We start from the raw sequence: 115,343 nt of genomic DNA on the forward strand, positions 1-115,343 counted from the left end.
CCTTTCTTTTTTATTACATAGGTTTTGGCCAGATTATCATGTAAACCCTGCCGGTGGCTATCCCACAAAACGCAAAAGAAACCCAGGCAGCAAATAAGTCCTGATAAGATTTTACCGGCATTTCTTCCCAAAGCTCTTCCGGCAGACAATCGTTCGCCAGAGGCGTCAACTACCACCAATTTGCATATCACTTTTCCTATGCTGCCCTGAGTGGGCAGTGAGTCGAATAATGTATGGTACGCTATAAACGCTAGTACGGCTAAAAATCTAAAAAATAATTCTATGTCCGGTATATAATAATCAGACGCAATATTCGGAACCAATTGAGTAGATACTCCTAATATTCGCCTATTATTGCCATAAAAATAATCAACAACACATAGTCAATCAGGTAGGCCAGTAAACGCCACCAAAAACTGGCCACGTTGGTTCGTGTGGGTATATAAATCCCTTGGGTTTCAAAATAAATATAAAACTCCGGCAGCTCGGCGGCACGCTGCCAGTTTTCATTTAAAGGCGACATGATAAATGTGTCCGTTGTAATATTCATGTCCATCAGTTGCGCATGCGTATATGGCCCACTTTTCTCGTTGATGTTTAATGTATAGTAGACGTTAATCATATAATGCTATATTACTTATTACGTATTAGGGTATATATCAGTTTTCCGGTAATCAATGCCGACGAATCGGGTGTAGGTTCAGTGTCAAATAACTTAAGCGTGTTTCCTGATATTTTAAAAGCATAGTCCTTTTGATCTTTAGCGTAAAGATTAAATATTAACAGATCCAGGTTGTTCATTGGGCCGGCAATAAAATCATTCATGGCGTAGTATGTGCGAAATCCCGTTATACCGGTAATTTGCCCGTTCTCTGTAAGTATAACTTGTCTAACTTTACCAATGGTATCAGTCATCGCATAACTGCCGGCAAACAAATTTTTGTTAATGAGGTAATCCATCCCGTTTCCCGTTTTTTTGCCGGGTTTATTTAGTGCTCTTATGTACCGGGTTGTTACTTTATCATGTGCATCGTTAACCTCTGTTAAAGTGAGTACTGTATCGCCGTTTTCGACCGAGTAACCTAATTCTGCGCTGTCCGCCTGTATAGTTTCCGGCGTTTCGCCCTTTATGAACTTTATGATTATTTCACCACCCTCATGGTTGTTGTAGCTTACACCGGCAACCAGCCTTTCGCCCTTTATATTGGCGGTGTCAATTTCAATGTACGTTATTCCGGTGGCCTTATCCGCAGCAGCGAAGGGCGATGAGGTTACAATTACTTTTTTAATGTAGTCGCTTTTTACCCATGCTCCTTGTATAATAGGTTTAAATTTTTGTATCAGCAACGAAGTAGAATCGACTTCGGAGATGACAAGGCTATCAACAACCGTTTCTTTTGTTTTGCTTTTGCAGGCAAAAAGGACTAATGTGATAAAAACGCCGTATAAGATGTGTTTCATGTTGCTGTTTATGATTTGATCACACCAAAATACCTAATAGCAAACAATAATCCCCAACTTAATCGTTAAATTTGCATAAATAAAATTACCTCCTGCATGGATGCTGATGCTGTTAAAATGCTGCAAGGCCGTTACTGTAATTCGTTAACTGAATATTCCCGTTTTGTAACCCGTGAGGTGCAAATTGGCGATGTGCCCCTTGGCGGAAGCAATCCCATTCGTATACAAAGCATGACCACTACCGATACCATGGACACCATAGGCACGGTGGAGCAATCTATACGCATGATAGAGGCCGGCTGCGAGTACGTGCGTATTACTGCACCCAGCATAAAAGAGGCACAAAACCTTGCCGAAATAAAAAAGCAACTCAGGCAACGTGGCTACAATACGCCCTTGGTGGCCGACATACACTTTACACCAAACGCTGCCGAGGTAGCGGCGCGCATAGTTGAAAAGGTTAGGGTTAATCCGGGCAATTATGCCGATAAAAAGAAATTTGACCAGCTCGATTATACCGATGCCCAGTACCAGGGCGAGCTGGAACGTATTTTTCAAAAATTCACACCCCTGGTAAATATCTGTAAAGAATATGGCACAGCCATGCGTATTGGTACTAATCATGGTTCACTGTCTGACCGTATCATGAGCCGTTACGGCGATACACCGCAGGGCATGGTGGAGTCGGCAATGGAATTTATACGCATGTGTGAAATGCTTAACTACCAAAATTTGGTGGTAAGCATGAAATCAAGTAACCCGCAGGTAATGGTACAGGCATATCGGTTACTAGTGGAAACCATGGTTGCTGAGGGCATGAATTACCCGCTGCACCTGGGTGTAACCGAGGCCGGCGATGGCGAGGATGGTCGTATTAAATCGGCAGTAGGCATTGGTACATTGCTGGAAGATGGGCTGGGTGATACGGTGCGTGTATCGTTAACTGAAGAGCCGGAACATGAGGCCCCGGTAGCTATTGAACTGGTGGAGCGGTACGCACGTAGAAAGTCCGGAAGTCAGGTGATCGGAAAGTCTGATAGTAAAAACGACCATGGACTATGGACCATGGACCATGCGCACTCTCCCTACGATTACAAGCGCCGCGAAACATATGAGGCCAATGCTTTTATAGGCGGGCACATGGTACCGCGGGTAGTTATTGACTTATCAAGGGCAAACCTTAAAGATCCGGCTATACTCAACGCCGCCGGTTACTTATATTCGCCGGTGCTTGATAAATATAACATGGCAGAGCAGTCGGTCGACTTTGTGTACTTTGCTGACGAACTGCCATCGTTTAACCTGCCCGGCAACCTGAAGCAGTTGTATAACTACAACACTTGGCTTACATTGGCGGATAAAACGCTTTGCCATCCCTTGTTTACTTTACAGGAATATATCAACGCTGCCGACCGGTCTTCGTCGCTCAACTTGGTGGTGCTTCAAACAGGTGACATAGATACAAACGAGTTCGGCTCGATACTATTTGACAAGTCGCTTGTATTTGTGTTAGAGACCACACATGAACATGGCATGGCCGACCAGCGTAGCTTTTTCTTTAAGTTAGTTGAACTGGGGCTTGACGTGCCGGTGATAGTGAAAAGGAGCTATTTGTTTGAGGAATTGAGAGTTGGGAATCAAGAACCACATGCTGATACAGAAGCTGGGTACGGCATACAACGTGCAACCCACAACTTGCAACTTACAACCAAACTACAGCTTTATGCTGCTACAGATTTAGGTGCATTGCTGGTAGATGGTTTTGGAGACGGCATTTGGATAGACGCGCCGGAGCTGCCTGCAGATGTTATAACCTCTACTTCATTTGGTGTTTTGCAGGCCACACGCTCACGCATATCAAAAACCGAATACATATCGTGCCCAAGCTGCGGCCGCACCTTGTTCGACCTCATGGAGACCACACAGATGATACGCAGCCGAACCAGTCACCTCAAAGGATTAAAAATAGGCATTATGGGCTGCATCGTTAATGGCCCGGGCGAAATGGCCGATGCCGACTACGGTTATGTAGGCTCAGGTACAGATAAGATCACCCTTTATCGTGGCAAGCAAGCCGTTAAGAAGAATATCACTTCGGCTAACGCGTTGGATGAACTAATCGGCATCATTAAAGAAGATGGTAACTGGATTGAGCCACAGAGTAATCAGGATGCAACTTCTGTTATTTAAAATTTATTGGTACGGTGTACCGTACTTCAATAGGCTCACCATCAACTGTAGCGGGTTTCCAATTTGGAGAAAGTTTTAAAACACGTAACACTTCATTATTAGCCGGTTCGTTGAATCCACGCAATATCTTTATGTTGTTTAAGGAGCCGTCTTTTGCCACCATAAACTCGGCAATTACCCTTCCTTTAAATCCTTTTATTGTAGAAAGGTGGTTTTTTAAAAACGATTGCCAGGCTTTTATTCCACCGGGAAATTCAGGCTGAATTTCACATACGCCAACCCATAGACCTTTGTCGGCGCAATTAGTGGTACCTGCATCGCTTAAAGTTATCGTATCTGCAAACGAAAGGGGCTGTGCACCCTTTTTGGTAGTAGATGGTTTACTGGGTTTGCCTGTATGTTGAGCGAAAGCTTTTTGTTCTCCCCATAAATTAATACCAATTAATACCATCGCCGCCGATAGCCATTTTTTCCAGAATGGCTTAACTTGCCGGGAATTCATTTGCGCTGGGGTAAAACGTCCGCATACATTGCCGTTATTTTCGGCTAATATCTGCCTGAACACACCGGCTTTCGCATCAGTAAAATCGTAAACCGTTTTTTGACAATGGTCGCAAAATTTGCCGCCGGTAGTATTGGCCATGGCATCATAGTTGACAGGGCATTTAAAGCTTAGCTTGACATTTGTTATCTCATTGCGCATGTTGATATGTTAGGTTGCGATGTTTTTTAAAACTCAAGTATCGATTTAGAGGTTACCCTTGTAATATTTAAATATAAACAAAAATTGCTATGGCAAAAAATGTAGCCGATCAACTGGTAGAGATGCTGGTAAGCGCAGGTATTAAAAGAATTTATGCCGTAACCGGCGACAGTTTAAACGAAGTAAATGATGCTGTACGACGCAGTGGTAAAATACAATGGATACACGTTCGGCACGAAGAAGCCGGTGCCTACGCCGCCGCCGCCGAAGCTGAACTTACCGGCCTGGCCTGCTGTGCAGGCAGCAGCGGCCCCGGCCATGTGCATTTAATAAACGGGTTGTATGATGCTCACAAGGCCGGAGCACCCGTTATTGCTATTGCATCAACCATAGCATCAACAGAATATGGCACCGGTTATTTCCAGGAAACCAATACCATTAAACTGTTTGATGACTGCAGCTATTATAACCAGGTGGCCAGTACCGCCAAGCAATTTCCGAGGATGCTGCAAGGCGCAATACAAGCCGCGCTGCACCGTAAAGGTGTGGCGGTACTGGGTGTACCCGGCGATTTGACAGGGATGGATGCGGAAGACATACTAACCGCTAAGCAAAACTTTAACCCGGTACCGGTAATCAGGCCCTCAATGGAGGATTTACAGCTACTGGCGTCAACATTGGCTGAACGTAAAAAAATAACGCTGTTTTGCGGTATTGGCGCCGCAGGTGCGCATGACGAGGTTGTCGCTTTGGCGAACAAGCTGCACGCTACAGTAGCATATTCATTCAGGGCTAAAATGGATATACAGTATGATAACCCTAACGAGGTTGGTATGACGGGCCTGCTGGGCTTGCCGTCGGCTTATCACAGTATGCACGAGTCAGACCTTATATTTTTGCTGGGCACTGACTTTCCTTATGCTAATTTTATACCCGGTGATTGCACTATAGTACAGCTGGATACAAAACCTGAGCGTATTGGCCGTCGCGCAAAAGTTGATATAGGCTTATGCGGAGCCGTTAAAGATACGCTGGAAGCACTGTTGCCCCTCGTTGACCAAAAAGATGATGACAGCTTTTTAAGAGAACAGTTGGAACTTTACGCCGAAGTTAAAGCTAAAATGAAAACCTATGTAGACGACACCGGTGAAACTGATAATATCCACCCCGAGTACGTATCAAGCATTATAAACGAACTGGCTGACGATGACGCTATATTCACCGTGGATACGGGTATGTCCTGCGTTTGGGGCGCGCGGTATATAAACGCTACCGGTAAACGTAAAATGCTCGGCTCATTTAATCACGGCTCAATGGCTAATGCTATGCCGCATGCTATCGGGGCGGCACTTAGCTGCCCCGGCAGGCAAGTGATTGCCTTATGCGGTGATGGAGGCATATCCATGCTGTTGGGTGATTTGGCCACTATTGCACAATATAAACTGCCCGTTAAACTGGTTGTATTTAACAATCGTTCGTTGGGTATGGTGAAGCTGGAAATGGAAGTAGCGGGGCTGCCCAACTGGCAAACGGATATGTTTAACCCCGATTTTGCCTTGGTGGCACAGGCTATGGGCATACAGGGTTACACTGTACGCGACGCAGGTGAAGTGCGGCCGACATTAAAAGCCGCTTTTGAACACGACGGCCCTGCGCTGATAAATATAATGACTGACCCTAACGCACTGGCAATGCCGCCAAAAGTGGAATTTGAACAGGTAAAAGGCATGGCTCTTTCCATGGCTAAGTTGATGCTTAGCGGCCGCATGGATGAAGTAAAAGATACCGTTAAAGCCAATTATAAGCACTTGAAGGACCTGTTGTAACGCTGTAGATAAATAGCTATCAATCACCCGCTCAAAAGGAGAGGTGATTGATAGCCATGTTTGTGTTTAAAGCAATATGTCGGGGGCTTTAATAGGTTACTTAGCGATAAAATGTAATGTTAAGGCATATGGTAGCTTGACCTTGCCTCTGAGTCGGCCACTTCATTTTTAACTTTCTTGAAATTAAATTGAGCATAGTCCGGGTGCCTTTGTATCACCAATTCTTTTGAATTGCCAAAAAAATTGCCGTCTTCGTTTTGTAACTGAAAATAAACGGCATCACCTTGATTTATAATATTCTTATCAAGTGAGGCACCCCGGCAATTACTTAATAAGTTAGCTTTGTAATTAAGATTAAATGCCTTTTTCCAATTGTTGAAAACGATATATACATTATGTTTGCTGGTTGTACTGTCTACTTCAAGCTGGTAAGTGTCCTCGTAAGTAAAAACCGGCTTGTCATCCTGCATAAATTTATAGCGGTATCTACCGTCATTTAATACTTCAACGTACTCTTTAACGCATTTGTTGCTGCTCTCGTAAGTGCCATAATAAAGCTTTTGGGATACGACGTCATTTTTGCATGATGATGTGAATGCCGCAAAAAGGCAAATTGAGGATATAAATGTAAATGTTTTCATATAGGTATATAGTATATGCGGGCGGCCCCGACTTTATATTCCACATTTCCACCGCGCAGTATCTAACTATGCACTAGTCGGTACACAGTGTTATCCGGAATGCAGAAATAACATATTGGTTAAATAAATGTTTTAACAAATACATGATTTTTAGTTTTAGTTAGTGCAAAATTTCGTTTAAGTTTTTATAACTTAAAGAATATTAGAGCTTTAACAAATGGTGCACACCGTGAAATTAATTGCTGATTTTAGGAGGTTATACGCAGGCAGATCTAATGCTTGTGGGCAGGCTCGTAAATCAGCCGCAAAAAAGTGCTGAATCGTTCACTTTCGCGTTTAATCGGGATACCTGTAACGATGCCGATCAGTAGATTATCTGCTACACTTACACGCATCTGGGGTCGTATAGTCATATCAAAATCTGATTTGCGTACTTCTTTGTTAAACTCGATCCCTATAAAGTTCCGGGTGCCGGTAATCATGTAGTGAAAGCTGCTGTTTATTTGCCAATTTGTAGTTACCGCGTGATTGTTATGATGTATAAATTGTGGCCCGGTATAAAGAAGTGTATGGAAGTTTTGGCCCAGTCTTTTTGCAGCTACGAAAAAGGGATTATAAACTTTGCCGGTAAATAGCTTTTCTTTTCCGTAGTTTCTAAAGTCGGATAACTCAAATTCCTGTATATAACCCAACGCCATACTCGTCTTTATTTTATCAGAAACAAAGAATGAATATTGAGTAGCTAACTTTAGGCTGTTAAGCTTACTACCGGGCGCTGCAATGCCGTTTGCAGTGGGGTAATAAAAAGAAAAGGGCAGTTCAACTTCAAATCCTAAGCGGTTTATAGGGGCAAACTCGTATTCAACAAGGGCGGTATACTCATCGTAGGTGTTATTGTCTTTTAGTCCGAGCCCAACATTCCATTCACGCTCGCCTTTGCGCGCACCCAGGTCGCGTATCAGGTCAATGTACAACGGTTCGGCATGCAGTACCTTGTCGGGTTCCTGTTTATCCTCAACTTCGTTAATGTAAATGCTATCTAGTGTTTCATTGGCATCGTACCCGGTTTGCGCGACGGCATCAGCACAGTAAAAAAGAGGGAGGATTAACAGTAGTAAAGGGTATATTTTATTATCAATCATGCAAAACAGCTTTTAGCTGCAAAACTATCCTTTACATATTAATATGCTGTTTAAACACCTATTTTTAACACATTTTAACATTAAAGTACCAGTTGCGTAAACAGTCGTTGCAGTTTTTCGCCGGCGTTACCTTTACATAGCCCCGGATGTACTTTTGAGGCTTGTACAACCGTACTACGGGCTGCGGTAAGCCAGCGGAAACGAGACGCGGCATCAAGTTTAGCGATAGGGCCGCCTTGTGCGCTCCCCGCAGCTATATGGTCGAAAGCTTCGATATTTTTACGTAGTTCGCCAATATCCAGTTCAGGCGAAAGAGCAAGCAGGCGTGGTTCGTCAAGCTTGTATATAAACTTTAAAAACTTCTGTTTTGAGCAAAAAAGGATAACTCCTACATTTAAAAATTCTTCACGTTCTACCCTTGGCACAACGCGGATAACAGCGTACTCAAATATATGCTGATCGGGCATGTTGTGCTTCATTTACAAATACATCTGAGGCGCCTAAACGCGTTAATAAAAATTGAACGTAAACTTCCCGATTATCGTCCGGCTTTTCGCCAAGCCAATCACCAGGTATAAGGTTGGCAATACCCCGTATGCAGTCTTCGGTAAGTATGGCCTTACATGCGTCATTCGCTTCCTGCAACTGGGTGGCATAAGGGAGTAATACGTGATCTTTGATCAAAGTAAAGGGGCGCAGCGCCTGTTCCTTCCAGTTGTCCCATGAGTGATGAAAGTAAAGTGCAGCACCGTGGTCTATCAGCCACAGCTCTTTATGCCACATCAGCATATTGGTATTGCGCGCGGTACGATCAACGTTGGTAAGCAGGCAATCCAGCCAAACTATTTTTGAAGCAAGGGCGGCATCAGGCACAGTAACTACCGGATCGTAAGTAATGGCGCCCTGCAGGTAATGCAATGCCAGGTTAAGCCCTACGCTGGCTTTTAGCAAGTCCTGTATCTCTTCTTCACCTTCCGACTGACCAAAAGCATTATCTAAATTGGCAAACACCAGTTCAGGTATTTTTACGCCGAGTGCCCGTGCAATTTCACCGCCGAGGAGTTCGGCAATTAATGCTTTTACACCCTGACCCGCGCCACGGAATTTAAGTACATACAAAAACTCGTCATCAGCCTCGGCAATTGCCGGCAGCGAACCGCCTTCGCGCAAAGGCGTAACATAACGGATAACGTTAACGGTACGTAGTTCGGGCTGCGCTGCTGCTGACATGCGGCAAATTTATGATTTTTTGTAGTGAATAAGAGCTCCGACCAAAATCCCACCAAGGAAAAGGCAATTAAAGAAAAAGTGAAATTTATTATCTCTTTCAGAAGTTGCGGGTTTGACACTATCGTTTGGGTTTGCAAACCACCTTTATGTCTGCAACATCGCTTGGTAAACCCTCACCGGGAATTACTGTAAATATCAACTGATCCTTTGTAAGCGAGATAATATTCATGCGTTTTTCGCCGCCTATGGTTAACGTGATAAGCTTTCTCTTTTGATCGTAATACCATGTGCCGTGGCCATTCTCAACAGCCTCATCATCGCTAACGATAAATGTTTTATTGCGTTTAAACTCGGCGGATACCATTTCTGTGCCGGGCTGTGGTGTGATTTTTTTTCCGCCTAATGTGGCATAGTGCGATTGCCATTTTTTGCATAAAAGGGTTTCTACCGTTTTTGCCGGCAGCATAATATTTTGCGCGTTAGCTGTAAAGCAGGTAAGCGTTATAAGCAATATAAGGGGTATACGTTTCATCAATGTTTATGTGGTAAATCCCACAGATCCGGATTGAGTTTCGAAGCGTGACAAGAGCCTTCAACATATTGGATTTTGTTGAAGATGTAATATTAGCAAAAGAAATTTAGCTAACGCAGGAATAAGAAAAAGACGATTAATTCTCTCTTATTAATATATCCTTAGCCATTACCATAGGTACGCTGATATATTTTTTCTCCATGTAGTTGATCACTTTTTCAAGTATCTCGCGTGATTGCTCGTCAAGACCTTGCACTTCGTCAACAAAAACGGTATTAAGGGCAGTGCTGCGTATCTCTTTTATCTTTTCGGGTACTTTGCGCATGGCAATTTCAACACGCCGCTGTTTTAGCTGTAGTAAAAACTCAGTAATATTTTGGTCAATGATGGCTTCGGCATGTACCAGTTCACAGTAACGTTCCTGCAGGTTTCTTTTAGCTACTTCATTCAGGGAGTGAACTTCAATAAAGTTTACGGGATACTGCTCAAGTACTTCCGGCGCGGTATCATTAGGTATAGCCAGATCGACAATAGTTTTGCGGCCTGTTTCGCCGGCAAGCAGCGATGTATATATCTCAGGGGTAATAATGGGCTCCGTTGCTGATGTGCAGGTTATAATAACGTCAAAACCACCCTTATACGCTTTTAGCTCCTTCAGGCCGTGTGCCTCACCATTAAGGTCAGCAGCAAGCAACTGCGCTTTGGCAATGGTGCGGTTAAATATCACAAAATTGCTAAACTTATGCTTTTGCAGGTACTTGCTGATGTTTCGGTTGGTTTCGCCGGCACCTATAATAAGGATGCGGGCGTTTGAGCAAAGTTTTAGGTCTTTTAACTTGCGGTAGGCGAGGGATACTACCGAGATGGGGTTTTTGGAGATGTTGGTGTGGGTGTAAACTTCTTTAGCAGTCTTGACGACGCAGTTCATCACCATCCTTAAATAATCTCCTGTAAGGCCAGCTTCCTTGCCTTTTTCATAAGCCTTGCGCAACTGTGCCAGGATTTCTTTTTCGCCAACTACAAGGCTCTCCAGCGAACACGATGTGCGCAAAAGGTGATTTAGCGCCTCACGGTCTTCATAAATGGATGCTGCATTCATAAATGTGCCCAGGTAATGCGAACACAGGCCCATGTTTAAAAACGAAATAAATTTTTCAGCAAATGCTTTATCTACCTGCTGTGTTGTGGCCATCACAAATTCCACCCTGTTACAGGTAGCAAGATAAAAAAGCTCAGATATGCCAAAATGTAATTTAACCTGTTGAAGCTTAGCGTTAAGGTCCTCCTGGCAGATAACCAATTTCCCCAATTCCTTCAGCTCAATCTGTTTATGCGTAAAAGCTAGTACCTTTAAATACTTCAAAGCAGTTTAAATTTTAACCCAACAAAAATAAGAGGATAAAGTAGCTGCATTGTCAACCCTTTGTCAAACAGGAGTATTTAGAATAATTATAAATAGGTTGAATTTATCGATTGCGCATGGATTAAAACTATCTTCCCAAACTCAAATAGCCTAATACAATGATTAAAAATACATGCATGATCATCATGTTTATGGTTTACATGCTGGCCGGCATCAATCACTTCATCCATCCTGACGGGTACCTGAAAATTATACCTGATTATTTGCCGGCACATCATACGCTAAACCTGCTGGCCGGCGGTTTTGAAATATTGCTAGCCATACTGCTGTTAATACCTTTAACCAGGCGATTAGCTGCATGGGGTATTATAATAATGCTTGTAGCTTTTTTGCCTGTACACATTGCCATGATAGAGGATGCGCCGTTGCAAGTGGGTAGGATAACGGTAACGCCGGTTTTAGCATGGGTTAGACTGGTGTTAATACAACCGGTACTTATTTTATGGGCATGGTGGTATACAAAACCGGTATAAAAGGGCACACCTTCTTTTAGGTAGATGATAGTAATAATGTGTGTCTGATAAAAATCCTTTTACTAACAGAAGTGCATAGGCCTCGTTCTACGTCACGCAATTGCAACGTTGGTGTAAATGCAAAACAATCATGTAATTTTAATGATATTAAATACTCCAATGCAAATGAGTATACAACAGGCTAAAAAGGCAGGTAAGAAATACCTGAACACTATACCCACCGATGCTGCAGGCTTTGACCGGCTTGGCCCGATATTGAAAGAATATCTGTTAAACAAGGCAGAAAATAGACCTAAGAAAACTATAGGACCGTTTAAGACGGATTTAGCCGTTTACCAAATGCCGCCGGTTAGCAACTTGCGCATCACCTGGGTGGGTCATTCCAGTTTGTTAATAGAAATTGACGGTAAACGCATACTTACTGATCCGGTTTGGAGCGATAGGGTATCCTTTTCCCAGTCAATAGGGCCTAAGCGTTTTTTTAAACCACCATTAGCGCTGCACCAGCTCCCGGCACTGGATGCTATTATACAGTCGCATGATCATTACGACCACCTGGACGAGGGGACAGTGAAATATTTTGCACACGCCGGCGTGCCTTTTTATTGCTCAGAAGGTGTAGGGAAACATCTGCGGAAATGGGGAATCAAAGCATCGCTGATAACTGAGTTAAACTGGGGCGACGCTGCCGTAATCGGCGGCGAGATAAAAATAACGGCTACGCCTGCAAGGCATTTTTCAGGCCGTAGCATGTTTAATCGTAACGAAACGTTATGGTCATCATGGGTGATAGAAGGGCCCCGGCATAGTGTGTTTTTTGGCGCTGATTCTGGTCCCTCGCCCGATTTTAAGGTCATTGGCGAACAATTCGGGCCGTTTGATCTTACAATGCTAGAAGTGGGCGCGTACGGGCGTTACTGGCCGGATATACACATGGGGCCGGCCAATGCTGCTGACGCGCATATAGCATTAAAAGGTAAAATGATGATGCCCATACACTGGGGTACATTTAACCTGGCGCCGCATGCCTGGTTTGAGCCTGCCGAAAAACTGCTGAATATTGCTGATGATAAAAGCATTGCGTTATTCATGCCCGAACCAGGTAAACCTACTGAAGCAGATAGTCCTTACAATTCATTATGGTGGAAAAAGTATTTAAGCGGCTGATGCTACTTTATAACATTAAATAAGTTGCCATTTTTATCAAAGCAAAATATATACTTTCTTATTACGCTGTCTCCGGTTGAACTGACGGTTTTAAATTGATGCTCAAGGTTATAGCCTGCAAAGTCGGGCTCTATAGTATTGGCTACGCTGTCGCGTTTGCCTTTAAAGTAAGCCAGGCGGCTATTGTAATAACCTGTTTTTTCACGTTGTTTATATAGCGCGAAGTTTTCACCCATCTCCCTGAAGCGGGTAGCTTCAACTTCGCTCACCGAGTCGTCATATTGTAAGTACACTACATCATTAAGGTATGAGTACATAATACTGTCTGGCGAACTAAAGCTCACCGGATGGTAAAAGGAGGAATCCGTCAATTGCGTTTTCAGATACTGCTGCGCTTTTGTCCGCAGCATTTTATTAAGGTCCTCGTTGCCGGGATGTACACAGGCTGCACAAAACATAATCAACATGAAAGCGATGTTGTTAACCTTCATGTCATCTAAAGTAGTGTTTATACGCGTAAAAAAAACGGGTACGCTTCGGCTGAAACCGCGGCTCTATCAAAGTCACCCAACTTTCATAACATTAATTAATCACTAAATGATGTTATTAAAAACCTAAATTTGCAGCAAATACATTAACTTATTTTGGACAGGACACTTATTATAGGAACACGCGGAAGCGAATTGGCACTGTGGCAGGCCAATTTTGTAAAAGACAGCCTGGCTGCTATTAATGTTAACGCCGAACTAAAAATTATAAAAACCCAGGGCGATCGTATACTCAATCTAAGTTTTGATAAACTGGAAGGCAAGGGTTTTTTTACCAAGGAACTGGAAGAAGAACTGCTTGCCGGAACTATTGATATAGCCGTACATTCACATAAAGATCTGCCCACCGAAAATCCCCCGGGGTTGGTAATAGCGGCAGTATCTGAGCGTGAGGACCCTGCCGAATTGCTTATTATATTAAAAGACTGCGTAGATGTTCGCCAAAAACTATCGGTAAAATATGGTGGGATGGTTGGCACGTCGTCTAACCGCAGGCGGGCGCAGTTGCTTGCGGTACGGCCTGACCTGGAAATTGACGATTTGCGCGGAAACGTACCCACACGCATAGGCAAGCTGCGGGACGAAGATTACGACGCTATTATGCTGGCCAAGGCAGGTGTGACGCGCCTGGGGATTGACCTGAGTGAGTTTCACGTAGAAGAACTAACACCTACTGAACTTATACCCGCACCGGCACAGGGTGTATTGGCTATACAGATACGCCAAAGTGATGCTGACCTATACCAAACCCTGCAAGCCCTGCACCACGCAGACGTGGCCGAAGCATTGGCTGTAGAGCGTAATGTACTTAAACTTTTCGGCGGCGGCTGCCATTTACCTCTGGGAGTTTATTGCCGTAAAGATGATGGTAAATTCCAGGTGTTTACGTCAAAAGCCGATACCGGGGAAGGTTTTCCTGACCGGCTATTTTTAGAGGCTGACACCACGGTGGGCCTTGCCGAAAAGGTAGTGGCCAGGTTTGATAAGTCGCGTAAGATGCCTGCGAAAGTATTCATCTCCCGTGAGGTATTTGAAAATAGTTATTTCCGCAAAGCACTTGAGAAAAATAATATAGAGGTTGAAGCACGCTCATTGATACGTACAGTAGCAGTGATCACCAGGCTGGACCCGTTTATACTACGTAACACCGACTGGATATTTTTCACCAGCAAAAATGCAGTGGAGTACTTTTTTAAGTTGAAGCCACAACTGCCAAAAAAGGTGAAATTTGGCGTAATGGGTTCAGGATCGGAGGATGCTCTGCGGCGGAACGGCTATTTTGCCGAATACACCGGCGAGGGTACAGATACGACCGATGTTGCTGCTGAGTTTGCTAAACTGGCTAACGGTACAACGGTAACATTCCCCGGCGCCGCAAGCCCGATGCGCAGTATACACCAGGGTCTGTCGGCTGATACAAAAATAATTGACCTGCCGGTATATGAAACTGTATTGGAAGAGCAGGTAGCCCCAAGCGGGGCGGATGTGCTGGTATTTACCAGCCCGTCAAACGTCGACGCATACTTTGCTGACAACCTGCTTGATCCGCATCAAAAAATAATTGCAATAGGTAAGTCGACCGGAAAGAAATTCGAAGATATGGGTGTACCCTATGTGCTGCCTTTCTCGCCAGACGAAATAGGGCTTGCGGAAGCGGTATTTGGGATAACCCTGAACTCATAATAACTAATCCGGGTTGAATTGATCATCTATAAATATTTTCAAAGGCTCCCCCTGAAGGGGATGGAGGGTTTTATGCTACAACGACCACGAAGAAACCGTAAAAGTGAAGCCATCCGCCAGATGGTGCAGGAAACGCATGTTAGTGCGGCCAACCTTATATTTCCGCTATTTATTATTGATGGCGATAACCAGAAAACCGAAGTGGCCTCGATGCCGGGCATTTACCGTTACAGCATTGATAACTTACTGCGGGAAATTGAAAGCTGCCTGAAGCTTGGCCTTAACGCATTTGACCTGTTTCCGAATATTGACGAAGCACTGAAAGATAAGTACGCTACGGAGAGCCACCGGGAAGAAGGATTGTATTTGCGAGCGATACGCGAAGTAAAAAAGCATTTTCCGGAAGCTTGTGTAATTACCGACGTGGCAATGGATCCTTACAGCAGCGATGGGCATGATGGGATAGTAGAAAATGGTGAAATTTTAAATGACGAAACCCTGGAGGTGTTAGGTAAAATGACGCTTGCACAGGCGCAGGCCGGAGCAGATATCATTGCCCCCTCTGATATGATGGACGGGCGAGTGGGTCACCTGCGTACTATGCTTGACGATCATGGCTTTAAACATGTATCCATCATGTCGTACTCGGCTAAATATGCAAGCGCTTTTTATGGTCCGTTTAGAGACGCGCTTAACTCAGCGCCTAAATTCGGCGATAAAAAGACATACCAAATGAATCCTGCCAACCAGCAGGAAGCATTAATAGAAGCCAGGTTTGATGAAGCAGAAGGCGCTGACTTTTTGATGGTGAAGCCTGCTTTATCTTATCTTGATGTAATAAAACTGGTGAAAGACAACACCCAATTACCTGTAGCTGCATATAATGTTAGTGGTGAGTACGCTATGCTGAAGGCAGCTGTACAACGCGGCTGGCTAAATGAGCAGCGGGCGGTAAGCGAAGTGCTTACAAGTATAAGGCGGGCAGGTGCTACCGCAATACTAACATATCATGCCAGGGAAGTACTGGAAAATAAGTGGCTTTAGGTAACTCGAATTCAAAAAGTGCTTTTATAGAAAAAAGCATGTTTTGTGAATTTTGAATTTCAATTTTTTGACTTTATAAAATGTTCGATTCAATAAAAAAGATATTTTCAGGAGAAGATGATTTGCCGGTTAATACGTCAAGTAAACCCGACATAAGCAGGGAAAAATCTGCTGAATTATATGAGAAAGCCAAAACTTATTTCCCCGGTGGAGTGAATTCACCCGTGCGGGCATTTAAGTCGGTGCATGGTACACCATTATTTATTCAACGGGGCGATGGGAGCCATATTTGGGATGCAGACGGCAACGAGTTTATTGATTTTTGCTGTTCATGGGGGCCGCTTATCCTTGGGCACAACAATGTCAAAGTGCGGGAAAAAGTGGTTGAAGTTATCCAGAACGGCATGTCTTTTGGTGCGCCAACCGCGCTAGAGAATGAATTGGCTGAACTCATCCTAAAGAATAATAAATACATTGAAAAGATACGTTTTGTAAGCTCAGGTACTGAGGCGGTTATGTCGGCAATCAGGTTGGCCCGTGGATATACAAAGCGTGATAAAATAATAAAATTTGAGGGTTGTTACCACGGTCACTCTGATTCATTGCTTGTAAAAGCCGGGTCAGGCTTGGTTACATTTGGCGAAACCTCGTCGGCAGGGGTGCCAAAGGCGTTCGCTGATGAAACTATAGTAGTGGGTTTAAATGATAAAACTGCCCTGCAAAAGGCATTTGATGATTTTAAAAACCAAGTTGCTGCTGTTATAATTGAACCGGTACCGGCTAACAATGGCTTGCTTTTGCAAAACAAGGAATATCTGGAATTTTTGCGTGACATATGTACCCAAAACGGTGCCTTGCTGATATTTGATGAAGTGATATCCGGCTTCCGCATAGGTTTTGAAGGCGCGGCAGGATATTATAAGATACAGCCTGATATAATTACTTACGGTAAAATTATAGGCGGCGGTATGCCGGTAGGTGCCTATGGCGCATCTGCTGCAATTATGGGCAACGTTTCACCCGAGGGGCAGGTTTACCAGGCAGGTACGTTATCAGGCAACCCGGTAGCAATGGGGGCGGGTATAGCACAGTTAACCGAGTTGCTACGCAATGGCTTTTACCGCGATCTGCATAACAAAGCCGAAGAATTTACTCAGGCTATTCAGCGTTTTGCGTCGGCCCGCAATTATAAATTTAAGGTGTTTACTATTGGTTCAATATTCTGGTTTGCCTTTACTGATAAGGATATTTGCAGTGCAGATGATATTGATCCGGCGAGTATGGAAAAATTTAAAAAAATGCACCGCGAGTTGCTTAACAGAGGCATTTACCTGGGGCCTTCCGGTTACGAGGTGGGTTTTATATCATCGGCACACACCAAAACTGACCTGGAAAAAGCCAAGCGCGCAATTTTTGAAAGTCTCGACCTGGTTTTCAGGCAATAACAGCGGGGTACACCCGCTGGGCGGCCGCAGAAAAATGATAAATAAAAGATAAATGATTAGCTAAATTTGCAGCTTGGTACTATTCGCCAGTTATGAAAAAAACCATTATCATTTTTTACACCCTTATTATCTACGCGGTAGCCGAATTGATATGGTGGGGTTATATGCTGGTTATATTACAGCCCAACCGCATGGGCATGATACTGGGCGAGGGGTCCATTTTTTTCGCGGTTTTTTTTCTCGGTGCCTTTTACCTGCATAGATCATTAAACAAGGAGCGTAAATTACAAGAGCAGAAAAAGAATTTCCTGCTGTCTGTTACGCACGAGTTAAAATCGCCCCTGGCATCAATTAAGTTATTGCTGCAAACTATTCAGAAGCGCGAATCGTTAACTAAGGCCCAGGTACTTGATTTTATTGAAAAATCGTTAACGGACATTGAACGGCTGGATGACATGGTGGAAAACATGTTACTGGCATCCAAAATAGATAACAGTTCATACACGTTCCCTAAGGCGAGTTTTAACTTAAGCAACCTGGTTGATAATATTGTTAACCGGTTGCAGATTAGTAAGTGCGACGGGAACCAGCAGATAATAAATGCCGAGATAGAGCCGAAAATTGAAATAACCGGTGATAAATTTGCTTTAACATCTGTGGTAACCAACCTTATTGAAAATGCGGTGAAATATTCGCGGCCGTGCGAAGCGCTTGAGGTAAAACTATTTAAAAAAGAAGGGAAGGTGCATTTCCAGGTGGCAGATCGCGGTATAGGTATAGCGGATGCCGAAAAAGCACGTATTTTTGATAAGTTTTACCGTGTAGGCAGTGAAGATACACGTAACACAAAAGGGACAGGACTGGGACTTTATATAGTTAAACAAGTACTTGATAAACACGAAGCAACCATAAGGGTAAAGGATAACAAGCCGGCTGGAAGCATATTTGAAGTTGTATTCGGATAAATAAAATTAAAAAAGATGCAAAACAAAAAAAGAATTTTACTGGCCGAGGACGAAGAACACCTGCTTGAAGCCATTAAGCTTAACCTTGAACTTGAAGGTTACAAAGTATCAACCGCTAAAAATGGTAAAAAAGCGCTGCAATTATTTAAGGAAGAGCGTTTTAACTTGGTGATATTGGACGTGATGATGCCCGAGATTGACGGTTTTGTGGTTGCCGAAACCATCAGACTAGAAAATAATGAGGTACCCATTATGTTTTTAACCGCCAAGAATACCAACGAGGATAAAATTACAGGTTTAAAAAAGGGTGCTGATGATTATCTGACCAAACCGTTTAACCTTGAAGAATTGATTTTACGGGTTAATAACCTGGTAAAGCGCGGCCTTAAAGGCGAGGACCTTAAGGAATTCAACAGCTATAAGATAGGTGAAAAAACTATCCACTTCAACTCATTTGAATTGATAAACGAGGACGGCTCGGTTACACCGCTTACCAAAAAAGAAACTATGTTGCTTAAGCTATTGATTGAACGGCGTAACGAGGCTGTATCGCGCGAGCAGATATTGGAAACGGTGTGGAATTATGATGTTTATCCATCTACCCGTACAATTGACAATTTTATACTAACATTCCGTAAATACTTTGAACCTGATCCTAAAAACCCGGTGTTCTTTCACTCGATACGCGGAGTAGGGTATAAGTTTACTGATAACCAGCATTAATGTTTACTAACCAGGCACGCATAATGGTTTCCGCGGCCTTTTTGTTGCTGGCTGCCTTTTTTGTATATAAACAAACTTTTGAACTTGTTGCTGTATGCCTTCTGTTAATAGGACTGCTGATATGGGGTTATTTTAAAGAAGGAACGATAATACTTGCTGCAAAGCATTTTCACCAAAAGGAATATGATAAGGCTGAAAACCTTTTGCTGCAGATAAAAAATCCCGGTTATTTAGGGAAAAAGCGCCGTGGTTTTTACGAGTTCATTATGGGGGGTATCAATTTGCAAAAAAGGGATTATGAAGCAGCCGAAAAGCATTTTGAAATAGCCGCTCAATACCCTTTACGCTCAGTTAATGATCATGTTGCAGCACTGGTACATGTTGCTACCATAAGTTTTAGAAACGGGAACATAGATAAGGCAAAAGCTTATTTGGAGTTAGCCGAAACAAAAAAAGACGGTATTACCGCCAAAATGAAGGATGTGTTAAATACTTTAAGGCAAGAATTAAAGAAAAAGTAAAAAAAGATAAGGTCATCGTTATTGCAGGCGATAGCATGGTAACTTCATTTAGCCTTGGCAAAGAAATTACTATTTGTTTTTACTTGAAATGACGCTTGTTCATGAAAACATACATGAGAGATTCACTATTTATAAAAGCCGCGTTTTCTGAAAAAACAGAGCGTCCGCCGGTTTGGATGATGCGCCAGGCAGGCCGTTTTATGAAAGAGTACTGGGAAATAAAAAACAAGTATTCTTTCCTGGAAATGTGCAAAACACCGGAGATTGCGGCTGACGTTACCATGCTACCCGTTGATTTGCTCGGGATTGACGCTGCCATCTTATTTTCAGATATATTAGTTACTGCCGAAGCCATGGGCGGCGACTTGAGCTTTACACAGGGCGTGGGCCCTAAATTTGCCAACCCGGTGCGGGATAAGGCAGGTATTGATGCCCTGGAGACCGAAGTTACCGACAGGCTGCAATATGTTGCAGACGCCATTAAAGTAATTCAGCAACGTTTAAACGGCAGCATACCCCTTATAGGTTTTGCGGGCGCGCCTTTTACTGTAATGAGCTACCTGGTTGAAGGCGGTTCATCCAGAGATTTCAAATTAACCAAACTATTGCTGCATAATCACCCCGAGCTGGCGCACCGGTTACTGTCAAAAATAGCCAAAGTGACGGTTGACTATCTTAATTTACAAATAGCGGCCGGTGTAAATGCCGTGCAGATATTCGATAGCTGGGCCTTAGCCTTATCATGGGATGATTATAAAGAGTTTTCGCACCGTTATATCACTGAAATAATAGCAGGGCTAAACCGTAAGGATGTTCCGGTTATATCGTTTTGTAAAGGTAGTTCGGTATTTGCGCCGCTTATGGCGGAAGCTAAACCGGATGTTGTATCTATTGATTGGAACGTAGACCTGCTGGATATCAAAAAGCGGCTTCCGGCCGGTGTAGCGGTGCAGGGGAACCTGGATCCGCACATTTTATATGCCGATAAAAAAGTTATAAAAGAACGCATTTACCGGTTGTTTGACAGGATGAAAGACGAGAACGGATTTATATTCAACCTGGGCCACGGCGTTATGCCCGATATACCGTTTGATAATGTAAAATACGCGGTGGAGGTGATTAAAGATTACTCGGTAACCCGTTGATATTTTACCGATTTATAAATAACGTTAAAGGTCCGCTGCGAATAAGTTGATTTATGTACGATTATATTAAGGCTATACATATCATCTTCGTGGTTTGCTGGATGGCCGGTCTGTTTTATATAGTGCGGCTGTTTATATACCATACCGAAGCACAGCAAAAACCCGAACCGGCACGCACTATCCTTTCAGATCAGTTTGAAATAATGGAGCGCAAGCTGTGGTATATCATAGCAATACCCTCTATGTTACTTACCATTGCGGCTGGCATTACCATGCTGGTTATGCAACCCGTTTGGCTTAAGTTCGGATGGATGCACATCAAACTTACCTTTGTTTTGCTGCTGGTAGTTTACCATCATATTTGCCAAAGCAAAATGAAGCAAATGCGTAAAGGCGCATTTAAGTGGACCTCAACTCAATTACGCATATGGAACGAGGTGGCCACCATTTTTTTATTTGCCATAGTATTTTTGGTGGTACTTAAAAGTTCGCTCAATTGGCTATTCGGCGTAATAGGTTTGATAGCTTTTACGCTCGTTATCATGTCGGCTGTAAAAATTTATAAGTACTACCGGCAAAAAAGCTAAGCTATCTTACCCAACTGCGTAACGCGTTCTCTAATACGGTATATCCCTCCATATTTAAGTGCACATTATCAATTGAATAATATTTAGGGTCGGGCGTGCCGTTGGTATCTACAGCAAGTAAATTGCAAACGTCAAGATAAAACGCTTTTGGTTTTTTATCTATCGAGGCTTTAATGAGTGCGTTAGTCTTTTTATATGTATCCATTTGATTTAAATGCTTCGGGCTAATTTTTAACGACAGATAATAAATATTGGATGTCGGTAATTTTCTATTTACAATTGAATAAACTGAATCAAAGGCGGCCGTAATCTGCTCAGGCGTTTTGCCCGTCAAAACATCGTTTCCACCGGCATACAAAAAGATAAACTTAGGCTTGTATCTTGTCAAAAATGGTGCATAGGAGGTAGCAAACTGCGACATTTCTGCCCCGCCTATACCCCGCTTAATTATGGGTTGGCCGGCTATAGTTTTCTTATCTAAATCAGGCCATAGCCTGATAGTGGAGCTACCCATAAATAATACGCCGTTAGGTTTCGGCATGGCTTTAGCGTCCTGGTTTTGGAAAGCCATAATTTCATCCCAAAAAGGTAATGGGTGAGATGAAGCACGTAAATGGCTCTTGTTAAAGTCAATTATTTCAGGTTGCCTTATATCTGTTATTTCTTTTTTACAACCGGTAGATAAAATGACGGCGAGCGATGCGAGGTAAATTTTCTTATGCATATATACTTATTAGGGGTGGAAAAGTAACAAATGCGTTACACCTACGCCATTTTCTTAGCTTAAATTAACCTTTGTTAATCTGTTGGTTTATTGCACAGATTTCCAAACCCTTATGTGCGTGTTTTAGGTTGTAATGAATGCCCGTATACATTTTATTGAAAAATCAGAGGTCTATTTTTTATAAAACACGCCATCTTTCATTACCACTTTTACTTTTTTTAAAGCTTGGAGGTCATCAACGGGGTTACCCTCAACGGCAACAATATCGGCTAGATAACCAGGTTTTAACATGCCCACTTTAGTTAGTTTTAAAACTAAAGCGTTAACAGATGTGGCCGATCTTAATATATCCAGGGGCTTCATACCGTAGTCGGCCATTAGCAGCATTTCGCGGGCGTTATCGCCATGACTAAATACCCCTGAGTCGCCTCCCATTAAAATAGTCACACCCGCTCTCAGGGCGTTGGCAAACATTTCTTGCTTACGCACAATAGCTTCGGTTGTCGGGTCAACACCTTTCTTCCAGCCGTCATAAACGGCGTAGGCTTCATTTGCCGCTAATGTGGCGCATAGGGCTATGCCTTTTTCTTTCATTAGCTTAAGTAGTTCGGGGGTGCCGCCGTCACCGTGCTCAATAGTGTTTACTCCGGCTTCAATCGCATTACGCATACCCTGGGCAGTAACTGAATGAGCAACCACTTGCCTGCCGCTATTGTGGGCAGCCTCTACAGCTGCCTTTAATTCAGTAAGCGTAAAGGTGGGGAAGCCTTCATCATTTACTCCCCAGCCAAAGTCATAATCTACATATATTTTTACCACATCAGCACCATGTCCTATTTGTGAGCGCACCGCATGCACTATGCCTTGTACACCGTCTGCTTCTTCGGCACCATGGGGAAGTACCGCTCCGTCAACTTTGCTTTTGGGCTGATAGCTGCCGGTAGCTACAATAGCACGGGTAGAAGTAAGCATGCGCGGGCCGGGGATAATACCTTTATCGATAGCTGTTTTTATACCTACATCGTCATACATACAGCCTTCAGTACCCAGGTCACGTGTACCGGTGAACCCGGCCATTAAAGCTTCGCGTGCATGATTAACCGCACGAGCCGTACGTTCGGCACGGCTTTCGGTAAGTAACTGGGCCTCCCAGGTAGTCTCGTTATACGGGTGCAAAAACAGGTGTGAGTGCGCTTCTATAAGCCCCGGCAGCAGCGTCGTGCCTTTCAAATCAACTATGTTCACCTGTGCGGGTATGTTTATGCTTGCCGGCTCGCCCGTAGCTTCAATGTGGTTGCCCTTTACCAGCACCCACCACCCTGTATGTATTTTATGCCCATCAAAAACCCTGTCGGGTTTAAACAGTGTATAATTTTTAGTTTTATTTTGAGCAGTTACTACGTGAGCCACTATAAATATTAAAGCAAAAAGGCAGGTTATCTTCTTCATAAGTTAAATATAAATAACCTGTAATAAATGCGAGTGCCTATGATGGAATGTTTAAGGAAGATTACTTAAATCGTTAAATAATACTTTTTATCAGGAAATATTTTTAAACCATGCAACCTTTTACCATAAAGTTTCATCTTAACTTTAAATGATGTTTTTGGAGCGAACCTTTACTATTGATGAATTGATTAAACGCTGTAAAACGGGTGACCGTAAAGCATGCGAATTATTGTATAAAGGGTTTGCCTCGAAAATGCTTGGCGTATGTATGCGCTATGCTACAGACAAAATGGAAGCCGAAGATATGCTGCAAAACGGTTTTATAAAAGTTTTCAGCCGGCTAAACGATTATAGAGGCGAAGGCTTATTTGAAGGATGGATGCGGCGTATTATGATACACAGCTCCATTGAGTATTACCGGAAGCACCACAAAATGCTGCAAGTAATTGATACGACAGAACTGGCATCGACGCCGCTGGTTGATGCCTCCGCGCCGGCTAATTTAAATGCGGCTGACCTAATGGATATGGTGCAGCAGCTATCACCGGGATACCGTATGGTTTTAAATCTGTATGCTATCGAAGGTTATTCGCATAAAGAGATAGCGGAAATTATGGGTATCAGCGAAGGCGCTTCTAAATCACAGCTGTCAAGAGCGCGGAATATTTTGAAACAACTTGTTAACCGGAGTAATGGAAGAAAATATGAATATGCCGGATAAAGAACTTGATGCGCTTTTTCGTGCTCAGTTAAACAATATAGAGACGGAGCCTTCTGAAAGAGTTTGGGCAGGCATTACCTCACAGATGGAGGCCAAAGCAATGCAGCGCCGCCGTCGTTTGCGTATGGCCGCAGCTGCCGCTATTGTGATGCTGCTCACTGCGTGCTTGCTTGCTACACGTAACAATGATACAAATGCTGTTGTAACGATGAAAAAGGAGCCTGTAGCACAGACATCTATTAATGCTATGCCATCCGCTGTGGCTTCGGTAAATGTTAAACCTATGGTAAAAACACAACTGGCGGTATCTGCGCCCGTGCATGATAAGCCTAAAGTTGTCGCAGCTATTCAGGAGCCCGCCGAAATGGAAAGTCCGCCGTTATTAACGGTACAGGAGCCTCAAGAGATAATGATAGCTCAAACAAAAGATATTGCAGCTCCACCAGCGCCGGACGATATTGCCCTAACCCATAAAATAATAAACCCAGAGGCCGAACCTTTCCAAACTAAACCTGTTGCAATAATTCAGGCTAACCTGCCGGCAGATAATGAGCAAGGTAAAGCCACTGAAAAGAAGAAGATTAATAGCTTTGGTGGTTTATTGAATGCGTTGGTGTCGAAAATTGACAAGCGAAAAGATAAGCTTATTGAATTTAATGATGCGGACGGTGAAAATAACATCACCGGTATAAATTTAGGTATTATCAGGATTAAAAAGGAAGAGGAAGATCAGCAATAATTTTTACACGATTATATGAAACGTATATTTTTTACACTTTTAACCGCTGGATTAACAGTTGGGGCTTATGCTCAAACAGATACGGTAGTGACCACCACTACTACAGTTACAACCACAAATAATACAACAACAACTACCAGTACCAAAACGGATACCCTTGTGAAGCCAAAACGGTCGGGCAAGTTCAGCTTTGGTTTTGATAACAAGCGTGATACAACCCGCAAGGCGTCAAAAGCACCCGGTTTTTCATGGGGACTTACATTGTCGCGGATAGATGTGGGCTTTGCTACGCTGCTTGATAATGGCAGCTTCAGGTTGTCGCCCGGAAACGAGTTTTTACGGTACAGGTCATGGAAAAGCAGCAACTTCGGTGTAGATCTTTTACAAATGGGCTACCGCTTTAACAGTTCGTTTAAAATCTACGTTTCTGGTGGCTTTGAGTGGACTAAGTTCAGGTTACGCGAGGATATTACCTTACAGCGTTTTCAACCATCATTAACTTATACCGTGGATGGTACAGAGTATCAGAAAAATAATTTTTCCTCTACTTACTTCCGCCTTCCGCTTACGTTTTATTGGCGCAGCAAAAACGACAATAGCGGTCATCGGGTACACATCGCTGCGGGCCCGATGGTAGGCTGGTTAATAAATGGACACACCAAGCAAAAAAGCGAGGCGGAAGGTACCCGTAAAATGAGTGGTGGTTATAACCTGGCTAAAGTGCAGTATGGCGGTTTTTTGCGCATAGGGTACGCCGGTATTGGGGTTTTTGCTAAATATTACGCTAATGACATGTTTGATAACAGCCCGGCACAAAAAGGCCTGCGTAATGTATCAGTAGGGGCCACAATCGGTTTTTAAATATAAATTACAACACAACATTAAGGCTGCCCGCAAGGGCGGCCTTTTGTATATTTGCAGCGATGATTAAAACGAGCTTGTTAAAGGCCAACGCGGTTAGTAAGTTGTACCCGGGCGAGCGTACCACGGGTGTAAAGAATGTTACGCTTGATATAAAGCCCGGTGAAATTACAGCCGTCATCGGTGCCAGTGGCAGTGGTAAGAGTACGCTGTTAAAGTTGTTCTTTGGATTGATATCTCCTGATAAAGGGGAAATTAGATTTAAAGGCGACCGGGTATGGGGACCGGAAGAAAAACTTATACCCGGGCATGACGAGATGAAAATGGTTACGCAGCACACCGACGATCTTAACCTGTTTGCAAAGGTTTGGGACAACGTAGCCACCTTATTGCCCAATACTGATTTAAAAGCAAAAAAGGAGAAAACAGATAACGTTTTAAAGCAGCTGAACATGACCCACCTGGCAACGCGGCAGGTGGTTGATCTTAGCGGCGGCGAAAAGCAGCGTGTAGCCATTGCCCGGGCTATGGTAACCCAGCCTACTGTATTATTGCTTGACGAGCCCTTTAACCAGGTGGATACATCCTTTCGTGAGGCGCTGCAACAAGATATACGGCAGGTGGTAAAAGATACGGGTCTTACGGTGGTTATGGTATCGCATGACCCGGCTGAAGTACTTTCAATGGCTGATGAACTGGTGGTGATAAAGGATGGTGAAATACTGGAAAAGGGGCAACCCCGCAATCTTTACAAACAGCCAGGGCACTTATATACCGCACAGTTATTAGCTAACTGTAATGTATTAACCAGCAAGCAGGCCAAATTATTGGGTGTTACATCAAAAAAGGAAACTATTGCCATTTACACAGACTATATAGACATCACTAAGAGCTGGGTAGGGAAGGCCTGGGAAGTAAAACAAGTAATGTTTAAAGGCTTTTTTGAAGAACTCCTGGTACAACAAGATAATATTACCGTGCGGGCGCTGAACAAAGAGCAGGGCAAGTACAAAGAAGGCGATAAAGTTAATTTGAAAGCCTGGGGCTATCTGGAGTATTAAAGAATATCCACGTCATTGCGAGGAACGAAGCAATCTCTGAACTGTACATGTCTGCCGGTCTGAAGAGGTTGCGCCGTTCCTCGCAATCATGGATTGAGAGAAGGAATAGTTTACACCAGATACTCAAACAAAGTAGCATCCTTGTTAATCTCTATCACTTCAAAACGGTGCGCGTCCATGCGTTGCAGCAGGGCAGGGTAGTCCTCGGCGTTTTTTAATTCAATACCTACCAATGCGGGGCCATTTTCTTTAGATGTCTTTTTAATGAACTCGAAACGGGTAATATCGTCACCAGGCCCTAAAACATTATTTACGAATAATTTTAACGCACCCGGCCGCTGCGGAAACCGTACAATAAAATAATGCTTAAGGCCCTCATACAGTAGCGATTTTTCCTTAATCTCCTGCATACGGTCGATATCGTTGTTTCCACCGCTTACTATGCAAACTACTTTTTTACCTTTTATTTGTTCTTTAACTAGGTCAAGCACTGCAACAGAGAGAGCGCCAGCAGGTTCTACCACTATCGCGTCTTCATTATACAACTTTAAAATGGTAGTACATACCTTGCCTTCGGGCACAAGCAGCATTTCGTCAAGCACTTCACGGGCAAGTATATAGGTCAGTTCGCCTACTCGCTTTACAGACGCACCGTCAACAAAACGGTCAATACTGTCTAAAGTTACAGGGCAGTTATTTTCAAAAGCCTTAACCATTGATGGAGCACCCTCCGGCTCAACGCCTATCAGCCTAATGTCGGGGTTATGCTGTTTTAAATATGTTCCGGCACCGGCCGCAAGTCCGCCGCCACCAACCGGTATTACAACTACTTCCGCATCAGGCAAATCCTTCAGTATCTCAACGCCAACAGTGCCCTGCCCTTCAATAACAGGGTGGGTATCAAAAGGCGGTATAAAGGTCATTTCATGTGCCTCGGTGTAAGCCAGAGCTTCGCGCAGGCAATCATCAAAGGTATCGCCGGTTAACACTATCTCCACGTTACCGTTGCCAAACATTTGGGTTTGCTTTACCTTTTGTTTAGGGGTTATCTCGGGCATAAATATTACACCCTTTGTGCCCAGCTTTTTACACGAGAAGGCTACACCTTGGGCATGGTTACCCGCACTGGCACAAACCACGCCGCGATTTAACTGATCGTCATCAAGCTGGCTTATCATGTTATACGCGCCACGCAACTTGTACGACCGTACAACCTGCAGGTCCTCGCGCTTCAGGTAAACTTCGCATTCGTATTTTTCTGACAGGCCGGCATTATATTGAAGCGGCGTGTGCTTTACCACACCTTTAAGGCGCTGGTGCGCAGCTTCAAAATCAAGCGCCTGTTTGCTGGTTTCAGTGGCCATGTTATCCTTTTACTAAACGATGAACCATTAAGCTTTGCAGATCATTATCATTAATGTCCAGCTTACTGTCTGCAAGCGTCAGGAAGTTCTTATACACTTCAGCCAATTCTTCTTTACCTAAATTATAGCCCAGGCGCTCCAAATGGAATTTCAATGCATGACGGCCGCTGCGTGCTGTAAGCACTATCGTGGCGCTTGGAAAACCTACGTCCTCCGGACGGATGATTTCATAGTTCTCACGGCTCTTTAAAAAACCGTCCTGGTGTATGCCCGAACTGTGCGCGAAAGCATTGGCACCTACAATAGCCTTGTTAGGCTGTACAGGCATCCTCATTTGAGAACTTACCATGCGGCTTAACTCATAAAAACGTGTAGCATCAATATTGGTATGTAAGCCCATGGTCTGATGCGTTTTCATAATCATTACTACTTCTTCAATAGAGGTATTGCCTGCACGTTCGCCAATGCCATTTATAGTGCCTTCTATCTGGCGTGCGCCGTTTTGTACACCTGCAATAGAATTAGCTGTGGCCAATCCTAAATCATTATGGCAGTGGGCTGATATAATGGCCTTATCAATATTTTGCACATTATCTTTCAGAAATTTTATTTTGCTGCCATACTGGTCGGGCAAGCAGTAACCGTTAGTATCCGGAATATTCACTACCGTTGCACCTGCGGCTATTACAGCTTCAACCATCTGCGCTAAAAAGTTAATGTCTGCACGTCCGGCATCTTCAGCATAAAATTCAACGTCTTCTACAAACTTCTTGGCATACTTAACCGCATCAACGCCACGCTGCAATATCTCTTCGCGGGTACTGTTAAACTTTAACTTGATGTGCGTATCTGATGAGCCGATACCTGTGTGTATACGCGGGCGTTTAGCGTACTTTAATGATTCAACAGCGGCGTCAATATCACCTTTATTGGCGCGCGTAAGCGCACAAACGGTAGGCTCTTTTACAGCTTTTGATATTTCGACAACGCTTTGGAAATCGCCTGGGCTCGATATAGGGAAGCCTGCTTCTATAATATCCACGCCCAGTGCCTCCAGTTCGCGTGCTATCTCGATTTTTTCGGGGGTGGTTAACTGGCAACCCGGTACCTGCTCGCCATCGCGCAGCGTGGTATCAAAAATGTAGACTCGGTTGGGATCGTGTAACATAATCTTTATTTTAATTGTGTGTTGTAAGTTGCATGTTGTATGTATTTGTGAGAGAGCTTTAGCTTATCACTCACAACTTTCAACCTACACCTCTTTAATAGCTATAAACCTTAGCCGCTTATAATCGGCATACCATTGGCCGTTTTCATTATAATGTGGCTCAAGCAGGGCGGTTACCTCTGCCAGCATTTGTTCTTTTTCTTTTTGCGGGATACCGGCTGTTAACAACGGACCAAACATCATTATCCACTTTGCCACCCCCTGGTCGCCATCCTGTAACGGGGTTTTACGGTCAAAATGAGCCGCGTAGGTGACCCTGAAGCCGGCAGCTTCCAACCGCGATGTATATTCGCCCAATGATGGGAAATACCATATCTGGGTTTGTGCCTGTTTAGTGTAGCCATGCTGCTGTAGTACCTGGCGCGTGGCATTTAACAAATGCTGCACATTGCCTTTACCACCCATTTCGGCCACAAAGCGGCCCCCGGGTTTTAAACTGTTGTAAACATTCTGCATTAAAGCATCCGTATTTTTTATCCAGTGCAGTACCGCGTTTGAAAATACTGCGTCATACTGTGCGGTTGCTTTAAATGTGGTAGCGTCTTCAACAGCGAAATCTATACCGGGATAATTTTCCTTGGCCTGCCTTATCATCTCGGGCGAACTATCGGTTCCTCTTACTTTAGCTTCTTGCTCATGAATCTGCTGAGTTAAATAACCTGTGCCGCAACCCAGATCGAGTATTTGCTCATCCTTTTGAGGGTTAAGCAATTCAACCAGGTTTTCCCCGTATTGAAATACAAAGGAGTGCTTTTGGTCATATAATTCAGCGTTCCATTTCATATCTTATTGTTTTGATTTTGTCGATTTCCTACGAGGATAACGATTAATCTGGTGCCATGCACCTTTAACTCTTGCCTTTCGGCGCAAACTTTTATATATACTCCAGCACTTTTTGGCCCATAGCCTTAGTGCCCAATATTTTGGCTTTGTTTGTATTCGCATCAGCGATGTCGCCGGTACGATAACCCTCTTTTAATGCTTTGTCTATAGCCGATGTTATTGCTTTCGCTTCTTCTTTAAGGCCAAAGCTGATTTCAAACATCAAGGCTACTGAAAGGATAGAGGCGAGCGGGTTAGCTTTGTCCTGCCCGGTGATGTCATGTGCCGAGCCATGTATCGGCTCAAAAAATCCTGTACCGTCGCCTACAGATGCTGAGGCGAGCATACCCATTGAGCCGGCAATTTGCGAAGCTTCATCCGTTAGGATGTCACCAAACAGGTTAGCAGTTAATACAACGTCGAACTTTTTCGGGTTTTTAACCAGCTGCATGGCTGCATTATCAATAAACATATGCTCGGTTTCTACGTCAGGATATTCTTTTGCAAGCTCCTGTACCACTTCCCGCCATAAACGCGAAGCTTCCAGCACGTTAGCTTTATCAACTGAGCAAAGTCTTTTGCCGCGTGCCTGTGCTGCTTCGTAAGCTTTACGGGCAATACGCTCAATTTCGTAGCGATGATAGATCATAAGATCTGATGCCGTGTTACGGTCTTCGCTGCGTTTCTTCTCGCCGAAGTAAACATCGCCTGTTAACTCGCGGAAAAACAGTATATCTGTTCCTCTTAAAATTTCGGGTTTCAGGCTAGATGCGTCCAGTAATTCGTCGAACAACATGATAGGCCGCAGATTTGCATAAAGGCCCAACTCCTTACGTATTTTTAACAATCCCTGCTCCGGGCGAACCTTTGCGCTTGGATCGTTATCGTATTTGATATGACCGATGGCACCGAATAAGATGGCGTCACTGGCTTTTGCTTTTGCAAGTGTCTCGTCAGGCAGGGGAATGCCGGTAGCCTCAATAGCCGCGTGGCCCATCAATGCCTCGTCATAAGTAAACTCGTGGCCAAATTTTTTGCCTACTGCATCTAAAACTGCTTTACCCCAAGTGGTAACTTCCGGGCCTATCCCGTCGCCGGGTATTACTAATATGTGTTTTTTTACTCCCATTGTATTATTAGTTACGTCATTGCGAGGAACGAAGCAATCTCTTTATGCAATTCTGATAAACATAGTTCAGAGATTGCTTCGTTCCTCGCAATGACGCTCGGTTAATTTCATTATCGTTGAGTTTCAAACTCCTCTATCTCGTGCTTTTTGCTCAGGATATAGTCAATATCATCATATCCGTTAATTAAGCAGGCTTTTTTATACGGGTTGATCTCGAAACTCTCCTGTTCGCCGGTAGCTACAATTTTGATAAATTGATCAACCAGGTTAATCTCTACCTGTGCATTTGCATCCGCAAAAACCGCGTCGAAAAGTTTCTTTAGAAAATCATCGCTCACCTGTACCGGCAGCAACCCGTTATTAAGCGCGTTCCCTTTAAAAATATCGGCAAAAAAACTACTTACCACGGCATCAAAGCCATAATCATCAATAGCCCAGGCCGCATGCTCGCGGCTGCTGCCGCAACCAAAATTTTTACCTGCAACCAGTATCCTGCCGCTATAATTAGGATTGTTAAGTACGAAGTCCGTTTTTGGGTTGTCATTCTCATCAAACCGCCAGTCGCGAAACAGGTTGTTACCAAAGCCCTCGCGGGTAGTGGCTTTTAAAAAACGGGCAGGTATGATCTGGTCGGTATCGATATTTTCTATCGGTAACGGAACTACGCTGGTTTGTATATGTTTAAAAATTTTAGTAGCCATTGTCTGAACTCGAATTGAAAGAATTTTAAGAATATCAGAATGCCTTTTTAGCTGCAATCTGTTCTGTTTTTTCCTTGAATTTATTATTTAATAGTCGTTTAAATTGTAACCGCTGACTGCCAAAGTTTATGAGCAATCCGGTTTTTACGTTATATGCTTCCAAATAATTTATCGCTTGGGCTAAGTGTATATCTTCGAGTTGAGTAATCGCTTTAAGTTCAACCATTATCTCACTTTCTACAAAAAAATCCACACGCCTTGTCCCAATCAATTGTTCCTTGTAAAAAATGGGCATCTCCATTTCTCTGCTAAAGGTTAGATTTTTAGCGGTCATTTCAATTTCGAGGGCACGTTGGTAAATCACCTCCTGAAATCCGCTACCCAATGTTGAATGAACAGTCATAGCGCATCCAATGATCATGCTTGTACAATCATTAAAATCATCAGCTGTACGGCGTTCATTCATTCTGCATTTCTTTACATTCTTCAAATTCCGGTTCAGACAACTGATTCAGACAACATTTCCCTGATATCCGTCACCCTTCCCGTAATTGCCGCTGCAGCCGCCGTTAACGGACTTGCCAGAAACGTACGTGAGTTCGGGCCCTGTCGGCCTTCAAAGTTGCGGTTTGAGGTGGATACGCAGTATTTGCCTGCAGGTATCTTGTCCTCATTCATGCCAAGGCACGCACTGCAACCGGGCTCGCGGAGCGGGAAACCTGCTGCTTCAAATATCTTATCTAAGCCTTCAGCTTTTGCTTGCTGCTCAACTTGTTTTGAACCGGGTACAACCCAAACCGTAACATTATCGGCCTTTTGTTTACCTTTTACAAATGCTGCCACCTGGCGCAGGTCTTCAATGCGCGAGTTGGTGCAGCTGCCGATGAATACATAGTCGATAGGTTTCCCCAGCAACTGCTCATCGTCGTGCAGGCCCATATAGTCAAGCGCTTTTTTGTAGGAGCCTTGCTCTTTTACCTCGAAATCTTCGGTAGCCGGAACATGCTGTGTAACGCCGATGCCCATACCCGGATTAGTTCCGTAGGTGATCATCGGCTCAATATCTTCGGCCTTGAAACTCAATACTTCGTCAAACTGCGCGTCTTCGTCGCTATACAGTGTACGCCAGTATGCTTCTGCCTTGTCCCAATCTTCGCCTTTAGGCGCAAATTCGCGACCTTTTACATAATTAATAGTTGTATCATCCGGCGCTATTAATCCGCAACGGGCACCCATTTCAATGCTCATATTACAGATGGTCATGCGGCCCTCCATACTCAATGAGCGGATGGTATCACCGGCATATTCAACAGCGTAACCGGTGCCGCCTGCAGCCGATATTTGGGCTATGATGTACAGGATTATATCTTTAGCGCCAACACCATTTTGCAAGGTGCCGTTCACTTCAATTTTCATACGTTTTGGCCTTGCCTGTAACAAACACTGCGTTGCCAAAACCTGCTCAACCTGTGATGTACCTATTCCGAACGCGATAGCGCCAAAGGCGCCGTGTGTAGAGGTATGGCTGTCGCCGCACACATAGGTGCCTCCCGGACGAGTGATACCCAACTCTGGTCCAATAACGTGTACTATACCCTGGTAAGGATGGCCCAAGCCGTAAAGCTCAATACCAAATTTTTTGGTGTTTTTGGTGAGCATATCTACCTGGTAACGCGAAAGCTCCTCCTTAATAGGCAGGTGCTGATCCCAGGTAGGCACATTATGGTCGGCAGTCGCAACGGTTTGTTGCGGCCTGAAAACAGGTAAACCACGCTTCCGCAATCCGTCAAACGCCTGCGGACTGGTTACCTCGTGTATAAAATGCGTATCAATGTATAAAACATCCGGAAAGCCTTCGTTGCTGCTCACAACGTGTGCATCCCAAATTTTATCAAAAAGTGTTTTTCCCATTTTTCTTAGTTCTTTTATTTAACGTCATTGCGAGGTACGAAGCAATCTCTTTGAGCATGTCCCTTCAGAATACCTAAAGAGATTGCTTCGCACCTCGCAATGACGGGTGGTTATGCTTTCGCTTATAACCTTTTGCCTTTCAGCTTGTGTCCCTATTCCCCTTTTAGGGGTTAGGGGGCTTAAGCTTCTACAGCCTGGTTTTCAGGGCGAAGGCTGCGTACAGTTTTACCTGCCTGCCACATTTCGCTTTCGCGTAGTTCAGCTAATTCCACGTTTAATTTTTCGCGGTAATCAGGCTGGCTGTTAAGGTCGATAGAACGTTGTGATTCTTTACCTGTTGCTACGCTTTCATATAAATCTTCAAATACCGGTTTAGTAGCATCGCGGAATTTTTTCCACCAGTCCAAAGCGCCGCGTTGTGCTGTAGTTGAGCAATTGGCGTACATCCAGTCCATACCGTTCTCAGCAACCAGTGGCATTAAAGATTGGGTTAATTCCTCAACAGTTTCATTGAAAGCTTCTGACGGATGGTGACCGCGGCTGCGTAATACTTCGTATTGTGCAGCAAAGATGCCCTGGATACAGCCCATTAAAGTACCACGCTCACCGGTAAGGTCGCTGAATACTTCTTTACGGAAATCAGTTTCGAACAGGTAACCGCTACCAACTGCAATACCTAAAGCGATAACGCGCTCTTGTGCTTTACCTGTAGCATCCTGGAATATAGCATAGCTTGAGTTTAAGCCACGGCCTTGCAGAAACATACGGCGCAGTGATGTACCTGAACCTTTGGGCGCAACCAAAAATACATCTACATCAGCGGGAGGAACAATGCCGGTTTGCTCTTTAAACGTAATGCCGAAACCGTGAGAGAAATATAATGCTTTACCAGGTGTTAAGTGTTTTTTAACTGTTGGCCACAATTCAATTTGTGCAGCGTCGCTAAGCAGGTAGCAAATGATAGTTCCTCTTTCAAGGGCTTCTTCAATCTCAAAAAGCGTTTCGCCGGGTACAAAGCCATCAGCAATAGCTTTATCCCAAGTTTTTGAATTTTTACGCTGACCAACTATTACGTTGATTCCATTGTCTTTTTGATTCAGCGCCTGGCCCGGGCCTTGTACGCCATAACCAATAACAGCTACAACTTCATTTTTTAATACTTCCTGAGCTTTTGCTAAAGGGAATTCTTCGCGGGTTACTACATTCTCTTCAGTGCCGCCGAAATTTAATTTTGCCATGATCTTGTTTTTGTTTGTTGTGATTTCACTGATTTTGTTGTGAATATCACTGATTTTATTGTTCTTGTTTTAGATTACTATTTGTTTGTAATTACCTATTGGTGATTAACAGATTTTGCGCTGATGAATTTCAATGCTGTAAATGCTGGTTCAGACAACTTACATCGTAAATACCTTCTGCCCCTTATTCAGATATTCATTCTCAATAACATCTTCGCCCGGTTCAAGCCTTTCAAACTCACGCAGCTTTGAATTAAAGCCCTCGCTGTTTTTAATAATTGCTACCCTGGCACTACGTACAAACTCTATCAGTCCGTATGGCTGTAATATTTTTATAAGCGCGTCAGTCTCTTCCCGGTGACCCGTGGTTTCAAACACCGTGTAGTCTTTACGTATTACAACAGCGCGGGCGCCGTTTTCACGTAATAAACGTTCTACGCTCACCTGCTCAGCAATAACATCCGTTGATACTTTGTATAATGCCATTTCCTGCCAGATGATATCGGCGTTGGTGTGGTAATATACTTTAAGCACCTCCACCTGTTTTTCAATCTGGCGGCACAGCTTACGTACGGTATCTTCCGTTTCGTTTATCAATATGTTAAACCGGTGTATACTGTCAATTTCTGATGGTGATACATTCAGGCTATCTATATTTATTTTGCGGCGTGTAAATATAATGGCTATACGGCTTAATAAACCAATCTGGTTTTCGGTATATACTGTTATGTTAAACTCCGGTTTTTCTATTGTTTCAGTACTCATGACTGTAAATTTTTATTATGTCATTGCGAGCGGTAGCGGGGCAATCTGGTTGGTGATTAGCACCTTCGGGATTGCTTCGTCGTGCCTCTTCGCAATACAGTATGTTTTTATTTCAACCTTATCTCAGCAACGCTACAACCTTGCGGCACCATCGGGAACACGTTGTTCTCTTTAGTTACAATTACTTCAAGCAGGTACGAGCCATTGTGGGCCAGCATCTCCTGTAAAGCACCCTGCAGATTGCTTCGGTTATCAACCGATTGGCCGGCAATGCCATATGAATCTGCGAGTTTTACAAAATCAGGGCTTTGTATATCTACAAATGAATAGCGGCGCTCGTTAAATAATTCCTGCCACTGGCGAACCATCCCCAGGAAACGATTATTTAATATAATTATCTTTACGTTGACACCTGTTTGCATTATAGTGCCCAGTTCCTGCAGGGTCATCTGGAACCCGCCGTCACCAATAATGGCGACAACTTCGCGTTCCTGTGCGCCAAATTTAGCACCGATAGCTGCCGGTAAAGCAAACCCCATAGTGCCCAAGCCACCGCTGGTAACATTGCTACGCGTTTTATTCAGGTTAGCATAACGGCAGGCCACCATCTGGTGCTGGCCTACGTCACTTACAATTACAGCATCGCCGTTGGTTAACTCATTCAGGAGCTTGATCACCTCGCCCATGGTCATTTCAGGGGTAGTTGGATTAAGTTCGTTATGTATAACAGCGTCCACCTCCTGTTTGGTGTAGTCGTTAAACCGGCTTACCCAATCCGTATGCTTTGCCTCATTTATTAATGCGGTAAGCATCGGTAACGTCTCTTTGCAATCGCCCCAAACCGGTACGGTTGTCTTTACGTTCTTATCAATCTCAGCCGGATCAATATCCAAATGGATCACTTTTGCCTGTTTGGCATATTTATCTAAACGGCCGGTTACCCTATCGTCAAAACGCATACCGATAGCGATGAGTACGTCGCACTCGTTGGTTAAAACATTCGGGCCGTAATTACCATGCATGCCAAGCATACCCACGTTAAGCGGATGGTTGGTAGGAATTGCACCTGCGCCTAAAATGGTCCAGGCTGCAGGTATGCCACTCTTTTCAATAAATGCTTTAAATTCCTGCTCGGCGCTGCCTAAAATTACGCCTTGTCCCCAAAGAACAAATGGCCTTTTTGCCTGGTTGATCAGCTCAGCAGCTTGCTCAATATACTGCTTACGCACAATAGGCTTTGGCCTGTAACTGCGTATGTGGTTGCAAGGTGTATATGCAGGGCAATCAAACTTTTGTATTTGCGCGTTTTTGGTAATGTCTATTAAAACCGGTCCCGGCCTGCCGCTGCGGGCAATATAAAATGCCTTGGCAATAACTTCCGGAATTTCGTTAGCATCTGTTACCTGGTAATTCCACTTGGTAACAGGTGTGGTAATGTTAATTACATCTGTTTCCTGGAAAGCATCAGTACCTAAAAGGTGTGCGAAAACCTGCCCGGTAATACATACCAACGGTGTGCTATCTATCTGGGCATCGGCCAAACCCGTTACCAGGTTAGTTGCACCCGGACCGCTGGTAGCAAACACCACGCCCACTTTACCTGATGTACGCGCGTAACCCTGACCCGCATGTATGCCACCTTGTTCATGCCGTACCAGTACGTGATTCAGTTTATCATTGTAATCATATAATGCATCATAGATAGGCATTATAGCCCCACCCGGATAGCCAAAAATGGTATCAGTACCTTCGGCAATAAGTGCATCTAATAAGGCTACCGACCCTGAAACTTCTTTGGTTTCAGTTTTAGCCGGTACTGTTAATGTTTCTTGTGCAACTTCCATATTAACCCCCAGCCCCCTAAGGGGAACTTTTTAAGTGTTATATTCTTGTTATCTTACTATCTTTCTCATTTGACTTTCAACTCCTGTTCCCCATTCAGGGGCCATGGAGTTACTCATCCGTTACGCAACCTTCAGCGGCTGTAGTAACTGTTTTGGCGTACCTGTATAGTAAGCCTTTGCTTACTTTAAGCGCCGGCTTTTGCCACGCTGCTTTACGGGCGGCAATCTCCTCGTCAGACACTTTCAGGGTCATGGTGCGTTTTATCGCATCAATCTCAATCCTGTCTTCATCTTTAACAAAAGCTATTAAGCCGCCATCATACGCCTCGGGGGTGATATGGCCTACCACAAATCCATGTGTGCCACCTGAAAATCGGCCATCGGTTATCAATGCTACCGAACTGCCCAGCCCCGCGCCAAAAATGGCCGATGTAGGTTTAAGCATCTCAGGCATACCCGGCGCGCCTTTTGGGCCCACGTTGCGGATAACTACCACATCACCGGCTTTGACTCGGCCGGTTGTAATGCCGTTTATCAGTTCAAACTCGCCATCAAACACACGTGCAGGGCCTTCAAAGCGCTCACCCTCTTTACCGCTTATTTTGGCAACGCTGCCGCCTTCGGCAAGGTTTCCATATATTATCTGCAAGTGCCCGGTTGCCTTAATCGGGTTTTCGGCAGGGAAGATTACTTTTTGCGTTTCAAAGTTAATTTCAGCTACGTCGGCCAGGTTTTCAGCAAGGGTTTTACCTGTAACGGTTAGGCAATCCCCATGCAACCATCCTTTATTAAGCAGGTATTTCATTACTGCCGGGATGCCGCCTACCTTATGCAAGTCTTCCATCATATACTTACCACTCGGTTTCATATCTGCCAGCACTGGTATACGGTTGCTAATTGTTTGGAAATCATCCTGCGTAAGTTTTACGCCTACGCTTTTTGCCATAGCAATAAGGTGCAGCACTGCATTGGTGGAGCCGCCTATTACCATGATGGTGATAATAGCGTTCTCAAACGCCTCACGCGTCATGATATCCGATGGCTTTATATCCCGTTCCAATAATATTTTTATAGCCTTACCAGCTGCAAGGCATTCGGCTTTTTTCTCATCACTTAACGCAGGGTTTGATGATGAGTAAGGCAGGCTCATACCCAAAGCCTCAATAGCCGCTGCCATGGTGTTGGCTGTGTAAACACCACCACATGCTCCGGCGCTGGGACAGGCATTTTTTATGATGCCTGTGAAATCTTCAGGGCTGATTGTGCCGGCCATTTTTCTGCCAAGCGCTTCAAAAGCCGATACAATGTTCAGGTCTTCGCCTTTCCAATGGCCGGGTTTAATCGTACCGCCGTATACCATAATTGACGGGCGATTCAATCTGCCCATCGCCATAATAGATCCGGGCATGTTTTTATCACAACCCGGCAATGCGATAACCGCATCATAGTACTGCGCGCCGCAAACAGCTTCAATTGAGTCGGCTATTATATCACGGCTAACTAATGAGTAGCGCATTCCTTCGGTACCGTTGCTCATACCGTCACTTACGCCAATGGTATGAAATATCAATCCAACTAAGTCCTCGTTCCATGTACCCTCTTTAACCAACTTAGCCAGATCATTCAGGTGCATGTTACATGTATTGCCGTCATAACCCATACTTGCAATACCTACCTGGGCTTTTTTCATATCCTCATCGGATAAGCCAATGCCGTAAAGCATGGCTTGCGCTGCCGGCTGGGTTGGATCCTGGGTAAGAGTTTTGCTGTATTTGTTCAGCTCAATAGCTTGCGTAGTATCGTTAGTAGAACTCATTAATATTTTACTTAAATTATATATGGCTATCGTGGTTATAATTCGATAATGTCAATATAGAGAGATTGATTTTTTCACACAAGAGTCTTTATTATTTTTTTAATAAAGTATTAAATTCTATTAAATTGAAATAAATCGATATATAGTTCTATAAAGTTGAGTAAATATAAAATTAAAACTTTACTGCTGTATACCAAAGTTCAAATCGGTATTCAGTTTCAATTCTATGCACGCATAGTACCAGGCTGGTTTTTCTGCGTAAAATGTTTGAGTAGGCAAAAAAAGTAGTCAAAAAAAAGCGTCCCGGTAATTTACCGGGACGCCATAAAATAGCTTCTTAACTGTATTAGTTTGAGATACCTTCGGCCAAAACAGTAACCTTGTTATTTGATGCCTCAACTACGCCGCCTTTAATAAAAAAGGTTTCTTCTTTAGCAGCACCGCCGCGTATGGTAAGTTTACCATCCTGCAGCGTTGAAATAATAGGCGCGTGGTTATTTAATATCTCAAAAAAGCCCAATGTGCCCGGCAGAGTAACCGAGGTTGCCTCGCCTTCATAAACTTTTTTATCAGGTGTAAGAATTTCTAAAGTCATTTGTTGTGTTGTAAGTTGTGTGTTGTAAGCTGCAGGTGGCGTCTTACAATTATAACTCGTATATTCAGTTGTGTTACGAGTTATAGGCTTACAACCCACAACTCATAACTTACAACTTATTTAAGCATTAGCTTCCGCTAACAGTTTTTTACCTTTTTCAATAGCGTCTTCAATAGTACCAACCAGGTTAAAGGCTGCTTCCGGATATTCGTCAACTTCGCCGTCCATAATCATGTTGAAGCCTTTGATGGTATCTTTGATATCAACAAGTACACCTTGTAAACCGGTGAATTGCTCAGCTACGAAGAATGGTTGTGAAAGGAAACGCTGTACACGACGGGCGCGTGATACAACTAATTTATCCTCTTCAGATAACTCATCCATACCTAATATGGCTATGATATCTTGTAGTTCTTTGTAACGCTGTAACGTTTCTTTAACACGTTGCGCTGTGTTGTAGTGCTCATCGCCTAAAACAGCTGCGCTTAATATACGTGATGTTGAATCCAGGGGATCCACAGCAGGATATATACCAAGCTCGGCAATTTTACGTGAAAGTACTGTAGTAGCATCAAGGTGGGCGAAAGTAGTGGCGGGCGCAGGGTCGGTCAAGTCATCCGCAGGTACATATACCGCTTGTACTGATGTAATAGAGCCATTTTTGGTTGAAGTGATACGTTCCTGCATCACACCCATCTCTGTTGCCAGTGTTGGCTGGTAACCTACCGCTGACGGCATACGCCCCAACAGTGCCGATACTTCAGAACCTGCCTGGGTGAAACGGAATATGTTGTCAATGAAGAATAATATATCACGGCCTTTGCCATCCTCGCCGCCATCGCGGAAATACTCAGCGATAGTTAAGCCCGAAAGGGCCACACGTGCACGCGCACCCGGAGGCTCGTTCATCTGCCCGAACACAAAGGTTGCTTTTGAGTCTTTAAGCGCTTCAGTATCCACTTTGCTCAAATCCCAGCCACCTTCTTCCATCGAGTGCATAAATGCATCACCGTATTTGATAATGCCTGATTCAAGCATCTCACGCAAAAGATCATTTCCTTCACGTGTACGCTCACCTACACCGGCAAATACTGATAAACCTGAATATGCTTTTGCGATATTGTTAATTAATTCCTGTATCAATACGGTTTTACCTACACCCGCACCGCCGAACAAACCAATTTTACCACCTTTAGCATAAGGCTCTAAAAGGTCGATAACTTTGATACCTGTAAAAAGTACTTCAGTTTCGGTAGAAAGATTTTCAAATTTCGGAGGGGTATTGTGGATAGGGCGACCGTTAGATTTATCAAGGTTAGCGATACCGTCGATAGCATCACCCACCACATTGAATACACGACCTTTGATGCCTTCACCTATCGGCATTTTGATAGGGGCGCCTAAGTCTGTAACCGGCATGCCGCGTAACAAACCGTCAGATGAGTCCATCGCTACGGTACGTACACGGTCTTCGCCTAAGTGCTGCTGAACTTCAAGAATGATCTTCTGACCGTTTTCTTTAGTAATTTCTAACGCACTGTAAATTTTAGGAAGATGACCCTCATTAAAGCTTACGTCAACTACCGGACCGATGATCCGTGATATTTTTCCAATGTTTGGCATACTATAACCTTGATAATTTAATTTTTTATTGCTACAAACGGTTTGCAATAAAGCTACACCATTTTGAGGCGCAAAGTTATGATTTATAACCAAATATTTATATAGTGTTAATAACATTTTTATCAGGTTTTTTTGTTTAGCTATGTTGCTGATAAAGAATGTTTCACAGTTAATGGTTCATGTTACATGGCATGCTAAGTTATTGACAGGGCATCGTCCAATAATATCAGGCGTTATGGCTATAAACAATGAACTATTAATTATGAAGTATACGCATATGCCGAACGCAAAAAATACACTACTAAACTGCTCAGCATTCACTATTTTATTATCTTAGCAGCTTTTAAATATATCATGAATAAATTTTTCGGAACAGGGGTTGCTATGGTCACTCCGTTTCATGTGGATGGACAGGTTGATTACGACGGTTTAAAGGTACTGGTGGAGCATCTGATAAATGGGGGAGTAGAATACCTTGTTGTATTAGGTACTACCGGCGAAAGCGCCACCTTAAGCAGGGAAGAGAAGAAAAAGATATTTAAGTTAGTTGCCGAAGTAACCGATGGCCGTGTGCCGCTGGTTGCCGGTATAGGCGGTAATAACACCTATGATATAGTTGACCAGGTAGAGAACTTTAACGCTGATGGCTACGACGCCATCTTATCTGCCAGCCCATATTACAATAAGCCTACCCAGGAGGGGATTTACCAGCACTACGCGGCAATTGCTAAGGTAGCCAGGTTGCCATTGATATTGTATAACGTACCGGGCCGTACGGCAAGTAACGTTAGCGCCGAAACTACATTAAGACTAGCGGATGATTTTAAAAACATTATCGGTGTTAAAGAAGCTTCCGGGAATTTTGATCAGATAAACCAGATATTGCGGGATAAGCCCGAAAATTTCCTGCTTATTTCCGGCGATGATCCTATTACCTTCCCCATGATTGCATTGGGCGCGGCAGGTGTTATATCTGTTATCGGGAACGCACTGCCCCGGCAATTCTCAGATATGATACGCCTTTGCTTACAGGGTGATTTTAAAGCAGCGCAAAAAGGACATTTTAACCTGATTAATTTTACGCGCCTGATGTTTGCAGAGGGTAATCCGGCAGGTGTTAAAACAGCGTTAAAACAGTTAGGCATCTGCGGTGATAGTGTACGTTTGCCGCTAGTGCAGGTAAGCAGTAGTACTGCCGCCCTTATCTCTGCTGAACTACAAAAGATACAAGCATAAAAAAACCGGATTAGTATAATCCGGTTTCTGATAACTTTTTTGAGGTCAGTTGTTAAATGTCTTTCAGTTAAGCACCTTTGTTCTTCGTATCCTGTACTTCCAGGCGAATGGTTTGTGCTAAATTTTTAAGATCTTGTAAACCTTTACGTAAACGTGTTCCAGCGGCACTGTTGCCTTTACTGTAGAATTTGTCGGCATCCGCTTCTAACGATGCAACAAGCTCCTTAACTTCATTAAATTTTTTCATTTTAGGTTACTCCTTGTTTTAAATAATTGAGTTTAATTGTTTTACTGAAAGCTAATCTAAAATTGTTTTTAATTAAAAGCAATATCCAGACTATAAAAAAAGCCCTTTACCCAAGGTTTTTTTCCACATTTTCAGCCATTTAGGCATAATAAGCAACTTTTTAATCTATTACGGAATTGCCGCTATGTAAGTTGCGCTGATTTTTAGCTTTATTTCAGGCAACTTCCCTTTCCTTGTAAGCGCCTGATTTAAGTTTTTCGGCCATTTCGCTATAGGCATCCAATGTACGTTGCACGTCTTCCATGCTGTGCGTGGCGGTGGGTATCAAACGTAGTACGATCAGTCCTTTTGGTATAACCGGATATATCACTATCGAACAAAATATTCCGTAGTTTTCTCTCAGGTCGCGCGTAAGCGCGGTAGCCTCAAACAGGTCGCCTTTTAAAAACACTGGGGTAACCATGGTGTTGGTATTACCAATGTCAAATCCGCGCTCTTTTAAACCTTTTTGCAATGTAAGCGCTACGTCCCAAAGCTTTTCACGCAATTCCGGCTTCGATTTTAATAATTCAAAACGTTTACGCAGCCCTACAACCATTGGCATAGGCAGTGCTTTAGCAAACGTTTGTGAACGCATATTGTAGCGCATAAAGTCTATAATCGTTTTATCAGATGCTACAAAAGCGCCAATGCCCGCCATTGATTTTGCGAAGGTGCCAAAATAAACGTCTACCCCATCAATGCAGTCCTGCTCTTCATGCGTGCCGGCGCCGGTTTTGCCCATGGTTCCTAACCCGTGCGCGTCGTCAACCAACAGGCGAAATGTGAATTTTTCTTTCAGCTTAACTATCTCTTTCAGCTTTCCCTGTGCACCAGTCATCCCAAAAACGCCTTCGGTAATTACCAGTATAGCTCCGCCGGTTTGCTCAACCAGTTTAGTGGCGCGTTCCAGTTGTTTCTCGCAACTCTCCATGTCGTTGTGCTGGTAAACAAACCTTTTGCCCATATGCAGCCGTACACCGTCTATAATACATGCGTGCGATTCGGCATCATACACAATCACATCGTTACGATCAACCAGTGTATCAATTATGGATACCATGCCCTGGTAACCATAGTTTAGCAAAAAGGCCGATTCCTTGCCTACAAATTCGGCCAGTTCATTCTCCAGCTCTTCGTGCTGGCGCGTATTGCCCGACATCATCCTTGCGCCCATAGGGTAGGCCATACCATAATCCGCTGCAGCTTTTGCATCAGCTTCCCTTACTTCAGGGTGATTGGCCAGACCAAGGTAGTTGTTCAGGCTCCAAACAATATGTTCTTTACCGTTAAACTGCATGTGCGACGCTATCTCGCCTTCCAGTTTTGGAAAGGAAAAGTAGCCGTGCGACCATTTTTGATGCTGCCCGATAGGGCCGCCCATATTTTTATTTATTTTATCAAACAGATCCAAAGTAATTATATAAATAGTATTAAAAATTTTGCAAATATAACTGTTTCATCATGAATGGTAAATGAAAAAGCCTTTGTAATTACAAAGGCTTTTTAGTATTGTTTTGTGTCGATCAATCTACATTATCGTGCAAAAAGGAATTGTTATTCCTTATCTCGGTTTTTCCTTCATCATCAGGTAAAAGAGAAAAGCGTGACACCTGGCTTTCGTCAGATGCCGGTGTTTGCTGTAAAGCAATTTCCTTGCGTTTGTAGGCAGGTACATTTTCCATTTCCTGCAAGTTGCCTGAGCGCATCTTCATGCTGAGGTCTTTCAAGCGCATGATGCGCTCACGCGAAATGCGTAACTGCTCCTCCATTGATGCTTCAGTTTTGTGGTCGTCAGCACCAACAACTGGTTCCGGTTCCGGCTCTGGCTCTGGCTCGATGGCCACCTGGTTAAATTGAGTTTCTTCAGATAGCTTGAAAGTAAAGCCTGCTTCGTCAGCCTCTGTATCAGCAACCTGCTCAGGCTCTTCAGGCGTAAGATTGTATTTTACCACACCCTGCGGCTCGTCAGACGCGGAACGCGCGAAAAGGTCAAACAATCCTGTCTGTTTAGGCTCTTCCTTTTCCTTCATATAAGGCACCGCAACATCCGTTGCTTTAACCGGGGTTATAAATTCGTTTACCGGTTTTGCAACAGGTTCGTTTTCAGGTATCAGCATAGATACTATCTTTTTACTGCTGTTTTCCTTCTCGCGCTCGTCTTTGGTTTGGAAACCGGTAGCTATAATTGTTACTGATAATTTATCGCCCAGGTTCTCGTCGCTGCAATTACCCCATATCAGGTCGGCTGCCAGTCCGGCTTCTTCCTGTATGTAATCAGTAATAATGCTTACTTCGTCCATGGTAACTTCTTTGTCGCCAGAGCTGATGTTAAGCAAGATGTAACGTGCACCTTCTATTTCATTATCTTTTAGCAGTGGCGATGCCAGCGCACCTTCAACTGCTTTTAACGCACGGTTTTCGCCTTCGGCAGATGAGCTTCCCATTATGGATACGCCGCTGTCTTTCATAACAGTGCGCACATCTTTAAAGTCCACATTGATATAACCGGGCAGCGTGATAATTTCGGCTATACCTTTTGCAGCTGTAGTTAAAATATTATCAGCCTGCGCAAATGCCGAACTCATGGTGAGGTTGCCGAATATCTGGCGTAACCTGTCGTTAGATATCACCAGGTATGAGTCCACATATTTTTTCAATTCCTCCAAACCTTCCTCGGCCTGCATTTTACGGCGCTTGCCTTCGAAGGAGAAGGGAGTGGTAATAATGCCTACGGTCAGTATATCAAGCTCGCGTGCGGCTTTAGCTATAATAGGGCTTGCGCCAGTGCCCGTGCCGCCGCCCATACCCGCCGTTATAAACAGCATCTTGGTGTTTGGGCCAAGCATTTGTTTAATATCGTCAATATTTTCGATAGCAGAGTTTTTGCCAACTTCAGGTATTGAACCAGCGCCCATACCTTCAGTTAAACTGGCACCTAACTGAACTTTGTTAGGTATAGGGCTTAACTCCAACGCCTGTGCATCGGTGTTGCAAATTATAAAGTCGACACCGGTGATGCCTTGCCTGTACATGTGGTTCACCGCGTTGCCACCACCACCGCCAACACCAATTACTTTAATGATGGACGATTTTTCTTTTAACATCTCAAACTGCATATCCTTTGTTTTCAGTGTAATATGATTTGACGATCAGTTACAATTCTCTAACGTAATATTAGCGCATTTTCAACAATGTTTTTCCACAATTGTCAACATTGTGGAAAAGTTGTAATTTGTGAATAATTACTTCAAAAAGTCCTCGTCAGTTATATCGTCTTTTATAAACTTTTTACCGCTCTCTAATATTTTAGTTAACAAGCCAAACTTTTTTTCTTCGGCAAATTTTGTTTTCTCAGGTTTGGTTTCAGCTGTAGCCGGGATGGATACGTTGTTGTATTCCATTTTTTGTATGCCCTTTATCAAAAGGCCTATACCTGTAGCAAATGTGGGGCTTTGCAGCTCCTCGTAAATACCTTTAGGCAGTACTTCGTTTTTAGCAAGATGCTCATTAGGATAACCCACACGGCAATCAAGCCCGGTAACATACTCAACCAATTGCGGTAAATGTTTTAATTGCGCGCCGCCGCCGGTTATTACTATGCCTGCTATAAGTTTTTTCTCATAGCCCGATGATTTTATCTCATAGTATACATGCTCAACAATCTCTTCCATGCGGGCTTGTATTACATAAGCCAGGTTTTTAACGGATATCTCTTTCGGTTCGCGACCGCGCAAACCTGGTACGCACACTATTTCGTTCTCTTTATTCTCATCAGCCAATGCCGAACCAAAGCGTACCTTAAGCTGTTCGGCAATGTTACGCATCACAGAGCAGCCTTCGCGTATGTCTTCGGTAATGCTATTGCCGCCAAATGGAATAACGGCTGTATGCCTAATAATGCCCTCCTGGAATATAGCCACGTCAGTTGTGCCACCGCCAATGTCAACCAATACAACACCTGCCTCTTTTTCTTCGTCGCTCAAAACCGACTCTGACGAAGCAAGCGGCTCAAGTATAAGTTCCTGGCTTTCAAGCTGTGCTTTATTTACGCATTTAACAATGTTTTTAATGGCGGTAACCTGGCCAGATATAATATGGAAGTTGGCTTCGAGCCGTACACCAGCCATACCAATCGGGTCTTTAACGCCGGGTTCATTATCAACCGTAAACTCCTGTGGCAGCACATGGATGATCTCCTCACCCGGAGGCATTACCAGGTTGTACATATCCTCTATAAGCTTATCAATATCCTTGCGTGATATTTCGGTTTGCAGGTCGCGTCGTGTTATCAGTCCCCGGTGCTGCAGGCTTTTAATATGCTGACCAGCAATGCCAACATTTACCACGCGTATTTCAACGTTTGACTGCGTGCCGGCCACATCAACTGCCTGGGTTATGCCCTGCACGGTTTTATCAATATTGGATACCATACCGCGGGTAACACCTGCCGACTCGGCTTTACCAATACCTAATACCTCAATTTTACCGTTTTTGCTGCGGCGGCCAACAATGGCGCATATTTTCGTAGTTCCAATATCCAATCCCACTACGATCGGCGAACTTTTTTCCTGAGATAAACCTTTGTCCATTTTAGTGTTGTTTTATTTGAGATGAGTCGTTCTTTATTGCTGATATTATTGTCGAATCTATAATAGATGTAATCGTTTTGGTTTTTGCTGTATCTGCTTTCACCGTTGCTATACGCAGTGTACTGTCGCCCTTTACCCCAATAACCTGATTGGTGAATTTTATATTGATCATTTTATAAGTGTTCCAGCCAACTTTAGGCAGGGCCTGTTTATAAAATGCCAGCAGGTTACCAAATTTCACCTCCAGCGAGTCTGAATTGCCTAACAATATGCGCTGACTGCCCACCCGGGGTATTAACTCTATCTCGTGATTTTTGTTGACATAAATTTGAGCCACTTGCGCATCCCATAACGAGTCTTTGCGGATAAAGTCGGCAGTTTTGTATAGCGACAGCGCCAATTTAGTGTGCAGCGTATCTACACGATTTGCAAAAAGTTCATCAATGTAACCATTGGCGGCCAGTACCCTCGCGGTAAAATTGTTTGAAAGCGGGATTTTGAGCCCGTGCTGATCAACATAAAAGTCCTGGTCAAAACGGTTCATTACTCTTAATATGGGCACGCGCTGGCTTATCTCAACTTTTATAAGCCCATTCATTTCAATATAAACTTTGGCAAACTCTACAAAGGGGTTTGCCTTTAATTTGTTTTCAAGCTCATGAATGTTAATATTTTCCAGTTTGCGTCCTACCAATGTATGGCTGCTCATCTGCAAAATATTATCTACTTCCTGCTGATCAATAAAATATTGATTACCGGGTATGTACACCTTTACGCCGGTGCAAACCACTCCGGCTTTTTTTATCTCTATAAAACTCATGAGCGCAATGAGTCCACCCAGGCAAATAACCCAGGCAAAAACCCTAAATATGCCGCCCCACACGCTTTTACGAGACATTTTCTAATACTTTTTTTAAAGGTTGAACCAACTGATCTATATCTCCTGCACCTACAGTTAAAAGTAATTCAGGTTTCTCAGATTCTACAATGTCAATAGCTTCTTCTTTTCCACATTTACGTTTATTCCACATTTTCATCTTGCTGAGTACCAGCTCGGCATCCACGCCTTGTATAGGCAACTCGCGGGCAGGATATATGTCAAGCATCAGCAGTTCATCGCTCATATCAAGTACCTCGGCAAAGCCATCTGCAAAGTCGCGGGTACGTGTAAACAGATGCGGCTGAAATATAGTGGTAAGCTTTTTGTCAGGATACAGCTTTTTTACTGATGAAATAGTCGCCCGTAACTCTTCGGGATGATGAGCGTAGTCGTCAATAAAAACGTGCTTCTCATTTTTTACGATATATTCAAAGCGTCGTTTTACACCGGCAAATGAACCGAGGGCGCTTTTTATGTCATCAGGATTTACGCCGAGGCGCAAGGATACTTCAATAGCGGCTACCGCATTTTCTACATTATGCATTCCCGCTATTCCGAGCAAAATGTCACTGATGGTTACTTGTCCGTTACTGAAATCAAAATAATAGTTGCCGTTATCTATCCGTACATTTTTGGCTGCCGAACCTGCCTCGGTATTTACGCCATAGGTGTGTCCCCCATTCAGCGGCAGGCCCTGCTTGCGAATAAGCACTCCGCCCGGTTTTATCTGGCCCGCAAACAGGTTAAAAGATTCAGTTAAATGCGAATGGTCGCCATATATATCAAGATGATCGGCATCCATCGAAGTAATAACCGCGATATCGGGATGCAATGTCAGGAACGAGCGATCATATTCATCAGCTTCTACAACTACAATGTTGTTGTTGCCTATCAGTACGTTGGTGCCGTAATTTGTGGAGATACCGCCTAAAAATGCCGAGCAATCTTTACCCGAGTCTTTTAAGATATGCGTGATGAGGCATGATGTTGTGGTTTTACCATGTGTGCCGGCCACCGCTACTGCATACATGCTCTGGCTGATAATGCCTAACACCTGCGAACGTTTATGCAACCGGAATCCTTTGCGAATAAAAAAGTTTAATATTTTAGAATCTTTAGGTATAGCAGGAGTGTAAATAATTAACGTATCCTCGTCGGGCGTGGTGAAGCTCATGGGTATATTAGCTTCAGTGTCATCAAATACAATGCACATACCCTCATTGAGCAAATCGCTCGTTAAATCGGTTTGCGTTTTATCATAACCGCAAACAACACAACCCAGTTTGTGGAAATAACGGGCAAGGCCGCTCATGCCTATGCCACCTATCCCTACCAGGTAAACGCGTTGTATGTTATTTAGCTCCATCCTTTATCTTTTGATGTTTCCGAACTTACCGGTTACATCGGTACTATATTTAATCAGCGAGGTTGCCCACAACCAAAACTTTAAAAGGCCCCCCTTTTGGGAAGGGGGCCTAAGATTAATTGTTAATTGTTATTTGGGTAACTTCTTTAGCAATAACCTCATCAGCATCAGGCATAGCCAGCTTACTAATGTTGTTGCTTAATATCTTTTGTTTGTCTTTATCGTTTAATAACTCAAGTGTTTTGTCAACCAGTTTGGTTGCGGCATCCCTGTCCGCCACAAATTTTGCCGCGTTTTCCTGTACCAGCGCCAGGGCGTTTTTGGTTTGGTGATCTTCAGCCACATTAGGCGAAGGCACCAGGATAACCGGTTTTTTTACTACACACAGCTCAGCAATGGTGCCGGCGCCCGCACGTGATATAATAACGTCGGCAGCCGCATAGGCCAGGTCCATGCGGTTTAAAAATTCTTTTATTTTAATGTTAGGATGATAGTCAAGCCCCACTTGCTCAATTATCCCGTTGTAATAGTACTTGCCGGTTTGCCAAATTACCTGCACATCATTGGCCACAAATTTTTCAAGCCCGGCCTGTATGCTCGTGTTCAACGTGCGTGCACCAAGGCTTCCGCCTAATATCAATACGGTTTTTTTATGCGGCGAAAGGTTAAATAGCTCCAGCGCCTGTATATGTTTGCCCGCTATCGCTACTGACTCCTTACGGATAGGATTTCCAGTTTTAATAATCCGTTCTGCCGGGAAAAATTTTTCCATCCCGTCAAACGCCACGCATATCTTTTTTGCCTTTTTACCCAGCCACTTGTTAGTTATACCAGCATAGGAGTTTTGTTCTTGAATCAAAGTCGGTATGCCTTTTAGTGATGCCGCATATAACAAAGGGCCCGAGGCATAACCACCCACGCCGACAGCTGCATCCGGCTTAAAATCTTTTATAATTTTTAGCGCTGCACGCACACTGCTTAATAGCTTAACAGGGAACATCAGGTTTTTTAAAATGGAGCCGCGTTGTAAGCCCTGGATATTGAGGCCTTTTATACGGTAGCCTGCTGCCGGAACTTTTTCCATTTCCATGCGTCCGTTTGCGCCAACAAACAATATCTCGGTAGCCGGGTCTATTTTTTTTAACGCATTGGCTATAGCAATAGCGGGGAAGATGTGTCCTCCTGTACCGCCGCCGCTTATAATTATTCTTTTTGCCATTGCTGTTATCTATAAATACTATTTCTTAACCCGGTTTTATGCGGCTACTTCCCTTATTTCGCCAATAACTACTTTTTTGGGCTCCTCAATGTCCCTGCTTACAGATAGGATGATCCCAAACGCCACACTGGTAAACAATAGTGATGTGCCGCCCATGCTTACAAAGGGTAGGGGCACACCCGTTACCGGACCCAGGCCCACCGCTACTGCCATATTAGCAAATGCCTGTATAGTTAAACTAAAACTAAGGCCTGCCGCCAATAGCGCACCGAAGGCTTTTGGCGCTTTGGTTACTATTTTGATGCATCGGTAAAGTAAAAAAAGATAGATCCCTACCAATGTTACACCGCCCACCAGGCCATACTCTTCAATTATCGTTGCGTAAATGAAATCTGAATAAGGGTGTGGCAGGTAGTTACGCTCGGTGCTGTTGCCCGGGCCTTTCCCTAAAACCCCACCGCTTGCTATCGCAATTTTGGCATGATCACTCTGAAACGACTTATCCGGATCAGCTTTTTCCGGGTGCATGAAAGCCTCAATACGCGAGTAGTATGTGGCACGGCGGGGGCCAAGCAGCATTACGCCTGCCAGCAGGATACCACAGCCAAGGCAAACCACCGCAATTTGCTTAATACTTATACGCCCTATTATTAATAGTAAAATACTTACACCAAATAACATCAGTGCGGTAGAAAGATTAGCCAGCGCAATTAAGATAAATACGGCGCATACCGAGCCCATTATAGGTATAAATGAATTTTTAACGTCCTTAATATTTTCCTGTTTGCGCGAAAGGGTGCGGGCCAGATAGGTAATTAAAGCCAGTTTAGCCAAATCCGAGGTTTGAAAAGTTAAACCAGTGCCGGGGATGGCTATCCAGCGACTTGCATCATTCAGGTTATTACCAAACAATAGCGTATACAACAATAGGGGGATAGTCACTATCATCAACAACTTTGAAATACCCGAGTAATAGCGGTAATCCAACTTGTGTGAGATGTACATTAGCGCGATACCCGCAACAACCATAGCCAGGTGCTTTATCAAATATGATTCAGCTCCTGTGCCGTGTTTGTAGGCAATAGTACCGGTTGAAGAGTACACTGCCAGTAACGAAATAACAGACAGCACTATGACTATAAGCCATATCCAGCGGTCGCCTTTGGTGTTACTAAGTATCGCGTTCATGTTCCGATTTAATTGTTCCGATTTAATTGTTGTGATTTATTTGCCCTATTATTATATAAGTCATCGATTTTTCGTCTATGGACCATGGTCTGTGGACTTTTACTACAGCTCCTTTACTGCGTCTTTAAACTGGTTGCCGCGGTCTTCGTAATTTTTAAACAGATCAAAGCTTGCACAAGCCGGTGAAAGCAATACCGTATCGCCTTTAGCTGCAAGGTGAAAGGCAACTTGTGCCGCCTCCTGTGCCGAAAAGGTGTTTACTATTATCTCCACATCATCTTCAAAAGCGTCGTGTATGCGCTTGTTATCCCGGCCAAGGCACACGATAGCTTTAACTTTGTGCTTAACCAGTTCCTTTAGCATACTATAATCGTTGCCTTTGTCAACACCCCCAAGTATCAGTACAACATCGCTGGTCATACTCTCCAAAGCGTACCAGGTTGAGTTAACGTTGGTGGCTTTTGAGTCGTTAATAAAATTAATGCCTGATATGCGTGCAACAAATTCAAGCCGGTGCTCAATGTTTTTAAAGTTGCCCATGCTCTCCTTTATCGATCCCTCACGTAACTCCAATACCCTGGCTACTATGCCAGAAGCCATTGAGTTATAAATGTTGTGCTTTCCCTGCAGGGCTAATTCAGTAATTGACATTGTAAAATGTACTTGATTGGTTATGATGACAATATTGTCGTTTTCGAGATATGCTCCCGGCTGTAGTTTTTTTTTTATCGAGAACGGAAGGGTTTGTGCCGCAACAGCACGTTCCTGCATCCCTTTGGTTATCTCTTCATCGTCTGCACAGTAAATAAAATAGTCTGCCGCGGTTTGATTTTGAGTTATCCTGAATTTCGATGCCGCGTAGTTTTCAAATTTGTATTCGTAACGGTCTAAATGGTCAGGTGTAATATTTAACAGCACAGCTATATCTGCCTTAAAAGCGTACATGTCATCAAGCATATAACTGCTTAATTCCAGTACATAGTACTCAAATTGCTGTGTTGCTACCTGATAGGCAAAGCTATTACCTATATTACCGGCAAGGCCCACATTCAGTCCCGCGTTTTTCAACAGGTGATAAGTAAGGCTGCTGGTGGTAGTTTTGCCGTTTGATCCTGTTATACATATCATTTTAGCAGTAGTATAACGGCCAGCAAATTCAATTTCGGATATAACCGGTATTCCGGCATCTTTTATCTTTCTTATAATAGGTGCCTTGCCAGGTATCCCCGGACTTTTTACCACTTCTGCCGCCTTTAAAATCTCGTCTTCACTATGTTGTTTTTCCTCATAGCGGATATTCCAGCTTTGCAGCAGTTGTTTATACTTATCAGCTATTTCCCCTGAATCCGATACAAAAACATCATACCCCTGCTGCTGCGCAAGGTATGCCGTACCCGCACCACTTTCACCGGCGCCAAGTACAACAAACCTCATACGCCGGCCGTTACCCGGAAGGGTTGGGGCGTGATCAGTCTGTATGTTTTTGTTGGTATTCATTATTTATATTTTGTCTGTTACCCATTAAGGGGGCTTATCTTATCTCAACTTTAATGTTATTACTGATATGATGGCCAGCATAATACAAATGATCCAAAATCGTGTTACAATCTTTGCCTCGTGGTAGCCTTTTTTTTGATAGTGGTGATGTAAAGGCGACATCAGGAATATCCTGCGGCCTTCACCAAATCTTCTTTTGGTATACTTAAAGTACGACACCTGCATAATAACCGACATGTTTTCCATCAAAAACACGCCGCACAGTACCGGTAACATAAGTTCCTTACGTATCATTATAGCAAAAACGGCAATAATGCCGCCTATAGCCAGGCTTCCGGTATCACCCATGAACACCTGTGCCGGGTAAGAGTTGTACCACAAAAAACCAACGCAGGCACCTACAAAAGCACCGGCAAAAATTACAAGTTCGCCTGAGTTGGGTATGTACATTATATTAAGGTAGTCCGCAATAAGTGTGTTACCTGATACGTAGGCGAGGATAGCCAGGGTAACCCCGATAATGGCAGATGTACCTGTTGCCAAACCGTCAATGCCATCAGTTATATTGGCGCCGTTTGATACCGCGGTAATTATCAGGATTACAAAAAGCAGGAAAACTACCAAAGCATACTGCTGGTAGCCTTCGCCTGTAAATTTTAGTACTTTACTGTAATCAAACTCATTGTTTTTGTAAAATGGTAAAGTTGTTATGGTTGATTTAATGTCCTGGGTATAAACTGGCACATTGTCGCGCATATGAAACTTTACCGGTACATCATATATTACCGGTAGCTTTACCTCCTGGCGGATAATAATGTTATCATTAAAATACATCGTCCAGCCAATAAACAGGGCTAAAGTTACCTGGCCGGTAATTTTAAACTTGCCTGCCAGCCCTTCTTTGTTCTTTTTAAATACTTTAATATAATCATCCAGAAAACCAATGCCGCCCAGCCAGATAGTAGTTACCAGCATCATTATAATATAGATGTTCTCGAGCTTGGCAAATAACATAGTAGGAACCACAATGCCGGTAATAATGATCAGACCCCCCATTGTTGGCGTGCCCGATTTTTGCATCTGTCCTTCAAGCCCTAAGTTGCGTACAGTTTCGCCCACTTGTTTATAGCGCAAAAAGTCGATAAGCCGGCGGCCATAAACAGTGGTTATAATAAGCGACGTAATTACCGACATCGCCATCCTGAACGTAATGTATTGAAACACGCCGGCACCGGGTATGTGGTAATTTTTGTCTAAATACTCAAATAAGTAGTATAACATTAGCTTATTTGTTTAAACTGTTCAAGCAACTCTTCCATGTCGTCAAAATGGCTTTTTACGCCGTTTATCTCCTGGTATTTTTCATGTCCTTTGCCGGCAAGCAATATAATATCGCCCGGCTGCGCTAAGTGGCAAGCGGTTTTAATGGCCTCGCGGCGATCGGTGATGCTTAAAACGTTTCTCTTGAACGCGGCATCAACACCGTCTTTCATATCCTCAATAATTTTTGCAGGGTCTTCGCTGCGCGGATTATCTGAGGTTAATATCACTTTGTCGCTCCACTCACAGGCTACCTTAGCCATAGCCGGGCGCTTGGTTTTGTCCCTGTCGCCGCCGCAGCCTATTACGGTAATTACTTTCTCATTGCCTTTACGTATGTTATGTATTGTGCTCAATACGTTTTGCACGGCATCGGGCGTATGCGCGTAATCCACTATTCCTATTACTTTATTTGGGGCATGGATGTAAGCGAATCGCCCTTCGGCGCCGGTAAGTTTACTCAGGCTGGTAAGTACTTTGGCCTTATCCTGGTCAAGCAGCATAGCTGCCGCGTACACGGCAAGCAGGTTATAGGCATTAAATGAGCCCACCATCCTAAACCAAACCTCCTCATTATCTATATTGAGCAATAAGCCGCTAAACTGGTTTTCCAAGATCCTTGCACGATAATCGGCCATGCTTTTTAGCCCGTACGACTTTTTATGTGCCCTGGTGTTTTGAAGCATTACATTGCCGTTCCTGTCATCAATGTTTGTAAGTGCAAATGCACTTACCGGCAGCGCATCAAAAAAGGCCTTTTTAGCGTCGCGGTAAACATCAAAGGTTTTATGATAATCTAAGTGGTCATGCGTGAGATTGGTAAATATGCCGCCTGAAAATTGCAGGCTTTTTACGCGTTGTTGCGAAATGGCATGTGAGCTAACCTCCATAAAGCAGTAGTCGCAGCCCTGGTTAACCATATCATTTAACAGTTCATTCAGCGCTACTGGATCAGGCGTGGTATGGGTTGATGGTATTATCCTGCCGTTTATTTGATTATCAACGGTGGATAATAAGCCGCACTTGTATCCCATATCCCTGAATAACTGGTAAAGTAGCGTGGCAACAGTGGTTTTGCCGTTGGTCCCGGTCACGCCAACCAGTTTAAGTTTTGCTGAAGGGTTGCCGTAAAAATTAGCAGCCGCAATGCCCAGGGCTATAGCCGAGTCTGCTACCATCAGTACATCAAATTCGCCGGTAACATGCCCGGGTAATTCTTCGCAAATGATGGCAGAAGCGCCTTGTTGAATAGCCTGTTGGATATAATCATGCCCGTCAACCTGTGTGCCTTTTACGGCCACAAACAACGAGCCCGGTATTGCCTTACGCGAGTCAAAAACTACTGCTGTGATTTCCACATCAGCACTTCCCTGCAACTCGGTAAAGGCCAACCCCTCAATTATATCGCTTAAGTATCTCATTGCAGTTGTAAAATAATTTTTGAGCCTTTAGGGATTACGCTTCCGCCCGTTACCGATTGATTTTTTACTATGCCGCTGCCTCTTACAGCAACTTTGTAGCCGGAATTACCCATAGCAAATAAGGCATCGCTAAGGCCCATGCCTATTACCGACGGCACCGCGCCCTTTTTGTACTTAGTATCTTCAAAAGCTATACCGCTGCTGGTATCTACGCCATGGTCAATAGCTGTATTTGATGCATATAGCGGTTTAACACCGAGTTTTTTGTACACATGTTTCAGTGCTCTTAAATTGCCCTGTTTTACACTTGGCAGGGTAGTGTTGCCCACCAGGTGGGTAACGGGCTGTTCCTGGTTTATCTTCATATCACTGGAGTAAACCTTATCGGCAATTTCCCTGAATACCGGGCCCGCTACCAATGCACCGTAATAGCCATTTTTGGGGTCGTTTATCACTACTATGAGTGAGTACTTGGGTTTATCTGCCGGAAAGTAACCACAAAAAGATGCCTGGTATTGCTTGTTAGCCTTATAACCCCTGTTAGCATCTGCTACCTGTGCGGTGCCTGTTTTACCGGCAATGCGGTATAGCGGATTGTAAATGATGTTTTTACCCGTACCTTCGCTTACCACCCCTTCCAGCATCTCCTGCATTTTCTTCAGTGTTACATCTGAGCACATCTTAGGGTTGATAACACGGGCCTGAAAACGTTCTACTGTGTTGCCCAGCCTGCGTATCTCACGAACAAAAATGGGCGATACGTATTTGCCGTTATTTGCTATAGCATTGTAAAACGACAGCATTTTTAACGGGGTAAGCTGCATTTCATATCCATATGCCATTTGTGGCAAAGTCATGTTTTTGTTCCAACTGCGGTTGTTGGGGTTTTTAACCACCGGCTGCGCCTCGCCCGGAATTTGCAAACCCAGTTTTTCGTTTAAATGCCACCTGTATAAGTGATCGGTAAATTGTTTTTGATTTTCACGGTAATTGGTATTCACCAGGTAGGCTATAGCCGCGTTTGATGATTCCTGGAATGCTTTTTTTACCGATACCCGACCAATGCTGCCGTGGCTGTCCTTAATAATGTGACCCGGAATTGGATAGTTGCCCGTATTTACCATGGTGTTGGTATCCACCTTGTTATCCTCTAGCAGCGCCATATACGAGGCTACTTTAAAAGTTGAGCCGGGATCCTGGTTGCCTGCAATAGCGTAGTTAAATTTCTCTTTATATACGCCTTCTTCTACCTTGCTGAAGTTTGCAACCGCGCGTACCTCGCCGGTAGCAACCTCCATAAGTATTACCGCGCCATGGTCGGCATTGCTTTTTATCAGTTGTTTTTCAAGCGCGCCTTGGGCAAGTGCCTGAAAATTAATATCAATGGTCGAAATAATATCTGCGCCTTCTTTGGGTGCTACATCGTACTCGTCACTCACGGGCATCCAGGTGCCACCTGCTATACGGTGCATCAGGCGTCGGCCGGTTTCTCCGTTTATATAGCTGGCGTAGGCGCCCTCAAGACCTACAGGGTTTTGTACATTTTCGTTTTTATAACCTATAGTACGTGCCGCCAGCGATTGGAAAGGCATAATGCGTTTGTTTTTTTGCACGGCTATTAAACCACCTTTATACTTTCCAAGGTTAAATATGGCAAACTTGCGTACTTTTTTAAGCTGCTGGTAGGTTACTTTACGTTTTAACAAAAAGTAGCGCGATTTCTCTTTTCGCTCTTCACGCAAAATGCGTGAGTACTGCCGGGCCGACTTATCACCAAAAAAACCCGAAAGCTGGTTGGCCAGTGAGTCAACTTTTTCGTAAAAAATATGGTCGTCTTCTATGCCGCCGGCCATCATATCAACCCGCAGTTCATACTCCGGTACCGAGGTAGCCAGCAGGCTGCCGTCAACAGAAAAAATGTTGCCACGCCCTGCCTCTACATCCATATAACGCATAGATAGGCTGTCGGCCATGGAGCGCCACTTTTTGCCTTGCACAAACTGCACGCGGCAAAGCTGTACCACAACGGCGGCAGCAAACAGCAGGATCAACCCGAATGCAAGGTAAACCCTAAGCAATATGTTAGTCCTAATTCCCATTGTTAACCTCCTTAACTGTTATTTTTAGGGGCGGCGCAACCGGCTGGTGTATACCCAGCGTATCAGTGCGTTTGGCTACTTCAGATATAGTGCTTTTATAGGCCAGTTCGGCCTTGGCTGATTTAAAGTCCCACGTAAGTTCTTTCACTTCCTTGCTTACTTTATCAATTTCACGCAGGTTTTTTTCGGCCATGTGCCGGTTTGCAATGTATAGCATGCATAAAAAGGCAACATATAACACAAAAGGGAGTGCGTTGGTGGCTTCTTCGGTAGTTACAAACCCCTTGCTAAAAAACTGGGTTATAAAGTTGTCAGGAATTTCCCTCACGCGTGGCTTTTCCTCAACTATAAGCTCTTTTTCAGCTTCCTCTTCCTGAATTTCTGTACGTAAACGGTTCGTCATTTTTTTACAGCTATTCTAAGTTTCGCACTTCGTGCGCGGTTATTTTCGTTTATCTCTTCATTTGTTGCTGTTATCGCACCGCGGCTCACAGCATCAAGCGGCTTTTGGTCATTACCGTAAAAATCTTTCTCCACTTCACCGCTGAATTTGCCTTTCGCGATGAAGTTTTTTACCAGCCGGTCTTCAAGTGAGTGGTATGACATTACCACTAAACGCCCGCCCGTGGCCAGCACATCGGCAGATTGTATCAAAAAATCCTTAAGCGCTTCCAGTTCCTGGTTTACTTCGATGCGAAGCGCCTGGAATACCTGCGCCAGGTATTTGTTTTCTTTCCCTTTAGGAATTAAGTTAACGATAGCATTTTTCAGATCGGCAACAGTTGCTAAGGGCGTATTAAGCCTGGCTGTAACAATTGTTTTGGCAAGCGACTTTGCATTTTGTATCTCGCCATAAATGCCGAAAATTCGATGTAACTCGGATTCGGTATAATTATTTACTACATCCTTTGCGCTCAGATCGCCATTCTGGTTCATACGCATATCCAGTTCGGCATCAAACCTTATACTGAAACCGCGCTCGGCCTGGTCAAACTGGTATGATGATACTCCCAAATCGGCCAATATTCCGTTTACTGGTAAGGCATTATGCAAGCGGCAAAAGTTTTTCAGGTAACGGAAATTTTGATCCACGAAGATGAAACGTTCATCGTCAGGTATATTTTGCTGCGCATCGGCATCCTGGTCAAACGCCAGCAGGCGGCCGTTTTTGCCCAAGTGTTTTAATATTTCGCGTGAGTGTCCGCCGCCGCCAAAAGTTACATCAACATAAGTGCCGGCCGGATCAATGTCCAGCGCGTTGATACATTCATGAAGCATTACAGGCGTATGGTAGTTACTCATCGTCACCTCCTTCAATGATATGCGACAGTTGCTGCGCCAGGTCGGCCATGTTTGTTGGCGTTTCGTTCATCATTTTATTGTAGGTGGTAGTGTTCCAGGCCTCAATACGGGTGAACAGGCAGGTAAGGGTCATTTCGTTAGTAATGCCCGCATACTCCAATAGTTGTTTGGGGAAAAGGACGCGGCCCGCACCATCCAGTTTCAGGGGAGTGGCGCCGCGTGTTAATAGCCGCAGGAATGTGCGGCTTTTCTCGTCGTATTCACTAAGTTTGCTAAGTTTTTTAACTTTTTTGTCCCACTCAGCCTTAGGATATATGTTTAATTGTTTTTCAAAACCGCATAGTGCGATAAGTCCGTCATCCTTCACACCAGGAAGCTGCTGCACCAGGTCAGAGGGCACCAGCAGGCGGCCTTTGGTATCCAGTTTACATACATATTCTCCTATTAATTGTGACATTTTCGGACTTCCGGTAATCTTTGTAACGTAAAAGTAAATTACTTTTACCACTTTATACCACTTTTACCCACCAAAAGTTTTCAACATTTTTTTTGGCCGGGACCGATTTGCTTTTTGAGGACGAAAAAACGCTGTTTTTGAGTGGGTTATGGCGTTTTTTGACGACGAAGGAAAATATCAGTGTTACTCTGAAACGCTACGAGGGCAGGCAGAAATTTAAGGTGTTAAAAAATGAAATTTGACGGATTTTAGCACTTTCCAGGTTCCATTTTTACGCGAGTGGGAAAAATGATTATCAATTTACCATTATCTCTTCCGGACCGGCTACCCGGGCTACGTGGCAGGCGCACTCGCCACCCGAAACCTTGATGACGGCCTTAAGTTTTTTATTGCTGGCACTGTCAATAGCTGTAACCTCTATATTATCTCCGGCTTCCGACAGCTTTTTCAGGTCGCTGTCGTCAGCTACAGCAAAATAGTTGCCATACACACTGTCATTGTCTTTGTGGGTAATATCCTGATTGGTGCGCAGGTTTACTGCCCTATAATCTTTTACCGCCGCAGGGTTTCCGCTGCTATTCACAAATTTAACCGGCACGCTGGCAAACATCATCGTGCATACTTTATCGGGACACGGGCCGGATTGAGCTTGCTGGTCTTGTTGTGATTGTGTTTTCTGGGCAGTATCGCAGGAGTTTAGTAAAACAACCAGCAGGGGGGTATAAAGTAGCTTCTTCATGGCAGCAGTTTTAAAGTAAGCCCCCGGGGCTCACCCGAAGACTTACAACAATTAAACACGACTACTGAAGATAGGTTTTAGTCGAATTGTATTTGATCGGGGCCGGATATTTTCTCTACATGGCAGGCACATTTGCCGCCTTTTACCTTTACAACGGCTGTTTTGGTTTGGCCTGTACCTGGATTTGTGCCTGAAATTTTGATGTCGTCGCCGGCTTCGGATAATTTTTTCGTCCAACCGTCGTCAACCACAAAATACACGCCTGCGATAGTATTAGAAATGGCTGCAGATGCGGTTCTGATGGTGTCGCCGGTACGCTGGTTTACCGCACTGTATTTGTTAACAGCTATACCTTCGCCATGTTTATCAGCAAATTTTATAGTTACCGAAGCGAAGTTTTCAGTGCAGATAACATCTGCGCACTTCCGCGTACGTACAGGATCTTTGCTGCATGAAGCAAATAAGACCACGGCTAAAAAAATAATTACCTTATTCACTGTATGTTATCAATTATCAAACCTAATCTCTTCGGGCCCGGAAAGTTTATTGATATGACATGCGCATCTACCGCCGGCTACTTTGAAAATAGCTGTCTTAGTTTCATTGGTCACGCTGTCTGTCCCGGTTACTTTAATGTCATCGCCGCTTTCTGGTAATGATTTGGTATAGCTGTCGCTAATTACTATGTATGTGCCCTTTTGTAACAACACGTGGGCATTAGGCGGAAAATTGATAGTGTCTTTTGTGCGCTGATTAACGGCGCTGTAGTTTTTTACATTTATGCCTTCACCGTCCTTATTCAAAAACTTCACAGTTACCATTCTAAAGTCCAATGTACAGGTTTTATTGCCACAATCCGAACTGTCTTTTTTGTTGCAGGCGGCAATAATCACTGCAAGTAACGTTACACTAAGCCACTTTTTCATTGCGTTATAATTGGGTTGTTTAATCTATACGGCAATGATTAGCAAAGTGCTACACAGTTTGCAAATTAATATCCATTATTAACTGAATATTTTTATCATTGTTGTTTATACAAGCCCTTATAAACGCGAAACCATTGATGATGAATAAAACTGCTCTGATTACCGGCATAACCGGTCAAGATGGTGCTTACCTGTCGCAATTGCTGTTAAGAAAGGGTTACAAAGTAGTGGGCCTGGTGAGGAGCTATTCGCATGTGAATATCTGGGGGCTTGAATACCTGGGGCTGCAGAAAGATGTGGAGATTGTTGAATGTGATTTATCAGATCTTTCGCAGGTAATGTCAATAATAGCAGAGTACCGGCCCGACGAAATTTATAACCTTGCCGCCCAAAGTTCGGTTTCCTTATCCTTCAAGCAGCCAATTGGCACTATTCATTTTAACATTGTTTCCGTATTGAATATCCTTGAGGCTATACGCATGCTAAATAGCGCGTGCAAGTTTTACCAGGCATCAAGCAGCGAGATTTTCGGAGAGGCAATGTTGCCATTAACAGAAGGCTCCTATATTAACCCTATAAGCCCGTATAGTATATCAAAGGCGTCGGCGCATTGGATTACCAAAAACTACCGTGAGTCATATGGCATATTTAGCTGCAGCGGGCTGCTGTTTAACCATGAATCATATTTACGGAGCGATAATTTTTTTGTAAAAAAAGTAATTTTGCAAGCTATTGAAATAAGCGAGGGCCGGGCCGATACCTTAGAAGTTGGCAACGTTGATATAAAACGCGATTTTGGCTGGGCACCGCGCTATGTTGAGGCAATGTACCTGATGCTGCAGCAGGATGTTCCGGATGATTTTGTTATATGCTCGGGACAATCTGTTTCGTTGCGATCTGTAATTGATTACGTTTTCAATTATTTCAATCTCTCCGCGGATCGTGTAGTAATAAGCGAAAAACTTTTCAGGCCTACTGAAATACATGATATATACGGTGATAATATTAAGGCAAAAACACAGTTAGGGTGGGAGTACCAATTATCGTTTTATGATGTATTGAAAATTTTGATTGAAGAAGAATTGGCAAACAAAAAGTAATTAATAAAAAAGGCAGCCATTAGCTGCCCTTTATATTAAACCATGTAGAGGTTACTCATTAATAGCTTTTACACCGGGTAATTCTTTGCCTTCCATATATTCAAGTAGCGCACCGCCACCGGTTGATACATAGCTCACATCATCAGTGTAGCCAAACTTTGCTACCGCCGCTGCTGAGTCGCCGCCGCCAATAAGCGAGAACGCTCCATTTTCAGTTGCTTTAACAACTGCATCGGCAACGGCTTTGGTACCTGTTTCAAATTTTTCCATCTCAAATACGCCCATTGGCCCATTCCATAAAATGGTTTTTGATTCGGCTACAACACTGCTGAATTTTTTAACAGATTCCGGTCCGATATCTAAACCCATCCAGCCGTCTTTGATATTATCATTTTGGGCCGCGTCGGTATTAGCGTCGTTACTGAAATTATCGGCTATTACCGAATCAGTTGGCAACAGCAGGTTAACCCCTTTGGCCTTTGCTTTTTCAATAAGGCTGTTAGCCAGGTCCAGTTTATCCTCTTCAACCAATGATTTACCGATTTTGCCACCCTGTGCCCTGGCAAAAGTGTACGCCATACCACCTCCGATTATTAAATTGTCTACCTTTTCAAGCAACGCTTCAATCAATTCTATTTTATCAGATACCTTAGCACCGCCCATAATAGCTGTAAAAGGTTTTGCGGCATCGTTAAGCACTTTTTCAGCATTGGCCAGTTCGCCGGCCATCAGGTAACCGAAATACTTATTATCCGGGAAAAATTGAGCGATAATAGCAGTTGATGCATGTGCCCGGTGTGCTGTTCCGAAGGCATCGTTTACATAAATATCACCCAGTTTGGCTAACTTATCGGCGAAATCTTTATCGCCTTTTTCTTCTTCTTTATAAAAACGCAGGTTTTCCAGCAGCAATACTTCGCCATTATGTAATTCAGATGCCTTTTGCACGGCGTCGTCGCCAATGCAGTCATCTGCAAATTCTACTTCCTGGCCAAGCAAGTCTGAAAGATGCTTTACTACATGTTTTAACGAATATTTTTCGGTTGGGCCTTCTTTCGGTCTGCCCAGGTGCGACATTAATACTACCGAACCGCCATCCTTCAGTATTTTTTTTATAGTTGGTAAAGCAGCCGTTATCCGGTTATCGTCAGTAATGTTATATTCTTTATCAAGAGGTACATTGAAGTCAACACGGATAAGGGCTTTTTTGCCTGCAAAACTTATTTGGTCTATTGTTTTCATACTTTATAGGGTTGTAAAAATCCAGCGGCGCAAAATCAGCATTTTATTTTTAAATATGGAACGCAACAGGCATAAATGTGTTCTTAAATTTAAAAAAATCAGCTGATTTTTATGTACATCACATAATGCGGGCCTATGCCGTGTACCTCAAACTCTTCTGATATTATTTTGAACCCCATTTTAAGATAGAATGGCAACGCGCTTTTGCGCGCATTACACCACAGATAACTGATTTTTTTGCCGCGCAGATATACTATCGCAAAGTTGAGTAGTTGGTTTCCGTGCCCCTTACCCTGTTGTCTCGCTATGGTAGCCATGCCCCTTAACTGGTAGCCCTTGCCGCTAAAGTCGCCACAGTCCTGCGGATGGAATGATCCGATGCAGGCGAGCTCGTCTCCGGAGTAATAACCCAGGTGAAAAGCGCCGTTAATTTTATCAGTATCGAAGGCGCAATCTTCAGGCAGTAACTTTCCTTCGCGCAATATGTCGTTGCGTATGGATAGAAGCTCTTCAACATTGATGAATTTTATCATTTCTTAAGTGAGCTTATCCGTTCAACTAAATCGGCGAGGCGGCTTGAATAGCCCGTTTCGTTATCATACCATCCAACCACCTTTACCAGGCCGCCGACTATAGATGTAAGTTGAGCATCAAAAACACAGCTATGGGTGTTGTCAAGAATGTCAGTAGATACTATTGGGTCTTCCGTGTATTCCAGTATATCCTTCATTTTCCCGTCGGCGGCTTCCTTAAACTTGTTATTTATTTGTGCCACGGTGGCTGTTTTACGCAGGCTGCAGGTAAAATCAGTTAAGGATCCGTTGAGCACAGGTACGCGTATACCCGCGCCGCCGAGTTTGCCATTTAAATGCGGAAAAATAGTGGTAATTGCCTTGGCAGCACCGGTGGTAGTAGGTATGATGGATGCGGAGGCCGCCCTTGCCCGGCGCAAATCCTTATGCGGCGCATCGTGCAGGCTCTGGTCGCCAGTCATTGAATGTACTGTAGTGATGTAACCATCCACAATCCCCCAGTTATCGTCGAGTATCTTTACCATAGCCGCTACGTTATTTGTGGTGCACGAGGCGTTAGACAATACAGGTGAAGTGAGGTTAACTTCGCCATCGTTAACGCCGAGCACTATGGTAGGTATGTTTTTATCGGCCGAAGGGGCTGAAATAATCACCTGTTTGGCTCCGGCCTGCAGGTGTAACCCGGCGCCATGGTGTGACGTAAATTTACCGGTCGACTCAATTACCAGGTCTATGTCCATTTCTTTCCACGGCAGTGCTGAGGGCTCGCGTTGTGCATATACCATTATTTTGGTGCCGTTAATTATTAAATTATTATCGTCAAAATCAACAGTGCCTATAAAACCCCTGTGTATCGAATCGTACTTAAACAGGTGTGCAAGTGTACGCGTGTCGGTAAGGTCATTTATAGCAACTACCTTTATACCGGGCCGTGTTAAAATGCTTCGTAAAAATGTACGGCCTATACGGCCGAACCCATTTATTGCTATTTTCATCTTATCTGGTAGTTATAACGCAAATCTATATAATAAAAACCTTGCTATATTCAGCCTGAAGCAATATTGCTTGTTAAATACCCTTGCTGGTACTTTACGTTAAAAGTATTTACTTTGCAGTATACACCATCCATTAATGAAGCGGATATTATTTGATCACCAGATATTCAGAAAACAAAATTTCGGAGGCATATCCAAGTATTTTACTGAATTGATGAAAGGCGTAGGTAAGGAATCGGAATACAAGGTTTTACCAAAAAAATTCTTTTCAAAAAACGTCCATCTTTCCGAAAGCCAGCTTACACGGTTTAGTAAGTTAAACAAGTTAAAAAAATTTCCGGGTAAAGGGAGATTGGAGAGAGCGATTGAAAAGGAGGAGGAGCTTCGTACAATTGATATACTTAAAAACGGGCGGTTTGATATTTTCCAGCCTACATATTACAACCCTTACTTTTTAAAGCATTTACCGGCTGACAAGCCTTTTGTGCTTACCGTGTATGACATGATACACGAAAATTATTTTGATAAGGTAATGGAAACGCTGAGCGCCGAGAGTGAATGGAAGGCCAGCCTGATACCGCGTGCCGACCATATTATAGCTATATCCCATCATACTAAGAAGGAGATACTATACCATTTTCCAGCTGTTGACGAGGCTAAGATATCGGTAGTGCACCTTGCCGCCACAGGGTACACTACAGAGGCCATTAAGATGCAGGGGTTGCCACAGCAGTACATACTGTTTGTGGGCGTGCGTAAGTACTATAAGAATTTTCAATGGTTGGCTGAAACCCTTAACGAGTATCTCAAAAAAAGCAATATTACGTTGCTATGCGCCGGCAGCGGCGATTTCGACGCGTATGAGCGCAACGTACTTGGTCGTATAGATGCTTTGAGCCATGTAAAATATATACCGGTTAAGGGCGATAATGAAATGGCGGCTTTGTACCAAAACGCGTTATGTTTTATATTCCCGTCGCTTGAGGAAGGCTTTGGTATACCCGTACTTGAAGGCTTTATTAACAAGTGCCCTGTAATATTGTCTAACGCCAGTTGTTTCCCTGAAGTTGGCGGCGACGCAGCTTTATATTTTGAGCCCGGCAACAGGGACGACCTGGTTGAAAAAGTATCGCAAATTGTCAATAACAAAGCACTGCGCGAAGAATTAATTGAAAAGGGAACGGAGCGTTTAAAAATATTTAACTGGAAGAGTACAGTTGAGCAGCATTTAAAGGTGTACGAGCGTTTTTAAATTGCCTCCGCACTTACCGGCTCCGTCCCGGGCGTGCCATACATTGTACCTAAAGATGAACGGTGATAAATTTACTTGTTTATCGCCAGCCATAACATGTCTTTTAGCTCAGTGATGTTTTTTTGCGCTACCGATGATATAAATAGGTAGGGTATACCTGCCGGTATATCTTTTTTCATCTCCTCAGTTAGCTCATCGTCCAGCATATCGGCTTTAGTAATAGCTAACACACGCGGCTTATGTATAAGTTCGGGGTTGTATTCTTCCAATTCATTTAAAAGGATGCTGTACTCCTCGGCAATAGTGCGCGCTGTATCAGCAGGTACCATAAACAAAAGCACAGAGTTACGTTCAATGTGTCGTAAAAACCTGATGCCTAGTCCTTTGCCTTTTGATGCGCCCTCAATAATGCCGGGGATATCGGCCATTACAAATGATTTGCTGTCGCGATACGATACGATGCCCAGGTTGGGTACAAGGGTAGTAAAAGCGTAGTCGGCAATCTCCGGTTTAGCAGCCGATACTACAGATAGTAATGTCGACTTACCGGCATTGGGGAAACCTACCAAGCCTACGTCGGCCAGCAGCTTTAACTCAAGTACGTTCCATTCTTCCTTGCCGGGTTCACCTGATTGTGCAAAACGGGGGGTTTGTTGTACCGAATTTTTAAAATGCCAGTTACCTAAACCGCCGCGGCCACCTTCAGTAAGGATACGGCTTTCGCCGTCATGGGTTATTTCAAATAATATTTCGCCAGTTTCTGCATCTTTAGCGATAGTGCCAAGCGGAACTTCCAATATTTCATCTCTCCCGGTTTTGCCTGTTTTAAGCGTGGTGCCACCCGGGTCGCCATCACCGGCAATAACGTGCTTGCGATATTTAAGATGCAGCAGCGTCCACAACTGCGCATTGCCTGTTATTATAACATGCCCCCCGCGTCCGCCGTCACCACCGTCGGGGCCGCCTTTTGAAGTTAGCTTGTCCCGGTGTAAATGTGCAGAACCAGCCCCGCCTTTGCCTGACCGGCAGCATATTTTTACATAATCGACAAAATTTGAACCCTGGGACATAATAGATGTTTTATATTAATACTGAATTAATGGTTTGCAATTTCAATTCAGAATTCGTAATGCAAAATTATAGATTTTAGTCTGGAAGTATTGCGTATAAATCATTTGACGTAAAATAGAAAATCCGTAAGCTGAAACGTTTTCGGCTTACGGATTTTCCGTCTTCCCGTCTCCGGGAATATTAATAAGTGTCAATAACCTTAGTTATCTCGCCAAAAATACCGTCTATCGAGCCGATACCATTAATGCTGGTAAATTTGTTTTGGCCCTTGTAATAACCGGCAACTGGCGCGGTTTTATCATTATATTCTTTGATGCGTTTACGTATCACTTCGGGGTTAGCATCATCCGGACGACCTGAATCTTTACCACGTAATAAAAGGCGCTGCTCAAGCTCCTGATCATTAACCTCAAGTGCTATCATGCCTGATATAGCTGATGCTTTACTCTCCAATAATGAATCCAATGCTTCGGCTTGCGCTACAGTACGCGGAAAGCCATCAAAAATGAAGCCTTTAGCTTCCTTGTTGGCATCCAGTTTATTGCTAATCATGCCTATTACTACGGCATCAGGTACTAAAAGGCCTTCGTCCATTAGTTTTTTAGCTTCCAATCCAAGTGTGGTGCCCTGGCTTATTTCGCCACGTAACAAATCGCCGGTTGAGAGGTGAATCAATCCGTATTTTTCGATAAGCTTTTGTGATTGAGTGCCTTTGCCCGCTCCGGGAGGGCCGAAAAGAACTAAGTTTAGCATGCTGATAAAATTTAAATAGCCTTTCAGTTGCTAGGCAGAAAGGCTATAGTGAAGTGAACTTGAAGGGAGTCGAACCCCTAACCTTCTCATCCGTAGTGAGATGCTCTATCCAATTGAGCTACAAGTCCTGATATATCCCGTTTTTCGAACGGAATGCAAAAATAGCGTTTTTTTTGAAGCCGGCAAAAAAATTGGAAAATAAGTTGATATGCAATAGTTATTAGCTTCAAGCGTTGGTTAGTTTTTAACCTAACATCGCCATTAATTCATCATCACTGATTATGGGTATATTAAGCTTGGTGGCTTTCTCCAGTTTCGAAGGGCCCATATTGTCGCCGGCAACCAGGTAGTTCAGTTTTGCAGATATGCTGCTCAGTATTTTGCCGCCATTCTGTTCAATAATATCCTTAAGTTCATCGCGCGAAAACTTGTCAAATGTGCCGGATATAATAAAAGTTTTACCTGCAAGCTTTTCACTGGCCAATGTAACTTCCTTCTCTTCAATAACAAACTGCAAGCCGTATTTTTTTAATTTTTCTATTTCATCACGGTGTTCCTCAGCCTCGAAATAGTCAATAATACTGCGGGCTATACGGTCGCCAATTTCTTCAGCAATTATTAGCTGGTCATAAGTTGCGCTGGCCAGTGCATCAATGTTTTTAAAATGCAAAGCCAGCTTTTTGGCAACCGTTTCGCCTACGTAGCGTATGCCCAAACCAAACAGCACTTTTTCAAAAGGCTGAGCTTTTGATTTTTCAATCCCTGCCAGCATATTGGTTATTGATTTTTCGCCGAAACGTTCCATTTGCTTCAAATCATCAGCATGTTCGTATAGTTTATACAAATCGCTAATATGGCGTATAAATCCTTTCTCATATAATGTTTCAATCGTTTCCCCGCCCAGTCCCTCTATATCCATGGCTTTGCGGCCAATAAAATGCTGCATTTTGCCCATTATCTGTGGCGGGCAACCTTCGTCATTAGGGCAGTAATGCGCGGCTTCTCCTTCTTTACGTTGCAATGCCGCACCGCATGCAGGGCAGCGGGTTATATATTCAACCGCTACGGCATTTTGGTGGCGCTTATCAATGTTTACGCTTATTATTTTAGGAATAATTTCACCGCCTTTTTCAACAAAAACACTATCGCCCTCATGCAGGTCAAGCCGTATAATTTCATTTGCATTATGCAGCGTAGCCCGCTTTACTGTAGTACCCGCTAACTGAACGGGCTGCAAATTGGCTACGGGTGTGATAGCGCCTGTACGCCCAACCTGGTAGGTTACAGCTAGCAGTTCAGTTTCTACACGTTCGGCTTTATATTTATATGAGATAGCCCAGCGCGGTGATTTGGCCGTAAAGCCCAGTTCCTGTTGCTGCGAGTAATTGTTTACTTTGATAACGATACCATCAATATCATAGCTTAAGGTAAAGCGCTCCTTATCCCAATGGTTTATAAATTCAAGTACCTCATCAATGTTTTTGCAGAGTTTGCTGCTATTATTTACATGGAAACCCCATGATTTTAGCGCTTCAAGACTTTCCCAATGGGTTTTAAAAAGTGTCTTTTCAGTGTACAATCCGTATAAAAAACAGTCCAGCGGCCGACGGGCCACTTCTGCGGAGTCCTGCATCTTTACGGTACCGGAGGCAAAATTGCGTGGGTTAGCGTACGGTATCTCGCCATTCTCAATACGCTCATTATTCAGCCGTTCAAATGCTTTACGGTGCATAAACACTTCGCCCCGTATTTCAAACAGATTAGGATAGTTGCCGGTATGTAATTGTTTAGGGATGGTATGTATAGTGCGGATGTTAGTAGTAACATCGTCGCCCCGTACGCCATCCCCACGGGTAACGGCGCGGACAAGTTTGCCACCTTCATACGTGAGGCTCATGCTAAGGCCATCAAATTTAAGTTCGCATACATACTCAAGATTATCGCCGATAGCCTTGCGCACACGCTGGTCGAAATCAAGAAGTTCCTGCGCATTATACGTGTTCCCTAATGACAGCATTGGCCAGCGATGACGCACGTTAACAAATTCTTTGGTTACTTCGCCGCCCACGCGCTGCGTAGGTGAATCAGGGTAAGCATATTCAGGAAATTGTTGTTCAAGTTTAGCCAGTTCTGCCAATTGTTTGTCAAAGTCGTAATCGGCTATCGTAGGCATCGCCAGCACATAATAATTATAATTGTGCTGTTTTAATTCTGCTGTTAACTCGTCAATTTTTTTTTTCGCTTCTGTAGGCAACATAGTGAACGAAGATAACAATTGGGCTATTATCAATGAAATAATATCGGCGCATGTGTATGTAACCATGCAGTTGTAAAAAAAAGCACGAACAAAGTAGCGCCTGACTCTGTTAACACGTAAAGAAGATAATGTACAATAAAAGCCACTTATAACGCATGGTGGCACAAAAGTTGTGCACGACTTTTTAAATAATTATTCTTTCACAAACTTTCAACTTATGAAAAAACTTATTCTTTTAGCCGTAATTGCCGTTGTATTATCTGCTACACAAACATTTGCCCAGACTGGCACCACAGGTGTAGGTTTAGGCCTTGATTTTGGTGATGGTTCCACTTTGGTAGGTCCAACCCTTAAGCATCGTTTCAACAGCAAAGATGCACTACAAGCCGATCTTCTGTTTGGTGCCGACGCTGTTTGGTTAGGTGGTTACTATCAGTATCATCAATCATTCCCCAGAACTAATTCATTACAATGGTACTTGGGAGTAGGTCCTCAGTTTGCATTTGCGGATAATAACAGAGGTACTTTTGTATTCCTGCGCCCTATGGTAGGTTTGGATTACACCATCCCATCTGCACCTATAAGCCTTAGCTTTGATTGGAGACCAATGTGGCAGCTTAATAAAGATTCGGAGTTTGAGCCTGCAAGGTTTGGCCTTGGTTTCAGGTATAACTTTTAACCAACGATTTTTAAACAGAAAAGGCCGCGACAGCGGCTTTTTTTGTGAGCTATAATAAAAGGCTGTGACGAGCCTACTCCTGTGGTGGTGTTTTAAGCGAGTCCATTGTGCGCATGCGGTAACAATTGATAGCTGTTTCTCCTAATTGTGCAATAAGCCGGTAATTGACTACAGCACCAACTGCGGCACCTATAACAGGGATGAGCTGCGCCATTTTAGCCAAATCAATAAAGTCCCGATACTCTTGCTGAAAGGTGCGCCAGTCAAATTCATGCAAATCATCGGGGAAGTTTTTGCTGTAACCTTGCCAGTCGGCCAGTGCCCGGTAAACCTCGTTGCGCCGATGTTGACTGCTAAAAGCCAATTGGAAAATATATAGTATATAAATCCGCTCTTTATAATCATTAACATCATGGCCATATAATGCCGCCACATCAAAAAGTAATTTAATTTTTATACCAACAAGGATAGGGAAATCGGCCAAACCCAATAATATACCACCGGCACCTGTTATGGCACCTTCTACGCTGGCGGTTTTTTGATAAAGCTCTATTTTGTTTTTCACCTCTGCTTCGCGCAGTTGCAGCGAAGCGTGCTGCCGCGGCGGTTCCGTAGTATGCCGGGCACCGAATAATACGCCCTTCACCATCGTTTCTATAGCAGTGGTTACAGCGCTGTGTATTTTATCGGGTATGATGCTGTTGAGCTTGTTCTGCAAATTTTGGGTTATACGGTTGCCGAGCGATGGCTTTTTCTGCATTTTAAGCTGCCAAAACTGCAATTGTATGTAAGCCTGACTTTCGTATGGTGTCATGTGAACTGTTTACTAATATACATAAGCCTTGCAATCCATGATGATTTATACCTCAAAATAATAAGACGTTAGGATTACCGGATAAGAAGTTTTAGTTTTGTCTACTAATTCCATAGAGATTAAAGAGTGATGTCAATTAAAGATATAGGCAGCGTTACTGAAGCGCCGGGTAGTACTTGGAAAAAAATTATAGCTCTGTTAATTGTTGCCATATCAATTGCTGCACTAATATACGGCTTAGTACTCGCTATTGACCCCGCGTCGACTACGCAGTATCCTGATAAGATAGCAGCTATTTTCGGCGAAGATTTTTTGTGGATGTTAGCGGTAGGCTTTTTTGCCCAGTTGGTTGACGGTGCTTTGGGTATGGGATATGGTGTAATATCAGCAACGATGTTATTAATGGGAGGGGTGAGTCCCGCAGCTGTAAGCGGAAGTATACACACGGCCGAAATGTTTTCAAGCGGTGCATCTGGCTTTAGTCATTACAGGTTTGGCAATGTTAACAAAAAGCTTTTCAAAACGTTGCTTATACCGGGTGTATTAGGATCAATAGCCGGGGCTTGCTTACTTGGTTTTTATGGAGAGGAATACTCCACCTTTGCACGACCTGTTTTATCACTTTACACGCTCTTTTTAGGTGTTAAGATATTACTTAACGCGTTCAAAAAAAAGACAAGGCCAAAAAAGGTAAAGCGGGCAGGTTTGTTGGCCGGCGCAGGCGGTTTCCTTGATTCATTTGGTGGCGGAGGATGGGGGCCACTGGTAACCAGCACGCTTATAGCTAAAGGTAAAACGCCTAAATATGTGATCGGATCGGTAAGCTTAACGGAGTTTTTTGTGACCCTTTCCAGCGCGTTAACCTTCTTTTTTATACTGGGGCTCAGTCATTGGCAAACTATTGTGGGCCTTATTGCCGGTGGTGTGCTGGCGGCTCCCCTGGCCGCCAGGATGTCTGGTAAGCTGCCGGTTAAAAAGATGTTTATTGGTGTGGCCGTTATTGTTATTATATCAAGCATCCGTATTTTGTGGCGCTCGATAGAACAGCTGTAAAGTAACAAATTTGCTGTTTTTGCTGGATTGTATGTACACGCATTATAACAAATTGCGTAATTTTATAAATCCAATTGTAAGCAAAGCTTTAACGATATGAACAAAAGAATAAATATATATACCCTGGCAGCAGTGTTTTGTGCCACGATAATGTACTCAACGTTAGCCGTTTCACAATCAGTGGTTACAAATAAGGATACCACTACATTTAAATTCACAGTTGAAGAAGCACCGGAATGGACGGCCTTATTTAAGCGTACTTCAGGCTGGTTTGGTGCAGATGGTGTATATTCTATTCCTATAAACGGCAGCGATAAGCCCGGAAATAATACTAAAACGCTTATTGTTTTCAGCGATACCATGGTGGGTGAGATTAAAGATGGAACGCCCCAGCCGGGATACACCATGGTTAATAACACCAACGCTATAATCACCGGTGAGCCAAAACCTGAGAATATCAAATTTAATTATGCTGTTGACGAAAAGGGTAGGCCGGCTACCACTTTTGTACCCAATACGCCCAATACAGAACCCGGCGATTACTACTGGCTTGGTGACGGATTTGTGAACGAAGCAAACAATAAGATATACCTGCACGCTTACCGCATACGTAACCAGAAGCCCGAAGATGTGTGGGCTTTCGAAGAGAGAGGAACTACCCTTATAACTTTCCCTAAAGACAGTAAACCGCCGTTTAAGGAACAAAAGCAAATGGATACTCCTTTTTTTATTGAAGGTGCCACACCCGCAGATTACGGGGTGCTGGGTTCGGGGGTATTTGTGAATACAAAAAAGGCAGGTGCGCCAACTCCCGACGGCTACATATATGTTTACGGTACGCGTACTAAAAAGAAAAGCTTACTAGTTGCACGCGTATTACCAAAAGACTATGAAGATTTCAGCAAATGGCGCTACTGGGACGGAAAGACCTGGAATACGGATATTAAGCAAATTGCTGACGTGACTGATCGCGTGTCGCACGAACTTAGTGTTAGTCCACTGCCTGACGGGCGTTACATCCTGGTTTTCCAGGCTGACGGCATTGGTTATACTACCGCCGCGCGTATCGGGCTTACGCCTTACGGCCCGTTTGGGCCGGTTATTAACCTGTACGAAAGCAAAGTAGGCGAGGAGAACAAAAACTTTTTACCTTACAACGCCAAGGCACATCCCAACCTTTCAAAGCCCGGCGAATTGCTGATAAGTTATAATGTAATAGGGTTGGATTTTTATAATGACATGAAGAAACACCCCCAGCATTACCGGCCGAGGTTTTTTAAGATAAAGTTCAATTAACTGTATTAACCCTCCGATAGCCGGAGGTTTTAAGCTGCAGTGCCCAGTTTTGGAGGAAGTCGTTTCAAAGTGAAATGGTTACGTAAAGTGAAAACTTTGGTTATTCGCTTGCTTTACCTAAATATTAATCCTATCGGTTTGCGAGTTGACTTGAACGGCTACCGCAATAAAAATACTTTATACTCATTATCCCCAGTTATTCTTTGTACATCATCCGCTCACATTTGAGCGAAAAGAGTATGGCCGGCAAAAAAGATTTCAAGGTCAGATTAGCATATTAACCATTGTAATTTGTGCTGTCGCGGGGGCAGGGAAAGGCATCGAATAAAAAGCCGCAGCCGTTTATTGCTGCGGACAATTGTGGCAGGTTAGATTAAAAAACGTAATAGAAATAAAGGTTGATTCCGTTCGTCAATGCCAAAGAAAGGCTGTTGCCTGATGAAGGATAATCTCCCGTTGTTTTAGCGTAGCTATATTGTAGTGCTCCTATCCCGGCAGCTATGCCGATTTTTTCGGTCGGGTAATAAACGAGGTCTGCACTTATGCCGGTGCTGTATCGTGCGCTTTTACGCGACGATAACGACACAACGTCGTTATCGTCGTTGTTTAAACTCAGATAGTCAAGATATGGCCCAGTACGGACACCGATTTTATTTTCAAAAAGAAAATATTTACGCAATTGGATACGGCTGCCAAAGCCGTTGGCAGTTGAACTGAAACGCTGTGACGAAGAATTGTTTCCAGACTTAATATAGTAATAAGCTACTTCGGCGCCAAGATCTACTTTATCCGCGATAAAATAACTGTACTGCAGTGATGCAGAGTTTTGATTGCTGGAGTAGTTATTGAATTCAGTAGTGTTTTTGCTGTGAGAATACCTTAACCCCAACCCTATATTCTGCTTGCCTTTTTCAGTTTGAGCGTTGGCTGCATGTACATATAACAGCAGCATAAACGTAATAATTACTTTATACATTTTGATAAGGGTAATGGTTAATTTTTTGCTCCAATAACATAAAAGAATGAAAGTCCAAGGCTATTAAAAAGAGTCACTGTAAACTCATCATTGGTCATCCGTGAGTAGTTAGTGTATCTTTCATGGATGTACGATATCCCTCCTAACGAAGCGGCAAGTCCTATTTTTTTTGACGGATAATATACGAAATCAAGCCCGAGGCCACCTGCAAAATATTTACTGCGCTGGTCGTCTTCCCGGCTTGATCCGTATGTAAAGTATGGCCCTGTGCGTATACCTATTTTATTATCAAAGAGAAAGTATCTTCGTAGCCCAATGCTACCGGAAAAGTCGGCAGACGTTGTTTTTAAAGGATATCCGTATATGTTTTCATCACTTGTCACCCTGGCGTGGCCATAGCTGATGCCTGCGCTTATATCAAGCTTATCACTAATAAAATAGCTGTAAGATGGCGCAATATAATATTCCGTACTCTTACGTGTTACCTCAGGTCCCCAGTCCCCAGTATTGGACAGGCGGTAACTGGCAGTTGATTTTCCGGTAGACACACCCAAGCTCAGGCCAAGTGATTGTGTACCTTTTTCAGTTTGGGCAAAGGAGTTCTCAATGCAGGCACCGCATAACAATGCTGCAGCAATAAGCTTTTTCATAAAAAAATTGTGTTGTTTAAGATGAAATTAAATTGTGAATTATTCACACTATGACATTGTGTGGGCGGATTGGTTTAATAGTGAGGAGAATAATTCGTAAAAAGAAAATAATGCGGGTTTCGTTTTAAAAATGCATCGTAATCTTAAAGTTGAAATAAGAGGCTGTAACTGGATTGATTTGATGTGGTTGTATAAACAGGCATAATAGAATACAGTCACTACTTTTAATTTGCCGTTTCGGGTTGCTTTTCTTTAGCCAGCATGGCCTCTTTAATGTACTTAACCGGGGCACTGCCGTAGCTTAAAAATTTATCGTGAAAATCCTTTAATTTGTATTTATCGGCCATTTTCTTTTTATACGCATTGCGTAATTCGATTATCTCTTTATAACCTGTAAACCCGCTGGCAAGTTTCACACTGCTAAGCGTTACTGTCGTCCATTTGTTTTCCGCCTCCATTTCTTCCTGGAAAGCTTCTTTGGTTAGCAATTTCAGTGCGGCCGCTTTTGTCATGGCACCTGTGTGTACGCTATAATCAAGTATAGCATCGCAAACGGCCCTTAAATGCCATTTGTTCCACATCAGGCGCATCTCAGGCGTGTTCTCGTAACCGGCATCAATCATCACCTCTCCGGCATATACAGCCCAGCCATTTGTCATGGCATCGTTAGCAAAAATAGCCTTAACCATGCTTGGTGAACCGTTTGCTAATGCTAATTGCGTATACCGTCCGGGTATGGCCTCGTATATATTTAACAACTGCAATGTGTAATCATTATACTCGCGCAGGTAACTGTCAGCTTTTTCTTTGTCTAAAGAAGCCAGGTTAATAATATTGTAATAAAACTTCCCGGTTTTTTCATACGGCCCGGGCGAAGTAACAAAAGTGCCGGCACGATGTGACAGGTATGCGGGCTTCTTACGTATAATCAGCTGTTTTGCCGGGTCGGTAGTTATCAGGTCTTTACTTTGCACAAAGGTAGTTAGCGTTGGCAGGTGTTGTTGAATTGCCGCTTTAAACTGTTCTGGCCCGGCATGTTTAGCCGATAGGGCAGCGATAACCTCACCTACCATTTCAAGCGAATCTGACGGCATGCTTTTACCGGCCATGTGTGTTGGCCACAATTGTTTAGCAAGTTTTATCATTTGCTTGTGTATAACTTTTTTGCGTTCCATTGCAGAATTGAAAATCTGCTGACCGGTAAATGATGGCTGCAATTCCTGCTGAAGCTTGTCTTCGTAAAGTTCTTTCCCTAGCCTGAAGCTTCGCCCTTTGCCGTCACTAGCGGATTTAAGCCATGTGGTAAAAGATCTTATGGAAGCTGCGGCCAATTTTGCCCGCTCAATCATAACTTTTTCTTCTACCTCCGGTATGCCGCTATTATGTACCGAATCGGCAAAATCCTTTTCTATAATTTCTGATGCGGCTGTTAGTTGCGCAATAGCGAGGCTGGTAAGTTCAGGTACCGGGTTTTTCAATGATTTCTGTGCTTCCTTAAAGTATTCCGGCACGCCTCCCAATTTGTCGTTAAAACCTTTAAGGCGTGCAGTTAATGGGGCGTAAGGCTCATTTAATATATAGGCAAAAGTGCCGGTTGCATTGTAAAAAGTAGGGTCCCACTCGTAGGGTTTTAACTGTTGCAGGTTCCATTGCGTAGCTCTCAGGAAATTCTGTATAAGCGAAAAATCCATGCGGTTTGCATCTGATAGCTCAGCTTCCGGGTAACGGCTCAATGAGTCGAGGTGTACCTTTGCCAAATCAAGCATCTTTTTACGATATTCAGACGGTAATACCAGCAAACTATCGTAAGTATGGTTTCCGGCCAGCGTCGCTCGGTCAGGATCAGTTTTCCATAGCTCTTCCAAAAATACCTCTTTGTACAAACCAAATCCTTCATCGTTTTTATCACGGTTACGAAGATTAGATTCGCCTTCTTTTTTGCATCCGATAAGCATAGCCATGCCTGTAACTGCAGCAAGTAATAGTTTTTTGTACACGGTAAAACTGGTTAATTTTATTCAGCGATAAACTTAAGGGATTTTAATTAAAATAAACAGCAGTAAGTTTTGAGGCGTGCGTGCGCCCATTAAGCGTTATGATTATAACCGCCTTACTTATTTTAGCTTATTTACAAAATCAGCAATGCCGTTAACCAGTTCGGGCTTAAGCGGCAGGTTAGGATTACTATACGTAGCCAGGTTATGCTTTGTATCGGCCGGTGCTTCTTTTAAAACGTGGTTCATGTTGGGTATGATAAGCAATTGCGCGTCTGATTTTGCTTTTTTTAGCTTTTCTGCCTGTGTAACGCTCGTTTGCAGGTCTGTGGTGCCTTGTATCAGCAGCATAGGTATTTTAAGCTTTTTAATTTCTTTGGCAGGGTCAAACCTAAACCAAGACATCAGATACAACTGAATACTTGGCCGAACAAAACGGTACAGGCTTGGGTCGACATTAGGTGTCATTTTGCCGCGCTTCATACTATCAAGCACACGATTAAAGCCTTCAAAAACATACGACGGTTGTTTCTTCATTTGTTCCGTCATAATTTTATCCGCGGATTCGCCGGCACCCGCTACTGATATAAGGGCGTTCACAGCCGCGTCACGCGCGGCTATAATGCCAACCAGCGAGCCCTCGCTGTGCCCTAATACAATTACTTTCGAAAATTCATTGCGCTCGTTAAGGTCGTTGATTATACCCAACGCATCTTCAACCATGTCGTCCAATCTTGTCTCGGCTTCCTTGGTAGAGCTGGCTGACTGGCCAATACCACGTTTGTCATAACGCAGGGTGGCTATGCCTTTCTTACCCAGTTCATTGGCCAACAGGGCATATGTATTAGCCTTAAGTGTATCTTTTCCAAGTTTATCACTATTGCCGTTACGGTCAATGGGGCCTGAACCGGGTATAATTAACACAACCGGAACTTTGCCACCGGCATTTTTAGGTGTCACCAACGAGCCCGACAAATTACCTGACAAAGTTTTAAGATTGTAAGCCGTTTCCGTTAGTGAGCCGTCTATAGCAGTTGTCATGCCTGCATTTGCAGCTTCAAAGGGTTTAAAAAATAACGCCTGGTATTGGTTTTGGGCGTTAATTGCCAGGTTAAAACCAACCACTGATTTTTCAAAGGTGGCTTTATATTCCGCAACCGGGGCTTCATATTTTATTAGCTCGGCATTGAGCATATTGCCTAATTGCTTTTTTACTTGCGTAAAGCTGCTTTTAAATTGATCTAACGGCAGGGCGGTTTTAGTTTCGGCGCTGCATTTATCAAATAGCGTTTCAAACTCACCAGCGTTATAAAGCTTAATAAATTGCGTCAATGCGTCCTTAACGGGCTTGGGCTCTGTTTGTGCGAAAGCTGTAACAACAAAAAATAGAAGAAATATGAACAGGGAAAAGCCTTTGTTTTGCGACATGATAATAACATGGTTTAGGCAAAATTAGTAAATCAAATTGATTGGGGCACCGTGTAGCTTCGTGAAGGTGCGGCAACACGGTGGTAATATATTGTGAATTAAATATATAATTGGTGTAATGTTGCTTACCAGATAACTTTTTTTTGCAAATTACGTATAACACCCTATATTGACTTGATAATCATTCGCGTTGCACGTTGCAGGCGGGATGAACCTAATTAAGCGTGTAGCGTACTGTTAATGAAATTACTGACCCGGTGTTTAATTGCTGCCCTGTTTGGATTGATATCTTCAATTTCGAACGCGCAAAATACTTATACAAGCATCGAGGGCAAGGTTTTAACACAGTTCTTATTTCCGGCAGAGGCTGCTACAGTAAGGTTATTAAATCATCCCGATTCAACCCTTATCGCTTCAACCATATCTGATAAAAGCGGCTTCTTTCAGTTCCGGAACATAAAGCCGGGTAACTATTTTATCGCTGTAAGCAAAGTAGGTTATAAACGGTTTTATACAGTAAAGTACCAGTTGTCAGCAAACAACAATGTAAAAGCAACTGAAATAAAGCTTATCCCTTTAACTCACCAGTTAAAGGAAGTATCTATTATAGCTAAAAAAGAATTTATTGAGGTACGGTCAGACAAAACTGTACTTAATGTTGACCGAAGTATTGTTGCGGCAGGCAACTCGGTATTAGATGTGCTTAAAACAGCGCCCGGTGTAAGGGTTACCGGAGACGAGGTGTTATTTAGAGGCGGGCAGAAAGCGCTTATTGCCATTAATGGAAAAACGGTCCAATTGTCCGGAGATCAATTAGCCGATATGCTTAAAAGCTATCAGAGCAGTATGATCAGTCAAATTGAGCTTATAGCTAATCCAAGCGCAAAGTATGATGCTGCCGGCGGCGGAGTGATTAATATTGTACTTAAAAAAAGCCGTGATCAGGGTCTTCGGATCAATATATCAGAAAGTGCTTCTATTGGTGAAAGGTATAAATTGAATAGTACAACCAACCTGAACTATAGACATAAAAAACTAAATCTTTTTGGTAGTTATACCTATAGCGAAAGTGAGATTCCGCGAATTTGGAATACTAACCGCAATATATTGCTTAATAACTTAAACACGAACTATAATGTGAAGTATAAAGGTACTACATTAATGAAAAGCCATAGTTTTAACGTAGGGGGCGATTTTAGTATTACACCTAAACAAAATATCGGGGTGTTACTGCATGGTTTTGTAAATAAAGTTGGGGTAGACAAGGATAATGCTACCGTAATTTCAAATAACGGTACACGAGATTCAAGTATTCTTACCAATTCATTAATCAACAGGAATATAGATAACCTAAATTATAATATAAACTACCGGGGCGTTTTTGGTGCATATGGCCAGCATACCCTAACCGCAGATGCAGATTACTCGCAATACGACAGGAAGTCGGTAGAAAACTTGCAGAATAATTTTTTTGGCAGCGACGACTTGCCGCTTCGCGACCCACTTTTGTTCAGGGTTAATTCCCCTTCAAATATTACGGTATACTCAGGCAATATAGATTACACGCAGTTGATAAAAAAACATAGTGTATTTGATGCGGGGATAAAGGTTAGCAAGGTAAACAGCACAAACAAAATAGACTTTGATTCAAAGCAGGGCAGCGTGCTTTTACCTGTAAAAAACTTAACTGATCACTTTGTTTATAATGAACAGATAAATGCCGCCTATGTAAACTTAAGAAGAACTTTTGATAAAGTAACCGCTATTATTGGTGTACGTGCTGAGCAAACGCAGGCAAACCGGAAATCACTTAATCCCAATAGGGTGGCCGATACAACATATTTCGGTATTTTTCCGAGTGTGCAGGTCAATTATGATGTGAATGACGATCACCAGTTGAGTTTTAGTTATAACCGCCGCATCACACGCCCTAATTACCAGGACCTTAATCCATTTGTAGGTTATATTGATCGGCATACCTATAGTACCGGAAACCCTTTTTTAAGACCGCAGTATATGAGCAGTTTCCAGGTGGCTGATATTTATTTAATAAAATTTAAAGGCGCATTGAGCTACAATGTTATTAAGGATTTTCATACCCCGGTATTCAGACAAAATGATACTACTCTTTTTACAACGCGCGAAAACATCGGTACACGCCATCAAATAATGGCAGAGGTGCAGGCTCCCTTTGATATTGCAAAATGGTGGCAGATAAGTAATTTTTTAGAAGCCACTTACGAAAGATACTATTACAATATACCCGGAGCTAAGAACAGAAAGGCTTATGATTTGATAGTGCGTGTAAATCAAACATTTACCATCACACCAAAGCTAAGAGCTGAATTGAATGCCTTTTATGAAACACCAACTTTTTTTGGTATAAAAGATTACCGCGAGCAATATTTTATTAACGCAGGGTTAGGTTACACAATACTGCGTAATCAGGGCAATATAAAGTTAGCGGTGAGTGATATTTTTAATACCCAGGTTGACAGGTATAGCAGCAGGTTCTTGAATCTGGATCTTCGCGGACGCGAGAAACCGGGTACCAGGTTTATAACCGCGACTTTTACCTATCGCTTTGGAAATACGTTACTTAGGAATGCGCGTAAGCGTTCAGGTGGTGCCACTGAAGAACAGGGCAGGTTAAGCGGCAGTTCTGCCGAAAATTAATATCAGGCTTTCTCCGTATCTACTTTTTGTTCTTTAAATTTTCCCTTGATCTTTTTAACAAAGAATCTTCCCAGTGACGCAGCCCGAATGAATTGTTTGTATACTGCCGGCGGTAGCGCAAGATATTGCCACACGCCGCCATTATCACGGAACTCAAGCTCAAGCGTTTCTTTTTCAGCGTCATAGCCAACGCTTTGCAATGCTGATGATTGTACAGTACGGCGTTTCATACCAATACCGCATTTCAAAACGCGTACCAGTTTGTTATTCAGCTTAAGGTTTAAAAAGTGCCGCCATGTAACATACTGAAAGTGATGATGGCAAAAACTAATAGGGTTATGCCGGTATACATATAATCTCTCTCCATAGCAAAACTTATTGCCGAAAATATGATACGGACGATAGGCGTGGCCAACAGTAGAAGTATCCCGGCTTGTATGATAGCGCGGCCATGCAAACTGAATATGTTGCGAAAAACATACTCCGGGGCCTCGTATGCCTGGGTACCTTTAAAGGTGTAATAGGTTACAGCTTCATGGCCATGGCCTAACAGGTAAATAATGCCGCCTGCGCAAGCTATACCTATTGACGCAAATACGCCGGTACGCAGCAAATTGCTAATAATAAGGGATGTTTTTTGGTTGCGTGCCATTTTAAAACTTACCAGTTAAACCACTGTATATCATTTGCACAGCCAGCAAAATAATAATTAATGCAAAAACCCATTTCAGCCAAACGGATGACGTTGTTCGGATAAGGATTTTTGCACCTGTTAAAGCGCCGGTTACCACACCAATTACTACCGGCATACATATGCCCGGTTCAATATAACCGCGCTGCAAATACACCACTGTGCTGGCAACGGCCGTTACACCTATCATAAAGTTGCTGGTTGTGGTTGATACCTTAAACGGAATACGCATAAAGCCATCCATAACAACTACTTTTAGGGCGCCTGAGCCGATTCCTATAATACCAGAGATAGCGCCGGCAAATGCCATCATAAAAAAACCGCCGCCAACATTGCTTATGGTATACGCTACGTTTTTGCCACCCTCGGGATAACTGCTGTTCAGCTTTAGCTTTTCCGCGAGGTAGCTCTTTTTAAGATTAACGACATTCTGCTTTTTACGGAGCGTAATAACCGCCGAACAAATTAATATTACGCCAAATAGGATAGCAATGTAGTGCGCTGCGATGTATACAGCCAGCACAGCGCCAAAAAAAGCGCCTATTGTTGTGGCAACTTCTAAAAAAATGCCAAGCCTCATATTGGTTATGCCTTCTTTAACATACGCCGCGGCTGAACCGGACGATGTAGCGATGGCTGCCACGAGCGACGCGCCGATAGCGTAATGTATATCTACATTAAGTAAAAGAGTAAGCAGTGGTATAATAACAAAGCCACCTCCAAGCCCGGTAAGCGAACCCAGTAACCCTGCAAAGTATGATCCCAGCAATAATATGAGCGTAAAAGTTAGTACCGTCATTAAATGTTTTTACAAGCGGCAAAGGTACTTGTTTTAAAAAAGGTAACCGCTTGCATAAGCCAACAAAACGAAATAGTTGCTGTTACAAGTAAAACCGATGTGTACCTTGCCAAGTAATAAGCGTACAGAATTAATTATGAAACATGTTTTAACCCTTACACTGAGCCCAACGGTTGATAAAAGTACCACCGTTGACAAAATAGTAGCCGAACAAAAACTAGATTGCGACGCGCCAAAATTTGAGCCTGGCGGCGGTGGTATCAATGTGTCTCGCGCGCTGAAGCGGCTGGGGTTGGCTTCGGTAGCTGTATTTCCTTCGGGCGGGCTTACGGGGCAACGCTTGCAGGACTTGCTTGATGAAGAGGGAATTGATCAGCATCCTGTCACAACAAAAAACCTTACCCGTGAGAATTTCATCGTGGTAAACCGTACTACTAATGAGCAATTCCGTTTTGGAATGCCCGCACCTGAACTTTTAGTAAGAGAAGAAGAAGCTATATTAAAGCTGGTAAAGCAACTGGCACCTAAAACAAGCTATATTGTTGCCAGCGGCAGCATGCCGCAAGGTATTGGCGACGATTTTTTGGCAAAGGTAGCGCGGATAGCACACAAAGAGCACGCCCGGTTGGTTGTGGATACCTCGGGCGAGGCATTGAAGCAAGCCGTTGATGAAGGTGTATACATGCTTAAACCTAATCAAAACGAGTTGAGTAAACTCACCGGGCTAAGGGTTGATGACCATGACGAGGTAGAAGAAGCCGCCAGGAAAATAGTAGATAAGGGTAAATGCGAGATCATAGTAGTATCAATGGGTCCCTTAGGCGCTCAAACTGTCACTAAAGATTTTTCAGAGCACATACATGCTCCAACAGTTAAAAAGCGCAGCACGGTTGGAGCAGGGGATAGTATGGTAGCGGGAATGGTGTATGGCTGCTCAAAAGGTTACGATTTAAGGCATATGGTACGCATGGGCATTGCCTGCGGCAGTGCTGCCACCATGAACCCGGGTACCGAGCTGTTTCAGAAAGATGATGCAGACCGACTTTATCAATGGCTGGTTAAACGTATAAAAAACTAAATGCTAAGTTGTTAAATAACGTTAAATATTGCTTGCTACGTTAAGGTTTAATTAAATTTGATACAACCTGAATTGTATCTGATGTTATTAACCTGCATTATCAAAAAATATAGAGCGTTAGCCGTTTGTTTATTTAGCTTACTGTTTATTTCATGGGCTATTGATGATGACTTTTGGCTTAAACAAAAAAGCAAGGCCCGCGTGCAGGCCGCCTATAAGGACAAAGAAGAACTGCTGACGCAAAAATTATCTGCACTTGGCATAAATCTAAATGCTATAAATATCCTGATCACTGGTTTCAAAAGCGAAGGGCAACTTACGGTTTATGTGAAAAAGCCGGCAGATATTAAGTATACCCGGTTTGCCGTTTATAGCATATGTTCATCATCGGGAATACTTGGTCCGAAACGTAAGGCGCGCGACATGCAGGTGCCCGAAGGCTTTTATTACATTAACCGGTTTAACCCGGTAAGCAGTTACTTTTTATCACTGGGCATAAATTATCCTAATGAAGCCGACAAATACCGGAGCCGCACAGCCAACCCCGGGAGCGATATATTTATACATGGCAAATGCGTTACTGAAGGCTGCCTGCCCCTTACCGATGATAAAATAAAGGAGCTATACATATTGGCCATACAGGCACACCATAGCGGACAGCAGCAAATACCGGTTTATATTTTTCCGTTTAGGTTTGACGGTATCATTGGCCAGCGTACAATGGAAAATTACAGGGATGATAAATATCTGCAGTCTTTTTGGACCAATTTAAAGCAGGGCTATGATGAATTTATTGCTAACCGGCAGCAACTAGCGGTGCAAGTAAGTACAAGGGGTACGTACATTTTTAATAGGTGATTATCCAATGTAACAATCATATAATCTGCCAGGAAATAGTTTTGTTTTACGTGCAGATTTTATTTATTTCGGGCTTCCTTAATTAAACTACACATTAGCCCTTTATGTTGAAGAGAGTCACCCTCACCATTTGTTTTTTTATTTTTATTACAGGTATAGTTCACGCCGGCGTTATTGATTCCATCGCTAAGTTTACCGTAGCAAAAGTACTGCAATCCAATATGGTAGTGCAGCAAAACAAGCCGTTCCGCGTGTGGGGTACGGCCGCCGCAGGAGATATAATAGAGTTACAAGCTGATTGGACAACCAAAATTACACGCATAAAGGCCGGCCCTGACGGCAAATGGCTGGGAGAGATAACTGTGCCCGCGGCTGTAAAGGGGAGCTTTAAGCCACACACAATTTTAGTAAAACATAAAGCGCGCACTGAAAAATTTGATAACCTGTTAATAGGCGACGTATGGTTTGCCAGCGGTCAGTCAAACATGGAGATGCGTATGGCTGCAGTGCCGGGTTGGGGCACGGGAGTTAAGGATTTTGAAAAGGAACTGCCGCTGGCTAATTTTCCTCATATCCGTTTATACAAAGTTGAAATGGGTATTGAGTTTCAACCGCAGGAAGAAATAAAAGGAAGTGAATGGGAAGTGTGTACACCTAAGTCTGCAGCTGGTTTTAGCGGTGTAGGCTATTATTTTGCCCGCGAGCTATTCAACCGGTTGCAAATTCCTATTGGCGTGGTTGGAGCAGCTATCCCGGCCACTGCTATGCAAAACTTTACTGACATCAACGTTTTGCTTGGCGATAGTGTGCTAAAAAGGAAGTATGTCGATCCATATGTCAGGGCGGTTGATAGTATAAAGGCAAAAAATGATAAACGTACCACCCTGGCTTCATTAAACTATCCCGGTTTAGTTTATAATAAAATGATCTATCCGCTGCGAAATCTTTCGATAAAAGGCTTTATCTGGTACCAGGGCGAATCCAACAATGAGGATGGTAAGCTGTATACCCGCTTAACGGCCGCCAGCCTGGCCGGGTGGCGCCGCGATTTCGGACAGGGCGACCTGCCATATTATTTTGTGCAGATGACCCCTTACAAATGGGGTAAAAATGATTCGACGTTGAACTGGTATGCCAAATTTCGCGAAGCACAGGAAGATATACTAAAAATTAAAAAAACCGGAATGGCTGTTACTATGGATGTTGGAGAGCCCGACAATATTCATCCGCTCAATAAAAAAGATGTTGGCATACGCCTGGCAAAAGTAGCCTTACATGAAACCTATAAGCAAAACATAGTTTGGTGCGGCCCCCATTATAAAGCTTTTAAAGTTGAGGGTAGTACAGTAAAGGTGTTTTTTGATAAAAAGACAATTGGTGAAGGTATTAAAACAATTGACAGTAAGCCCCCTAAACACTTTTATATTGCCGGTGCCGATAAAAAGTTTTATAAAGCCGACGCACGTTTAAGCGGCAATGCGGTAATACTTACAGCACCGCAGGTAAAACTGCCGGTAGCGGTGCGCTATGCCTTTATCAATGCGCCCGTTACCAATCTTGCAGGCAGTACCGGTTTGCCTGCCGTGCCTTTCCGTACAGATAACTGGGATAATTGATAACTAATTATTAATAATAACAATGAAGAAATTTATACTTTTTGTAACAGTTTTATTGTGTGTAGCAAAGGTGCAAGCCCAGCAAGCTGTAAAACCCTTTCAACAGGGCGACCGTGTGGCATTTGTTGGTAACAGTATTACGGATAACGGGCATTATCACTCCTATATATGGCTGTATTACATGACGCGCTTCCCTACCCGGCGGGTAGAAATATTTAACGGTGGAATAGGGGGTGATGATGTAAAAAATATAATTACCCGCATTGATGCCGATGTATTTGCACGCAAACCCAATATCATGACACTTACTTTTGGGATGAATGACAGCGGTTACTTTGAGTTTTTTGCACCTGATGCCGCTGAAAAAGCGAAGCAGAAAATACAAACCTGTTATGACCGTTACCAGGTATTAGAGCAAAAGCTTAAAGATCATCCCGAAATAAAAAAGATAATTATTGCATCGTCTCCCTACGACCAAACTGCACAAATAAAAAACAAGCCCTATCCCAAAAAGAATGATGCGATAATTGAGATTGCAAAATTTCAGGAAGCGTCGGCTAAAACTAACAATTGGGGTTTTGTGGATTTTCAGCGTCCGATGACGGCAATTAACCTGCGTGAGCAACAAAGCAACCCTGCATTCACACTTTGCGGGCGCGATCGCATTCACCCGGACAACAATGGCCATATGGTAATGGCATACCTGTTTTTAAAAGGGCAGGGTTTAGCCGGGCATGATGTAGCTAACGTAAATATAGATGCCGCCGGAAAAAAGGTGCGTAAAACAGTAAATTGTAAGGTTAGCAACCTGGTATCTGCAAAAACGGGTATAAAATTTGACTATCTGGCCGCAGCATTGCCATATCCTGTAGATACGTTGCCTCGGGGATTCGAAGCGTCTGTTCCGGCATCGCAAGCGTTAAAAGTTATTCCGTTTACAGCTGAAATGAACCGCGAAATGATTTATGTAAACGGACTAGCTAATGGTAATTACGTACTTAAAATTGATGGAAGAGCTATTGGTACGTGGTCGGCGGCTGAGTATATGAAAGGAATAAATTTGGCTACGATGGTTAACACGCCCCAATACCAGCAGGCGCTATCGCTAATGCACCTTAACGAGGAGCGCTTTGAAATTGAGCGCCGTTTACGCATGTACATCTGGATGCAGTACGACTTTTTATTAGGTAAGGGGCTGTTATATCAGGATACGCCCGCTGCTATGGACACAGTGAATAAGTACGCTGTGAAAGATGCTTTTGTACGCATGAACCAGGATAATTATACCAGGGCGCGTTTCCCTGAAGTGCGCGAAGGCTGGCGCAACCAAATGAAAGCTATTGTTGACCAGATATATACCAACAACAAACCAAAAAAGCGCGTAATTGAAATATTGGCTGAGTAGATACTTATCAATTAATTTTTCTTATTAATGATAAGAAATTACCTATTGCTATTCCAGCGTAGTATATTACTATTACTGCGTCGCCTATACATAGAGCGGCCGTACGCTGCGTAACATGATGATTTTGCCAGCGCTAAAAATCTACGACAATTTGGTTTTTAACTTAATTGTAGCTAATATGCACTTGTATATACAAGATATGCTGACCTAAAGCGTGGATATAATATTTATAACTGTATTTCATCGAATAATCAGTCGTAATAAATAGATATCTACAATTATATTAAACCTGAATTTAATATGTTAATTAAAGAGGATTAAGCAAACTGGAGCTGATTTCTTTAATAGCCCGGTTAATGTAACTATCTTAATACTTTGTACATACATTGCCGTGATACATGAAAATATTGAATAATAAAGATTTACTTTGCGACAATCGATTGTGCTAAATTTTATTATACACCTACATTATTAATGAAAAGATCTTATTTGTATATCCTGGTATTTGTTTTTGCTGCCAACAGCATTTTTGCTAACACCCAAACTGCGTTTAAGTTAGCTAATGTATTGCAAAGCAATATGGTGGTGCAACAAGGCAAGCCGTTTAAACTATGGGGTAAAGCAGTTGCAGGCGAAACAGTTGTTATGACAGTTGACTGGAACAGAACGGCGGTGGCGGTTAAGGCTGATGCAGGCGGTAATTGGACAGGACAAATTAATGTGCCAAAGGCTAAGCCAGGAGATTTTACGCCCCATGTTATCACCGTTAAAAACGGTGACAAGATTGTAAGGTTAACAGATGTTTTGATTGGCGATGTTTGGTTATGTGCAGGGCAGTCAAACATGGACATGATAGTTACCGAAGCTAATTTTATAGGCTATCCTGGTGTTTTAAATTATAAAGAGGAGATTGCCGCAGCAAACTTCCCGGCCATCCGCATGTACAAGGCAGCTGCCGAATTTAAAATTAAGCCTCAGGATGATACCAAAGGTACCTGGACAATATGCTCGCCCAAAACCGTTGGAAACTTTAGCGGCGTAGCGTATTTTTTCGGGCGTGAGTTGTTCTTAAAACTGAATATTCCTATCGGTTTAGTGGTAACATCCGCGCCGGGCGCTTCAACACAAGCCTTTACTAAAAAGGAAGTCCTTACCGCTGACGCTGCTTTAAAGCAACGATATTACGATCCGCAGATAGCCAATATCAGTTCGCAGGATTCAGTAGATAAAACGGGTTTTTTTACCAATGTAACTAAACCAACCTTGTTATATAACGGCATTATACACCCGCTGCTTAATTTATCTGTAAAAGGGATTACATATTACCAGGGCGAGTCAAACTCAAGGGATGGCGGCTGGGATTTATATGTTTCACTATTTGAAAAGATGCTGGCCGACTGGCGTAATGATTTTAACCAGGGTGATTTGCCTTTTTACTATACACAGATAGCCCCGTTCCGCGAGCCCCAGGAAGACAGCACTGCTTACGTAGCAGCCATTTTCAGGGAAACGCAGGAGCGGCTACTAAAATTAAAAAATACAGGTATAGCTGTTACACTTGATGTAGGGGAAAGGAAAACCGTGCATCCGAGTGATAAACGTGCTGTAGGAGAGCGGTTAGCCAAAAACGCACTCAATAAAACCTACAATGTAAAGGGTGTACAGTACCTGGGGCCGCGCTTTGCTAAGTACACGGTTAACGGCAATAGCATTAAAATTTCATTTGCAAAAGAGAGCCTGGGAACCGGGCTTACAACTAGCGATGGTAAACCGCCGGAGCATTTCTATGTTGCAGGGGCGGATAAAAAGTTTTATCCGGCCAAAGCGGCTATTATAGGTAATGATATAGTGTTAACAGGTTTTAACGTAACTGAGCCTGTAGCGGTGCGCTACGCTTTTATGAATTGGAATGATACCAACCTGCAAAATAAAGAGGGATTACCCGCAATGCAGTTTCGTACAGATAATTGGGAATAAAAAAATATCAAATAAATTAAACTATGAATTACCAAGTAAGTTTTTTTAAGAACGCGGCTTTTATAGCCGCTATTGCATTTTTTTCGTGCACATCAAACAACAGCACGGCGCAAACTGATGCCAGCAGCACCGATACAGTAAACCTTGAATATACGGTTGAGGAAGCTCCCGAATGGACCAACCTGTTTGTTACGCAATCTGGCTGGTTTGGGGGTGATGGCATATTTGCTGTACCACAGGACGGAGTGAGGTACAAAAGCCCCCGCGCCAACTCGGTAAACATGTTTATATTTAGCGACAGCGTGATCGGCGAGATTAAAGACGGGCAACTGAAAGACTATAAAATGGTAAATAACACAGTTGCATATGTAAAAGGAAATGAAGTTAAAAAAGAAAATATTTCTTTTGAATGGGCTAAGGGTGCCGACGGAAAACCTAAAAGTTTATTTGTTCCTAGTACGCCGTCATCAAAACCGGGTGACTATTACTGGTTAGGAGACGCATTTTATAATCACGCTACAAAAAAAACATACATTTTCGGTTACCGCATGCACAATATGGATGCGAAAGACGATTGGTCGTTCCGCGAGATGGGTACCAATCTTATTATACTTCCGGATGGCAGCAAGCCGCCGTTTGCTAACCAAACCCAGGTAGAAACGCCACTTCATTTCGAAGGCAGCGGCAACGGTGGATTCGGCGCAGGGGTGTTAATAAATACCAAAGAGGCAGGCGCACCAAATCCTGATGGCTATGTTTACGTATACGGAAATGGTGGACCGAAAACCAAAGGGCTTATTGTAGCCAGGGTGTTACCTAAAGATTTTGAGAAATTCAGCGAATGGAGATACTGGAATGGTAAAGATTGGGTTGCCGACAGGATGGAAACAACAGCCGTAACCACCGGACTGTCGAACGAATTAAGCGTTTCCCCGCTTCCTGACGGGCGCTATCTACTGGTATTTCAGGCAGGCGGCATGAGTACCACGGTAGGTATGCGCATAGGCACAAGCCCTGTAGGTCCGTTTGGGCCGGTTAAAAAGCTGTACGAATCAAAACCTGAGGACAAAAAGTTCATACATTACAACGCAAAAGCGCATCCTAGTTTGTCTGCACCCGGCGAATTGTTGATTTCGTATAACCAAAATTCATATGATTTCGGTCCTCAGCTAAAAAAGTTCCCTAACTTATATCATCCATTTTTCTTAAAATTGAAGTTCAAATAAACCGATTTCACTCATGACCAGTTTTAAACCGTTTAACAAAGCAGGTGCACTGGCCGCCGCAGCTTTTGCATGCCTTTTTGCAGCAGCTTGTAATAATGGCAGCCATGCAACCGATGAAGGTAAGATAGATCCGGATTCGGCTACCAAGATGATTGTAAAAAAAGCGCCTTTATGGGCCGAAATGCTAAAGCATGATACCGGCTGGATTGGGGCTGACGGTATTTACGCCGTATCGCTAACCGGTAAAGAAACTTCTGATACAGCCGGTGCTGCCGGTAGCATGTTTTGGTTCAGCGATTGCATTTATGGCACCATTGAAGCAGATACGTTAAAAAAGGGGTGGGGAATGGGTCATAATTCGGTGGGTATGTTTACAGGTGGCAGGCCTGATCCCTCAAAAATTACGTTTTACCACGGTGATGCCAATAAAGACAAAACAGCATCAATGTTTGAGCCTAAAACGCCAAACACCAAGCCCGGTGATTACTATTGGCTTGGCGATGGAGTGTTTAATCACGCTATGGACAGCACCATATATATCACAGCCTACCGTATTCGAAACGTACCCGGGCGGGTATTTCCTTTTGAAGAAGTTGGGGTAGCCTACATAGCGATCCCTAAAGGAAGCAAACCGCCTTTTAAAGACCAGCGCCAGATAGACGCGCCGCTGTTTGTCAATGATCCGGGAGCGCACACTATGTTTGGTACTTGCCTCATGCCGAATACTAAAGGGGCAGAAGCACCAAATCCTGACGGATATATTTATGTATATGGGGTAAAAAGTCCTAATAACCAGTTGGTGGTTGCACGTGTAAAGGATAGTGAATTTGAGGATTTTACTAAGTGGGGTTTTTGGGACGGCGCTAATTGGGGTACCGACATCCGCAAATGTGCCGGCATACTTGAGCACGTATCAAACGAGATGAGTGTTAGCTTTATGAATGACGGCACCGGGAGGGTAATAGCCACGTATCAGTACGACTCAAACAAGCCGGATATTTACGTTGCTGTAGGCGCATCGCCAAAAGGTCCTTTCTTTCCGCCTAAAAAGGTTTGGCATACGCCCGAAATTTACGAGGATATAGATTTTTACACCTATAACGCAAAAGCTTATCCGCACTTATCAGCCCCGGGTGAGCTGCTAATAAGTTATAATGTAAACGCGTTTGATTTTGAGCGTAAAATGACTATGCACCCGCATCATTTACGGCCAAGATTTATCACTGTGAAATATTAACAGCACAAAATGAGCATTAAAAGGGGCACAAAGATTTCTTGTGTCCCTTTAACATTGAAAAAGCACAATCATACACCAATTTTAAGCCAATAGTAGTTTAAATTTTACTAATGATATGCCAAACATTTATTTATATACTAAGAAGACAGCGGCGCTTGCTGTATTGCTTTTGGTAGTTGCCGCCTTAAACAGCGATGCTAATGCCCAGGTTAAAAAAAGCGCCGCTCAAGGTCTGCCGATAGTTGCCCCCCAGCAAGTAGGTTTTTCAGCAAGCCGTTTAAACCGGATAGACAGCCTCCTGAACAGTTATACAAAAGACCACCGGATTGGTGGAGTTGTTGCGCTGGTAGCAAGACAGGGCAAAATAGCGTACTGGAATGCCTCCGGTTATAGCGATATAAAGAATAACAAGTTACTGCAAAGAACAGATCTTTTCCGGATCGCGTCACAAACAAAGGCGGTTACCTGTGCTGCGGTAATGATGTTATACGAGGAAGGCAAACTGCTGATAGATGACCCGATATCAAAATATATCCCGGAGTTTCGCAATTCGCAGGTTATAAAAACTTTTAACGAAAAAGATACCACCTATACCACGGAACCTGCCAAACGCGAAGTTACCATACGCGATTTGCTTACCCATACCTCGGGTATTGGTTACGCCGTTATCGGCTCAAAGGAGATGCGGGCCATTTATGTAAAAAATAATATTCCTGTCGGTTTTGAGCCGCGTAAACTTGTACTGGGCGACCGGATAAAGGCTTTAGGCAAATTGCCGCTGGCCCATCAACCCGGTTTACAATATACCTATGGGTTAAATATGGATGTGCTTGGTTACCTTGTTGAAGTAGTGTCAGGCATGTCATTGGATGCTTTTTTTAAGGAACGTATTTTTAATCCGTTAGGCATGAAGGATACGTACTTTTACATTCCGGCCGAAAAGCAGTCACGCTTATCAAAAGTATTTAAATCCAACAATAAGGGTATAGTTGAAGAGAATGAGGACAAGGTTGACAGCGCAGGAGTAAACACAATTTATCCGCTGGTTAAAGGTACTTTTTATGCCGGTGGTGCCGGCCTGTCATCAACAGCTTATGATTATTGCCTTTTTTTACAAATGCTTGCCAATGGCGGCACATTGGATGGAAAGCGTTTAATGAGTCCGCATACTATTAGACTGATGCGTATAAACCAGATAGGTGATATTCCTTTAGGCATGTCACCTAACAAGGCCGGTTTTAGTTTTGAGGTGGTGACTGAAAAAGGTGCTACAGTTGGGCCCTGGGCCGAAGGCACTTACGCTGGCGGCGGTTTTTGGGGATCCAACTATTGGGTAGACCCGGAGAGCGACTTGGTAGTACAAATATGGACACAAGGCGGGGGCTGGCTGCTAGGCGACATGATTAATAAATTTAAGGCAATGGTTTACGGGGCATTAGTAGACGATTATGGAAATAAATTTAAAAAATAACGAAGCATCTGTATCGGTTGATTTAAACGGCGGCGCCATAGTCGACTTTCACTTGAGTGGGCACGATGTCAATCCGCTAAGTTTCAGATTTTTAAAAGATCAAATGCCCGAGAATAATAAATCCGGCGCTGTTTATCAGGGGCATTTCGCCTGTATAGGCCGCTGGGGAGAGCCCTCGGCAGGTGAGATACAGGCTGGTCATCCTAATCACGGATTTTCTGCCATATCTCTTTGGCGGGAGGTTAGGCGAGACGATAAGACAATTACCCTGGACATTACTACCGCGCTTGAGGGGTTAAAAACTATTAAAACTTTAACCATAAGCGATACTGCCGCCGCATTTGAAGTAACCGAGAAGTTTAAAAATACTCATACCTCCGGCAGGCTGTTTAATGTAGTACAGCACCCCACCCTGGCCGCACCCTTTTTAAACAAGCATACCCGCGTGGACAGCAATGCTACGCAAGGAATTAATTACAATTTTAATAAACACCCATTAGAGTACGCCTCCCAATGGCCCAACGGTTTATGTGAAGACGGCAGGGTAATAAATCTTAACGTACCTGATATAATTCATGACGGAGTTTTCTCGTTTATTATTGATAAGACGGCTGAGCATGGTTGGGTAACAGCGTGGTCTCCTGAACATAGCTTGCTGTTAGGGTATGTTTGGAAGCGGGAACAATACCCATGGCTGGATGTGTGGCAGCATTTTGCCGATGGTGAACTGAAATACCGCGGGATAGAATTCGGTACAACAGGTGTGCACAAGTCTGTGCCTGACATGCTGGAATGTGATGCATTTAAAGTGTATGGCGAAAAAACTGTTAGTTACCTTGATGCCGGCGAAGAGGTTAGCCGTAGCTATGGCGCCTTTTTGTTTAAGACCGGCCCGGATTTTACCGGTGTTGATGGTATTTCGGTAAAAAGTGGTAACGTGCTCATACAACCTAAGCTAGGTGAATCAATTGAATTACAAACAGGTTTTAAAGCTTTATAATGGATTTCAAAAATAAAACGGTTGTAATAACCGGTGCCGGTAAAGGCATAGGTGCAGCCTGCGCAAAGTTGTTTTTTGAAGCTGGCGCAAACGTGGCGCTGCTTAACAGGGGTAATGATGATGCCGGTATACACGATCACCGCTGGTTTGTGCAGCAATGTGATGTATCGTCGGAAGAGCAGATTATAAAGGCATCAGAAAAGATATACGAGCATTTCGGCTCGGTGCATTACCTGGTTAATAATGCCGGTATACAACGTTATGGCACTGCTACACAAACTACCTCTGAGGAGTGGGACGAAGTGATGAACGTTAACCTGAAGAGTAACTTTTTATGCGCGAAATACTTTATTCCGTATATGCAAAAAGCAGGCAAGGGAGTTGTGATCAATGTGGCCAGTGTGCAGTCATTTGTCAGTCAGCGCAATGTTGTAGCATATACTACCGCTAAAACTGCTGTTTTAGGCCTTACACGCAGTATAGCTATTGATTATGCGCCCACCATCAGGTGCGTGGCCGTTTGCCCGGGTACTATAGACACGCCTATGCTGCGCGACGCCATTAAACTTTCGCCTGACCCTGACGAAGTATTACAGGAATGTATAGATATGCACCCGATAGGCCGGATAGGCAGTGCCGCCGAAGTGGCCGAGGTAATAAAGTTTATGTGCGATGATAACGCCGGATTTATAACCGGGCAGTACATCCGCGTGGATGGCGGTTTGGGTATTACAATTAACGGAAGTAAAAAAGAGGACCTAATTTAATAATCATGGCTCTTACTATAGATGATGTATCGATTTTTGCTGACGGCGTTGACCATGCCGAATGTATCTGCGTACACCCCGACGGCTCTGTATGGGCCGGGGGAGAGGCCGGGCAGATTTACCGCATAAGTGCTGATGGTAGCGAGATTGAAGAGATAAACAGGACCGGCGGTTTTACGTTAGGCATAGCCTTTTCGCCTGACGCGAGCTGGCTGGCTGTTTGCGACCTGGTAAACAAGTGTGTATGGAAATTAGATATTGCCACCAATAAACTTGAAAAATTTGCAGAGGGTGCCGAAGGAGAAAATTTTATGGTGCCCAATTACCCTGCATTTGATTCAAAGGGACGCCTGTATGTTTCTGATAGCGGTGCCTTTCGCCAGGTTATTGGCAAAGTGTGCCGGTTTGAGCCGGACGGTACAGGACAGGTGTGGCATCGAGGACCTTTTAATTTCACAAATGGACTGGCTTTATCTAAAAATGAAGACTATCTATATGTAACGTGTACCTGGCTACCGGGGGTTGAGCGGGTAGCAATTAATCCTGATGGATCAGCAGGGAAGAGAGAAGTATATGTTACTATACCGCAATCATGCCCGGACGGTATTGCCTTTGATGATGAAGGAAACCTTTATATAGGCTGCTACACGCCGAATGCTATTTATAAAGTAAATACCAAACAGGAAATAACTTTGCTGGTTGACGACTGGGAGGCGCACACCTTAACCAATCCAACTAACATCGCCTTCGGCGGGCCCAATTTTGATCAATTATTCACAGCAAACCTGGGGCGCTGGCATATTAGTAAAATTAATGTCGGTGCTAAGGGATTGAAATTGGTGAGTCACAGGTAGTACTTAAGGCTTCTGGGGTGTGTTATATATACGCCGTGTATAAGGAATGCCTGGTGTATGGCGTTTTGCTTCAGTAAACAGACATTATTTAATTAAAGTTTGCTATAGCGCGTGCCTTTAGATCGCTTATGATGTTCAAGCAATGCGGCTAATTCCCTAACTTTTTGCGGATATTTGGCGTAAAGATTATCTTTTTCTGCAGGATCAGTCTGTATGTTATACAATTGCCCCGGGGTAGCGTAAATGGTATCCTTAACCAGCGGATTCTTTAAGGACCCGCCCGAGTTATTGCAATCTATATATTTCCAGTTCCCTTTTTCAATCGCCAGGTTGCCACGCGAAGAGTGAAAAATTATCGAGGGACGTACAGGTTTTTTGGTGTTTTTGCCTTTTAAAATAGGTGATAGGTCAAAACTATCATCAGCGCATCCATCAGGAAGGGGGATATTAATAATGCCAGCGCACGTAGCAAAAAAATCAGTAAGGCTTATGGCTGCGTCAGAACTACCCCCTGCAGGTATCTCTTTAGGCCACGATGCTATAAATGGTACGCGGTGCCCGCCCTCATAAATATCACCTTTTATACCCCTGAAGTTTTTATTTGACTTATGCCCGAAAAATTTATATCCCGCGCCGGCCACAGACCATTCGCCGTTTGTAGTAGAACTGCCCGCGTCCATTATGGAGCCGTTATCGCTGGCGAAAATAACAAGGGTATTATCTGCTATGTTCAGCTCTTTTAATTGCTGCATCAGATTTCCTATATAACCATCCATTTCCTGTACGGCATCACCGTATTCGCCCATTTTGCTTTTTCCCTTATAAGCTTTTCCGGGCGCGATAGGGTGGTGAGGTATAGCTAACGGCAGATATAAGAAAAACGGTTGGCCTGTTTTAGCCTTTTCACTTACAAACAAAGCAGCTTTATCCATAAAGGCCGGCATAATGTAATGAGAATTCCATCCCTGTTGCACGTAGCCGGGAAACGTCCCCTTATCATCGTTTTTTACCTGTGTTAGTGGCGGACCAAGCACCTTACCGTTTTCAATAAAGCAAAACGGCGGCAGGCTCGGAATGTCTATGCCGAATTGGTAATCGAACCCGCAGGCCAATGGCCCCCCTGTTAATGGCCGGGTAATGTCTATTTGCTGTTCGCGCGCTTTAGATTGCTGTAAATTGCGGCCGCCCAGTTTGTTAGTATCTATTTGCTCACCTGGTTTAATGGGCCAGTTCCAGCCTAAATGCCATTTGCCGACTATGCCGGTTTGATAACCATTGTCTTTTAAAAATTCGCCTACAGTTAAAGTGCCCTTGTCTATTAAAGGCCAGTCGTAAGTCCAAAGTACACCAAATTTCATTTTGGACCGAAATGGATACCTGCCGGTCATGATGCTGTAACGCGAAGGCGTACAAACCGATGATGCGGAGTGCGCGTTAGTTAATTTTATGCCGTTTGCAGCAAGTCTGTCTATGTTGGGCGTCCTTATTTTTGATTCCGGGTTATAACAGCTTAAATCGCCGTAACCCATATCGTCAGCAAGGATGAAAATAATATTCGGTTTTTGTATTTTGTTATTTTGACCCTTAACCTTAAAAATTGATACGCATAATACAAAAAGAATAGCAATAAAGGTTTTCGCAACTGTTAATAAAGTAAAGGCTTTACTGCTTTTCATAATACCATCAATCAGGAATAGTTACCCATATAAATTTAGGACGGTAAGTATCAACCCTGTTAAATACGTCGGAAAAATTTTTAGCATTTAAATTGTAACCAAACAGGTACTGATTGTCACCATTTTTAATTTGTGGATGAAGAAAGCCATTATAGGTGCTTACAGGCTCTGTTGCTACTTCGGTAATTGTATGGATAAGTGTTCTGCAATCCCAGGGGCCCACCGGGCTGGTTGATTCATACGAGTCAATGTGTTTTGAATCCCCTTCACGCTGTGTTATCAGCCGGTATTTATTTTTTGTTTTTATAACAGCAAACTCATTCATCACCAGTAAATCAACTAATTTGCCGTTTTCCAGCCTCTTCATGTTGCCACTTGTACTTGCCGAACCCGTAAAGTTGTCGGTCCATTGAGGTTCATAGGCCGGTGCCGGGCCGTAGCCGGCAAAGTATTTGCCTTTACCGGTAAAGTTATTTTGATCAACCTTAAGCACCTTTGAGCAGTGCCATTTGCCAAACGGGTAAAAGTCCACCTTGTCTGCTATATATACATAATGATCTTTTACGCCATCTTCCAGTATCGCTGCCCCAAAATGGGTTTCATCATATTGATTGGACGGCATATTATAATAAATAACTTTGGTTGAATTGATTGTAGATACGGTAGCTGTAAGCGCTTTTAGCTCCGCCACAGAGAATGTAAACACATCGCTGCCCGTACTGTAATAACTGTTGTTGTGGTGTTTGTACCGTGTAAAAAACATATAGAGTTTATCGCCAATTACAGTACCATCGCTAGGCCAGTACCATTCATTTTTGTTGGCGCCATCGTATTCTTTACCTGTTTTTACCACCGGCCAGTGTCCGCCGCCCGGAGCATCGCCAGCGCCTACCACTGTAATAAAAGTATTAGGCGTGACATTGGTATTTTGTATCATAAAGGTGTTTGATATCAGCCTTCCGCCACTGCGCCACCTGTATTTATGCTTGGCATCGGGTGGGTTAACTTTACCTACAAAGGTATCGCCAAACGCCCACAAAATTTTTCCATCACCCAAAGGTACCGAGTAGGTTGCATCGGCTCCTGTCCACTGATCTTCAGTAGTGTTGCCCCGCGTAAAATAGTCGTTATATTTAGTAGCAATGCCTGCAAAGGTTGCCGGTGCACAAGCAAATACATAAGGCGTATCAACAGGTGCTATGGTATCAACAGGCTTGGTTGTATCAACCAGTTTAATATCGGTTCTGCCGTTTTTTTTGCATGATGAAAACGCGCATAGCGCTGCAAACGCAAAAATTGCAGGTTTAAGTATCGATTTATAACTGGGCATATCTCCTATTTAAATTTTAATTTAATAAAACGGGGCCTGTAAATATCAGGGCTGGCATTTAACTGGTTAAAAAAGTCAGTGAAGTTAACATTGTAACTTATCAATAATTCGCCGGGTTGCGAAAGGTTAGGGTGCGCCTTAGCATTATATGTTATAACTTTATCAGCAAATTTATCGGTGTTGTAAAGTTTAATTATGGGACCGAAAGGGCCATACGGGCTGCTTCCTAAACGCATACACACTTCTTTGCCCATTCCTGCTAACTGAAATATCATTGCATACCGTCCATCAGGAAGGGGAGTTACACTCATTTCATTTGATGCCATGTTGGCAATAGCAGAGGCCTTCATAATGTTTTTGTTCCAGCTTTTTCCATCGTAGTAACGCCATTTATCAAACTTCTCAAAATCCCTGGGCTTTACACGCGCTACCATTACCTGTTTCCAGGGATCTCTGATACCATATACGTAAATGTAGCCATCGGCATCCGGCACTTTAGCCGCAGCAGTGTTATTTAAAATCGCTGCTCCGTATGATCCGTGATGTCCATCCTCAAACTTTACCCATAAAGGAGTATCCATCTGGCGATGATCTGCAAAGGGGAACTGGCTGCCCTTGGGTATAGATATGAGTACGTTGCCAACTTCAGCAAATCCCATACCCTCCTTCACATTTTTTACACGGTAGCCAAATATATACGTATTTCCATTGAAGGCGCTGTTTACAAAACCATCGCCCAGCCAAAAGTAATCGCCTTTTTGCGTGCCCGGGGTAGTGGGGTGAAACACCGACTCAGCAACGCCCTTGTCGTTTTTATTCCAATAAAAATGTATTCCGTCAAACACAGGCGTATTACCTTGCATGTAAGCGATAGTATTGTGCGGCATTTTGGTGCCAGGTAAAGGTTTGCCATCTTTTACCTCGCCTATTAAAGTATCGCTAAAAACAAACAAGGTTTTTTGATTTTTTCCTGCTCCAATGCTATCCACTCCGTCCAGTGGTATCGAAAATATGCCGTCCGCGCCAAACCAGCCTTTTGTACGGTTAAATATGGCTGTCCATTTTTCATCTTCTTCAACCGTATAATTAGCGCTTTGCAGTTTCGGGTCCTTTGACTCAACAAAGTTTTGGGCTGATACTGCGTACGGTGTTGAAAGCAACCACAATAAGGCGGCCCCGGATAGTAAGGAAAATTTCATTTTAAGTTATCAGTGTGAAATAGATTAAGCAATCGATTTCAAAGATAGTATTAAACGAGTATGTACATACATTGTTGCTGCTTTGTTACAAACATCAACACCCGGATATTGGAGCAATAAAATGTTGGATTAAAAATTATCGTGCAAATAATACTCTTCCGTATTGCAGTATAACCACGAGTAAATATTAAGGTTGCGGATATTGGTTTTAAGCTTTCTTTTCATATGCACTATGGGGCTGCCTTGTTTAAGATTTAACATCTTGCTTATTTTTTTGTCGGCGCCTATTGCCCATATCTTTTGTTCACCTTCTTTAATTTCAACCTGGTAATATTTGCTGAGCGTATTAAAGAGCGAATTATCTTCTAAATTTCGGGTGGTGAAACGGGGTAATTGGATATTGGTGATGAATGTCTCTTCAAAAAGTACCGGGAGGTTGTTAATGTACCTTAGCCGGGTAAAGTAAATACTGCCAGCTTTTAGTTCCTCGTCGGTTAATTCATAAAAAAAGTTATTATCCCAGGTGCGTTTCTGTGGTTTTTCAAGTATCTCTGTTTTTAGGTTCTTATCACCTATACCTGCTGTAAAACCGCTTACTGATAATATACCCAAACCTTTCTTTGGCTCGGCAACAATGCTGCCTTTACCTTGCTGGCGAACAATGTACCCGGTATTTATCAACTCCGTTAATGCCTGCCTTACCGTTGGTCGGGTAGTGCCGTAGCTTTTACAAAGCTCATTTTCAGATGGCAGCAGTTCGCCTTTTTTATACGTACCCTGATCAATGAGTGTTTTTAAGTCATCAATAAGTTTTTTATAAAGAGGTAGCGGTTGTGAGGTGCGCATATATAATTGTGGGCTTTATTACGATAAATATTGTGTATATTAATCGTAACTGCAAATGTTAATCAGGTTAAAAGTAAACAAATTATTTATTTGTGCTACTGTGCCACTATAATGTTGGCCGGTAAGCGTACCGAAAAAACTGCCGGAAATAAATTTAAAAAAAGTGAAACTTGTATATACAAGTTATTAATTTTTATATATTTGTTTCCATGAAAGCATATAAATTAAACAGATTATTCAATAGTAAGTCGGGCAATTGTTTTGATGTTGCCATTGATCATGGGTTTTTTAATGAGTTCTCATTTCTTAAGGGAATTGAAAATATAGAGAATGCTGTTAAGATTTTAGTTGATGCCGCTCCTGATGCTATCCAGCTTACAGTGGGCCAGGCCCAGTACCTGCAGTCAATCCCCGGCCGCGAAAAGCCGTCATTGGTTTTACGCACCGACGTAGCTAACGTGTATGGCACTGATTTGCCAAGGGCATTGTTTAGCCGTATGATTGAAGAGCCTGTTGAACAAGCTATCCGTTTAGATGCTGCCTGCGTAGTGGTAAACTTATTCAGGATACCAAATGAGCCTGAAGTAATGGACCAGTGCGTACAGAATATTTTAAAAATTAAATTAGCGTGCGAACGTTATAGCATGCCGTTAATGATAGAGCCGCTTGTTTTCCGCCCCAACAGCCAGGGCGGTGGTTATAACGTTGATGGAGATGCAACAAAGATAATTCCTTTGGTACGCCAGGCAGTTGAGCTGGGCGCCGATATTATTAAAGCCGACCCGACCGATGACGTATCAGAGTATCACCGCATTGTAGAAACTGCCGGGAACATCCCCGTACTTGTACGTGGTGGCGGCCGGGCAAGCGACGAAGAGATTATTAACCGTACCTATCAATTAATGCAGCAAGGCGTAAGGGGCATAGTTTACGGACGCAATGTAATACAACACCCTGATCCATCTGGCATGACACAGACACTCATGGCCATTGTTCATGACGGTTTAAAACCCGAAGAAGCTATTGCTAAATTAAACGAAAGAGCTGCCGCTATATGAAGACAGTAAATATAGGTATTATAGGCGGTGGCCTGATGGGCCGCGAGGCAGCCAGCGCCTTCGGCCGCTGGTTTGCATTGAACGATTTCCCGGTAAAAGCGGAGTTGACGTCCGTTTGCGACCTGAATGAAAATGTACTGGCCTGGTATAAAAACGTTCCTACAGTTACCCAGTTAACTACTGATTACAAAGAGCTGCTTGCTAATCCATCGGTAGATGTAGTGTATGTTGCTGTACCACACAACCTGCACCTTGAATTGTACCTGGAAGTGTTGCGCGCCGGGAAGGACTTATTAGCTGAAAAGCCTTTCGGTATTGACCTTGAAGCCGCCAACGCAATAAAGGCTGAGGCTGATAAAACCGGGCGTTTTGTACGCTGCAGTTCTGAATTTCCCTTTCTTCCGGGCGTGCAACGCGTAATAAGTGAAGTAAAGTCAGGAAACTTAGGTCGCATTATCGAGGTGAAAGCAGGTTTTCTGCATTCAAGCGATATGGACTTTAACAAGCCAATTAATTGGAAAAGGCAAACTAAGTATTGCGGAGAAATAGGTGTTATGGGCGATTTAGGTATGCACGTATTGCACGTGCCGCTTAGGTTGGGCTGGAAACCTGAACTTGTTTTTGCCCAGCTGCAAAAAATAGTTACCGAGCGTCCGGACGGAAAAGGCGGCGTGGCTCCATGTGATACCTGGAACAATGCTATACTGAATACCCAGGTTACTATTGCCGGTGAAACTGTGCCCATGACCCTGGAAACTAAACGCCTTGCACCCGGCGAAACCAATACCTGGTATATTGAGGTATACGGAACCGAAGGGGGGGTAAGATATAGTACTAAGGATACCAAAGCGCTTTGGCAGTTTAAAATGGGTAGAGAGCAGCAATGGCAGCGTACCGACCTGGGTTTTGCAGGCGTGCCGTTCCCGACGGTTACAGGTGGTATATTTGAAATAGGTTTCCCGGATTGCTTTATGCAGATGCTGGCCGCTTATGTTGCCGAGCGTGAAGGCGCACTTGGCGAACGCTTTGGTTGCGCTACACCAGAAGAAGCGGTAGAAAGCCACAAAGTTTTTGCGGCCGCTCTGGAGTCGGCCAAAACAAAATCTGTAGTGCGTATAGGTAACCTTGAAACACAACCTGCATGAAAAGGTCAGAGATAAATAAAGCGATAAGCACTTCAAAAGCGTTTTTTGAACAAAACGGCTGGGTGTTGCCGCCAAATCCAAAATGGGACATAACAGATTTTGGTTTGGGTGACTTTGACCAGATAGGTTTGGTGTTGATAAATCTTGCCGAAGAGGTTGAATATTGCGAAAAACTGATGTATGCCGCAAAAGGGCAAACCACCCCTGCGCATTATCATGAGAAGAAAAAAGAAGATATTATTTGCCGAACGGGCGAAATGGAGATACAGTTTTGGGCTGCCGACCCAAATAGCCTTGACAGCCGGGAGGCCATAACGTTAAAAAAGAACGGCAAATTTATTACCATACAAAGCGGCGATAAAATCACGCTAAAGTCGGGCGAGCGGGTAACCATTGTGCAGGGTTTATGGCATGAATTTTACCCCACCAGCGATCAGTGTATTATCGGCGAAGTTTCAACCGCGAACGACGACGTAAACGATAATTTCTTTTTTAACAAGAAAGTCGGCAGATTTAGTGATGTGGTTGAGGACGAAGAAAAGATGTACTTATAACCAATTGTAACCAATGAGAAAAGGCATTTTGGTGGGCGGGAACTGGATTGTTGACCAGGTGAAGATAATTGACAAGTATCCTGCACAGGAGGCTCTGTCAACTATTTTGTCGCAGGAGAGCAGTAACGGTGGGTCGGCCTATAATATATCAAAAGGGCTCCGCAAAATGGATGTGCCTTTTCCGGTTGAAGCTATTGGGTTGGTAGGAGCAGATAACAGGGGTAATGGTATACTTAAAGAGTGCAGCGAGTTATCAATTGATACAAAACAGTTAAAGCAGATAAAAAAGGCCGGAACTTCCTATACTGATGTAATGTCGGTTAAATCAAACGGTAAACGCACGTTCTTTCATTATCGTGGTGCAAATAGCTTGCTTGCTGAAGATCATTTTGATTTTTCAGTGTCGCAAGCTAAGATATTTCACCTTGGTTATTTGTTGTTGCTTGATGCGCTTGACGAGGTTAAAGCTGATGGCAGCACCGGCGCGGCAGTTGTGCTAAGGAAGGCCAAAGAGCAGGGATTTTTAACATCGGTTGACCTGGTAAGTGAAGACTCAGACAGGTTTACGAACATAATACCACCATCGCTGCCGTATATTGATTATTTGTTTTTAAATGAATATGAATCCCATATGTTGTCTGGTATTGCAACCTCAACCGGTGATAATGAAGTATCAGTAGAAAGATGTTACGAAGCTGCAGCCAAAATATTAACAATGGGCGTGCGGAGGTGGGTGATCATACATTTCCCCCAAGCCACCCTGGCACTAAGTATTGATGGTATAAAAGTATTACAGCCGAGCCTTAAAGTGCCGGCTGAAAAAATAGCAGGTTGCGTAGGTGCCGGCGACGCGTTTGCGGCCGGCGTACTGATGGGAATACATGAAGAGTGGGAGATGCAGCAAAGCCTTCAACTGGGGGTGTGTGTAGCGGCTTCAAGTATGTTTAAGGCAACATGTTCAGATAGTATATTACCTTATAGCGATAGCCTTAAACTGGCAGATTCGTTTGGGTATAGGGTCGCTGCGGTGGCCGTATAAAAGATTGGGAAGGGATGCTTGCTTTTAACCGCCTGTATGGTTTTTGGTTGACATTACAGGATAGACGATTGAAAGGTTACAAACACCCTTTACCCAATGCATCTCGCTTGATGGGTTATTGGTTGACCGCAAGTGAGTAAATTTGTTTGTTCGCTTGCCCTGGGTTATTGGTTGACCGGGCAAGCCGAACAAACTTTCTTAATTTCTCCAAAGTAACTAATTATATTTCTTATGAGTAAATTTTTTAAGCTGCTTCTTACCAGCACTTTACTTACATGCACCTGCATGGCTCAAACGCCGGAAATTATTCCTCAGCCGGTTTCATTAAAAACAAATACAGGATATTTTAAAATTAACGCAAACACTAAAGTTGTATATGGTAACCACGATATAAATGCAGGTAAGATAGCTAAGCTTTTAGCCAACTTGCTACATGCACCTACCGGCTATAAAACACCAACAAGGGCACAAAGCTTTAAATCGCCGCCGCCGTCGGCATCAGTATACCTGAGTACGTTAGCTAATGAACCTGCACTTGGCAATGAAGGTTATACGCTAAAGGTTACACCTAAGCAAATTGTTATTAAAGCCAATCAGCCTAAAGGGTTATTTTATGGCATACAAACGCTATTGCAACTCCTTCCGCCTTCGGTTGAAGGTAAGCAAAAAACAATATTGAACTGGCAGGTACCTGCGGTGGATATTACCGACTATCCACGGTTTGGATGGCGCGGATTAATGCTGGATGTAAGCCGCCATTTTCAAACAAAGGAGATGGTGAAAGATTACATTGACCAGCTGGCCAAATATAAATTTAATACATTTCATTGGCATTTAACAGACGATAACGGCTGGCGCATACAAATAAATGGAATGCCCAAATTAACAGATATAGGCGCCTGGCGGGTGCCGCGCGAAGGGCCGTTTGCATTTGTTACACATGCGGATAAAGAGCCGGGTGAAAAAGAAACGTACGGCGGTTACTACACGCAGGAAGAGATAAGGGAGGTGGTTGAATATGCCAAGCAGCGCTTTGTAACGGTGTTGCCTGAAATTGATGTGCCGGCACACAGCCTGGCGCTTATTGCATCCTATCCTAACTTATCATGCACAGGTTTGCAGTATAACGTGGATCCGGGTACCGCCTTTGCGTTAAAAAAGAGTAATGTGCTTTGTGTTGGTAACGATAGCACCTACATTGTACTTGACAAGATATTTACGCAAGTGGCTGATCTTTTTCCCGGGGAATATATACATATGGGAGGGGATGAAGCTTTAAAAGCTTTTTGGGAAAAGTGCCCAAAGTGCCAGGCGGTAATGGCACGGGAAAAGTTGAAAGATACCCACGAATTGCAAAGCTACTTTGTAAAACGCATTGAAAAAATGCTTCATGCAAAAGGCAGAAAGATGATAGGCTGGGACGAGATACTAGAAGGTGGCCTTGCCCCCGATGCTACAGTGATGAGCTGGCGTGGTATGAAAGGCGGGACCGAGGCCGCTAAAATGGGGCATAAGGTGATCATGACGCCCTATCAATACTGCTATCTCGACCTTTACCAGGGCAGTCAGTTCATAGAGCCACACGCGTATGGGCTAGTGACCTTGCGTAACTGCTACGAGTTTGAACCCGTGCCGGATAGTGTAGATGCCCGGTACATTTTAGGAGGGCAGGGTAACCTATGGGCCGAATCTGTACCCAACCAGCGCCATGCAGAATATATGACCTGGCCGCGTGGTATGGCGTTAGCGGAGGTGTTTTGGTCGCCTAAAATAGCTAAGCGTGATTTTGATGGTTTTGCTAAGCGTGTAGAAGCGCACTTTAAAAGATTTGATGCTGCGGACGTAAAGTATGCAACCAGCATATACGACCCGCTTATTAGTATAGTGCCTGAAATAACAGGTACAGACACCACTTTGAAAATTAAGCTGGAAACGCAGTTGGCGGGTTTAACTACCTTCTATTCGTTTGATACTACTAATCCGGACAAATACTATCCACAGTATAAAGGTACGCCATTAACCGTACCAAAGGGCGCAACCCAATTACGGGTAATTAATTATCGCGATAATAAGCCTATTGGCAAACAATTAGCGGTTAAATTAAAAGACCTGGATAAAAGGCTGTAATGATTGGTAAAATAAGGTAATGGCATGTCGCTCCGCACTTAACGGAGCGACATACTATTACCCTTTCTTTTTATTCTCTTTAACGCAGTTAGGGACTCTCTTCCCATCTTTTTCCTTCATGCCCGCTTGTTCATAGCCTTTCCAGCATGGATCTTTCTTTTCTTAGCTGCCATAATTGTGTTTTTTTATTATGACTGAACAAGAACTATACCGTATAGCCAGAGGTTTTAATCTTATAAAATAAAAGCGCCAGTGTTTATAAACAATGGCGCTTTTTTTTCCGGCAAATAGATATTATTATTGTACGAACCGTATCGATTTTAAATGCGGTAATTTATCGCTTGCTGTGATTTGGTTCACCTTTACATATATATCCTGCAACTTAGTAACCATTGGTTTGGCTGCGGCTTGTTGCACTGTTATAAGTGTATTGGTAGGCTTACCAGGGCAAAAAGTAAGTTTACCCTCGCCGATTTTCATACCGTCAGCCTTACCTGTTAGTATTTCAACGGTGTAAGTAGTTATTTCGCTGGCGCCCTGCCCGTTAAATTCAATCGCGCTTATACCTGTCAGATCGAAATTACCAGCTTTAAAGGTGCCCGCCGCAGCCGGGAATTTTAGCACTTTCCCGTCTTTAGAGTTTTCAGCGGTAAAATCCGCAGTAGCTTTAATTTCACTTGCATTAACTACACTGCTGCGTAATACTGCCGTGTAAGCTCCCGATAAAGGCCTTATGCCATAAGCGCCGGCATCTGTATAATTAGCATGGATGGTAAATACCGTTTTATCCTCTTTAACATCAACGCTTTTAGGTGTAACCACACCCACAGCAGGCAATGATTTTGGTTTATCGTAAGCTAGTGAACGTATCCAGGTGACGATTTGCCGGGCTTCGGCTTCCTTAAGCGATGGATGTGCAGGCATGGGCACCTCACCCCAAACACCTGCGCCGCCTTTAATAATTTTGGCTGGCAGATATGAGCCTGCATCCGGGCTCATCTTATATTTTTCGGCAATGGCCACAAACGATGGGCCTATGGATTTTTGAGTTTCGGTATGGCAGGCTTTACAGTCTAAAGAAAGCATGAGGTTTTTACCCTGCATGGTTTCAGATACAGCCTGGTGCCCCCAATTCGCACCGGCAAGATCAGTACCTTTGATGAAATCGGTAGACACATATAAGTTCGCAGCATTATATACAGCACCCTTATCTACTACGTTCACCGTGTAACTAACCGGCTTATCAGCAAAATAGAAACTCTTGTTGCCTTTAATATTAATATTCACCTGCGGCTGCGCGTTGCCGGCAGTAACAACAATTGTATTACTGGTAGTTGATGCTTTACTGGTATCAAAAACCTCTACGCTTACATTATGATCGCCCGGTTTGGTTATTACATAAGTTAAAGTAGGGACAGTAGTGGTGCGGGTAATGCTACCGATATGCCATACATATTTAAGTGCATCATTCTCCGGATCGGTAGCTTTAATGCTGGCAGTAATGCTAAGCGGTAGGTTGCCGCTGGTTTTGTTCAATTTTAAGCCCGTTAACGCAGGTGGACGGTTACCGGGCAGGTAGTCTATACGGTAAATGGCGGCATCAGGGTTTTTGTTGAACCAGCCACTGCCGTAGTCGAGCACATATATCCTGCCATCCGGGCCAACTTCCATGTCTATCATGGCGCCATAACGCGTTCCATCCATAAACGGCTCTATTTTATCAAGGTCGCCGTTAGGCCTTTGCGTTGCTACCTTTATCCATCCGCGTATAAAGTCGTAAAAGAAGAACTTATCGTTATAATAAGCTGGATAACGTGTTGCAGCCGGGAAATCAGCCGTGTGATAAACAGGGCCTGCCATTGCTGTACGGCCACCCGAACCTAACTCAGGAAAATCAGGCGACTGCCCGTAAGGATACCAGATGTATGCAGGCTGCGCAGGTGGCAAATCAACTAAACCGGTATTGTTACGTGAAGTGTTTTGTGGCTTGGCGGGGTCTTGCGGCGGCTTGTTTTCGTTCGTTTCATAGTTATGAATATTGTAAGCATAATTATTGCCAACAAAAAGCGGCCAACCAAAAAAGCCGGCCTTACGGGCCTGGTTAACCTCATCATATCCACGTGGTCCGCGTGTGCCAATACTGTCATTCACCGCGTCAGGGCCCACTTCGCCCCAATATAAAAACCCGGTTTTGTTATCAACAGAAATGCGGTACGGATTGCGGTTACCCATTACATATATTTCCGGTCTGGTTTTCTCTGTACCTTTCGGAAACAAGTTGCCGTCGGGTATATCATAGCTGCCGTCAGGGTTAATTTTTATGCGGAGTATTTTTCCGCGCAAGTCGTTAGTGTTTCCTGAAGAGCGGCGCGCATCATATTGTTCATGCCCGGGGCGGTCATCCATAGGGCCAAAACTCCGGCTCGGGTATTTCTCGTTCGGTTCATCAAAAGGGGTTGTATTATCACCTGCCGAAAGGTATAAGATGTTATCCTTACCGAAAGCGATGGAACCGCCCGTATGGCAGCATATTTCGCGTTGCGTACCTACTTCCAGTATAACCTTCTCCGATTTATAATCCAGGGTATCGTTAGCAAAAACAAATCTTGATAACCGGTCTATCGGTTCGGTACCTGCTGGGCTATAATAGAGATATATGTAATTATTTTGCGCAAAGTTTGGGTCAGCTGCTATGCCCAGTAAACCTTCTTCGGTATTAACCATAAACGCGCTCGCTTTATGGTATACATCTAAAAAGCCTACCTGCTTTAGGGTCTTTTTCGCATGGTCATATTTCATTAGTTCACCACGGCGCTGGGTAACCAGTATATCAAAATTTGGCAATATGGCCATTTCCGTTGGTTCATAAAACCCGCCCATAGTTAATACTCTCCGTGCAAAACGGTTGTTTTCAGGCGTCCTGAGAGATTTAGCCCTGGAATAATCCAATGGCTTATTGTCACCAATGGCATATTGTATGCCGCCCAATATGTGTTTTAAATATAGCGGATCGGCGTATGATTCATCAGTATGACCAAGCCCGGTGAAAAATGCTCGCCCACCATCATAGTTATGATACCATGCCATGGGATGGTTATCACCATGGCTGCCGCCTTTGTAGCTTTTTTCATCAATGCTGATTAATACTTTAACGTCTGGATTTAGCTTTTTAAAGTTGTACCATTCATCTGTACGTTTCCACTGAGCGGGCAAATGACGGGTTGATTGATGGCTGTTATCAGTTACATTTAATGTAGCTTCCTGCGGTGCAGGATGGTCATTAAAATATCCCCCAACCATGCGGCCATACCAGCCCCAGCCATACTCGGTATCTGATGCTGCATGGATCCCCACGAAACCACCGCCAGCTTGTATGTAGCGCTCAAAATCAGCTTCCTGAAAATTGTTAAGCACATCACCGGTAGTGTTAAGAAATATTACAGCCGAATATTTTTTTAATACATCTTCCGTAAATAACATAGGGTTGGTTGTAGTGTCTACATCAAAGTTATTCTCAGTACCTAACTTGATCACGGCGTTTACACCTAACGGTATTGACGGATGATGGAACCCCGCTGTTTTACTGAAAACTAATACCCGCGGTTTACTGGCATTTTTAGCGCTTAAAAATATAGCGACACTTATAGACAGGATAACCAGGCCTGTGAAACGGCTGTAAATGTTTTTCTTTAGCATGAAATGAATTATTAATAAAAAGCCGGGGTTTGGTTGATTTCCCCCAGCCTTTAGGTTTATTATTTTGTAACAATAAGCGTACCCTGCATTACATAAAAGTGCCCTGGTACGGTACAAACGTAAGTGTATTTGCCCGGAGTGGTTGGAGCCACAAAATATATAGTTTGTGACGAGCCGGGGCCTACAAGTTTAGTGTTAAAAAGTACTTTAGGCGTATTTGGTATATGGTCTAATTTTACACCTTTAAGCCCCATTTTCATGGCCATCTCACCAACGGCAATTGCTTGTCCGTCTGGCACTACAACAAAGTTGTGGGGCATGTCGTCGGTATTACTGAAGGTTAATTGTATTTTGCTTCCTGCTTTAACAGTAAGTTCAGATTTGTCAAATTTTAAACCCGGAACGGTACCTAATTCAATGGTTTGGTCAGGGGTTGTCCATGAAGCAGGCTTTACTACCTGATTTTTCTGTAAACCGGCAGATGCAGCCGCGGCAGGAGTAGCTTTTTCAGGCGCATTGGTTGGTTTCCCCATCATGCTATGATCATGACCTGCTGCTTTTGCTTTCCTTTTAGGTACATTAAGTTTAGCGCCGTCAGGAATATTTTTTAATGTATAGTACGCAACAGGATGAAGCACGCTGTGGCTGCTGTCTGCCGAGGTAACTTTATCATTCAGTTTTATTTCGTGTATGTAATTTTCACGCAGCCCGTCAACCACCAACCTTACTTTTAATCCATCGGCTGATACAATTGCAGCGTCAGCGGTAAGCGTTTGTTCCCTTACTACATCACTACCATACACAGGATGATATTTGTATATAAAGCTGGTCAGGTCGTAAGCGTCAGGATCAGCTGCTGCTTTCTTGTTTACAGGTTTTGTAAACTCTATTTCAAATCCGTCAGGCATAGCTCTTACCGCTTTCATTTCAAAAGGCGTTTTCTGGCTCCATATTACACGCTCAAGACCAAAAATTTTCTGGCCTTTTGAGCCCCAGCCGCGGCTGGTTTGACCTACGAATAATGAACCATCATTACCCCATACAAGGCGTAATACACCAGATTCAAATCCTTCGCGAAAAGTAAATGCAGATCCCTGGTAATCGCCTTTTACAGTTTCAAGGAATACCCTGTTTAAACGGCTTTGTCCCTGGTCACCTATTAGTATTTGTCCGGCGAACGGACCGAATTTATCGTCATTAGGTATTTGTATCAATGATGAGGTAGATGTACCCATTACTGAGTGCGGAAGCCAAATAGACGGGGTTTTCATGCCCGGTACTTCTTTAGCTACTTCAAAATACGTTTTGTATGGCCGTTTCGCATCATCATCCTGTATACGTCCCTGGTTAAAACGTGGATCAACGCGACTATAAATATCTTCTGTACGTACTGTTACAGGTGAGCCCGGTTTATCAGCCCATTGTAAGGCAGCCGGGTGGCCTATAAAATCGCCCTTGTTCAACTGCGTCATGTGTCCGGAACCAACCCAGTCGCCCTGGTTTTCAGAGTACCAGTATTTGCCGTCAATAAGGCCTTGTCCGGCTGGGGAACGCAAGCCCGCCGCATACAAAGACATTTGACCATCAGGCGTAATTTCCATTGCCCATGACCGTCCGGGTGCCTTACTTTTACCTCTCCACCATTCAAAGTCATCAAAGCCAACATTTCCGTTCACCATAAAGTTGCCGTTAGGCATTATTACAGGCCCGTACGAGTATTCGTGATAATTGCCTGATAGGCCCCAGGCGTGTATTGTTTCGTAAATATCAGCACGGCCATCGCCGTTTTTGTCAACAAGTTTGGTCAATTCACCCCGCTGCGCGGTGTACAAGGCGCCATCCTTGTAAGCAAGTCCTAATGCTTCGTGCAAACCGCTTGCAAACTTGCGGAAGTAAGGCGTACCACCGTTAAGCATATACGGGTTTTCTACAATATATACATCCCCGCGACGAGTTGCAGCCGCAATGTTGCCGTTAGGCAATAGGGCTAATCCGCCCACCTCCAGCTCAATGCCTTCAGGTATAGGTAAACTTATAATGCGGTAAAAATCTTTTTCGGCCGGTGCCGTTTTTTTAGCCTCTTGCTGTGCTTGTGCTGTTAATCCAACAGCGGCAGTCACAGAAAAAGTCATTAATATATTTTTAAAAATAGCTTTCATTTATAACAGTTTTTGTTGTATTACCAGATGAGTGAATATTGTACAGAAATAGGACCCTTATCATTATTAGATACCGGTATAAGCAACTCTTTGCCTTTGGCCGAAGTGCGTATAACAGGTTTCAGGCTTTTGTTAACCTGTAAATAATATTCATAATTGTTAATACTGTATAAGCCTTCGCCGGCTTCAGTAATATCT

General features: G+C 43.5%; 104 protein-coding genes and 1 tRNA gene (2 of these 105 running past the window's edge). 39 read left to right on the forward strand and 66 right to left on the reverse strand.

Annotated features, from left to right (window positions below; translation table 11 throughout):
- The 3 genes in view from DJ568_RS13320 to DJ568_RS13330 are tightly spaced (at most 14 nt apart) and all read right to left on the reverse strand, a layout consistent with a single transcriptional unit that may run on beyond the window.
- Positions 1-323 carry the 5' portion of an RDD family protein gene (locus tag DJ568_RS13320; RefSeq protein ID WP_158534934.1) on the reverse strand. Its footprint begins 4 nt before the window's first position, so the window shows 323 of its 327 coding nt (coding positions 1-323); its start codon is at positions 321-323; the stop codon falls past the left edge of the window.
- A gap of 14 nt (positions 324-337) precedes the next feature.
- The gene (locus DJ568_RS13325; protein ID WP_114005783.1) at positions 338-622 is read right to left on the reverse strand and encodes an RDD family protein; all 285 of its coding nucleotides are present in this window, start codon (positions 620-622) and stop codon (positions 338-340) included.
- Positions 623-633: 11 nt separating this feature from the next.
- A complete protein-coding gene (locus DJ568_RS13330) occupies positions 634-1,461 on the reverse strand; it encodes a hypothetical protein (protein WP_114005784.1) in 828 nt (275 codons plus the stop codon).
- Positions 1,462-1,557: 96 nt separating this feature from the next.
- On the opposite strand from DJ568_RS13330, the gene ispG reads away from it, so the two are divergent.
- A complete protein-coding gene (ispG, locus tag DJ568_RS13335) occupies positions 1,558-3,651 on the forward strand; it encodes a (E)-4-hydroxy-3-methylbut-2-enyl-diphosphate synthase (protein WP_114005785.1) in 2,094 nt (697 codons plus the stop codon).
- Here the strand turns inward: ispG and DJ568_RS13340 are convergent.
- Positions 3,644-4,354: an energy transducer TonB gene (locus tag DJ568_RS13340; protein ID WP_114005786.1), complete on the reverse strand. Its 711-nt coding sequence runs from the start codon at positions 4,352-4,354 to the stop codon at positions 3,644-3,646. The two genes, ispG and DJ568_RS13340, sit on opposite strands and share 8 nt — an antisense overlap.
- 89 nt (positions 4,355-4,443) lie before the next feature.
- Between DJ568_RS13340 and DJ568_RS13345 the strand changes: the two genes are divergently transcribed.
- Positions 4,444-6,180 (forward strand): thiamine pyrophosphate-dependent enzyme, encoded by a 1,737-nt coding sequence (locus tag DJ568_RS13345; RefSeq protein WP_114005787.1) that lies wholly within the window; start codon positions 4,444-4,446, stop codon positions 6,178-6,180.
- Positions 6,181-6,299: 119 nt separating this feature from the next.
- On the opposite strand, the gene DJ568_RS13350 is transcribed toward DJ568_RS13345, so the two are convergent.
- From DJ568_RS13350 to hemA, 6 genes are all read right to left on the reverse strand, one after another.
- Complete coding sequence (locus DJ568_RS13350; RefSeq protein ID WP_114005788.1) at positions 6,300-6,821, reverse strand: hypothetical protein; 522 nt, start codon at positions 6,819-6,821, stop codon at positions 6,300-6,302.
- Between the two features lie 272 nt (positions 6,822-7,093).
- Positions 7,094-7,963: an HAEPLYID family protein gene (locus DJ568_RS13355; protein ID WP_114005789.1), complete on the reverse strand. Its 870-nt coding sequence runs from the start codon at positions 7,961-7,963 to the stop codon at positions 7,094-7,096.
- A gap of 80 nt (positions 7,964-8,043) precedes the next feature.
- On the reverse strand, positions 8,044-8,442 hold the full coding sequence (locus DJ568_RS13360; RefSeq protein ID WP_317047547.1) for a DUF3037 domain-containing protein: 399 nt from the start codon (positions 8,440-8,442) through the stop codon (positions 8,044-8,046).
- Positions 8,408-9,193 (reverse strand): HipA family kinase, encoded by a 786-nt coding sequence (locus tag DJ568_RS13365; RefSeq protein ID WP_114005791.1) that lies wholly within the window; start codon positions 9,191-9,193, stop codon positions 8,408-8,410. Before DJ568_RS13365 ends, DJ568_RS13360 begins: the two co-directional genes overlap by 35 nt.
- Before the next feature lie 118 nt (positions 9,194-9,311).
- Positions 9,312-9,725 (reverse strand): lipocalin-like domain-containing protein, encoded by a 414-nt coding sequence (locus tag DJ568_RS13370; RefSeq protein ID WP_114005792.1) that lies wholly within the window; start codon positions 9,723-9,725, stop codon positions 9,312-9,314.
- A gap of 136 nt (positions 9,726-9,861) precedes the next feature.
- The gene (hemA, locus tag DJ568_RS13375; RefSeq protein ID WP_114005793.1) at positions 9,862-11,088 is read right to left on the reverse strand and encodes a glutamyl-tRNA reductase; all 1,227 of its coding nucleotides are present in this window, start codon (positions 11,086-11,088) and stop codon (positions 9,862-9,864) included.
- Between the two features lie 158 nt (positions 11,089-11,246).
- On the opposite strand from hemA, the gene DJ568_RS13380 reads away from it, so the two are divergent.
- On the forward strand, positions 11,247-11,621 hold the full coding sequence (locus DJ568_RS13380; protein ID WP_114005794.1) for a DoxX family protein: 375 nt from the start codon (positions 11,247-11,249) through the stop codon (positions 11,619-11,621).
- Between the two features lie 165 nt (positions 11,622-11,786).
- Positions 11,787-12,788 carry an MBL fold metallo-hydrolase gene (locus DJ568_RS13385; protein ID WP_114005909.1) on the forward strand — a complete coding sequence of 334 codons (1,002 nt, stop codon included), beginning with the start codon at positions 11,787-11,789 and terminating at the stop codon, positions 12,786-12,788.
- Between the two features lie 2 nt (positions 12,789-12,790).
- Here DJ568_RS13385 and DJ568_RS13390 read toward each other — a convergent pair whose 3' ends face one another.
- The gene (locus DJ568_RS13390) at positions 12,791-13,279 is read right to left on the reverse strand and encodes a hypothetical protein (RefSeq protein ID WP_114005795.1); all 489 of its coding nucleotides are present in this window, start codon (positions 13,277-13,279) and stop codon (positions 12,791-12,793) included.
- A gap of 153 nt (positions 13,280-13,432) precedes the next feature.
- Between DJ568_RS13390 and hemC the strand changes: the two genes are divergently transcribed.
- From hemC to hemJ, 8 genes are all read left to right on the forward strand, one after another.
- Entirely contained in the window at positions 13,433-15,019 is a 1,587-nt protein-coding gene (gene hemC / locus DJ568_RS13395; protein ID WP_114005796.1) for a hydroxymethylbilane synthase, read from the forward strand.
- 72 nt (positions 15,020-15,091) lie between these two features.
- Entirely contained in the window at positions 15,092-16,063 is a 972-nt protein-coding gene (hemB, locus tag DJ568_RS13400) for a porphobilinogen synthase (RefSeq protein ID WP_114005910.1), read from the forward strand.
- Positions 16,064-16,143: 80 nt separating this feature from the next.
- Positions 16,144-17,508 carry a glutamate-1-semialdehyde 2,1-aminomutase gene (hemL, locus tag DJ568_RS13405; protein ID WP_114005797.1) on the forward strand — a complete coding sequence of 455 codons (1,365 nt, stop codon included), beginning with the start codon at positions 16,144-16,146 and terminating at the stop codon, positions 17,506-17,508.
- A 92-nt stretch (positions 17,509-17,600) separates the two neighbouring features.
- Positions 17,601-18,473 carry a sensor histidine kinase gene (locus DJ568_RS13410; protein WP_114005798.1) on the forward strand — a complete coding sequence of 291 codons (873 nt, stop codon included), beginning with the start codon at positions 17,601-17,603 and terminating at the stop codon, positions 18,471-18,473.
- A 15-nt stretch (positions 18,474-18,488) separates the two neighbouring features.
- Positions 18,489-19,196 (forward strand): response regulator transcription factor, encoded by a 708-nt coding sequence (locus DJ568_RS13415; protein ID WP_114005799.1) that lies wholly within the window; start codon positions 18,489-18,491, stop codon positions 19,194-19,196.
- A complete protein-coding gene (locus DJ568_RS13420) occupies positions 19,196-19,717 on the forward strand; it encodes a tetratricopeptide repeat protein (protein WP_114005800.1) in 522 nt (173 codons plus the stop codon). The genes DJ568_RS13415 and DJ568_RS13420 overlap by 1 nt, the downstream gene beginning before the upstream one ends.
- A gap of 113 nt (positions 19,718-19,830) precedes the next feature.
- Positions 19,831-20,862: a uroporphyrinogen decarboxylase gene (gene hemE, locus DJ568_RS13425; protein WP_114005911.1), complete on the forward strand. Its 1,032-nt coding sequence runs from the start codon at positions 19,831-19,833 to the stop codon at positions 20,860-20,862.
- 53 nt (positions 20,863-20,915) lie between these two features.
- On the forward strand, positions 20,916-21,449 hold the full coding sequence (hemJ, locus tag DJ568_RS13430) for a protoporphyrinogen oxidase HemJ (RefSeq protein ID WP_114005801.1): 534 nt from the start codon (positions 20,916-20,918) through the stop codon (positions 21,447-21,449).
- A gap of 1 nt (position 21,450) precedes the next feature.
- On the opposite strand, the gene DJ568_RS13435 is transcribed toward hemJ, so the two are convergent.
- On the reverse strand, positions 21,451-22,173 hold the full coding sequence (locus DJ568_RS13435) for a GDSL-type esterase/lipase family protein (RefSeq protein WP_114005802.1): 723 nt from the start codon (positions 22,171-22,173) through the stop codon (positions 21,451-21,453).
- Positions 22,174-22,344: 171 nt separating this feature from the next.
- Positions 22,345-23,622, reverse strand: a complete 1,278-nt coding sequence (locus tag DJ568_RS13440; RefSeq protein ID WP_114005803.1) for a metal-dependent hydrolase family protein — start codon at positions 23,620-23,622, stop codon at positions 22,345-22,347.
- A 148-nt stretch (positions 23,623-23,770) separates the two neighbouring features.
- Between DJ568_RS13440 and DJ568_RS13445 the strand changes: the two genes are divergently transcribed.
- The 4 genes from DJ568_RS13445 to DJ568_RS13460 all read left to right on the forward strand — a co-directional run bounded on the left by DJ568_RS13445 (position 23,771) and on the right by DJ568_RS13460 (position 27,004).
- Positions 23,771-24,343: an RNA polymerase sigma factor gene (locus tag DJ568_RS13445; protein WP_317047548.1), complete on the forward strand. Its 573-nt coding sequence runs from the start codon at positions 23,771-23,773 to the stop codon at positions 24,341-24,343.
- A complete protein-coding gene (locus DJ568_RS13450) occupies positions 24,315-25,082 on the forward strand; it encodes a hypothetical protein (protein WP_114005804.1) in 768 nt (255 codons plus the stop codon). Before DJ568_RS13445 ends, DJ568_RS13450 begins: the two co-directional genes overlap by 29 nt.
- 15 nt (positions 25,083-25,097) lie before the next feature.
- Positions 25,098-25,943 (forward strand): outer membrane beta-barrel protein, encoded by an 846-nt coding sequence (locus tag DJ568_RS13455; RefSeq protein ID WP_114005805.1) that lies wholly within the window; start codon positions 25,098-25,100, stop codon positions 25,941-25,943.
- Positions 25,944-26,005: 62 nt separating this feature from the next.
- Positions 26,006-27,004, forward strand: coding sequence for an ABC transporter ATP-binding protein (locus DJ568_RS13460; protein WP_114005806.1), 999 nt, complete (start codon positions 26,006-26,008; stop codon positions 27,002-27,004).
- 110 nt (positions 27,005-27,114) lie between these two features.
- Here the strand turns inward: DJ568_RS13460 and ilvA are convergent, their stop codons facing one another.
- From ilvA to atpD, 13 genes are all read right to left on the reverse strand, one after another.
- Complete coding sequence (gene ilvA, locus DJ568_RS13465) at positions 27,115-28,368, reverse strand: threonine ammonia-lyase IlvA (RefSeq protein WP_114005807.1); 1,254 nt, start codon at positions 28,366-28,368, stop codon at positions 27,115-27,117.
- Between the two features lies 1 nt (position 28,369).
- Positions 28,370-29,536 carry a 2-isopropylmalate synthase gene (locus tag DJ568_RS13470; protein WP_114005808.1) on the reverse strand — a complete coding sequence of 389 codons (1,167 nt, stop codon included), beginning with the start codon at positions 29,534-29,536 and terminating at the stop codon, positions 28,370-28,372.
- A gap of 84 nt (positions 29,537-29,620) precedes the next feature.
- Positions 29,621-30,379, reverse strand: coding sequence for a class I SAM-dependent methyltransferase (locus tag DJ568_RS13475; protein WP_114005809.1), 759 nt, complete (start codon positions 30,377-30,379; stop codon positions 29,621-29,623).
- Between the two features lie 91 nt (positions 30,380-30,470).
- The gene (gene leuB / locus DJ568_RS13480; protein ID WP_114005810.1) at positions 30,471-31,547 is read right to left on the reverse strand and encodes a 3-isopropylmalate dehydrogenase; all 1,077 of its coding nucleotides are present in this window, start codon (positions 31,545-31,547) and stop codon (positions 30,471-30,473) included.
- A gap of 110 nt (positions 31,548-31,657) precedes the next feature.
- Positions 31,658-32,248, reverse strand: coding sequence for a 3-isopropylmalate dehydratase small subunit (leuD, locus tag DJ568_RS13485; protein ID WP_114005811.1), 591 nt, complete (start codon positions 32,246-32,248; stop codon positions 31,658-31,660).
- 34 nt (positions 32,249-32,282) lie between these two features.
- The gene (locus DJ568_RS13490; RefSeq protein ID WP_114005812.1) at positions 32,283-32,714 is read right to left on the reverse strand and encodes a GxxExxY protein; all 432 of its coding nucleotides are present in this window, start codon (positions 32,712-32,714) and stop codon (positions 32,283-32,285) included.
- Positions 32,715-32,746: 32 nt separating this feature from the next.
- The gene (gene leuC / locus DJ568_RS13495; protein ID WP_114005813.1) at positions 32,747-34,159 is read right to left on the reverse strand and encodes a 3-isopropylmalate dehydratase large subunit; all 1,413 of its coding nucleotides are present in this window, start codon (positions 34,157-34,159) and stop codon (positions 32,747-32,749) included.
- 179 nt (positions 34,160-34,338) lie between these two features.
- On the reverse strand, positions 34,339-35,397 hold the full coding sequence (ilvC, locus tag DJ568_RS13500) for a ketol-acid reductoisomerase (RefSeq protein ID WP_114005814.1): 1,059 nt from the start codon (positions 35,395-35,397) through the stop codon (positions 34,339-34,341).
- Positions 35,398-35,556: 159 nt separating this feature from the next.
- Complete coding sequence (gene ilvN / locus DJ568_RS13505; protein WP_114005815.1) at positions 35,557-36,162, reverse strand: acetolactate synthase small subunit; 606 nt, start codon at positions 36,160-36,162, stop codon at positions 35,557-35,559.
- 107 nt (positions 36,163-36,269) lie between these two features.
- Entirely contained in the window at positions 36,270-38,006 is a 1,737-nt protein-coding gene (ilvB, locus tag DJ568_RS13510) for a biosynthetic-type acetolactate synthase large subunit (RefSeq protein ID WP_114005816.1), read from the reverse strand.
- 109 nt (positions 38,007-38,115) lie between these two features.
- The gene (ilvD, locus tag DJ568_RS13515) at positions 38,116-39,822 is read right to left on the reverse strand and encodes a dihydroxy-acid dehydratase (protein WP_199560978.1); all 1,707 of its coding nucleotides are present in this window, start codon (positions 39,820-39,822) and stop codon (positions 38,116-38,118) included.
- A gap of 346 nt (positions 39,823-40,168) precedes the next feature.
- A complete protein-coding gene (atpC, locus tag DJ568_RS13520) occupies positions 40,169-40,417 on the reverse strand; it encodes an ATP synthase F1 subunit epsilon (RefSeq protein WP_114005817.1) in 249 nt (82 codons plus the stop codon).
- 120 nt (positions 40,418-40,537) lie between these two features.
- Positions 40,538-42,040 carry a F0F1 ATP synthase subunit beta gene (atpD, locus tag DJ568_RS13525; RefSeq protein WP_114005914.1) on the reverse strand — a complete coding sequence of 501 codons (1,503 nt, stop codon included), beginning with the start codon at positions 42,038-42,040 and terminating at the stop codon, positions 40,538-40,540.
- A gap of 354 nt (positions 42,041-42,394) precedes the next feature.
- Here atpD and dapA point away from each other — a divergent pair, with 354 nt between their 5' ends.
- The gene (dapA, locus tag DJ568_RS13530) at positions 42,395-43,276 is read left to right on the forward strand and encodes a 4-hydroxy-tetrahydrodipicolinate synthase (RefSeq protein WP_114005818.1); all 882 of its coding nucleotides are present in this window, start codon (positions 42,395-42,397) and stop codon (positions 43,274-43,276) included.
- 67 nt (positions 43,277-43,343) lie between these two features.
- Here dapA and DJ568_RS13535 read toward each other — a convergent pair whose 3' ends face one another.
- The 18 genes from DJ568_RS13535 to DJ568_RS13620 form a co-directional block, all read right to left on the reverse strand.
- Complete coding sequence (locus DJ568_RS13535) at positions 43,344-43,523, reverse strand: histone H1 (protein ID WP_114005819.1); 180 nt, start codon at positions 43,521-43,523, stop codon at positions 43,344-43,346.
- 214 nt (positions 43,524-43,737) lie between these two features.
- On the reverse strand, positions 43,738-44,976 hold the full coding sequence (locus tag DJ568_RS13540; protein ID WP_114005820.1) for an aminotransferase class I/II-fold pyridoxal phosphate-dependent enzyme: 1,239 nt from the start codon (positions 44,974-44,976) through the stop codon (positions 43,738-43,740).
- 112 nt (positions 44,977-45,088) lie between these two features.
- Positions 45,089-46,681, reverse strand: a complete 1,593-nt coding sequence (ftsZ, locus tag DJ568_RS13545) for a cell division protein FtsZ (RefSeq protein ID WP_114005821.1) — start codon at positions 46,679-46,681, stop codon at positions 45,089-45,091.
- Positions 46,682-46,807: 126 nt separating this feature from the next.
- The gene (ftsA, locus tag DJ568_RS13550; RefSeq protein WP_114005822.1) at positions 46,808-48,154 is read right to left on the reverse strand and encodes a cell division protein FtsA; all 1,347 of its coding nucleotides are present in this window, start codon (positions 48,152-48,154) and stop codon (positions 46,808-46,810) included.
- A 1-nt stretch (position 48,155) separates the two neighbouring features.
- Entirely contained in the window at positions 48,156-49,052 is an 897-nt protein-coding gene (locus DJ568_RS13555; RefSeq protein ID WP_114005823.1) for a cell division protein FtsQ/DivIB, read from the reverse strand.
- A complete protein-coding gene (gene murC / locus DJ568_RS13560) occupies positions 49,042-50,400 on the reverse strand; it encodes a UDP-N-acetylmuramate--L-alanine ligase (RefSeq protein WP_114005824.1) in 1,359 nt (452 codons plus the stop codon). The genes DJ568_RS13555 and murC overlap by 11 nt, the downstream gene beginning before the upstream one ends.
- Before the next feature lie 115 nt (positions 50,401-50,515).
- Positions 50,516-51,619 (reverse strand): undecaprenyldiphospho-muramoylpentapeptide beta-N-acetylglucosaminyltransferase, encoded by a 1,104-nt coding sequence (gene murG / locus DJ568_RS13565; RefSeq protein ID WP_114005825.1) that lies wholly within the window; start codon positions 51,617-51,619, stop codon positions 50,516-50,518.
- A gap of 36 nt (positions 51,620-51,655) precedes the next feature.
- Entirely contained in the window at positions 51,656-52,807 is a 1,152-nt protein-coding gene (locus DJ568_RS13570; protein WP_114005826.1) for an FtsW/RodA/SpoVE family cell cycle protein, read from the reverse strand.
- Between the two features lie 102 nt (positions 52,808-52,909).
- Positions 52,910-54,304 carry a UDP-N-acetylmuramoyl-L-alanine--D-glutamate ligase gene (gene murD / locus DJ568_RS13575; RefSeq protein ID WP_114005827.1) on the reverse strand — a complete coding sequence of 465 codons (1,395 nt, stop codon included), beginning with the start codon at positions 54,302-54,304 and terminating at the stop codon, positions 52,910-52,912.
- 39 nt (positions 54,305-54,343) lie between these two features.
- Positions 54,344-55,585 carry a phospho-N-acetylmuramoyl-pentapeptide-transferase gene (gene mraY / locus DJ568_RS13580; RefSeq protein WP_114005828.1) on the reverse strand — a complete coding sequence of 414 codons (1,242 nt, stop codon included), beginning with the start codon at positions 55,583-55,585 and terminating at the stop codon, positions 54,344-54,346.
- Entirely contained in the window at positions 55,585-57,045 is a 1,461-nt protein-coding gene (locus DJ568_RS13585) for a UDP-N-acetylmuramoyl-L-alanyl-D-glutamate--2,6-diaminopimelate ligase (protein WP_114005829.1), read from the reverse strand. The genes mraY and DJ568_RS13585 overlap by 1 nt, the downstream gene beginning before the upstream one ends.
- Positions 57,042-59,144, reverse strand: coding sequence for a penicillin-binding protein (locus DJ568_RS13590; protein WP_114005830.1), 2,103 nt, complete (start codon positions 59,142-59,144; stop codon positions 57,042-57,044). The genes DJ568_RS13585 and DJ568_RS13590 overlap by 4 nt, the downstream gene beginning before the upstream one ends.
- Entirely contained in the window at positions 59,134-59,547 is a 414-nt protein-coding gene (locus tag DJ568_RS13595) for an FtsL-like putative cell division protein (protein ID WP_114005831.1), read from the reverse strand. The genes DJ568_RS13590 and DJ568_RS13595 overlap by 11 nt, the downstream gene beginning before the upstream one ends.
- Positions 59,544-60,446, reverse strand: coding sequence for a 16S rRNA (cytosine(1402)-N(4))-methyltransferase RsmH (gene rsmH, locus DJ568_RS13600; RefSeq protein ID WP_114005832.1), 903 nt, complete (start codon positions 60,444-60,446; stop codon positions 59,544-59,546). The genes DJ568_RS13595 and rsmH overlap by 4 nt, the downstream gene beginning before the upstream one ends.
- Positions 60,439-60,903, reverse strand: a complete 465-nt coding sequence (locus DJ568_RS13605; protein WP_114005833.1) for a division/cell wall cluster transcriptional repressor MraZ — start codon at positions 60,901-60,903, stop codon at positions 60,439-60,441. Before DJ568_RS13605 ends, rsmH begins: the two co-directional genes overlap by 8 nt.
- Positions 60,904-61,198: 295 nt before the next feature.
- Entirely contained in the window at positions 61,199-61,642 is a 444-nt protein-coding gene (locus DJ568_RS13610; protein WP_114005834.1) for a hypothetical protein, read from the reverse strand.
- Between the two features lie 77 nt (positions 61,643-61,719).
- Complete coding sequence (locus DJ568_RS13615) at positions 61,720-62,139, reverse strand: hypothetical protein (RefSeq protein ID WP_114005835.1); 420 nt, start codon at positions 62,137-62,139, stop codon at positions 61,720-61,722.
- A gap of 9 nt (positions 62,140-62,148) precedes the next feature.
- On the reverse strand, positions 62,149-62,568 hold the full coding sequence (locus tag DJ568_RS13620) for a hypothetical protein (protein WP_114005836.1): 420 nt from the start codon (positions 62,566-62,568) through the stop codon (positions 62,149-62,151).
- A gap of 137 nt (positions 62,569-62,705) precedes the next feature.
- On the opposite strand from DJ568_RS13620, the gene DJ568_RS13625 reads away from it, so the two are divergent.
- Positions 62,706-63,668 carry a GDP-mannose 4,6-dehydratase gene (locus tag DJ568_RS13625; protein WP_199560980.1) on the forward strand — a complete coding sequence of 321 codons (963 nt, stop codon included), beginning with the start codon at positions 62,706-62,708 and terminating at the stop codon, positions 63,666-63,668.
- 51 nt (positions 63,669-63,719) lie between these two features.
- On the opposite strand, the gene DJ568_RS13630 is transcribed toward DJ568_RS13625, so the two are convergent.
- From DJ568_RS13630 to gap, 3 genes are all read right to left on the reverse strand, one after another.
- The gene (locus DJ568_RS13630; protein WP_114005838.1) at positions 63,720-64,910 is read right to left on the reverse strand and encodes a phosphoglycerate kinase; all 1,191 of its coding nucleotides are present in this window, start codon (positions 64,908-64,910) and stop codon (positions 63,720-63,722) included.
- Positions 64,911-65,008: 98 nt separating this feature from the next.
- Entirely contained in the window at positions 65,009-65,443 is a 435-nt protein-coding gene (locus DJ568_RS13635; protein WP_114005839.1) for a GNAT family N-acetyltransferase, read from the reverse strand.
- The gene (gap, locus tag DJ568_RS13640; RefSeq protein WP_114005840.1) at positions 65,440-66,438 is read right to left on the reverse strand and encodes a type I glyceraldehyde-3-phosphate dehydrogenase; all 999 of its coding nucleotides are present in this window, start codon (positions 66,436-66,438) and stop codon (positions 65,440-65,442) included. Before gap ends, DJ568_RS13635 begins: the two co-directional genes overlap by 4 nt.
- Positions 66,439-66,574: 136 nt before the next feature.
- On the opposite strand from gap, the gene DJ568_RS13645 reads away from it, so the two are divergent.
- On the forward strand, positions 66,575-67,690 hold the full coding sequence (locus DJ568_RS13645) for a glycosyltransferase family 4 protein (RefSeq protein WP_114005841.1): 1,116 nt from the start codon (positions 66,575-66,577) through the stop codon (positions 67,688-67,690).
- A 71-nt stretch (positions 67,691-67,761) separates the two neighbouring features.
- On the opposite strand, the gene obgE is transcribed toward DJ568_RS13645, so the two are convergent.
- From obgE to ligA, 4 genes are all read right to left on the reverse strand, one after another.
- On the reverse strand, positions 67,762-68,760 hold the full coding sequence (gene obgE / locus DJ568_RS13650) for a GTPase ObgE (RefSeq protein WP_114005842.1): 999 nt from the start codon (positions 68,758-68,760) through the stop codon (positions 67,762-67,764).
- 181 nt (positions 68,761-68,941) lie between these two features.
- A complete protein-coding gene (locus DJ568_RS13655; RefSeq protein ID WP_114005843.1) occupies positions 68,942-69,514 on the reverse strand; it encodes an adenylate kinase in 573 nt (190 codons plus the stop codon).
- Between the two features lie 54 nt (positions 69,515-69,568).
- A tRNA-Arg gene (locus tag DJ568_RS13660) sits at positions 69,569-69,642 on the reverse strand.
- Positions 69,643-69,758: 116 nt separating this feature from the next.
- Positions 69,759-71,771, reverse strand: a complete 2,013-nt coding sequence (gene ligA, locus DJ568_RS13665) for an NAD-dependent DNA ligase LigA (protein ID WP_114005915.1) — start codon at positions 71,769-71,771, stop codon at positions 69,759-69,761.
- Positions 71,772-71,988: 217 nt separating this feature from the next.
- On the opposite strand from ligA, the gene DJ568_RS13670 reads away from it, so the two are divergent.
- Positions 71,989-72,450, forward strand: coding sequence for a hypothetical protein (locus tag DJ568_RS13670; RefSeq protein WP_114005844.1), 462 nt, complete (start codon positions 71,989-71,991; stop codon positions 72,448-72,450).
- Positions 72,451-72,523: 73 nt separating this feature from the next.
- Here the strand turns inward: DJ568_RS13670 and DJ568_RS13675 are convergent, their stop codons facing one another.
- Positions 72,524-73,264, reverse strand: a complete 741-nt coding sequence (locus tag DJ568_RS13675) for an EcsC family protein (RefSeq protein WP_114005845.1) — start codon at positions 73,262-73,264, stop codon at positions 72,524-72,526.
- Positions 73,265-73,393: 129 nt separating this feature from the next.
- Between DJ568_RS13675 and DJ568_RS13680 the strand changes: the two genes are divergently transcribed.
- The gene (locus DJ568_RS13680) at positions 73,394-74,317 is read left to right on the forward strand and encodes a sulfite exporter TauE/SafE family protein (protein ID WP_114005846.1); all 924 of its coding nucleotides are present in this window, start codon (positions 73,394-73,396) and stop codon (positions 74,315-74,317) included.
- Between the two features lie 96 nt (positions 74,318-74,413).
- Positions 74,414-75,613 (forward strand): DUF4185 domain-containing protein, encoded by a 1,200-nt coding sequence (locus tag DJ568_RS13685; RefSeq protein WP_114005847.1) that lies wholly within the window; start codon positions 74,414-74,416, stop codon positions 75,611-75,613.
- A 373-nt stretch (positions 75,614-75,986) separates the two neighbouring features.
- Here the strand turns inward: DJ568_RS13685 and DJ568_RS13690 are convergent, their stop codons facing one another.
- The 4 genes from DJ568_RS13690 to DJ568_RS13705 all read right to left on the reverse strand — a co-directional run bounded on the left by DJ568_RS13690 (position 75,987) and on the right by DJ568_RS13705 (position 80,661).
- Positions 75,987-76,589 (reverse strand): hypothetical protein, encoded by a 603-nt coding sequence (locus DJ568_RS13690; RefSeq protein ID WP_114005848.1) that lies wholly within the window; start codon positions 76,587-76,589, stop codon positions 75,987-75,989.
- Between the two features lie 17 nt (positions 76,590-76,606).
- Positions 76,607-77,239, reverse strand: a complete 633-nt coding sequence (locus tag DJ568_RS13695) for a hypothetical protein (RefSeq protein WP_114005849.1) — start codon at positions 77,237-77,239, stop codon at positions 76,607-76,609.
- Between the two features lie 224 nt (positions 77,240-77,463).
- Positions 77,464-79,236, reverse strand: coding sequence for a DUF885 domain-containing protein (locus DJ568_RS13700; RefSeq protein ID WP_114005850.1), 1,773 nt, complete (start codon positions 79,234-79,236; stop codon positions 77,464-77,466).
- A 117-nt stretch (positions 79,237-79,353) separates the two neighbouring features.
- Positions 79,354-80,661 (reverse strand): alpha/beta fold hydrolase, encoded by a 1,308-nt coding sequence (locus DJ568_RS13705; protein WP_114005851.1) that lies wholly within the window; start codon positions 80,659-80,661, stop codon positions 79,354-79,356.
- A 240-nt stretch (positions 80,662-80,901) separates the two neighbouring features.
- On the opposite strand from DJ568_RS13705, the gene DJ568_RS13710 reads away from it, so the two are divergent.
- Entirely contained in the window at positions 80,902-83,337 is a 2,436-nt protein-coding gene (locus DJ568_RS13710) for a TonB-dependent receptor domain-containing protein (protein ID WP_114005852.1), read from the forward strand.
- Positions 83,338-83,339: 2 nt separating this feature from the next.
- On the opposite strand, the gene DJ568_RS13715 is transcribed toward DJ568_RS13710, so the two are convergent.
- The 3 genes from DJ568_RS13715 to DJ568_RS13725 are packed head-to-tail and all read right to left on the reverse strand — an operon-like array spanning position 83,340 to position 84,827.
- Positions 83,340-83,585, reverse strand: coding sequence for a KTSC domain-containing protein (locus tag DJ568_RS13715; RefSeq protein ID WP_147238760.1), 246 nt, complete (start codon positions 83,583-83,585; stop codon positions 83,340-83,342).
- Positions 83,586-83,617: 32 nt separating this feature from the next.
- A complete protein-coding gene (locus DJ568_RS13720) occupies positions 83,618-83,989 on the reverse strand; it encodes a DUF1634 domain-containing protein (protein WP_114005854.1) in 372 nt (123 codons plus the stop codon).
- 1 nt (position 83,990) lies between these two features.
- Entirely contained in the window at positions 83,991-84,827 is an 837-nt protein-coding gene (locus DJ568_RS13725; protein WP_114005855.1) for a sulfite exporter TauE/SafE family protein, read from the reverse strand.
- A 136-nt stretch (positions 84,828-84,963) separates the two neighbouring features.
- Here DJ568_RS13725 and DJ568_RS13730 point away from each other — a divergent pair, with 136 nt between their 5' ends.
- The 11 genes from DJ568_RS13730 (at position 84,964) to DJ568_RS13780 (ending at position 98,316) form a co-directional block, all read left to right on the forward strand.
- The gene (locus DJ568_RS13730) at positions 84,964-85,905 is read left to right on the forward strand and encodes a 1-phosphofructokinase family hexose kinase (RefSeq protein ID WP_199560982.1); all 942 of its coding nucleotides are present in this window, start codon (positions 84,964-84,966) and stop codon (positions 85,903-85,905) included.
- Positions 85,906-85,986: 81 nt separating this feature from the next.
- Positions 85,987-86,763 carry a L,D-transpeptidase family protein gene (locus DJ568_RS13735; protein WP_199560984.1) on the forward strand — a complete coding sequence of 259 codons (777 nt, stop codon included), beginning with the start codon at positions 85,987-85,989 and terminating at the stop codon, positions 86,761-86,763.
- 104 nt (positions 86,764-86,867) lie between these two features.
- Complete coding sequence (locus DJ568_RS13740; RefSeq protein WP_114005856.1) at positions 86,868-88,379, forward strand: sialate O-acetylesterase; 1,512 nt, start codon at positions 86,868-86,870, stop codon at positions 88,377-88,379.
- Positions 88,380-88,401: 22 nt separating this feature from the next.
- On the forward strand, positions 88,402-89,784 hold the full coding sequence (locus DJ568_RS13745; protein WP_114005857.1) for an SGNH/GDSL hydrolase family protein: 1,383 nt from the start codon (positions 88,402-88,404) through the stop codon (positions 89,782-89,784).
- Between the two features lie 474 nt (positions 89,785-90,258).
- Positions 90,259-91,761, forward strand: coding sequence for a sialate O-acetylesterase (locus DJ568_RS13750; RefSeq protein ID WP_114005858.1), 1,503 nt, complete (start codon positions 90,259-90,261; stop codon positions 91,759-91,761).
- A gap of 23 nt (positions 91,762-91,784) precedes the next feature.
- Positions 91,785-92,987: a DUF4185 domain-containing protein gene (locus DJ568_RS13755; protein WP_114005859.1), complete on the forward strand. Its 1,203-nt coding sequence runs from the start codon at positions 91,785-91,787 to the stop codon at positions 92,985-92,987.
- 13 nt (positions 92,988-93,000) lie between these two features.
- Positions 93,001-94,224, forward strand: a complete 1,224-nt coding sequence (locus tag DJ568_RS13760; RefSeq protein ID WP_114005860.1) for a DUF4185 domain-containing protein — start codon at positions 93,001-93,003, stop codon at positions 94,222-94,224.
- Positions 94,225-94,339: 115 nt separating this feature from the next.
- Complete coding sequence (locus DJ568_RS13765) at positions 94,340-95,695, forward strand: serine hydrolase domain-containing protein (RefSeq protein WP_114005861.1); 1,356 nt, start codon at positions 94,340-94,342, stop codon at positions 95,693-95,695.
- Positions 95,673-96,695, forward strand: a complete 1,023-nt coding sequence (locus DJ568_RS13770) for a hypothetical protein (RefSeq protein WP_114005862.1) — start codon at positions 95,673-95,675, stop codon at positions 96,693-96,695. The genes DJ568_RS13765 and DJ568_RS13770 overlap by 23 nt, the downstream gene beginning before the upstream one ends.
- Positions 96,695-97,462 (forward strand): SDR family NAD(P)-dependent oxidoreductase, encoded by a 768-nt coding sequence (locus DJ568_RS13775; protein WP_114005863.1) that lies wholly within the window; start codon positions 96,695-96,697, stop codon positions 97,460-97,462. The genes DJ568_RS13770 and DJ568_RS13775 overlap by 1 nt, the downstream gene beginning before the upstream one ends.
- 5 nt (positions 97,463-97,467) lie before the next feature.
- Positions 97,468-98,316 (forward strand): SMP-30/gluconolactonase/LRE family protein, encoded by an 849-nt coding sequence (locus DJ568_RS13780; RefSeq protein WP_114005864.1) that lies wholly within the window; start codon positions 97,468-97,470, stop codon positions 98,314-98,316.
- Between the two features lie 92 nt (positions 98,317-98,408).
- Here the strand turns inward: DJ568_RS13780 and DJ568_RS13785 are convergent, their stop codons facing one another.
- From DJ568_RS13785 to DJ568_RS13800, 4 genes are all read right to left on the reverse strand, one after another.
- On the reverse strand, positions 98,409-99,992 hold the full coding sequence (locus DJ568_RS13785; protein ID WP_114005865.1) for a sulfatase family protein: 1,584 nt from the start codon (positions 99,990-99,992) through the stop codon (positions 98,409-98,411).
- 7 nt (positions 99,993-99,999) lie between these two features.
- On the reverse strand, positions 100,000-101,322 hold the full coding sequence (locus tag DJ568_RS13790; RefSeq protein ID WP_114005866.1) for a DUF4185 domain-containing protein: 1,323 nt from the start codon (positions 101,320-101,322) through the stop codon (positions 100,000-100,002).
- Positions 101,323-101,327: 5 nt separating this feature from the next.
- A complete protein-coding gene (locus DJ568_RS13795; RefSeq protein WP_114005867.1) occupies positions 101,328-102,521 on the reverse strand; it encodes a DUF5005 domain-containing protein in 1,194 nt (397 codons plus the stop codon).
- Positions 102,522-102,650: 129 nt separating this feature from the next.
- Entirely contained in the window at positions 102,651-103,367 is a 717-nt protein-coding gene (locus DJ568_RS13800) for a GntR family transcriptional regulator (RefSeq protein WP_114005868.1), read from the reverse strand.
- Between the two features lie 209 nt (positions 103,368-103,576).
- Between DJ568_RS13800 and DJ568_RS13805 the strand changes: the two genes are divergently transcribed.
- The 5 genes from DJ568_RS13805 (at position 103,577) to DJ568_RS13825 (ending at position 109,290) form a co-directional block, all read left to right on the forward strand.
- A complete protein-coding gene (locus tag DJ568_RS13805; RefSeq protein WP_114005869.1) occupies positions 103,577-104,425 on the forward strand; it encodes a class I fructose-bisphosphate aldolase in 849 nt (282 codons plus the stop codon).
- On the forward strand, positions 104,422-105,570 hold the full coding sequence (locus DJ568_RS13810; protein ID WP_114005870.1) for a Gfo/Idh/MocA family protein: 1,149 nt from the start codon (positions 104,422-104,424) through the stop codon (positions 105,568-105,570). Before DJ568_RS13805 ends, DJ568_RS13810 begins: the two co-directional genes overlap by 4 nt.
- Positions 105,567-106,124: a D-lyxose/D-mannose family sugar isomerase gene (locus tag DJ568_RS13815; RefSeq protein WP_114005871.1), complete on the forward strand. Its 558-nt coding sequence runs from the start codon at positions 105,567-105,569 to the stop codon at positions 106,122-106,124. The genes DJ568_RS13810 and DJ568_RS13815 overlap by 4 nt, the downstream gene beginning before the upstream one ends.
- A 13-nt stretch (positions 106,125-106,137) precedes the next feature.
- Positions 106,138-107,163, forward strand: coding sequence for a carbohydrate kinase family protein (locus tag DJ568_RS13820; protein WP_114005872.1), 1,026 nt, complete (start codon positions 106,138-106,140; stop codon positions 107,161-107,163).
- Between the two features lie 231 nt (positions 107,164-107,394).
- Positions 107,395-109,290: a beta-N-acetylhexosaminidase gene (locus DJ568_RS13825; RefSeq protein ID WP_233496691.1), complete on the forward strand. Its 1,896-nt coding sequence runs from the start codon at positions 107,395-107,397 to the stop codon at positions 109,288-109,290.
- 297 nt (positions 109,291-109,587) lie between these two features.
- On the opposite strand, the gene DJ568_RS13830 is transcribed toward DJ568_RS13825, so the two are convergent.
- The 3 genes in view from DJ568_RS13830 to DJ568_RS13840 are tightly spaced (at most 59 nt apart) and all read right to left on the reverse strand, a layout consistent with a single transcriptional unit that may run on beyond the window.
- Complete coding sequence (locus DJ568_RS13830) at positions 109,588-112,986, reverse strand: ThuA domain-containing protein (RefSeq protein ID WP_114005873.1); 3,399 nt, start codon at positions 112,984-112,986, stop codon at positions 109,588-109,590.
- A gap of 59 nt (positions 112,987-113,045) precedes the next feature.
- The gene (locus tag DJ568_RS13835) at positions 113,046-115,145 is read right to left on the reverse strand and encodes a plastocyanin/azurin family copper-binding protein (RefSeq protein ID WP_114005874.1); all 2,100 of its coding nucleotides are present in this window, start codon (positions 115,143-115,145) and stop codon (positions 113,046-113,048) included.
- Positions 115,146-115,165: 20 nt separating this feature from the next.
- Positions 115,166-115,343, reverse strand: the final stretch of a protein-coding gene (locus DJ568_RS13840) for a 3-keto-disaccharide hydrolase (RefSeq protein ID WP_147238761.1). It continues 1,274 nt past the right edge of the window; the window shows 178 of its 1,452 coding nt (coding positions 1,275-1,452); its start codon lies beyond the right edge, outside the window; the stop codon is at positions 115,166-115,168.

Source organism: Mucilaginibacter hurinus, from assembly GCF_003324525.1.
GTDB classification, from domain to species: Bacteria; Bacteroidota; Bacteroidia; order Sphingobacteriales; family Sphingobacteriaceae; genus Mucilaginibacter; species Mucilaginibacter hurinus.

Coding starts and splice junctions, on each gene's coding strand:
- DJ568_RS13325 (WP_114005783.1), bottom strand. CDS start 622: ATGATTAACGTCTACTATACATTAAACATCAACGAGAAAAGTGGGCCA.
- DJ568_RS13330 (WP_114005784.1), bottom strand. CDS start 1,461: ATGAAACACATCTTATACGGCGTTTTTATCACATTAGTCCTTTTTGCC.
- ispG (WP_114005785.1), top strand. CDS start 1,558: ATGGATGCTGATGCTGTTAAAATGCTGCAAGGCCGTTACTGTAATTCG.
- DJ568_RS13340 (WP_114005786.1), bottom strand. CDS start 4,354: ATGCGCAATGAGATAACAAATGTCAAGCTAAGCTTTAAATGCCCTGTC.
- DJ568_RS13345 (WP_114005787.1), top strand. CDS start 4,444: ATGGCAAAAAATGTAGCCGATCAACTGGTAGAGATGCTGGTAAGCGCA.
- DJ568_RS13350 (WP_114005788.1), bottom strand. CDS start 6,821: ATGAAAACATTTACATTTATATCCTCAATTTGCCTTTTTGCGGCATTC.
- DJ568_RS13355 (WP_114005789.1), bottom strand. CDS start 7,963: ATGATTGATAATAAAATATACCCTTTACTACTGTTAATCCTCCCTCTT.
- DJ568_RS13360 (WP_317047547.1), bottom strand. CDS start 8,442: ATGAAGCACAACATGCCCGATCAGCATATATTTGAGTACGCTGTTATC.
- DJ568_RS13365 (WP_114005791.1), bottom strand. CDS start 9,193: ATGTCAGCAGCAGCGCAGCCCGAACTACGTACCGTTAACGTTATCCGT.
- DJ568_RS13370 (WP_114005792.1), bottom strand. CDS start 9,725: ATGAAACGTATACCCCTTATATTGCTTATAACGCTTACCTGCTTTACA.
- DJ568_RS13380 (WP_114005794.1), top strand. CDS start 11,247: ATGATTAAAAATACATGCATGATCATCATGTTTATGGTTTACATGCTG.
- DJ568_RS13385 (WP_114005909.1), top strand. CDS start 11,787: ATGAGTATACAACAGGCTAAAAAGGCAGGTAAGAAATACCTGAACACT.
- DJ568_RS13390 (WP_114005795.1), bottom strand. CDS start 13,279: ATGAAGGTTAACAACATCGCTTTCATGTTGATTATGTTTTGTGCAGCC.
- hemB (WP_114005910.1), top strand. CDS start 15,092: ATGCTACAACGACCACGAAGAAACCGTAAAAGTGAAGCCATCCGCCAG.
- hemL (WP_114005797.1), top strand. CDS start 16,144: ATGTTCGATTCAATAAAAAAGATATTTTCAGGAGAAGATGATTTGCCG.
- DJ568_RS13410 (WP_114005798.1), top strand. CDS start 17,601: ATGAAAAAAACCATTATCATTTTTTACACCCTTATTATCTACGCGGTA.
- DJ568_RS13415 (WP_114005799.1), top strand. CDS start 18,489: ATGCAAAACAAAAAAAGAATTTTACTGGCCGAGGACGAAGAACACCTG.
- DJ568_RS13420 (WP_114005800.1), top strand. CDS start 19,196: ATGTTTACTAACCAGGCACGCATAATGGTTTCCGCGGCCTTTTTGTTG.
- hemE (WP_114005911.1), top strand. CDS start 19,831: ATGAGAGATTCACTATTTATAAAAGCCGCGTTTTCTGAAAAAACAGAG.
- hemJ (WP_114005801.1), top strand. CDS start 20,916: ATGTACGATTATATTAAGGCTATACATATCATCTTCGTGGTTTGCTGG.
- DJ568_RS13435 (WP_114005802.1), bottom strand. CDS start 22,173: ATGCATAAGAAAATTTACCTCGCATCGCTCGCCGTCATTTTATCTACC.
- DJ568_RS13440 (WP_114005803.1), bottom strand. CDS start 23,622: ATGAAGAAGATAACCTGCCTTTTTGCTTTAATATTTATAGTGGCTCAC.
- DJ568_RS13445 (WP_317047548.1), top strand. CDS start 23,771: ATGATGTTTTTGGAGCGAACCTTTACTATTGATGAATTGATTAAACGC.
- DJ568_RS13450 (WP_114005804.1), top strand. CDS start 24,315: ATGGAAGAAAATATGAATATGCCGGATAAAGAACTTGATGCGCTTTTT.
- DJ568_RS13455 (WP_114005805.1), top strand. CDS start 25,098: ATGAAACGTATATTTTTTACACTTTTAACCGCTGGATTAACAGTTGGG.
- DJ568_RS13460 (WP_114005806.1), top strand. CDS start 26,006: ATGATTAAAACGAGCTTGTTAAAGGCCAACGCGGTTAGTAAGTTGTAC.
- ilvA (WP_114005807.1), bottom strand. CDS start 28,368: ATGGCCACTGAAACCAGCAAACAGGCGCTTGATTTTGAAGCTGCGCAC.
- DJ568_RS13470 (WP_114005808.1), bottom strand. CDS start 29,536: ATGTTACACGATCCCAACCGAGTCTACATTTTTGATACCACGCTGCGC.
- DJ568_RS13475 (WP_114005809.1), bottom strand. CDS start 30,379: ATGAAATGGAACGCTGAATTATATGACCAAAAGCACTCCTTTGTATTT.
- leuB (WP_114005810.1), bottom strand. CDS start 31,547: ATGGGAGTAAAAAAACACATATTAGTAATACCCGGCGACGGGATAGGC.
- leuD (WP_114005811.1), bottom strand. CDS start 32,248: ATGGCTACTAAAATTTTTAAACATATACAAACCAGCGTAGTTCCGTTA.
- DJ568_RS13490 (WP_114005812.1), bottom strand. CDS start 32,714: ATGAATGAACGCCGTACAGCTGATGATTTTAATGATTGTACAAGCATG.
- leuC (WP_114005813.1), bottom strand. CDS start 34,159: ATGGGAAAAACACTTTTTGATAAAATTTGGGATGCACACGTTGTGAGC.
- ilvC (WP_114005814.1), bottom strand. CDS start 35,397: ATGGCAAAATTAAATTTCGGCGGCACTGAAGAGAATGTAGTAACCCGC.
- ilvN (WP_114005815.1), bottom strand. CDS start 36,162: ATGAGTACTGAAACAATAGAAAAACCGGAGTTTAACATAACAGTATAT.
- ilvB (WP_114005816.1), bottom strand. CDS start 38,006: ATGGAAGTTGCACAAGAAACATTAACAGTACCGGCTAAAACTGAAACC.
- ilvD (WP_199560978.1), bottom strand. CDS start 39,822: ATGAGTTCTACTAACGATACTACGCAAGCTATTGAGCTGAACAAATAC.
- atpC (WP_114005817.1), bottom strand. CDS start 40,417: ATGACTTTAGAAATTCTTACACCTGATAAAAAAGTTTATGAAGGCGAG.
- atpD (WP_114005914.1), bottom strand. CDS start 42,040: ATGCCAAACATTGGAAAAATATCACGGATCATCGGTCCGGTAGTTGAC.
- dapA (WP_114005818.1), top strand. CDS start 42,395: ATGAATAAATTTTTCGGAACAGGGGTTGCTATGGTCACTCCGTTTCAT.
- DJ568_RS13535 (WP_114005819.1), bottom strand. CDS start 43,523: ATGAAAAAATTTAATGAAGTTAAGGAGCTTGTTGCATCGTTAGAAGCG.
- ftsZ (WP_114005821.1), bottom strand. CDS start 46,681: ATGCAGTTTGAGATGTTAAAAGAAAAATCGTCCATCATTAAAGTAATT.
- ftsA (WP_114005822.1), bottom strand. CDS start 48,154: ATGGACAAAGGTTTATCTCAGGAAAAAAGTTCGCCGATCGTAGTGGGA.
- DJ568_RS13555 (WP_114005823.1), bottom strand. CDS start 49,052: ATGTCTCGTAAAAGCGTGTGGGGCGGCATATTTAGGGTTTTTGCCTGG.
- murC (WP_114005824.1), bottom strand. CDS start 50,400: ATGGAGCTAAATAACATACAACGCGTTTACCTGGTAGGGATAGGTGGC.
- murG (WP_114005825.1), bottom strand. CDS start 51,619: ATGGCAAAAAGAATAATTATAAGCGGCGGCGGTACAGGAGGACACATC.
- DJ568_RS13570 (WP_114005826.1), bottom strand. CDS start 52,807: ATGAACGCGATACTTAGTAACACCAAAGGCGACCGCTGGATATGGCTT.
- murD (WP_114005827.1), bottom strand. CDS start 54,304: ATGAATACCAACAAAAACATACAGACTGATCACGCCCCAACCCTTCCG.
- mraY (WP_114005828.1), bottom strand. CDS start 55,585: ATGTTATACTACTTATTTGAGTATTTAGACAAAAATTACCACATACCC.
- DJ568_RS13585 (WP_114005829.1), bottom strand. CDS start 57,045: ATGAGATACTTAAGCGATATAATTGAGGGGTTGGCCTTTACCGAGTTG.
- DJ568_RS13590 (WP_114005830.1), bottom strand. CDS start 59,144: ATGGGAATTAGGACTAACATATTGCTTAGGGTTTACCTTGCATTCGGG.
- DJ568_RS13595 (WP_114005831.1), bottom strand. CDS start 59,547: ATGACGAACCGTTTACGTACAGAAATTCAGGAAGAGGAAGCTGAAAAA.
- rsmH (WP_114005832.1), bottom strand. CDS start 60,446: ATGAGTAACTACCATACGCCTGTAATGCTTCATGAATGTATCAACGCG.
- DJ568_RS13605 (WP_114005833.1), bottom strand. CDS start 60,903: ATGTCACAATTAATAGGAGAATATGTATGTAAACTGGATACCAAAGGC.
- DJ568_RS13610 (WP_114005834.1), bottom strand. CDS start 61,642: ATGAAGAAGCTACTTTATACCCCCCTGCTGGTTGTTTTACTAAACTCC.
- DJ568_RS13620 (WP_114005836.1), bottom strand. CDS start 62,568: ATGAAAAAGTGGCTTAGTGTAACGTTACTTGCAGTGATTATTGCCGCC.
- DJ568_RS13625 (WP_199560980.1), top strand. CDS start 62,706: ATGATGAATAAAACTGCTCTGATTACCGGCATAACCGGTCAAGATGGT.
- DJ568_RS13630 (WP_114005838.1), bottom strand. CDS start 64,910: ATGAAAACAATAGACCAAATAAGTTTTGCAGGCAAAAAAGCCCTTATC.
- DJ568_RS13635 (WP_114005839.1), bottom strand. CDS start 65,443: ATGATAAAATTCATCAATGTTGAAGAGCTTCTATCCATACGCAACGAC.
- gap (WP_114005840.1), bottom strand. CDS start 66,438: ATGAAAATAGCAATAAATGGGTTCGGCCGTATAGGCCGTACATTTTTA.
- DJ568_RS13645 (WP_114005841.1), top strand. CDS start 66,575: ATGAAGCGGATATTATTTGATCACCAGATATTCAGAAAACAAAATTTC.
- obgE (WP_114005842.1), bottom strand. CDS start 68,760: ATGTCCCAGGGTTCAAATTTTGTCGATTATGTAAAAATATGCTGCCGG.
- DJ568_RS13655 (WP_114005843.1), bottom strand. CDS start 69,514: ATGCTAAACTTAGTTCTTTTCGGCCCTCCCGGAGCGGGCAAAGGCACT.
- ligA (WP_114005915.1), bottom strand. CDS start 71,771: ATGTTGCCTACAGAAGCGAAAAAAAAAATTGACGAGTTAACAGCAGAA.
- DJ568_RS13670 (WP_114005844.1), top strand. CDS start 71,989: ATGAAAAAACTTATTCTTTTAGCCGTAATTGCCGTTGTATTATCTGCT.
- DJ568_RS13675 (WP_114005845.1), bottom strand. CDS start 73,264: ATGACACCATACGAAAGTCAGGCTTACATACAATTGCAGTTTTGGCAG.
- DJ568_RS13680 (WP_114005846.1), top strand. CDS start 73,394: ATGTCAATTAAAGATATAGGCAGCGTTACTGAAGCGCCGGGTAGTACT.
- DJ568_RS13685 (WP_114005847.1), top strand. CDS start 74,414: ATGAACAAAAGAATAAATATATATACCCTGGCAGCAGTGTTTTGTGCC.
- DJ568_RS13690 (WP_114005848.1), bottom strand. CDS start 76,589: ATGTATAAAGTAATTATTACGTTTATGCTGCTGTTATATGTACATGCA.
- DJ568_RS13695 (WP_114005849.1), bottom strand. CDS start 77,239: ATGAAAAAGCTTATTGCTGCAGCATTGTTATGCGGTGCCTGCATTGAG.
- DJ568_RS13705 (WP_114005851.1), bottom strand. CDS start 80,661: ATGTCGCAAAACAAAGGCTTTTCCCTGTTCATATTTCTTCTATTTTTT.
- DJ568_RS13710 (WP_114005852.1), top strand. CDS start 80,902: ATGAAATTACTGACCCGGTGTTTAATTGCTGCCCTGTTTGGATTGATA.
- DJ568_RS13720 (WP_114005854.1), bottom strand. CDS start 83,989: ATGGCACGCAACCAAAAAACATCCCTTATTATTAGCAATTTGCTGCGT.
- DJ568_RS13725 (WP_114005855.1), bottom strand. CDS start 84,827: ATGACGGTACTAACTTTTACGCTCATATTATTGCTGGGATCATACTTT.
- DJ568_RS13730 (WP_199560982.1), top strand. CDS start 84,964: ATGAAACATGTTTTAACCCTTACACTGAGCCCAACGGTTGATAAAAGT.
- DJ568_RS13735 (WP_199560984.1), top strand. CDS start 85,987: ATGTTATTAACCTGCATTATCAAAAAATATAGAGCGTTAGCCGTTTGT.
- DJ568_RS13740 (WP_114005856.1), top strand. CDS start 86,868: ATGTTGAAGAGAGTCACCCTCACCATTTGTTTTTTTATTTTTATTACA.
- DJ568_RS13745 (WP_114005857.1), top strand. CDS start 88,402: ATGAAGAAATTTATACTTTTTGTAACAGTTTTATTGTGTGTAGCAAAG.
- DJ568_RS13750 (WP_114005858.1), top strand. CDS start 90,259: ATGAAAAGATCTTATTTGTATATCCTGGTATTTGTTTTTGCTGCCAAC.
- DJ568_RS13755 (WP_114005859.1), top strand. CDS start 91,785: ATGAATTACCAAGTAAGTTTTTTTAAGAACGCGGCTTTTATAGCCGCT.
- DJ568_RS13760 (WP_114005860.1), top strand. CDS start 93,001: ATGACCAGTTTTAAACCGTTTAACAAAGCAGGTGCACTGGCCGCCGCA.
- DJ568_RS13765 (WP_114005861.1), top strand. CDS start 94,340: ATGCCAAACATTTATTTATATACTAAGAAGACAGCGGCGCTTGCTGTA.
- DJ568_RS13770 (WP_114005862.1), top strand. CDS start 95,673: ATGGAAATAAATTTAAAAAATAACGAAGCATCTGTATCGGTTGATTTA.
- DJ568_RS13775 (WP_114005863.1), top strand. CDS start 96,695: ATGGATTTCAAAAATAAAACGGTTGTAATAACCGGTGCCGGTAAAGGC.
- DJ568_RS13780 (WP_114005864.1), top strand. CDS start 97,468: ATGGCTCTTACTATAGATGATGTATCGATTTTTGCTGACGGCGTTGAC.
- DJ568_RS13785 (WP_114005865.1), bottom strand. CDS start 99,992: ATGAAAAGCAGTAAAGCCTTTACTTTATTAACAGTTGCGAAAACCTTT.
- DJ568_RS13790 (WP_114005866.1), bottom strand. CDS start 101,322: ATGCCCAGTTATAAATCGATACTTAAACCTGCAATTTTTGCGTTTGCA.
- DJ568_RS13795 (WP_114005867.1), bottom strand. CDS start 102,521: ATGAAATTTTCCTTACTATCCGGGGCCGCCTTATTGTGGTTGCTTTCA.
- DJ568_RS13800 (WP_114005868.1), bottom strand. CDS start 103,367: ATGCGCACCTCACAACCGCTACCTCTTTATAAAAAACTTATTGATGAC.
- DJ568_RS13805 (WP_114005869.1), top strand. CDS start 103,577: ATGAAAGCATATAAATTAAACAGATTATTCAATAGTAAGTCGGGCAAT.
- DJ568_RS13810 (WP_114005870.1), top strand. CDS start 104,422: ATGAAGACAGTAAATATAGGTATTATAGGCGGTGGCCTGATGGGCCGC.
- DJ568_RS13815 (WP_114005871.1), top strand. CDS start 105,567: ATGAAAAGGTCAGAGATAAATAAAGCGATAAGCACTTCAAAAGCGTTT.
- DJ568_RS13820 (WP_114005872.1), top strand. CDS start 106,138: ATGAGAAAAGGCATTTTGGTGGGCGGGAACTGGATTGTTGACCAGGTG.
- DJ568_RS13825 (WP_233496691.1), top strand. CDS start 107,395: ATGAGTAAATTTTTTAAGCTGCTTCTTACCAGCACTTTACTTACATGC.
- DJ568_RS13830 (WP_114005873.1), bottom strand. CDS start 112,986: ATGCTAAAGAAAAACATTTACAGCCGTTTCACAGGCCTGGTTATCCTG.
- DJ568_RS13835 (WP_114005874.1), bottom strand. CDS start 115,145: ATGAAAGCTATTTTTAAAAATATATTAATGACTTTTTCTGTGACTGCC.